Annotated in this window: 85 protein-coding genes, 5 tRNA genes and 1 riboswitch (1 of these 91 only partly in view); of the genes, 30 read left to right on the forward strand and 60 right to left on the reverse strand. The window is 39.2% G+C overall.

Annotation, left to right across the window (positions count from 1 at the left end):
- Positions 1-81: the beginning of a hypothetical protein gene (locus tag AAEU29_RS07470; protein WP_421972727.1), read on the reverse strand. The gene continues 723 nt to the left of window position 1, outside the view; only the first 81 of its 804 coding nucleotides appear in the window; it begins with the start codon at positions 79-81; its stop codon lies off the left edge, out of view.
- Positions 82-222: 141 nt separating this feature from the next.
- Here AAEU29_RS07470 and AAEU29_RS07475 point away from each other — a divergent pair, with 141 nt between their 5' ends.
- Positions 223-810, forward strand: coding sequence for a hypothetical protein (locus AAEU29_RS07475; protein WP_421972728.1), 588 nt, complete (start codon positions 223-225; stop codon positions 808-810).
- A 53-nt stretch (positions 811-863) separates the two neighbouring features.
- On the opposite strand, the gene AAEU29_RS07480 is transcribed toward AAEU29_RS07475, so the two are convergent.
- Positions 864-2,921: a winged helix-turn-helix domain-containing protein gene (locus AAEU29_RS07480; RefSeq protein WP_421972729.1), complete on the reverse strand. Its 2,058-nt coding sequence runs from the start codon at positions 2,919-2,921 to the stop codon at positions 864-866.
- Between the two features lie 413 nt (positions 2,922-3,334).
- Here AAEU29_RS07480 and AAEU29_RS07485 point away from each other — a divergent pair, with 413 nt between their 5' ends.
- From AAEU29_RS07485 to AAEU29_RS07495, 3 genes are all read left to right on the forward strand, one after another.
- The gene (locus AAEU29_RS07485; protein ID WP_421972730.1) at positions 3,335-6,340 is read left to right on the forward strand and encodes a TonB-dependent receptor domain-containing protein; all 3,006 of its coding nucleotides are present in this window, start codon (positions 3,335-3,337) and stop codon (positions 6,338-6,340) included.
- 124 nt (positions 6,341-6,464) lie between these two features.
- A complete protein-coding gene (gene rsuA / locus AAEU29_RS07490; protein ID WP_421972807.1) occupies positions 6,465-7,172 on the forward strand; it encodes a 16S rRNA pseudouridine(516) synthase RsuA in 708 nt (235 codons plus the stop codon).
- Positions 7,173-7,417: 245 nt separating this feature from the next.
- Positions 7,418-9,046, forward strand: a complete 1,629-nt coding sequence (locus tag AAEU29_RS07495; protein ID WP_421972731.1) for a methyl-accepting chemotaxis protein — start codon at positions 7,418-7,420, stop codon at positions 9,044-9,046.
- 44 nt (positions 9,047-9,090) lie between these two features.
- Here AAEU29_RS07495 and yjjG read toward each other — a convergent pair whose 3' ends face one another.
- Positions 9,091-9,783 (reverse strand): pyrimidine 5'-nucleotidase, encoded by a 693-nt coding sequence (yjjG, locus tag AAEU29_RS07500; protein WP_421972732.1) that lies wholly within the window; start codon positions 9,781-9,783, stop codon positions 9,091-9,093.
- A gap of 12 nt (positions 9,784-9,795) precedes the next feature.
- The gene (gene yjjX / locus AAEU29_RS07505) at positions 9,796-10,338 is read right to left on the reverse strand and encodes an inosine/xanthosine triphosphatase (RefSeq protein WP_421972733.1); all 543 of its coding nucleotides are present in this window, start codon (positions 10,336-10,338) and stop codon (positions 9,796-9,798) included.
- Positions 10,339-10,478: 140 nt separating this feature from the next.
- Between yjjX and gmk the strand changes: the two genes are divergently transcribed.
- From gmk to recG, 8 genes are all read left to right on the forward strand, one after another.
- Entirely contained in the window at positions 10,479-11,102 is a 624-nt protein-coding gene (gene gmk / locus AAEU29_RS07510) for a guanylate kinase (protein WP_421972734.1), read from the forward strand.
- 77 nt (positions 11,103-11,179) lie between these two features.
- Positions 11,180-11,455, forward strand: a complete 276-nt coding sequence (rpoZ, locus tag AAEU29_RS07515) for a DNA-directed RNA polymerase subunit omega (RefSeq protein WP_421972735.1) — start codon at positions 11,180-11,182, stop codon at positions 11,453-11,455.
- 153 nt (positions 11,456-11,608) lie between these two features.
- Complete coding sequence (gene spoT / locus AAEU29_RS07520) at positions 11,609-13,714, forward strand: bifunctional GTP diphosphokinase/guanosine-3',5'-bis pyrophosphate 3'-pyrophosphohydrolase (protein ID WP_421972736.1); 2,106 nt, start codon at positions 11,609-11,611, stop codon at positions 13,712-13,714.
- Between the two features lie 15 nt (positions 13,715-13,729).
- Positions 13,730-14,122: a RidA family protein gene (locus tag AAEU29_RS07525; protein WP_372768853.1), complete on the forward strand. Its 393-nt coding sequence runs from the start codon at positions 13,730-13,732 to the stop codon at positions 14,120-14,122.
- A 119-nt stretch (positions 14,123-14,241) separates the two neighbouring features.
- Positions 14,242-15,849 carry a flagellar assembly protein A gene (locus tag AAEU29_RS07530; RefSeq protein ID WP_421972737.1) on the forward strand — a complete coding sequence of 536 codons (1,608 nt, stop codon included), beginning with the start codon at positions 14,242-14,244 and terminating at the stop codon, positions 15,847-15,849.
- Positions 15,850-15,854: 5 nt separating this feature from the next.
- Positions 15,855-16,313, forward strand: a complete 459-nt coding sequence (gene asnC / locus AAEU29_RS07535) for a transcriptional regulator AsnC (protein WP_421972738.1) — start codon at positions 15,855-15,857, stop codon at positions 16,311-16,313.
- Between the two features lie 65 nt (positions 16,314-16,378).
- Complete coding sequence (trmH, locus tag AAEU29_RS07540) at positions 16,379-17,077, forward strand: tRNA (guanosine(18)-2'-O)-methyltransferase TrmH (protein WP_421972739.1); 699 nt, start codon at positions 16,379-16,381, stop codon at positions 17,075-17,077.
- A gap of 85 nt (positions 17,078-17,162) precedes the next feature.
- Positions 17,163-19,241, forward strand: a complete 2,079-nt coding sequence (gene recG, locus AAEU29_RS07545) for an ATP-dependent DNA helicase RecG (protein WP_421972740.1) — start codon at positions 17,163-17,165, stop codon at positions 19,239-19,241.
- 1 nt (position 19,242) lies between these two features.
- Here recG and AAEU29_RS07550 read toward each other — a convergent pair whose 3' ends face one another.
- The 12 genes from AAEU29_RS07550 to AAEU29_RS07605 all read right to left on the reverse strand — a co-directional run bounded on the left by AAEU29_RS07550 (position 19,243) and on the right by AAEU29_RS07605 (position 31,668).
- Positions 19,243-19,875, reverse strand: coding sequence for a tetratricopeptide repeat protein (locus tag AAEU29_RS07550; protein ID WP_421972741.1), 633 nt, complete (start codon positions 19,873-19,875; stop codon positions 19,243-19,245).
- Between the two features lie 133 nt (positions 19,876-20,008).
- A complete protein-coding gene (locus AAEU29_RS07555; protein ID WP_421972742.1) occupies positions 20,009-21,325 on the reverse strand; it encodes an adenylosuccinate synthase in 1,317 nt (438 codons plus the stop codon).
- Positions 21,326-21,525: 200 nt separating this feature from the next.
- Positions 21,526-21,717: a DUF2065 domain-containing protein gene (locus AAEU29_RS07560; protein ID WP_421972743.1), complete on the reverse strand. Its 192-nt coding sequence runs from the start codon at positions 21,715-21,717 to the stop codon at positions 21,526-21,528.
- Between the two features lie 63 nt (positions 21,718-21,780).
- Positions 21,781-22,656, reverse strand: coding sequence for a protease modulator HflC (gene hflC, locus AAEU29_RS07565; protein ID WP_421972744.1), 876 nt, complete (start codon positions 22,654-22,656; stop codon positions 21,781-21,783).
- Positions 22,653-23,822 carry an FtsH protease activity modulator HflK gene (gene hflK, locus AAEU29_RS07570; RefSeq protein WP_421972745.1) on the reverse strand — a complete coding sequence of 390 codons (1,170 nt, stop codon included), beginning with the start codon at positions 23,820-23,822 and terminating at the stop codon, positions 22,653-22,655. Before hflK ends, hflC begins: the two co-directional genes overlap by 4 nt.
- A 101-nt stretch (positions 23,823-23,923) precedes the next feature.
- On the reverse strand, positions 23,924-25,207 hold the full coding sequence (gene hflX, locus AAEU29_RS07575; RefSeq protein ID WP_421972746.1) for a ribosome rescue GTPase HflX: 1,284 nt from the start codon (positions 25,205-25,207) through the stop codon (positions 23,924-23,926).
- 18 nt (positions 25,208-25,225) lie between these two features.
- On the reverse strand, positions 25,226-25,477 hold the full coding sequence (hfq, locus tag AAEU29_RS07580; protein ID WP_038639716.1) for an RNA chaperone Hfq: 252 nt from the start codon (positions 25,475-25,477) through the stop codon (positions 25,226-25,228).
- A gap of 80 nt (positions 25,478-25,557) precedes the next feature.
- Entirely contained in the window at positions 25,558-26,475 is a 918-nt protein-coding gene (gene miaA, locus AAEU29_RS07585) for a tRNA (adenosine(37)-N6)-dimethylallyltransferase MiaA (protein WP_421972747.1), read from the reverse strand.
- Between the two features lie 43 nt (positions 26,476-26,518).
- Entirely contained in the window at positions 26,519-28,336 is a 1,818-nt protein-coding gene (mutL, locus tag AAEU29_RS07590; protein WP_421972748.1) for a DNA mismatch repair endonuclease MutL, read from the reverse strand.
- Positions 28,337-28,362: 26 nt separating this feature from the next.
- Positions 28,363-29,694 (reverse strand): N-acetylmuramoyl-L-alanine amidase, encoded by a 1,332-nt coding sequence (locus AAEU29_RS07595; RefSeq protein WP_421972808.1) that lies wholly within the window; start codon positions 29,692-29,694, stop codon positions 28,363-28,365.
- 7 nt (positions 29,695-29,701) lie between these two features.
- A complete protein-coding gene (tsaE, locus tag AAEU29_RS07600; protein ID WP_421972749.1) occupies positions 29,702-30,178 on the reverse strand; it encodes a tRNA (adenosine(37)-N6)-threonylcarbamoyltransferase complex ATPase subunit type 1 TsaE in 477 nt (158 codons plus the stop codon).
- A gap of 11 nt (positions 30,179-30,189) precedes the next feature.
- Entirely contained in the window at positions 30,190-31,668 is a 1,479-nt protein-coding gene (locus tag AAEU29_RS07605; protein WP_421972750.1) for an NAD(P)H-hydrate dehydratase, read from the reverse strand.
- A 17-nt stretch (positions 31,669-31,685) separates the two neighbouring features.
- Here AAEU29_RS07605 and queG point away from each other — a divergent pair, with 17 nt between their 5' ends.
- Positions 31,686-32,825 (forward strand): tRNA epoxyqueuosine(34) reductase QueG, encoded by a 1,140-nt coding sequence (gene queG, locus AAEU29_RS07610; protein ID WP_421972809.1) that lies wholly within the window; start codon positions 31,686-31,688, stop codon positions 32,823-32,825.
- 180 nt (positions 32,826-33,005) lie between these two features.
- On the opposite strand, the gene AAEU29_RS07615 is transcribed toward queG, so the two are convergent.
- Genes AAEU29_RS07615 through AAEU29_RS07625 form a run of 3 tightly spaced genes read right to left on the reverse strand, consistent with a single transcriptional unit; the run spans position 33,006 to position 36,305 of the window.
- Entirely contained in the window at positions 33,006-34,127 is a 1,122-nt protein-coding gene (locus AAEU29_RS07615) for a response regulator (RefSeq protein WP_274762421.1), read from the reverse strand.
- Between the two features lie 50 nt (positions 34,128-34,177).
- The gene (locus tag AAEU29_RS07620) at positions 34,178-36,130 is read right to left on the reverse strand and encodes a hybrid sensor histidine kinase/response regulator (protein WP_421972751.1); all 1,953 of its coding nucleotides are present in this window, start codon (positions 36,128-36,130) and stop codon (positions 34,178-34,180) included.
- The gene (locus AAEU29_RS07625; protein WP_421972752.1) at positions 36,102-36,305 is read right to left on the reverse strand and encodes a DUF1289 domain-containing protein; all 204 of its coding nucleotides are present in this window, start codon (positions 36,303-36,305) and stop codon (positions 36,102-36,104) included. Before AAEU29_RS07625 ends, AAEU29_RS07620 begins: the two co-directional genes overlap by 29 nt.
- Before the next feature lie 90 nt (positions 36,306-36,395).
- Here AAEU29_RS07625 and AAEU29_RS07630 point away from each other — a divergent pair, with 90 nt between their 5' ends.
- Complete coding sequence (locus tag AAEU29_RS07630) at positions 36,396-36,905, forward strand: hypothetical protein (RefSeq protein WP_421972753.1); 510 nt, start codon at positions 36,396-36,398, stop codon at positions 36,903-36,905.
- An 80-nt stretch (positions 36,906-36,985) separates the two neighbouring features.
- Here AAEU29_RS07630 and AAEU29_RS07635 read toward each other — a convergent pair whose 3' ends face one another.
- From AAEU29_RS07635 to AAEU29_RS07645, 3 genes are all read right to left on the reverse strand, one after another.
- On the reverse strand, positions 36,986-39,652 hold the full coding sequence (locus AAEU29_RS07635; RefSeq protein WP_421972754.1) for a hypothetical protein: 2,667 nt from the start codon (positions 39,650-39,652) through the stop codon (positions 36,986-36,988).
- A gap of 133 nt (positions 39,653-39,785) precedes the next feature.
- Positions 39,786-40,532, reverse strand: coding sequence for a substrate-binding periplasmic protein (locus tag AAEU29_RS07640; RefSeq protein ID WP_421972810.1), 747 nt, complete (start codon positions 40,530-40,532; stop codon positions 39,786-39,788).
- 5 nt (positions 40,533-40,537) lie between these two features.
- Complete coding sequence (locus tag AAEU29_RS07645) at positions 40,538-42,358, reverse strand: cation:proton antiporter (protein ID WP_421972755.1); 1,821 nt, start codon at positions 42,356-42,358, stop codon at positions 40,538-40,540.
- Positions 42,359-42,556: 198 nt separating this feature from the next.
- On the opposite strand from AAEU29_RS07645, the gene AAEU29_RS07650 reads away from it, so the two are divergent.
- Both AAEU29_RS07650 and AAEU29_RS07655 read left to right on the forward strand, forming a co-directional pair.
- Positions 42,557-43,063: a hypothetical protein gene (locus tag AAEU29_RS07650; RefSeq protein ID WP_421972756.1), complete on the forward strand. Its 507-nt coding sequence runs from the start codon at positions 42,557-42,559 to the stop codon at positions 43,061-43,063.
- Positions 43,064-43,130: 67 nt separating this feature from the next.
- The gene (locus AAEU29_RS07655; protein WP_421972757.1) at positions 43,131-43,982 is read left to right on the forward strand and encodes a collagenase; all 852 of its coding nucleotides are present in this window, start codon (positions 43,131-43,133) and stop codon (positions 43,980-43,982) included.
- A gap of 63 nt (positions 43,983-44,045) precedes the next feature.
- Here the strand turns inward: AAEU29_RS07655 and AAEU29_RS07660 are convergent, their stop codons facing one another.
- Complete coding sequence (locus AAEU29_RS07660; RefSeq protein WP_421972758.1) at positions 44,046-44,537, reverse strand: GNAT family N-acetyltransferase; 492 nt, start codon at positions 44,535-44,537, stop codon at positions 44,046-44,048.
- Between the two features lie 97 nt (positions 44,538-44,634).
- Between AAEU29_RS07660 and AAEU29_RS07665 the strand changes: the two genes are divergently transcribed.
- The 5 genes from AAEU29_RS07665 (at position 44,635) to AAEU29_RS07685 (ending at position 48,249) form a co-directional block, all read left to right on the forward strand.
- Positions 44,635-45,213: a glutathione S-transferase family protein gene (locus AAEU29_RS07665; protein WP_421972759.1), complete on the forward strand. Its 579-nt coding sequence runs from the start codon at positions 44,635-44,637 to the stop codon at positions 45,211-45,213.
- 5 nt (positions 45,214-45,218) lie between these two features.
- Complete coding sequence (locus AAEU29_RS07670) at positions 45,219-45,557, forward strand: DUF2750 domain-containing protein (RefSeq protein WP_421972760.1); 339 nt, start codon at positions 45,219-45,221, stop codon at positions 45,555-45,557.
- On the forward strand, positions 45,554-46,111 hold the full coding sequence (locus tag AAEU29_RS07675; protein WP_421972761.1) for a GNAT family N-acetyltransferase: 558 nt from the start codon (positions 45,554-45,556) through the stop codon (positions 46,109-46,111). The genes AAEU29_RS07670 and AAEU29_RS07675 overlap by 4 nt, the downstream gene beginning before the upstream one ends.
- Positions 46,111-47,460: an NAD(P)/FAD-dependent oxidoreductase gene (locus AAEU29_RS07680; RefSeq protein WP_421972762.1), complete on the forward strand. Its 1,350-nt coding sequence runs from the start codon at positions 46,111-46,113 to the stop codon at positions 47,458-47,460. Before AAEU29_RS07675 ends, AAEU29_RS07680 begins: the two co-directional genes overlap by 1 nt.
- 114 nt (positions 47,461-47,574) lie before the next feature.
- Positions 47,575-48,249: a site-specific integrase gene (locus AAEU29_RS07685; protein WP_421972763.1), complete on the forward strand. Its 675-nt coding sequence runs from the start codon at positions 47,575-47,577 to the stop codon at positions 48,247-48,249.
- A gap of 18 nt (positions 48,250-48,267) precedes the next feature.
- On the opposite strand, the gene AAEU29_RS07690 is transcribed toward AAEU29_RS07685, so the two are convergent.
- On the reverse strand, positions 48,268-49,149 hold the full coding sequence (locus AAEU29_RS07690) for a hypothetical protein (RefSeq protein ID WP_421972764.1): 882 nt from the start codon (positions 49,147-49,149) through the stop codon (positions 48,268-48,270).
- A gap of 123 nt (positions 49,150-49,272) precedes the next feature.
- Between AAEU29_RS07690 and AAEU29_RS07695 the strand changes: the two genes are divergently transcribed.
- On the forward strand, positions 49,273-50,172 hold the full coding sequence (locus tag AAEU29_RS07695; RefSeq protein WP_372769184.1) for a phosphoribulokinase: 900 nt from the start codon (positions 49,273-49,275) through the stop codon (positions 50,170-50,172).
- 299 nt (positions 50,173-50,471) lie between these two features.
- Here AAEU29_RS07695 and AAEU29_RS07700 read toward each other — a convergent pair.
- The 5 genes from AAEU29_RS07700 to orn form a co-directional block, all read right to left on the reverse strand.
- Positions 50,472-50,547 (reverse strand) — tRNA-Gly (locus AAEU29_RS07700).
- Positions 50,548-50,572: 25 nt separating this feature from the next.
- Positions 50,573-50,648 (reverse strand) — tRNA-Gly (locus tag AAEU29_RS07705).
- A 25-nt stretch (positions 50,649-50,673) separates the two neighbouring features.
- Positions 50,674-50,749: transfer RNA gene (locus AAEU29_RS07710), tRNA-Gly, on the reverse strand.
- Positions 50,750-50,803: 54 nt separating this feature from the next.
- Positions 50,804-50,879: transfer RNA gene (locus tag AAEU29_RS07715), tRNA-Gly, on the reverse strand.
- Between the two features lie 251 nt (positions 50,880-51,130).
- Positions 51,131-51,676, reverse strand: coding sequence for an oligoribonuclease (gene orn, locus AAEU29_RS07720; RefSeq protein WP_421972765.1), 546 nt, complete (start codon positions 51,674-51,676; stop codon positions 51,131-51,133).
- A 111-nt stretch (positions 51,677-51,787) separates the two neighbouring features.
- Here orn and rsgA point away from each other — a divergent pair, with 111 nt between their 5' ends.
- Entirely contained in the window at positions 51,788-52,843 is a 1,056-nt protein-coding gene (gene rsgA, locus AAEU29_RS07725; protein WP_421972766.1) for a small ribosomal subunit biogenesis GTPase RsgA, read from the forward strand.
- Positions 52,844-52,897: 54 nt separating this feature from the next.
- Positions 52,898-53,803, forward strand: coding sequence for an archaetidylserine decarboxylase (gene asd, locus AAEU29_RS07730; RefSeq protein ID WP_421972767.1), 906 nt, complete (start codon positions 52,898-52,900; stop codon positions 53,801-53,803).
- Positions 53,804-53,842: 39 nt separating this feature from the next.
- Here the strand turns inward: asd and AAEU29_RS07735 are convergent, their stop codons facing one another.
- The 8 genes from AAEU29_RS07735 to AAEU29_RS07770 all read right to left on the reverse strand — a co-directional run bounded on the left by AAEU29_RS07735 (position 53,843) and on the right by AAEU29_RS07770 (position 62,935).
- A complete protein-coding gene (locus tag AAEU29_RS07735; protein ID WP_421972768.1) occupies positions 53,843-56,044 on the reverse strand; it encodes a M14 family zinc carboxypeptidase in 2,202 nt (733 codons plus the stop codon).
- A gap of 131 nt (positions 56,045-56,175) precedes the next feature.
- On the reverse strand, positions 56,176-56,928 hold the full coding sequence (locus AAEU29_RS07740; protein WP_421972769.1) for a HesA/MoeB/ThiF family protein: 753 nt from the start codon (positions 56,926-56,928) through the stop codon (positions 56,176-56,178).
- Between the two features lie 2 nt (positions 56,929-56,930).
- Positions 56,931-58,445 (reverse strand): thiamine phosphate synthase, encoded by a 1,515-nt coding sequence (thiE, locus tag AAEU29_RS07745; protein ID WP_421972770.1) that lies wholly within the window; start codon positions 58,443-58,445, stop codon positions 56,931-56,933.
- A 36-nt stretch (positions 58,446-58,481) separates the two neighbouring features.
- A complete protein-coding gene (locus AAEU29_RS07750; RefSeq protein ID WP_138634693.1) occupies positions 58,482-59,267 on the reverse strand; it encodes a thiazole synthase in 786 nt (261 codons plus the stop codon).
- Positions 59,267-59,464, reverse strand: coding sequence for a sulfur carrier protein ThiS (gene thiS, locus AAEU29_RS07755; RefSeq protein ID WP_138634690.1), 198 nt, complete (start codon positions 59,462-59,464; stop codon positions 59,267-59,269). Before thiS ends, AAEU29_RS07750 begins: the two co-directional genes overlap by 1 nt.
- A 9-nt stretch (positions 59,465-59,473) precedes the next feature.
- Positions 59,474-60,475, reverse strand: a complete 1,002-nt coding sequence (locus tag AAEU29_RS07760) for an FAD-dependent oxidoreductase (RefSeq protein ID WP_421972771.1) — start codon at positions 60,473-60,475, stop codon at positions 59,474-59,476.
- 75 nt (positions 60,476-60,550) lie between these two features.
- Positions 60,551-62,509: a phosphomethylpyrimidine synthase ThiC gene (gene thiC / locus AAEU29_RS07765; protein ID WP_421972772.1), complete on the reverse strand. Its 1,959-nt coding sequence runs from the start codon at positions 62,507-62,509 to the stop codon at positions 60,551-60,553.
- Between the two features lie 143 nt (positions 62,510-62,652).
- Positions 62,653-62,769: riboswitch (TPP riboswitch) on the reverse strand.
- 91 nt (positions 62,770-62,860) lie between these two features.
- A tRNA-Arg gene (locus AAEU29_RS07770) sits at positions 62,861-62,935 on the reverse strand.
- 437 nt (positions 62,936-63,372) lie between these two features.
- Here AAEU29_RS07770 and AAEU29_RS07775 point away from each other — a divergent pair.
- The gene (locus AAEU29_RS07775; RefSeq protein WP_010561097.1) at positions 63,373-63,555 is read left to right on the forward strand and encodes a helix-turn-helix domain-containing protein; all 183 of its coding nucleotides are present in this window, start codon (positions 63,373-63,375) and stop codon (positions 63,553-63,555) included.
- Here AAEU29_RS07775 and AAEU29_RS07780 read toward each other — a convergent pair.
- The 4 genes from AAEU29_RS07780 to AAEU29_RS07795 form a co-directional block, all read right to left on the reverse strand.
- Positions 63,552-64,358 (reverse strand): phosphotransferase, encoded by an 807-nt coding sequence (locus tag AAEU29_RS07780; RefSeq protein ID WP_421972773.1) that lies wholly within the window; start codon positions 64,356-64,358, stop codon positions 63,552-63,554. The two genes, AAEU29_RS07775 and AAEU29_RS07780, sit on opposite strands and share 4 nt — an antisense overlap.
- Positions 64,327-64,941 (reverse strand): nicotinamide riboside transporter PnuC, encoded by a 615-nt coding sequence (gene pnuC / locus AAEU29_RS07785; RefSeq protein WP_421972774.1) that lies wholly within the window; start codon positions 64,939-64,941, stop codon positions 64,327-64,329. Before pnuC ends, AAEU29_RS07780 begins: the two co-directional genes overlap by 32 nt.
- Entirely contained in the window at positions 64,942-65,202 is a 261-nt protein-coding gene (locus AAEU29_RS07790) for a hypothetical protein (RefSeq protein WP_421972775.1), read from the reverse strand.
- 117 nt (positions 65,203-65,319) lie between these two features.
- The gene (locus AAEU29_RS07795) at positions 65,320-67,431 is read right to left on the reverse strand and encodes a TonB-dependent receptor (protein ID WP_421972776.1); all 2,112 of its coding nucleotides are present in this window, start codon (positions 67,429-67,431) and stop codon (positions 65,320-65,322) included.
- Positions 67,432-67,593: 162 nt separating this feature from the next.
- On the opposite strand from AAEU29_RS07795, the gene AAEU29_RS07800 reads away from it, so the two are divergent.
- Complete coding sequence (locus AAEU29_RS07800) at positions 67,594-67,989, forward strand: acyl-CoA thioesterase (protein ID WP_421972777.1); 396 nt, start codon at positions 67,594-67,596, stop codon at positions 67,987-67,989.
- 71 nt (positions 67,990-68,060) lie between these two features.
- Here AAEU29_RS07800 and galE read toward each other — a convergent pair whose 3' ends face one another.
- The 6 genes from galE to AAEU29_RS07830 all read right to left on the reverse strand — a co-directional run bounded on the left by galE (position 68,061) and on the right by AAEU29_RS07830 (position 82,059).
- Positions 68,061-69,080: a UDP-glucose 4-epimerase GalE gene (gene galE / locus AAEU29_RS07805; RefSeq protein ID WP_421972778.1), complete on the reverse strand. Its 1,020-nt coding sequence runs from the start codon at positions 69,078-69,080 to the stop codon at positions 68,061-68,063.
- Positions 69,081-69,099: 19 nt separating this feature from the next.
- Positions 69,100-70,056, reverse strand: a complete 957-nt coding sequence (locus AAEU29_RS07810; RefSeq protein WP_421972811.1) for a DHH family phosphoesterase — start codon at positions 70,054-70,056, stop codon at positions 69,100-69,102.
- A 276-nt stretch (positions 70,057-70,332) separates the two neighbouring features.
- Positions 70,333-70,683, reverse strand: a complete 351-nt coding sequence (locus AAEU29_RS07815) for a DUF2304 domain-containing protein (RefSeq protein WP_421972779.1) — start codon at positions 70,681-70,683, stop codon at positions 70,333-70,335.
- A 20-nt stretch (positions 70,684-70,703) separates the two neighbouring features.
- Positions 70,704-71,387 (reverse strand): glycosyltransferase family 2 protein, encoded by a 684-nt coding sequence (locus AAEU29_RS07820; RefSeq protein WP_421972780.1) that lies wholly within the window; start codon positions 71,385-71,387, stop codon positions 70,704-70,706.
- Between the two features lie 64 nt (positions 71,388-71,451).
- Complete coding sequence (locus AAEU29_RS07825) at positions 71,452-72,597, reverse strand: glycosyltransferase (RefSeq protein ID WP_421972781.1); 1,146 nt, start codon at positions 72,595-72,597, stop codon at positions 71,452-71,454.
- A 36-nt stretch (positions 72,598-72,633) separates the two neighbouring features.
- The gene (locus AAEU29_RS07830) at positions 72,634-82,059 is read right to left on the reverse strand and encodes an Ig-like domain-containing protein (RefSeq protein WP_421972782.1); all 9,426 of its coding nucleotides are present in this window, start codon (positions 82,057-82,059) and stop codon (positions 72,634-72,636) included.
- A gap of 116 nt (positions 82,060-82,175) precedes the next feature.
- Here AAEU29_RS07830 and AAEU29_RS07835 point away from each other — a divergent pair, with 116 nt between their 5' ends.
- The 3 genes from AAEU29_RS07835 to AAEU29_RS07845 all read left to right on the forward strand — a co-directional run bounded on the left by AAEU29_RS07835 (position 82,176) and on the right by AAEU29_RS07845 (position 85,277).
- Positions 82,176-83,135, forward strand: coding sequence for a hypothetical protein (locus AAEU29_RS07835; RefSeq protein WP_421972783.1), 960 nt, complete (start codon positions 82,176-82,178; stop codon positions 83,133-83,135).
- A gap of 290 nt (positions 83,136-83,425) precedes the next feature.
- A complete protein-coding gene (locus AAEU29_RS07840; RefSeq protein WP_421972784.1) occupies positions 83,426-83,890 on the forward strand; it encodes a hypothetical protein in 465 nt (154 codons plus the stop codon).
- Positions 83,891-83,900: 10 nt separating this feature from the next.
- Positions 83,901-85,277, forward strand: coding sequence for a tail fiber domain-containing protein (locus AAEU29_RS07845; RefSeq protein WP_421972785.1), 1,377 nt, complete (start codon positions 83,901-83,903; stop codon positions 85,275-85,277).
- A 42-nt stretch (positions 85,278-85,319) separates the two neighbouring features.
- Here the strand turns inward: AAEU29_RS07845 and AAEU29_RS07850 are convergent, their stop codons facing one another.
- Genes AAEU29_RS07850 through AAEU29_RS07910 form a run of 13 tightly spaced genes read right to left on the reverse strand, consistent with a single transcriptional unit; the run spans position 85,320 to position 99,624 of the window.
- Positions 85,320-86,177, reverse strand: coding sequence for a hypothetical protein (locus AAEU29_RS07850; protein WP_421972786.1), 858 nt, complete (start codon positions 86,175-86,177; stop codon positions 85,320-85,322).
- Positions 86,167-86,931: a sulfotransferase family 2 domain-containing protein gene (locus AAEU29_RS07855; RefSeq protein WP_421972787.1), complete on the reverse strand. Its 765-nt coding sequence runs from the start codon at positions 86,929-86,931 to the stop codon at positions 86,167-86,169. The genes AAEU29_RS07850 and AAEU29_RS07855 overlap by 11 nt, the downstream gene beginning before the upstream one ends.
- 1 nt (position 86,932) lies before the next feature.
- Positions 86,933-88,063 (reverse strand): glycosyltransferase family 4 protein, encoded by a 1,131-nt coding sequence (locus AAEU29_RS07860; protein WP_421972788.1) that lies wholly within the window; start codon positions 88,061-88,063, stop codon positions 86,933-86,935.
- Positions 88,063-88,947: a GDP-mannose 4,6-dehydratase gene (locus AAEU29_RS07865; RefSeq protein ID WP_421972789.1), complete on the reverse strand. Its 885-nt coding sequence runs from the start codon at positions 88,945-88,947 to the stop codon at positions 88,063-88,065. Before AAEU29_RS07865 ends, AAEU29_RS07860 begins: the two co-directional genes overlap by 1 nt.
- Positions 88,947-89,981, reverse strand: coding sequence for a GDP-mannose 4,6-dehydratase (gmd, locus tag AAEU29_RS07870; RefSeq protein ID WP_421972790.1), 1,035 nt, complete (start codon positions 89,979-89,981; stop codon positions 88,947-88,949). The genes AAEU29_RS07865 and gmd overlap by 1 nt, the downstream gene beginning before the upstream one ends.
- Positions 89,982-89,983: 2 nt before the next feature.
- The gene (locus AAEU29_RS07875; protein ID WP_421972791.1) at positions 89,984-90,724 is read right to left on the reverse strand and encodes an FkbM family methyltransferase; all 741 of its coding nucleotides are present in this window, start codon (positions 90,722-90,724) and stop codon (positions 89,984-89,986) included.
- A gap of 29 nt (positions 90,725-90,753) precedes the next feature.
- Positions 90,754-93,090 carry a glycosyltransferase gene (locus AAEU29_RS07880; RefSeq protein ID WP_421972792.1) on the reverse strand — a complete coding sequence of 779 codons (2,337 nt, stop codon included), beginning with the start codon at positions 93,088-93,090 and terminating at the stop codon, positions 90,754-90,756.
- A 4-nt stretch (positions 93,091-93,094) separates the two neighbouring features.
- Positions 93,095-94,120: a glycosyltransferase family 4 protein gene (locus tag AAEU29_RS07885; protein WP_421972793.1), complete on the reverse strand. Its 1,026-nt coding sequence runs from the start codon at positions 94,118-94,120 to the stop codon at positions 93,095-93,097.
- 6 nt (positions 94,121-94,126) lie between these two features.
- A complete protein-coding gene (locus AAEU29_RS07890) occupies positions 94,127-95,794 on the reverse strand; it encodes a methyltransferase domain-containing protein (RefSeq protein ID WP_421972794.1) in 1,668 nt (555 codons plus the stop codon).
- A 15-nt stretch (positions 95,795-95,809) separates the two neighbouring features.
- Entirely contained in the window at positions 95,810-96,805 is a 996-nt protein-coding gene (locus AAEU29_RS07895; protein WP_421972795.1) for a hypothetical protein, read from the reverse strand.
- Between the two features lies 1 nt (position 96,806).
- On the reverse strand, positions 96,807-97,457 hold the full coding sequence (locus tag AAEU29_RS07900) for an ABC transporter ATP-binding protein (RefSeq protein ID WP_421972796.1): 651 nt from the start codon (positions 97,455-97,457) through the stop codon (positions 96,807-96,809).
- On the reverse strand, positions 97,454-98,224 hold the full coding sequence (locus AAEU29_RS07905; RefSeq protein ID WP_421972797.1) for an ABC transporter permease: 771 nt from the start codon (positions 98,222-98,224) through the stop codon (positions 97,454-97,456). Before AAEU29_RS07905 ends, AAEU29_RS07900 begins: the two co-directional genes overlap by 4 nt.
- Complete coding sequence (locus AAEU29_RS07910) at positions 98,224-99,624, reverse strand: mannose-1-phosphate guanylyltransferase/mannose-6-phosphate isomerase (RefSeq protein WP_421972798.1); 1,401 nt, start codon at positions 99,622-99,624, stop codon at positions 98,224-98,226. Before AAEU29_RS07910 ends, AAEU29_RS07905 begins: the two co-directional genes overlap by 1 nt.
- Before the next feature lie 218 nt (positions 99,625-99,842).
- Between AAEU29_RS07910 and AAEU29_RS07915 the strand changes: the two genes are divergently transcribed.
- Positions 99,843-100,715, forward strand: coding sequence for a glycosyltransferase family A protein (locus tag AAEU29_RS07915; RefSeq protein ID WP_421972799.1), 873 nt, complete (start codon positions 99,843-99,845; stop codon positions 100,713-100,715).
- Positions 100,716-100,921 lie beyond the last annotated feature (206 nt).

Below are 100,921 nucleotides of genomic sequence, written 5' to 3' on the forward strand. Positions count from 1 at the left end.
TATCCATGCTTCCGTCCCCTCATCAATAAGAGGCTGTGTTTTTACTAAATTGAGAAGCGTGTTTTTTAATCCAGAAACCATAATGCACAAACTTATAAAACCGAATGGATCATATTAATCTAGCCCTCGGGTCAAAATAAACCTTTTCAGATAAACGGGCTGAAATTTTATTCAAAAGCGTTTATTCTCATTACGTTAAGCATATTTGAAATAGGAAATTACATGCGCGTTAAACTTACTATGGCCGCTGTTTTAACAGCATTAAGCTTTTCAAGTACAGCAGATATTGCCGTAACAGGCTATTATGGTCAGTCACTAAACCAAGAACTAGTAACAGAGAAAGGCACAAAAATAGACATCAAAGATGATTCAAATTTTGGTGTCAGCCTTGATAAGCATGATGGTATTTCTAAATACGGGCTTTATTACTCAAGTATGTCGAGTGTTCAACGTAACGCGCATGGTTATGAGCTTGATCTCGATTATTTATTATTTCAAAGCGCTGTTGTATTGCCCGTAACCGAAGGACTTTCGAGTTATTTAGGCGCACAGCTAGGTGTAAACCATATATCGTCAAATTTTTCAGATTCTGACACGTTTTTTGCAACGGGTTTATTTGGCGGCCTAGAATATGAAATCACAAAAGACTTTGTTGCATTAGGAGAAGTACGTTGGCTTGCCACGATTCTCAAAAATGATTCAACAACCGTTTGTGAAGGTGGCGCAAATGGCACCCAATGTGACTGGTACTTTGATGGCGAAGTGCTCAATCAATTCCAATTTAATGTTGGTGTGATGTATCTTTTTTAAGAGCAAAATTAAATTAAAAAAGGAGCTGCGGGCTCCTTTTTACTTTTTATCAATTAGTTAAAATCTTTACGCATCCGTTTAATATCCACTTGTGGCGATTCATAGCCAGTAAATAACAACCACTTTCGACTTGGTACAAAACTCATACCACGGGAGCGTGAAAAACTGCGTTCAGGCACTCTCAACACATCCGTATCTTGTTGGGTTTCGAAGTCATAAAAACTCAAGCGGTAATCATGGCCGCGCACTTTAAAGTAATAAATCCCCTGCTCTGTCACGTGCCAGCCAGTGCTATTTGCTAAGTCGAGATTTTTAATAAGCGGTTTTTCTTCTACTCGTTCGCCATTTAGGTTGACTTGCCAAAAACCATTATCTCTTTTAAAAACAATAAGTTTATTTTCACTAACTTCAACAGCATGCCTACCAGAAGTAATTCGAGTAGCACCACCATTTGCAATGGTAATACGATAAACATCACCTGAATAAACAGAATAAAGAGAGTTACCATCATGAGACCAGCGTGGTTTACTGTAATAGTTTAGGTCTGTTTTAATTTGTTTAAGTTCGTAGGTTGTGACGTTTAATACAAAGAGTAAGCTTTTTTCACCATTGTTTGCGGTAAACGCAACAAACTTACCATCAGGTGACCAAACAGGATTATGTGCATGATATTTTAACTGAGTTAATTGCTTGCGATCTGCCCCTTCTAAACTGGCAATCCAAATTTCATCAAAGCCTGACTCATTGGAAATAAACGCAATTTTTTCAGCCGCTTCAGAATAATCAGGGAAACGAAAATTAAACTCTGATTGTATTAACGGAAATGGCGATGCGGCGACATCAGTATCTAACTCTAAGCGCATTATAGATGTATCAATTTTCCAATCGTGATAATACAGATTGCCAGCGCGATCAAACTCAGGGTAACTAAAGCCTTCAATGTTAAGATTAGTTTGCTTTAAGGTAGTAAGATCTAATTCATAGCCATGACGATTACCGTGCTCAACCGCAGAAAAGACGATTATTTCAGAATTTGGCTGCCATGCTAAACCGCGAATATCAGGTAACCCTGTGACAACACGCTTTTCTTTTTTGTCTTCTAAGTTATAGATAAAAATATCTTCGTTGCCGTTATCTAAATTGCGTGAAATGGCGAGACGTTTACCCAGTGGCCCAAAAGCAATCGCCTCAGACTCACCTGATTCACATTGATTACAACGAATACGCTTTGCAGGTAACTCTGTATTAAGCTCTTTAATATACACACCACGTACTGGGTTTTCAGGGTCAATCCCCACATACGCTAATAGCTTTCCATCCGGCGATATAGCCACATCACTTGAAGCCGAATTAGAACACTCGCCCTGTTTTTCAATGGTAAAGTCATTCAGATTAATACTCACTACTTCACATCGTGAGTTTAAACGGCGGTAGTAATAAAGTTTAGAGTCATCGTGTGCCCAGACTGAGCGAGATTCACTACCGGGTGTGTGCGTGATCTTAGTATGTAATAAATCAGGTTGCTGTAAGTCTTTACGATATAAATCGATTTGCCTGTCCATTTGACGCCACGAATAAACAACATAACGCCCATCATTAGAAATACTTGGAAATAACTCTCGCCCTGGGTATTGCGTTATCAGTTCTGGCTCTTGATAAACCATTTGTTGTGGCTTTGGCCACCAAACCCAAGCTGCTGAAACACAAACAAGCATCGCAATGGCAAAACAAAACCACTTAATTTGCCGTGATGAAACTTGATATAAAACCTGTTCTTGCTGCTCGCTATAAACCGGCTCCAAAAGTAGTCGATAGCCCGATTTACGAACCGTTTCTATATACTCTTGTTCTGAGTCCAACTCTTTAAATGCTTTACGCAGATGCCAAATAGCATTGGTGAGCGCTTTTTCACCCACATAGCTATTACCATCCCATACATGATCAATAATTTGCTGACGCGTCAAAAGTTCTGGCTGCTGCTGAGCCAAATATCCGAGTAATTCAATAAACTTTGGCTGCAATGAAATAGAGACTTCATTACATACCAATGTATGTTCAAGTGGGTTTACCTCAACCCGACCTAAGTAATATGACGCAGCGCTGTTCATCATCAATTATGGTTTCGTTTTTATGACTATTAGCTTACCTAATTATGCTAATTAGTTGCAAAGATATTGCGTTGAAAACATCTATTTTTGTTATTTACCGAAATTAACCACACACACCAAAAACAAGCAAAACACTGATAAATATAAAAAATAATACGATAGATACTAAATAGATATTAAAAAGTGGAAGAATAGAGAGCCCGAGTGTTGAGCTATACGCAACGCTACTTTAAAACCACGATAGGCCTCCCTGGCCCGCTTTAATCATTTTGTAGCGCACATGATTAGAGCTTGCTAGTAACAGTGAATCAATAACTAAGTTAGCGCTTCCTGTTACTAGTGAATTTTTACAATAACTAAAAACGTTACTTTGGCAAATAAAGTAACAATACCTTTAAAGGGAAATCAACGTGGGAATGAATACTAAAAAATGTTCAATTGCAGCAGCAATTGCATTAGCCATCTCTGGCAATGCGTGGGCTGATGCAGAAGTAGAGCGCCAAGCGGTAGCTGAATCTAATAATATTTCACAGCAAGCAGCTAAAAAAGAAGCGCCAGAAAAAATCACAGTAACAGGTTCACGTATCAAGCGTGATAGTTTTTCAGTTGCAACACCTATTGCAACCATGGACCGCAACGCAATTGATGACACTGGTCTTGGTTCATTATCAGAAATTCTGGTTAATGAATTGCCTCAAGTATCTGAAGGCTCAAGTAATACCAATTCACAATCAAGTGTACAAAACACGGGTCTTTCAACTATCGATTTACGTGAACTTGGTACCAACCGTACACTTACGTTAATTGATGGTCGCCGTGTTGTATCAAACTCATACTCAGGTAACTATGTAAGCTTAAGCACCATTCCAACCAGCATGGTGGATAAGGTTGAAATTATTACAGGTGGTGCATCTGCCGCTTATGGTTCTGACGCTATTGCGGGTGTTGTAAACATCATCACACAACAAGACAAAGAAGGTTTTAGCATTAAAGCCCGTGGTGGTGAGAGTACTGAAGGTGGTGCAAAGGAATTCACTATCGATTCTGACTTTGGTACCACTTATGCAAATGACCGTGGTTATGCGTTTGTAAGTTTAACTTACGACGAGCAAAAAGGCTTAAGTTACTGGGATCGTGATCGCGCACAACAAATGGATGCGTGGACCTACGATGATGATGAAATGTGTAATGCCATGCTAACTGAGTCTGGCTATCAGTGTATGCGCGACATCACAAAAGCTGACTGGCGTAACCTAAGTGACTCAATCCCTGGCGGTGTATTCGATGAGAAAAGTTCGACACGTCCAAACGCTGGCTTTTGGTACGACGGTCAAACACTTCGTGATGATTGGCATGAAGAACGCTATGGTATCGATTTCAACCAATACACTATGCTTAAAGTGCCTGATAAAGCACTCGCAATTGCTGGTAAAACAGAATTCGAAGTTAACGACGATGTAGAAGTGTATTTCCAAGCACAATACAGCAAAAACACTTCTGAAAACCTAAAGTCACCAGAAAGTGAAGATGAGTGTGATGCAATCATTACACACGACCCTGCTACAGGTGCATTTGGTTCAGACTGTATTGGTCGCATTCCTCTTGATAACCCATATATACCTGAAGAAATTCGTGCACAAGCAAGCTCGCGTGGCGTGACATGGGATCGTAACTTTATTGAAGTTGGCGAAATCATGAATAAAAACACCCGTGATACCTTACGTACTTGGGCGGGTGCGCGCGGCACAATCTGGAATGATTGGGATTGGGATTTATCAGTAAGCTACGGTAAATTCAAACAAGAACAAGAGCGTTCAAACGAGTTATTCGTTGCTAATGTTCGTAATGCATTAAATGCTGAAGTACTGGCTGATGGCACTATCCAGTGTAAAGATGCTGACGCTCGCGCTGAAGGTTGTGTACCATTAAACTTATTTGGTGAAGGCTCGATTACACCTGAAGCAGCAGATTATATTCGCGCAAATACTGAAATCACATCTAACATCGAACAAACCACAGTAATGGGCTTTATTGCGGGTGACCTTTTCGATATGCCTGCAGGTGCAGTATCTTCAGCGTTTGGTTTCGAATACCGTAAAGATGAGCAAAGCGTTTCAACTAACGTTCCTGAAGGTGGCGTAACATTTAACTATGTACCTGACTTTAAAGGTGATGTAAGCGTTTATGAAGCATTTGGTGAAGCAGCATTACCACTATTACGCAATGTAACAGGTGCTCAAAGCCTAGATTTAGAAGTGTCAGCACGTTTTGCTGATTACTCTTGGTCATCTACTGGTTTAATTCAAAGTTATAAAACAGGCCTAATTTATGTACCAACAGATGGCTACATGGTTCGAGCTAACTGGGCACGCGCACAACGTGCACCAACTATCACAGACTTAATGTCACCTCCACGTGGTGATTACGATTCATTTAATGATATTTGTGATGGTGTAACGGCAACATCGACTGAACCAGGTCATGATAACTGTCGTCAAGAGCCAGGCATCGCAGCAACAATTGCTGCTGATGGTGAATTTGAAGATGATAACAACGGTTACTCTCCAAATGTTGGTAATGACAAGCTGAAAGAAGAAACGGCAGATACATTTACTGTAGGTATTTCACTTGCGCCATCATTCATTGAGGACTTCCGTTTAGCAATTGACTACTACGACATTCAAATTGATGATGCGATTACTTCGCTATCAAACGAAGATATTATTGGTTTCTGTTATAACTCAGCATTGCCTTATGGTAATGACAATGAGTTCTGTAATGACATCACTCGTAATACCGAAGGTCAAATTGAAGAAGTTCAACAGCGTTTAATCAATACAGATCAAATTCGTACCAAAGGTTATGATGTTGCAGCTGAATACCGTTACGAGCTTGGTGAGTACGGTAACTTACGCTTTAAAGCTGACTGGACGCACGTTATTGAATATTCAGTAACAAGCACAGGTCCAGACGGTCAGTTTTCAGATAACTTTGAAGGTCAATTAGGTTACGACCTATTTGAAGATAAAGCATCGGCATCATTAACTTGGTTTAAAGATGACATTCGTGTTCGTTGGAGCACACGCTATAAGAGCAGTATTCGTCGCAGCCAATCTACGCATGAAGCATGGTTAGACGATATGGCTGCAAATGATGAGCGCTGTGCAGCTGGCTCAGCTGATTGTATCGCTAACCCTGAAGCTCTGTGGGGTAACGAATTACCATCAGTAACCACGCACAATATTTCAGCTTCATACACAATGGATATTGGCAGTAACAGTGAACTGCGTTTATTCGGCGGTATTAACAACCTATTTGACGAAAAAGGTCCATTCATTCTTGGTGGTTCTGGTAACTTCGACAGCGCTTATGGCGGCGGTCGTGGTCGCTTTGCATACTTAGGTGCACAATACAGCTTCTAATTTAACATTTCCCAAATGTTTGTTGCTTTAAAGCCAGTAAAGTTAAGCTTTACTGGCTTTTTTTATATCTCTGCGTATACTCCCGCTACTGAGTTTTCACCTTCAAAAAAGCATGCATATGACCATTAAATTTCCTTACCGCCTAGACAAGTTTCTGAGCCATTTTGCCGAAGTCCCTCGTTCTAAAGCAAAAATTGGCATTAAAAAGAAACACGCTACAATAAATGGTGATGTTGTTATAAAAGCAGATACTCAAGTAAATGAAGGCGATAAAGTTACTTGGTATGGTGAAGATATTTTTGCTGTAGGCGATCGCTATTACATGCTTAACAAGCCTGAAGATTACATTTGTGCTAACAGCGATGAAATGCATCAAACTGTATTTGATTTGCTGGATGAACCTATGATGGATTCACTCCATGTTGCGGGTCGCTTAGATATCGATACAACAGGCCTTGTATTACTTACCTCTGATGGTGATTGGAGCCATAAAATCACTTCGCCACGCCATCAAAAATACAAAGTGTATTTAATTGAAACTGAACACCCTATTACAGATGAAATGTGTGAACAATTGGAGCAAGGTGTGATGCTGCATGGTGAAAAAAATGCAACCAAGCCTGCTATCGTAGAAAAGCTTGCAGACTACTCTCTCAGACTTTCAATTTATGAAGGAAAATATCATCAAGTTAAACGGATGCTTGCTGCTGTAGAGAACCGCGTTGTTGCGCTTCATCGCGAAAAAATTGGCACTGTTGCACTTGACCCAGATTTAGCGCCTGGTGAGTACCGACCATTAACACAGCAAGAGATTGAAACAATCTCCAAATAAATTCCTCTTTTCCCAACATGAAATTTAACCATCGCTTAACACTTGATTAAACACTAATGTGCAGTTAGTGTTTAATCAAACGGTATCTAAGAATTGATTAAAAAAATACTAAAATTACAACAAAATTAATCAGTTCATCTCTCACTTGAATACCACAACAGGATGGCGTTAATGGCAACGCAAAAAGCGTTGGTCAATAGCGTTTTTTATGTCGCACCTATAAAGGTAGTTGTGAGGAAAAGCCTATGCATTCACTGACCTTAAAAAGTAAAATAGTCATATTTACGGTTATTTTATTTCTTTCTTTAATTTCACTTGCCGGACTTGGCCTTAAAGCGCTAAGACAAGCAAGCGAAATGGACAATATCGCGCGTATTAATCAATTAATGAAAAGTACCGTTAATATTGTTAACCAATTTGAACTTGCCAGTAAAAATGGCACGTTAAACGAAGAGCAAGCAAAACAACTTGCCACTCAAATGCTCAGAGAAAATAAATACCACGACTCTGAATATGTTTATGTTGTAGATAACCAGCTCGATTTTGTTGCTACCCCTCACGACCCTCAATTACATGGAACCAGTTTTAACGATTTTAAAGATGCCAACGGCGGCAGCATTGGCAGAATGGTAGAAAGACTTGTAGGCAGTAAAACAGGTCAAATTATTACCTACCACTGGAATTCTGAACGAAACGGTGAAGTTGTGGACCTCACTTCTGTTGTGCAAAAAACCAAAGACTGGGGTTGGTATGTTGGCACAGGTATTAGTTATAAAGAAGTTGATGAACGCTACTGGCAAACTGCTAGTTGGCTACTCACCTTATCGATTGTCATTGCCGTTATACTTTCAGCTGCACTTGCTAAGTTTGGTTTAGATCTCAATAAATCATTAGGTGGTGAAATTACCCGCGTACAATCCGCGGTAATGAGAACATCACGCGGTAATTTAAAAACCATATCTGATTTTGAAAAAGCCGATGAAAACAGCGTTGCAGGTGCAATTAACTATATGCAATTAGGTTTGCAAGGCGTAGTAGGTGGTATTAAAAACGTGTCGGATTCATTGCAAGATGAAGTGCGCGCATCTGAAACTCGCTCGGCTGAGCTTGATCAATTAACTAATTCGCTTAGCAGGGAAACGCAAGTTGTTGCTTCAGCAATCACCCAATTAACAGCTTCAGCAGCCACCGTTGCCGATCACGCTGAACAAGCCGCATATTCGGTAAAAGAAGCTGAAGAACAAGGGCAAAGCGCCAATATCCTAACCGAAGAAGCCGCTAAAACAATTGAGCTACTTGAGCAACAAATCGAAAATGCCGGTACCAATATTCAAACACTTGATGATGAAGTAAATAACATTGAAAGTGTGCTAAGTGTTATTCAAGGCATTGCCGAGCAAACCAACCTACTTGCCCTAAATGCAGCAATTGAAGCTGCACGTGCAGGCGACCAAGGACGTGGTTTTGCGGTAGTTGCGGATGAAGTACGACAACTTGCACAGCGTACTCAAGCAAGCACCGAAGAAATTCAGCAAATGATTACCAAGCTACAATCTGCTACTAAGGATGCGAAAGCATCGGTAACACAAAGTATTTCAACCAGTGAAGAAACGGTAACTAAATCGCAAAAGGCTGCAGAAGAACTCGCGCGTATTGCCCAGTCGCTTTCAGCAATTACAGAAATGAGTCACCAGATTTCTGTGGCTGCTAAAGAGCAGTTGCAAGCAGGTGAAGATACTGCACAGCGAGTGGTGCATATATCAGATACCGCAGAAAACACCGCACGTTTATCACTGGATGCACACAATGCGACTGACCAAATTAAGTCGTTTACCGAGAATCTTGAAAAAGAAATCGCTAAGTTTGAAGTCTAGTTGAGTTAAATTTGAAACCGAAAGAATTTTTGAAACCGAAAGTACTAAACGCTTTCGGTTTCAAATGATTTAATCAGGTTATAAAGCCCTGTTAAACAACCAACTTGATATGTTGCCCCAACAGTGTCTTCCACTTTTTCCCCTTCATGGTTTATCCAGCAGGTATCTAGACCGGCATTTTTACCACCCAAAATATCAGAACTCAGTGTATCACCTACCATCAATACGTTTGATTTGTCTGGATTTCCAAACAGCTGTAAGGCATGGTCAAAAATAGCGATATTTGGTTTTGCTACGCCAACCTGCTCTGAAATAATCACATGTTCAAAAAAGTGCGTTAAATCAGTACGAGCTAGTCGCACTTGCTGCAGTGCGGTAAATCCATTGGTGATAATTGCAAGCTTTGCTTTACCATGAAGCAACTCTAGTAACTTTCGTGCCCCTGGTAAACATTGACAAATATCTGCCATTGCCTCAATAAATTGCTGATTTAATAGCGCAGGATCAACATCTAATTTATCACCCCACAGCGTAAAGCGTTTTACTTGTAACTCTTTCGCGCTAATGGTGCCATTTTGGTAATCAACCCAAAGTGGTTTATTAACCGATTGAAACTCATCAAAATCGGATTTTTCAAATACGATATTGTAGTGTGAAAAAAGCTGTTTTAAGCCTGCAAAAGCATCGAAATGAAACAAGGTTTCATCAGCATCAAAAACGATCCATTGGTACTTCATTAATTATCCAATTTACACATTAAACAGTTGTTGATTAACAAATGGCGCAAGCGCGGTAGTAATCGCCATGGTATAAACGCTCTCGCGGGTAACTAAATTATTAGTTAATAACGCCATTGCACCACCCTTTTGTTTAACATTTTCAGTATTAAACAACCTATCCATCACATGCCCTAGCTCTTCACCTTCACATAGGGCTTGGTAAACCACTTTTGGCATAGGTAAATTACTACTACGTCCAACTTGCACATGTTGTTTGTTATCAATCACAATATAAGCAAAGGTTGCTGGGCCATAGTTAAAATTATCAACGCCACCTTCAATAGCAACATACCAATCCGCCTGAAAATGAGTTTTGGCATAAGAAACTCTATTTTCTGCACCGAGCAGGGTTTCTTCTGCTGTCATCGGTTGGTCAGCGACCCCAGAGGGTGCTGAGACCCCTTCGCAACTAAATACCACATTTTGAAACATGGCTGAAAATGCATTTTTTACCGCATTGATTTTGACTGGATTTTTTGAACCGATAATAATTTTTTGGCTTTTCTTACTCATTACGTACAATTCTTATTAAATTAAAAGTCGCCTATCACTTTCTTAATGTGGTGCGAGTTTTTATAATACCGCCATTGTGCTAACTGCCCATTCAATTAGCAAGTAGGTGGTTTAGCGAAATTTTAGATTTAGGAAACATTATGAGCCAAGCTCGTGGTAATTTATTTATTTTATCAGCGCCATCTGGTGCGGGTAAATCTAGCTTAATCAATGCGCTACTTGAGCGTCATAGCGATATGAAAGTGTCGGTATCACACACTACTCGCTCTCCTCGTCCCGGTGAAGAAAATGGCGTGCACTATCATTTTGTAACTCAAGATGAATTCAAACAGGTGATTGCGGATGATGGTTTTTTAGAGTGGGCTCAAGTATTTGATAATTACTACGGTACTTCAAAGCAAAGTATCGAGGCACAGTTGGCAAATGGTATCGATGTATTTTTAGATATCGATTGGCAAGGTGCACGTCAAATTCGTGAGTTGGTTAACGATGTTCGCACTATTTTTATCGTGCCACCATCAAAGCAAGAGCTTGAGTCTCGCCTTAATAATCGCGGCCAAGACAGTGCTGAAGTAATTAAAGGTCGCATGGAAAAAGCCCAATCAGAAACGTCACATTACAACGAGTATGACTACCTGATTGTAAATGATGATTTTGATACTGCACTTTACCAGTTGGAAAGCATCGTTTTTGCTTCTCGTTTAGCACAATCTAACCAAGCACTTAAGTATCAGCATTTATTGCAGGATTTATTGGCGGATTAAATTAATCCAAGTATTGGCTATTTTCTTCGCATCAAGTAAACTACGCTTTTGCGAATGATAAATTTTTGGAGTGCCTAATGGCTCGAGTAACTGTTGAAGATGCAGTAGATAAGATTGGTAACCGTTTTGACCTTATTTTAGTTGCGGCTCGCCGTGCGCGCCAAATCGCAACTGGTGGCAAAGATCCTATGGTTGATGCTGAAAACGATAAGCCTACTGTTATCGCACTACGTGAAATTGAAAAAGGATTAGTAACTAACGATTCTTTAGATTCACTAGAGCGTGAAGACCAGCAAAATCAAGAAGCGGCTGAACTAGCTGCGGTTGCTGCTATCGTTGGTGGTCACCAATAAGCAAATAATCTTGCTTACTGCTCTCGCTATCCTTTGCAGAGTAGTCTTACCAGCGACTGTTCGACTTTTTAATAAGAAACAGTCGTTGGCAATCCCTTCCAATTCATCGTATATTGTTATCAATTCCCCTCTATAGCTAGTATTGGAGCATAAATGTATCTTTTTGAAGGTCTTAAAAAGAACATCTCAAACTATTTAACGCAAGAACAAGTTGAGCTTGTGCAAAAAGCCTACGTGGTAGCGCGTGATGCTCACGAGGGACAAACGCGTTCAAGCGGTGAGCCTTATATCACTCACCCTGTTGAAGTAACTCAAATTCTTGCCAATATGCGTTTAGATCATGAAACGTTAATGGCTGCATTAATGCATGATGTAATTGAAGATACAGACTTTAGCCAGCAAGACCTAGCTGAGATTTTTGGTGATACCGTTGCTGAATTAGTTGAGGGTGTATCTAAGCTTGATAAGCTCAGCTTTAAAGATCAAAAAGAATTCCAAGCCGAAAACTATCGCAAAATGATTATGGCAATGACGCAAGATATTCGCGTTATTCTTATAAAACTGGCAGACCGCACGCACAATATGCGTACCCTTGGCGCACTTCGCCCAGAAAAACGTCGCCGCATTGCCCGTGAAACCCTTGAGATTTTTGCACCGATTGCCAACCGCCTTGGTATTCATGATATTAAAAATGAATTAGAAGATTTAGGTTTTCAAGCGCTTTACCCTATGCGTCATCGCGCATTAAAAAACGAAGTAACGAAAGCGCGCGGTAACCGTAAAGAAATTATTCAGAACATTCAGAACGAAATTATCTCACGTATTGAAGAGTCAGGTATCGAAGTTGATGTGTCAGGTCGCGAAAAGCATCTGTACAGCATTTACCGTAAAATGCTTAACAAAGAGCTGATGTTTAACGAGGTAATGGATATTTACGCGTTCCGTATCGTCGTTGATTCAATGGATACTTGCTATCGTGTGCTCGGGGTTGTTCACAATTTATTTAAGCCCATTGAAACTCGCTTTAAAGATTATATTGCCGTACCAAAAACTAATGGTTATCAATCGTTACACACTTCATTAGTCGGTCCTCATGGTATTCCAGTGGAAATTCAAATTCGTACTCACGAAATGGATCAAATGGCAGACAAAGGGGTTGCAGCACATTGGCTTTATAAGAAAGCAGGTGATAGTGCTGGTAATACTGCACAACAGCGAGCTCGCCAGTGGATGCAAAGCTTGCTTGAATTACAACAAAGCGCAGGCTCTTCATTCGAATTTGTTGAGAACGTTAAAACTGAGCTGTTCCCTGAAGAAATTTATGTATTTACCCCAGATGGTCGTATTATCGAGCTACCAATGGGTGCAACAGCGGTAGATTTTGCCTATGCAGTTCACACCGATGTTGGTAATACATGTGTTGGTGTACGAGTAAACAGAAAGCCATACCCTTTGAGCGCTGCGCTTGATACCGGTCAAACGGTTGAAGTTATTACCAGCTCAGGGGCTCACCCCAATGCAACATGGCTTAACTTTATTGTTACTGCCAAAGCCCGTATGGGAGTTCAAAGGTACCTTAAGAAGCAAGAGCATGAGGAAGCACTGCAGCTAGGCCGTCGTCTGCTTGAATCAGCGCTTGGTGAACACCACCTGAGCGATATTAGTGAAGAAGCCCTAGCGCGCACTGTTGAAGAACACAATGTTGATTCTCTTGATAAGCTTCTTACAGAAATAGGCACCGGTAACATTCTCAGTATGCTTGTTGCAAAGCGCATGCTACAAGAAGAAGGACAGGAAGTAGGCGATATTAATCACAGCAGCAAAGCCGCCATTATTGGTACGGAAGGTATGCTTGTGAACTATTCAAAATGTTGCCGCCCAGTACCTGGGGACGAAATTGTTGCGCATATCAGCCAAGGTAAAGGCCTTGCAGTTCACCGCCAAGAATGTAAAAACATTCGCGGCTGGCAACAAGAGCGATCTAAGTACTTTATTGTTAAATGGGAAGACAACCCAGAGAAAGAATATATTGCAGCACTTCGTGTTGAAATTATAAACCACCAAGGCGCACTCGCTAAACTTACTAGTCTAGTGTCAACGACAGCGGCAAACATTGTCGAAATTAGTACCGAAGAAAAAGAGAGTAACTTATACCTAATTGATCTAGGTATCACAGTGAAAGACCGTGTTCATGTCGCTAATATAATGCGCCGTATTCGAGTAATGCCCGATGTACAAAAAGTATATCGTCGTAAGTAATTAAGAAGATAAATTATGACAAAATCTATTATTAGCACTGATAAAGCACCAGCAGCAATTGGTACTTATAGCCAAGCTGTTAAGGTAGGCACAACTGTTTACCTTTCAGGTCAAATCCCACTAGTTCCAGAAACAATGGAAATGGTGTCAGATGATTTTACTGAGCAAACGCATCAAGTATTTAAAAATCTTGTGTCGGTTTGCCAAGCTGCTGGCGGCGAAATCCAAAATATGGTTAAGGTAAATATCTTCCTTACCGATTTATCAAACTTCGCTACGGTTAATGAAGTAATGAGCCAATACTTCCACGAACCATACCCTGCACGTGCAGCAATTGGTGTTGCACAACTGCCAAAAGATTCACAAATTGAAATTGACGGTATTTTAGAGCTACCATCAACTAATTAATTATTTTTGCTAAATATGCAAAATAATGACAAAAATTAAATAGAAAGGGCTGTTAAGCCCTTTTTTTTATGCTAAAAAAACATGTATAGTTTGTTAATCATAATGGCTTAGGAGCTTAGGTGTTTACTCTCAATAACGATAATCAAGTTGTACTAACGGTTTCTGAGCAAACGCCGATGCCACCAAGTGCAGACTTTGTATTTCAAGCACTTGCTAACTCAGAGTTTGCCGATTGTTATGTCTTAAGCAAAGAGGTAAAAGAAGCCTTTCGCTCTGGTGATTTTGAAGAACTAATTGTTGCAGAAAAACATGATGCAACCTTAAACATCACGATTGCCGAAGATAAAATGTCTGCAACAGCCACCCTCACCACCGCTTACGGCGGTGAGCTAATGTCTGTTAGCACCGCGCTTGAGCTTGTTAATGACGCTAAAATTACCCGCGGCTTTAAAGATGCCTTACTCGAATCTCTTTTGGGTAAACAGTTTGAATCTCCTCCAGGTAAAGAAATTTCAGCGATTATAGCCAAAGGTCAACTGCCTGTAGCAGGTAAGAATGGCTACTTAGAAAAAAACGTTCAAACCCTTGCTGATCGTGTTCGCCAGCCTAAACGACGTGAAGATGGCTCGGTTGATATGCGTGATTTTGGTGCTCTTGCCAGCGTTAAACCGGGTGATACTTTAATGACTCATCACTTTGCCACGCTTGGTCGTGATGGTTTCAATGTTATTGGCGAAGTTCTTAAAGCAAAGCCTGGTGATGAAGTAAAACTAATTGCAGGGGAAGGTACTGAACTTAGCGGTACCGATGATAAATACCTGATAGCTTCTATCTCAGGTGTGCCGGTGGATGATAAGTATGGTATGCGCGTAGATGATGTATTTACCATTCCAAATGTCGATGTAAAGTCAGGTCATATTGATTTTGACGGCTCAGTAATTATTACTGAAAACATTGAACCAGGTATGAAAGTAACTGCAAAAGGTGATATTACCGTTTTCGGCAGTGTCGAATCAGCAGAATTAAACGCCACTGGAAGTATTGAGATTAAAGAAGGGTGTTTAGGCCACACTAAAGATAATGACGAGTTATCAAATAAAATTATCTGCGATGGAAACTTAACCATTAGCTACGCCCAATATACTTACCTTTCAGGCAATCAAGTTAAAATTAAATCACAGGCCAGCCACTGCCATATTAAAGCCAAAAATGAACTTATGATTGGCAATCCCGAAAAAGGCGATGGCAAACTTATTGGTGGTAAGGTGCTTGATGCAAAAACCATGATTTGTGGTGAAGTGGGTACTGAAAAAGGCGCCCACACTCAAATTCATTTAGGCCATGCAGCAGTGCTGTTAAAGCAACGCACTGATGAGATTTTTGAGCAAGTGCGTTTATGTAACCAACAATTAGAAGCACTTGAAAGCGAATTCGACAGAGCCCTTACCATTGAAGATGCCGACAAACAGCAGAACTTGCTGATCGAAATTTCTGACAAGCAAAACCTAAATGAGCAACTAATTGAATTATTGCCAAATAAAGCTGCCAAACTTGAGCGTGCAATTCATATGCTGCGCGATTACTGTTATCTCGAAGTACAAAAGTCGCTTCACTCAAATGTTGAGCTGCGTATTTTCAATAAAGTACTTAAAACTGCACGCAGCTACCCGCCGCTAACAGCTCGCATTGATAAGAACAAAATTGAATTAGAATTTAAAACGACCTAACCGCCATGACGCAGTACAAAATGGATAACCTCGACAAATCAATTCTTCATGCCTTGATGGACAATGCTCGAGTACCTTACTCTGAGCTTGCGAAAAAGTTTGATGTGAGTGCCGGTACAATTCATGTGCGCGTCGAAAAAATGAAACAAGCCAATATCATTGCTGGCACAAAAGTGTCAGTTAATGAAAAAAACCTTGGCTACGATGTATGCTGTTTTATTGGGATCAATCTTAAAAATGCCAAAGACTACCCAGATACAATTAAACGCTTAGATGCCCTTGATGAAGTGGTAGAAGCATATTACACAACAGGTAATTACAGCATTTTTATCAAAGTGGTTACACGTTCAATTGACCATTTGCAGGATGTGCTAATTAATAAAATTCAAGCCATTGATGCAATTCAATCAACCGAAACACTAATTTCATTACAGAACCCAATTAACCGCGATGTCACGCCATAGGCACAATCATTGCGAGACCTCTTACAGCTAGGTATAATCGCCGCGAATTTTCCGGAGAATACCCAATGGCTGATAACCGATTTAAACGCGTAAAAACTGTACTCGACAAACGTCAACTAGACTTAACCGTATGTTTAGATGAAGTACATAAACACCATAACTTATCAGCTATTGTGCGTACTGCGGATGCAGTGGGTTGTCATCATGTTCATGCTGTTTGGCCAAAAGAACAAAGACGTCTCACAAATAATACATCTGGCGGCAGCAAAAACTGGGTTGAAACCCATATGCATAACGATATTGACGATGCCGTTAAAGCAATTCGTGAACAAATTCCTGGCGTGCAAATATTAGCAACTAACCTGTCTGAAAGCGCGGTTGATTTTCGTGAAATCGATTACACCAAACCAACTGCGATTATCGTAGGCCAAGAACGCGATGGTATCTCAGACAAAGCGCTCGCACATGCCGATCAACATATCATCATTCCAATGGAAGGCATGGTGCAATCATTAAATGTATCCGTTGCCGCAGCGTTAATTCTTTATGAGGCGCAGCGTCAACGTGAAAATGCCGATATGTATCAGCCGAATGACAATCTCGATAAAGATACCAAGCACACCTTGTTATTCGAAGGCTGTCATCCAATTATCGCCCAGCAATGCCGCCAAAAAGGTCTACCTTATCCAGCATTAGATGAAGAAGGTGAAATCGTAGCCGATGAGGCTTTTTGGAATACGCTGCGCTTTACTAAACAAGCTTAAAATACTGGTTATTTTTACAGTTATCTATTGCAACTTTAAAGTTAACCTGTTAAAAACCAAGGAAGGTAAATATTAAAGGATGGTTATGGCAATTGATCTTGCCTCATACCCAGTCACAGAACTCAAAGGTGCTGGGCCAAAAATTGCAGAGCGTTTAGCAAAACTGCAGATTTTTACCGTCCAAGATTTATTATTCCATTTGCCGCTGCGTTATGAAGATCGCACTCGCATCTACCCAATTTGCGAGCTGCAAGCGCATTACCATGTCAGCATTGAAGCAACCATTGAAAACACCAACATAAGTCTTGGTAAGCGTCGTATGCTTAATTGCCAAGTTAACGACGGCACAGGTCGCTTAACATTGCGCTTTTTTACCTTTACAGCTGCGCAAAAAAACAACCTAGCTGTTGGCAGTAAAATTCGTTGCTTTGGCGAAATTCGTCGCGGCCGTAATGGCTATGAAATGGCTCATCCAGAATATAAAATCTTAAACGATAATGGCTTTAATGAAATGGAAGAGTCTTTAACCCCTGTTTATCCAACAACTGAAGGGTTAAAACAGCTATCGCTTAGAAAGTTATGTGATCAAGCTGTGACGTTATTAGAACGCTACGATATTGAAGAATTACTGCCAAGCCAATATCAGCCACAGGGGTATAGTTTAAAACAAGCACTACTCACCTTACATAAACCAAGCCCTGAAGAAAGCACCTTATTACTTGAGCAAGGACTACATCCTGCACAGCAACGTTTAGCCTTTGAAGAGATCCTCGCTCAAAATCTAAGTTTGTTAAAACTGCGTGCCAAAGGACAGGTTCATATGGCGGTAACCCTGCCACCAACCAATGCTCTTGAACCCCAACTGCTAGCGCAGCTACCGTTTACACCAACCAATGCGCAACAACGTGTTGTGGCTGAAATAAAGCAAGATCTTACTAAGCCCTACCCTATGATGCGTCTCGTCCAAGGTGATGTTGGGTCTGGAAAAACCTTAGTAGCAGCGATGTCAGCGCTTGCAGCTATTAGCCAAGGCTACCAAGTGGCTTTAATGGCTCCGACAGAGATACTCGCTGAGCAACATGCCAATGCATTCCGTAACTGGTTTGAAGCTTTAGGCATTACCACAGCTTGGCTTGCTGGCAAAACAAAAGGCAAAGAGCGCGCATTAGCGCTTGAGCAAATTGCATCGGGCGAAGCGCAGATGGTAATTGGCACCCATGCACTCTTTCAAGAGCAAGTCACTTTTAATAATTTAGCGCTTATTATTATTGATGAGCAGCACCGCTTTGGTGTTCATCAGCGCTTAGAACTTAGGGAAAAAGGCAAAAATGGCAACTGTTATCCGCATCAGTTAGTTATGACTGCTACACCAATTCCTCGTACGCTCGCAATGACTGCGTATGCAGATTTAGAAACCTCAATTATTGATGAGTTACCACCGGGAAGAACTCCCATTACAACAGTGGCGATCCCAGATACACGCCGCCAAGATATTATTAAACGCGTCCAGCAATCAGTGATTCAAGATAAACGCCAAGTGTATTGGGTATGCACACTGATTGAAGAGTCAGAAGCACTACAATGTCAAGCAGCTGAAGATACCGCTAAAGAACTAGCAAATTTTCTGCCTGATGTGTCCATAGAGCTTGTTCACGGCCGAATGAAGCCAGCTGAAAAACAATTTATTATGGCGGAGTTCAAGGCCGGTAAAATTGATGTTTTAGTTGCCACAACCGTGATTGAAGTGGGTGTTGATGTACCCAACGCCAGCTTAATCATTATTGAAAACCCTGAACGTTTGGGACTTGCTCAGTTGCACCAGCTACGAGGCCGTGTTGGTCGCGGGGCTGTGGCATCACATTGTGTACTGCTATATCACCCGCCGCTGTCAACCACCGGACAAAAACGATTAGGTGTGCTGCGCGACAGTAATGATGGTTTTGTTATTGCTGAGCGTGATTTAGAAATACGTGGCCCAGGTGAAGTGCTGGGAACAAAACAAACAGGACTCGCCGAATTTAAAATTGCCGATTTAGTAAGAGACAAAACGATCGTGGCGCAAGTTCGCCCTGTTGCCAAACGTTTTATAGAAGAACATCAAGAACTTGCGGAAAAAATCATTACCCGCTGGTTACCCAATAAAGAACAATTTGCCCAAGCTTAATTTATTTTTTTGCTCTCGCTAGTACGCTTGGGGGCATTTTAGCAGCAAGCAGCGCTAGTTTCTTTTCGACTTCTTTATGCTGCTGTTTATCATAAATCAGTGCCCCATTGAGCCAGCGATAAGCATCTTCAAAATCTCTTGGACTACCCAGGCCGGCATTGAATAAATCCACTAAGCGTATTTGCGCATTAAGATTGCCAAGTGATGCCGCTTCTCTTAAATAGACGATGGCTTTATCTAAATCGGGTTGCACCAATTGACCTACATGATAATAACGCCCTAATTGCTCAAGCGCAGCAGCTAAGCCTTGATCTGCAGCCTCACGCATGTAATACACACCTAAGTCTACATCACGCTCAACACACACAGCATAAGCAAGCATATCGCCATAGAGGAATTGATATGCAGGTACTTTCATTTTACTCGCGCGCGCTTCGATATCTTGCACTAACTGACAATCATCTAATTTCACGCGGGTTAAATGTTCATTTTTATTTATTAATTTAATTAACTCATCTTGGCTGTAGATTTGCACTGCTTGAAGCTCTGGTGTTTCAGCAAATACATCTGTAGCTCTTAGCAGTAAGCAAGATGCTATAGCAGTTAGACTTAATGTTTTAACAAATAAACTCATATATATACTCAAGCAATTTCATATGCCGCAATCGTGATAACAACTACCAAATATTGATACAAAATATATACCAACCTGTAAATTTCAGGCATAAAAAAAGCTGCCATAAGCAGCTTTTTTTTAGAAATCTAGATTATTCACCAAATGGGTTACGAACAATCATTGTTTCTACACGGTCAGGACCTGTCGAAATGATATCGATTGGCACACCTGTGATTTCTTCTAAACGCTTGATGTAGTTGCGAGCAGCTTCTGGTAAACCTTCATAAGTAGTTACACCAAAAGTATTTTCGCTCCAACCAGGCATTTCTTCGTATACTGGTGTTACTTTCTCGTAACCTTCAGCAGCTAATGGTGTTACGTTTGTAACTGTACCATCTTCTTGCTTGTAACCAGTACAGATCTTAATTGTTTCTAAGCCATCTAAAACATCAAGCTTAGTTAAACAGAAACCTGTAATTGAGTTAATTTGAATCGCGCGGCGCATTGCAACAGCATCAAACCAACCTGTACGACGTAAACGACCCGTTGTAGCACCAAACTCGTGACCTTTCTCACCAAGGTGTTTACCAACTGGATCTTGCTTGTCTTGGCCGTCATAAAGCTCTGTAGGGAATGGACCCGAACCAACACGTGTTGTGTATGCTTTAACAATACCTAGTACATAGTCTAGATTTAATGGACCAAAACCAGCACCGGTAGCAACACCGCCAGCTGTTGTATTTGAAGATGTTACGTACGGGTATGTACCATGGTCGATATCAAGTAATGTACCTTGAGCACCTTCAAATAAGATGTGCTCGCCGTTATTACGTGCTTGATCAAGTAACTCAGTTACATCAACAACCATTGACTTAAGAGTCTCAGCAACTTCCATTGCAGCATCAAATGTTTCTTGATAATCAACAGCATCAACTTTGTAGTAATTAACAAGTGCAAAGTTGTGGTACTCAAGTACTTCTTTTAGTTTCTCAGCGAATAACTCTGGGTTGAATAAATCGCCAACGCGTAAACCGCGACGAGCAACTTTATCTTCGTATGCTGGACCGATACCACGACCTGTAGTACCAATTGCTTTAGAACCACGCGCTTCTTCACGAGCCATATCTAATGCTACGTGATATGGAAGAATTAGCGGACACGCTTCAGAAATTAATAAACGCTCTTTTACTGGCACGCCACGTTCTTCTAACATGCCGATTTCGCGCATTAGTGCATCTGGTGCAAGTACAACACCATTACCAATAATACATTTTACATTGTCACGTAAAACACCTGATGGGATAAGGTGAAGAACCGTTTTCTCACCATTAATAACGAGTGTGTGACCTGCATTGTGACCACCTTGATAGCGAACAACTAAAGACGCTTTATCTGTAAGTAGGTCTACAACCTTACCTTTACCTTCGTCACCCCATTGGGTGCCTAATACAACGACGTTTTTACCCATTGTAACTTCACTTAAAGAAAATTAGGCGCAGATTCTATCAAAAAACAGGGGCAAAGATCACCCCGTTTCGCAGCTTTTTTCATCATTTTATCTAAATAACTGTAATTAAATTGGTATATACAAGCGCTTTAAGTACTGATGTTTTTAGATTATTTACCAAAAATTATAATTTTTATTTAATCGAACAGTATTTTTAATTTTTAAGGTTTTAGCCACATAAAAAGTAGCCAACCGACTAAAATTAGAGCAACACCCACAACTCGAAGCTGCCCGTCCGACAACTGACTTAACTCACGTAAATACTCACGCCATTTTGCAGGGAAAAGCGCTGGTCCTAATCCCTCAAAAATCAGTAACAATGAAAATGCTAACAGCAACACATCAAAGCTCATTATTTTCTCCCCAAAAAAAAGCCCTGCAATTGCAGGGCTTAGTTAATCAATTAGCAATTCTGATTATTTTCCAGTTTGCTTCATGTATTTAAAGAAGTCGCTATCTGGGCTTAACACCATCACATCTTCTTTATTCTTAAAGGTTGCTTTGTAAGCATCAAGGCTACGTAAGAAGCTATAAAACTCTGCATCTTTGTTATACGCATCAGCATAGATTTTTGCAGCTAACGCATCACCTTCACCGCGTACACTTCGCGCATTACGCTCTGCGTCTGCCAGCATAACAGTAACTCGACGGTCTACATCAGCTCGAATTTCTTCTGCCTTTTCCATACCTTCTGAACGGTGCTCTTTAGCCACAGCTGAACGCTCTGCACGCATACGTTGGAAAATTGAGTTACTAACTTCCGTAGGTAAGTTAATTTTCTTCACACGTACGTCAAGCACTTCAATACCTAACTCAGCAGCACTTTCAGATGCTTGCGATAACGCTTCTTGCATCAGTGCACTACGTTCACCAGAAACAATTTCACGAATCGTACGCGAACCAAAGTTAGTTCTTAAACCGTTGTTCACTTTTTGCTTAAGTAGTGTTTCTGCGTATTGCTTATCACCACGAGCACGAAGATAAAACTTACTAAAGTCTTTAACGCGCCATTTAACATATGAATCAACAATAAGGTCTTTCTTTTCACTCGTAACGAAGCGATCAGGTGCACCATCTAATGTTTGAATACGTGAGTCAAGTTTACGTACTTGTGAAATAAACGGTACTTTAAACTGCAGACCCGGTTCATAAACCACTGCATTATCAACACCGTCTTTCTTAACTTTGCTGAATTCAAGAACAATTGCTTTTTGACCTTCAGGTACAACAAATACACTAGAGAAAGCTAGCATTGTTACAATAACAGCAATAACTAATCCAAAGTTTCTCATTGGTTGTATCTCCCTGAATTATAACGGTCGTTTGAATAGCGATCGCTCGATGAATTCAATTGACTGTTCTGCGATGAGCCTAATTGCTGTCTTAAGTTATCCACGTCATTACGCTGTTTTACTGGTGTTGCATTTACTGATGACTGCTGGATAATTTTATCCAGTGGTAGATACATCATATTATTGCCACCTTTAACATCAACAAGCACTTTAGATGTGCTACCAAGCACTTCTTCCATTGCTTCAATGTATAAACGCTGACGGGTAACTTGTTTAGCAGCTTGATATTCAGGAAGTAAACGTTCGAAACGTGCAATTTCACCCTGTGCTTCAAGTGTTACACGCTCTTTATAAGCTTCAGCTTCCTGCGTCATACGAGTCACACGACCACGTGCACTCGGCTCTATTTCACGTGCATAAGCTTCAGCTTCACGAATAAAACGCTCTTCATCTTCTTGAGCAGCAATAGCATCATCAAATGCATCTTTAACTTCTGACGGTGGACGCGCATCTTTAAAGTTTACATCAGTCAGTACGATACCTAAGTTGTAAGGAGTGATGATTTTTTCAAGCTCCTGCCAAGTTTCTTGACGAACTTGCTCACGACCTTTCGTTAATACGTCATCCATTTTTGCATGACCAACAACATAGCGAAGCGCACTGTCTAACGCTTGTTGCAAACTGTGGTCTGCATCCGTCACACTAAAGCGATATAGGTATGCGTCTGTAACACGATACTGAACAACAAACTCAACACTTACCACGTTTTCATCTTCTGTCAGCATAAAGCCTGACGCTGATAATGAACGTACAGCTTCAACATCAACCGGAATTACGCGGTCAACAAATGTCATTTTCCAACGAAGACCTGGTAATGCTATTTCATGAAATTGACCAAAGCGTAGTACAACACCACGTTCAGCTTCTTTTACTGTGTAAAAACCGCTAATTGCCCAAACCGTTACAGCGATAATTAAAACAAAAACCAGTGCTGGGCCACTTAAACCGCCGTTACTTGATCCTTTTTTACCGCCAAATAAACCACCAAAACGGTCGCCATATTTGCGAAACACTTCATCTAAATCAGGTGGACCCTGATCTCGACCGCCCTTGTTATTCCATGGGTCTTTGTCGTTGCCATTGTTACCCGGCTCGTTCCAGGCCATAGCGCCACTCCAATATTAATAATTAAAATTAAACTTTGGTAAATTTACCAAAACCTTAGGGGATTTTCTAATTTTTACGGTAAACAAATATTATTGAAAAGTTAAACTACTAACTCTTCTATTTGTTCACCAAACTCTTTTTTCAATCGCTGCCAATCAGACATTGGCAATCTAACATCTAACAGCCAATTACCTAACTCATCAAAGTTTTCAGTTTGTACCGCATTCAAACGATACAAAGCGCCTTGTAAACGCCCTAACTGAGGCGGTATGCAAATATTTTCATGGAACATTTGCTCCGCTAAGCATTCACCTATTGCCTGTAACAACAACTCACAGCCAACCCCTGTTTGCGCTGAAAGCCAAACGCGAATTGGTCTACCTTCGTCATTGCGATCGATACGCGGTGACACTTCCTCAACTAAATCTATCTTGTTATAAACAAGTAATTGCGGCACTTCATCAGCATCAATTTCTTTTAAAACATGCTGAACTTGTTCGATATTCTCTTGCCTACGCGCATCTGCCACATCCACCACATGTAACTGCAAATCCGCTTCTCTTGTTTCAGCTAAAGTTGATTTAAATGCAGCAACCAAATCATGCGGTAAATGGCGAATAAAACCAACTGTGTCTGCAAGGATCGTTGAACCGAGATCGGGCACTTCTATTTTACGAAGTGTTGGGTCTAGGGTTGCAAATAATTGGTCTGCAGCATACACATCGCTATCTGTTATGCGATTGAATAAGGTCGATTTACCGGCATTGGTATAACCAACTAATGATACGGTTGGAATCTCATTTCGGTTTCGTGCACGACGCCCTTGTTCACGCTGTTTCGCTACTTTTTCTAAGCGTTTTAAAATATTTTTGATCTTGCCACGAATTAAACGTCGGTCAGTCTCAAGTTGTGTTTCACCCGGGCCACGAAGACCAATACCACCTTTTTGACGCTCAAGGTGCGTCCAACCACGGATTAATCGTGTTGAAATATGGCGTAATTGGGCTAGCTCAACTTGTAGTTTACCTTCATGCGTGCGAGCGCGTTGGGCAAAGATATCAAGAATTAAACTGGTTCTATCGAGCACACGACATTTACATATCGCCTCTAAGTTGCGTTCTTGTGAGGGGGTTAATTCGTGATTAAAGATGATTACATCTGCATCATGGATTTTGACAATCTCAGCAATCTCTTCAGCTTTACCGCTACCTACGAAAAATTTGGCATGCGGGGATTGACGACTGCCTTGCACAATCGTCAATGCATTGACACCAGCTGAAGAAACGAGCATTTCCAATTCTTGCAAATCTTCACGATCGCCTTCATTTGGAAATTCGATATGAACTAAGACTGCCTGTTCACCGGCTTCATAACGGTCAAACAAGCATTAAACTCCTATTAATTAGTAGTTACCGCTCTCGTCTTCTGAACCTTGCGTCGCTTGGAAATTAACAGCGCGCGCTGGTACAACAGTTGAAATAGCGTGTTTATAAACCATTTGGTTTACTGTGTTTTCTAATAAAATCACAAATTGGTCAAATGACTGAATTTTACCTTGTAGCTTAATACCGTTAACTAAATAGATTGCTACAGGAATACGTTCACGACGTAACGCGTTTAAAAATGGGTCTTGTAATGATTGGCCTTTTGCCATTGTTATTTTCCTTAGTTCTAGGTGTTCTTATAAAATTCGATAAATCTAACGAATTCAATTATTTTTACTGCACCACTCTACTAGCTTAGCGAACTTAACACGCGTTGCAAGTTTTCTTCATCGCCAGATTCTAGCCAAGTAATATTTTGCCAGCCACGCAACCAAGTTAACTGGCGTTTGGCAAGCTGACGCGTGGCAGCTATGCCTTTAAAAACCATTTCATCATAGTCACACTCTCCCGCCAAATAATCCCACATTTGACGATAACCTACACATCGAATAGATGGAAGATCAGGGTGTAAGTCTTTTCTCTGATATAGGGTCATAACTTCTTTTTCAAACCCCATATCGAGCATTATTTTAAATCTTTTTTCAATACGTTGGTGTAAAACCGCGCGATCGCTCGGTGCGATAGCAAACTGCAAAACGTCAAAAGGTAACGGCTCAACTTTTACTTTCTGTAGTTCGCTCATTGGTTTCCCAGTTAAGCGGTAAACTTCTAAGGCACGATTTATACGCTGCGAGTCATTTTCATTGATTTTACTTGCAGCGACCGGATCCACATCACTTAACATTTTATGCATTGCCGGCCAGCCTTTTTCTTGCGCTTCAATTTCTAATTGCGCTCGAATAGCTTGGTCAGCGTTGGGTAAAGGTGATAAACCTTCAAGCAATGCCTTAAAATACATCATGGTACCACCCACTAAGAGCGGAATTTTACCTTGGCTGTGCAACTGGGCAATATTATCTAGCGCATCACGGCGAAAGTCAGCAGCAGAATAACTATCAGCAGGATCGATTAAATCGATGAGTCGATGCGGTGCTAATGCCAGCTCATCTGTATTTGGCTTCGCAGAACCAATATCCATACCCTTGTAAACTAGGGCAGAGTCCACGCTAATTACTTCAGTATTTAAATGCTGACACAACTGTATTGCTAAATCTGTTTTACCAGATGCTGTTGGACCCATTAAGCAGATAATTGGCAATTGTTGCAAGGTTTTACCTCTGTTCGCTTAAGTACTAAATGCACTTTCAAAGTTAGTCAAAAAGACTGTTATCTAAGTCAATTTTAACAGTTTTCGATTTAAAACTGGCAATTAATTCAGGCTTTTTTACTACTAACTCGACTAATTGTTTAGTTATTGAGTAATTTAGCGCTTTCGCTTCAACAATTTGCTGTAACCAAGTAAGCCAAAATTGAAGCTCGGTTGCCGTTTGCGTCTCAGAAACATTTTCCACTAGATTATCTAAGATTAGATTAACATCCACTGAATAGAGCACTTCGGGTAACTTTTTCACTAATAAAAACTGTGAGTTAACAGCAATATCAAACCCTAAAATACCCAACCATGATAAATGCTGTTCTACCTTTTCAAGTAAATCACTAGACAAATTAATGCGCATTGGAAGCAATAAACTTTTGCTTTCTAATTGACCAAACTGCTCTACTTGCTGTTGCCAAAGCACTGGTAACGCTGGTGCTAAATCTATTAATTGTGGCTCACCAGATATTGAACGGAGTGCTTTTCCCTGACGTAAAGGCAATAATTCACTACAAACCACATTCGTATTGCTCTCATCTACATCATTAAATTCAACAGTTTTTGTTGCGTGAGGCAAACTTTGTTCTGCAACACCTTGATAAAATGCATTAACAGAATGCTGTCGGGTTGCTGTTGGTACATACGTCTGATGACTTAATGGTGATTTCGGGTAAGAAGATGACGTTTGCCCACCTGAATAAGATGGGCGTGCTTCACGTACATCAATCTCATTCGTTTGAGAGAGCGCACTTTCACCTAATGATAAGGGATATTCATTTTGCAAAGCTAAATCTTGTGCTGGAACGTCAGAGGTTATCAAAGGTTGCTCAAAGCTAATCGCTTGTCTTACAGCCTGAACAATAAAATCATGCACTAAGCGTCCTTGATGAAAACGTACTTCATGCTTTGCAGGATGCACATTTACATCGACTTGTCTTGGCTCTATGTCTAAATAAAGAACAAACCCTGGGATTTCATAACCAGGGGCATATTCCTCAAAGGTTTGACGAATTGCATGAAAAATGAGCTTGTCGCGCATCATACGCCCATTCACATAGGTGTATTGTGGCTCAGTTTTACTGCCCATAGGTAAAACCCAACCATGAAGACTAAGTCTTTCATCACCCGAATTAACGTACACAGCCTGTTGCTCAAATACCCTGCCAGCAACTTGAGCCACACGCTTTACATAGCTTTCTTGTTGCATTTGGGAGCGGTATTGCCTAACGACTTTCCCGTTGTGCTTTAGTGTAATTGCAACATCAAAACGCGATAGTGCAATTCGTTTTAATAATTCATCAATATGGTGAAATTCGGTTTTTTCCGTACGTAAAAATTTGCGCCTTGCAGGTGTATTAAAAAACAGGTCAACAACTTCTATTGTTGTGCCATTCGGATGCGATGCAGGCGTTATTTGCACCGCCATATCTCGCCCTTCTGCATACGCTTGCCAAGCCTCATCTTGGCTCTCGGTTTTAGAGGTTAGTGTAAGTCTTGATACTGAGCTAATTGAAGCAAGTGCTTCACCACGAAAGCCAAGCGAAATAATCTGCTCTAAATCATCTAACGACTTTATTTTACTGGTTGCATGCCGCGACAAGGCTAATGTTAGCTGATCTTTTTCAATACCAGCACCATTATCACGGATACGAATGAGCTTGTGACCACCGCGCTCTATATCTATTTGAATACGAGTTGCACCTGCATCAAGACTGTTTTCGACCAGCTCTTTAACAACCGATGCTGGTCTTTCAACCACTTCCCCTGCCGCAATTTGGTTAGCTAGGCGCGCAGGCAATATTTGTATAGACATAGTAATAATTCTGCTTTTGAGCGAGTTTAGCTTCTTGGAATAGCCAAATTTTGGCCTATAAAAAGCGTGTTTGAAGACAACTTATTCGCCTTTTTCAGTGAATTGACTGAAACGCCATAACGACTCGCCAGTAAACTTAGAGACTCACCAGAGCGCACTTTATGAAAACGTGGTTGGTCTTTTTTCACTTTGGCAAAATACGAATCTTCAGGTGGGTTATTTTTAAAATACCCTTTTACAGATTTGAAAATTGCGTTGGCCAGCTTTTCTTGATGCTCGCGGGTTTTAAGTAAGCGTTCTTCCGTCGGATTAGAAATAAAACCGGTTTCGACTAAAATCGATGGAATATCTGGTGATTTTAACACGGCTAAGCTCGCGGCTTGAGGCGTAGCTTTGTGCATTTTCGTCACTTTTTTCATCTCAGCAATCACATCTTCAGCAACTTCAAAGCCCGTTTTCATTGAATGATCCATCGACATATCAAGTAACGCTTGTGCTAAATACCTTTCTTGCTGCGTATCTTTTAAGACATCCGCTGCACCACCAAGTAATTCTGAGTGTTGCTCTCGATTCTCAATCCATTTACCAATTTCAGAGTTTGCACGTCTAAGTGATAATACCCAAACTGATCCGCCACGCGGTTGCGGCGAAGTAAACGCATCAGCATGAATAGAAATTAAAAAATCTGCTTTTTTGTCACGCGCGCGATCAGTACGAGTATTTAATTTTACATAGTAATCACCGGTGCGCGGCATTACCGCTTTCATGCCTTTTTCAGCGTTAATTTTGGCCGCTAAACGTTTTGCAATTTGTAACGTTATGGTTTTTTCATAGGTGCCTGAAGGTCCAATAGAACCGGGGTCTTCACCACCATGCCCAGCCACAACAGCAACAACAATATCGCGGTCACTACTGATATCACGACTTTTAACGACAGTCTCAGCTTTTGGTTTTTCTTTACTGTAAAGGTCAAATACTAAACGGTCACTGTATGGACCTGTTGGCGCCAATGAAAAAATCACTGGTTTTACAGGTGCTAATAGCTCAAATACTAAACGGGTATCTGATTTATTTTTGGGCGTGCTGTAGCGAATTTTCTTAACTAATTGATGTTTTTTTTCTATTTTTGGAAAGGTCGCATTGCGCCCAGGTGTTGATTTAATATCAACCACCAAACGTAGGGGATTTTTTAAAAAGAAATAGCTGTATTCTGGCTTTTCTTTCATATCCAGAACAACACGCGTGCTTTCTGGCGAAGGCCAAACACGCACACTATCAATTTTATTCGCAGCTTGTAAGCAAGTACTTACAAGCGACAAAAAAACAGCTATAAAACTGAAGTAAATTTGTTTACTAATCCAACTGTTAGTCATTCTTAAGCTTATTTATTATTGTAATGCCATTATCGGTATTGGCCGAAATGGTGATTTTACGCGCACTCTCTACATATTCCATTGTAATCTCTAGATCTGCTTGTGCAAGCATTCCAGCGCCTTTTTCAGGCCATTCTATAAGGCACACTGAATTATTTTCAAAATAATCTCGAATACCCATAAACTCTAATTCTTCAGGGTCTGCAAGGCGGTATAAGTCAAAATGATATATATTTTGTTCGGCTAATTCGTAAGGTTCCACAAGCGTATAAGTTGGACTTTTAACATTGCCTGTATGACCAAAACCTTGTACCACGCCACGTGTTAGCGTCGTTTTTCCTGCACCTAAATTACCATGTAAAAAGATCACTGCACCTTTATCTATTACTTGAGATAATTTAGTCCCCATGGCCACAGTGGCATTCTCATCAGCCAAAAAGCAATCAAAAACATGATCTTGTTGATTCATTTACTTCTCCACTAATCAACGTGTTTTCTTATAAAAGGAAATAAATCAGTAACTAACAAGCCCCGCTTTCCTTCTTGTTCAGCAATTTCTGCTGCTCTGCCGTGAATATTAACAGCCAATTGAACGGCTTCAAAGTCCGTCATACCCTGCGCAATTAAGGCTGCAATGATACCAGATAAACAATCTCCCATCCCAGCACTTGCCATGCTTGCTGAGCCTGAGGTATTTATCGCAATCACTTCGTGCTGACAAATCAAGCTACCAGCCCCTTTTAGTACCACTGTTGCATTGAATTTATTCGCTAATTTAGAGACTGAATCAAAGCGATTAAGTTCAATTTCAGCATTGGGTATTTGTAACAAACGCCCCGCTTCACCGGTATGAGGTGTTAAAACTGCATTTGATAATGTTTGAGCGTGCTTCGCAAGAAAGTTAAGGCCATCTGCATCAACCACGAGGCGCTTTGCATTATTAATAACCTTGTGCCAAATATTTTCAGCCCAACATGACTGGCCAAGCCCAGGACCAAGAACACAAATACCTGCTTTTTCAATTAAAGCTGTAAGTTGCTCGGGGTCAGAAATACCATGAACCATTAATTCATAACGCCCTTGCATTATGATGGCACGATTTTCAGGATGCGTGGCAACTGAAACAAGCCCTGCACCTGCGCGCAAACAAGCCTCTGCTGCAATACGAATAGCCCCAGGCATTGTTTCGTCTCCACCAATCAGCAAAACATGGCCTAATTGTTGTTTGTAGGCGTTGTTATGACGAGGCGGAAGTTGAGACTTTAATAATTCATAATCGACCAAAGTTACTGATGGTGAAACACTCTCTATAAATGATTGTGCCAGATCTAGACCTGCAAAAAACAGCTCTCCTACATATTCAGTTGCATTACCCGTTAACAAGCCCTGTTTTAACGCAATAAAACTCACCGTATAATTTGCTTTGATACAGGCTAATGCAACTTCCCCTGAAGTGGCATTTAATCCTGACGGTAGATCAACTGCAATAATAGGTTTGTTAAGTGCATTGACCTGAGTAATAACCTCTACATATTGTTCTGTTAACGCGCCATAGAACCCTATTCCCAGTAACGCATCAATATACACGTCGCAATCTGGGTCGAGTTCATTTACCACCTTACCACCGAGTTTTTCATAATCGTCATAGGCAAATTTTGCATCTCCAGTAAGTTGAGTTGGCGATTTAACACTGTAAACAGTGACATCAAAGTCATGCTGTAATGCATAATTAGCCACCCAATAACCATCGCCACCATTATTTCCGCCACCAGCAATAATTTGTATTTTTTCTGCATTTGCATATTTCAAAAGCATTAAATCGAATACCGATTGCGCAGCAGCTTGCATTAAAGAGTACATAGGGATGTTCTTTTTGGCAGCAACCAACGCCTCATGTTCTTTTACTTGTTGGGCGGTAAATGCAAACTGTGGTAAATTGGTGGTTAATTCTGACGTCATTTATTTCACCTACTGGTATGTCTACTCTTAACTATCCGAATTTGGTAGAAAAAATCAAGCTTTGGGCAAAAGAGCTTGGTTTTGATCAAGTCAATATTACGGATATTGATCTCTCACAACATGAAGCGCAATTACAACGCTGGCTAGATGCTGGCTACCATGGTGAAATGGAATATATGGCTGCACACGGTATGAAGCGAGCTCGTCCTGCTGAATTAGTACCGGGAACGCAGCGAGTTATTTCAGTAAGAATGAATTATTTGCCACCCGATGCAAGCTTTGCCAAAGATTTAAAAAATAAAGAAACGGCCTATATTAGCCGTTATGCACTTGGACGTGATTATCATAAATTGATGCGCAATCGTTTAAAGCAACTTGGTAAACTATTGGAAAAAGAGCTTGAAGCACACCAAGTATCTCTTGGATTTCGCCCTTTTGTCGACTCAGCTCCGGTTTTAGAAAGGCAACTAGCCGAAAAAGCAGGCCTAGGTTGGACTGGTAAACACACACTTATTTTAAATCAAGAAGCTGGTTCGTGGTTTTTTCTTGGCGAACTCTTTATTGACCTACCTTTACCCATCAATGAAGAAATTATTGAAGATAAATGCGGCAATTGTGTTGCGTGTATCACATCGTGTCCTACAGGTGCGATTGTCGAGCCCTATGTAGTAGATGCCAGACGCTGTATTTCATATTTAACCATTGAAAAACAAGGTGCTATTCCAGAAGAATTTCGCTCTCTTTTAGGTAACCGTATTTACGGATGCGATGATTGTCAGTTAGTTTGCCCTTGGAATCGCTATGGGCAAATAACCAAAGAAGATGATTTTCACATTCGTAAACAGCTAAAAAGCCAGGATTTACTGACATTATTTGCATGGGATGAAGCGACTTTCTTAAAAAATACCGAAGGTAGTGCGATTCGAAGAATTGGTATCGAAAGATGGCAGCGAAATATTGCAGTTGCGCTTGGCAATGCTCCTTATAGTGAAGCTGTTATCACTGCACTTGAAAATGCAAAACAAGATGCCTCCGAGCTGGTGTTAGAACATATCGAATGGGCTCTCAAAAAACAGCAACAAAAAATTTCATTAAAAGATAATAAAACCCAGCGCTTGATCCGCATTGTAGAAAAAGGATTGCCAAGAGACGCTTAATCTTTTGGCAATCTAGCTTATACCAACCCTCTTAATTAAGAAATCTCTTTTGAGGCAAGGAAAGCTAGTCGACAACAAGGCTAAAATTTTGCTATTTAGTTGTTCTAAATGAAAAATTTTTAACTCTGTTAGCGGCAGCTTTAAACCCTCAAAATGATTTTGTATTATTGAGGATTAGTATTATTTCAGCATTACACTTAAATCAGTTTCAATTTCAGTAAAGGCTCGCATTACATCTTGCAGTAAGTCTTCACGCGCAACTGATTTTTGAATGGTTTCATCTACTTTTTTGTAAATATAGAGTTCTTGATCTTCATCGAGCCCCATATGCGGTATGCGGTCCTCGAATTCTTCTTGTAACTCCCTAAAAATAGCTTCATTCATTTCATGGCTAAGATTTAATACTCCAACCAAATCTTCAAATTTATTGCGGATCATCGTAAATGCTTCACGCAATTTTAGTTTTTGGTTTGCCAATTGCTTACGCGTTAATATCGCATCCAACTGATGCTCTGTTACCCCCACCACAAAACAAATATTGTCACGGATTCGCCCAAGCCGTTCAGGATCGTCGCTCGGTAAGTTCATTATTAATAAACTTACTCGTGGATAATTAACTAAAATACGGGGCATAAATTCATATAAACGCCCTTTATTTTGCAACAGCTCAAATAACTCAACCACCATTGGTGAACAAAGTCCTTCTGAACTGTATTGCGAACGATGATTCTTAGTACGGAACTCAATACTGGTTTTCAAACCAAAGCTTCGCATACAGTTGATAAGCGCCTGAGCTAACTCTTCTTTGTCATCAATTTTACCAATCTGTTCAACATACTGAACTATGCTGCCCATTTCACTGCTATTTGCCATCGCATTAAATGCAGTGTCGGTCGCATCTTGCAGTTGCTGCTCAAGCATGCGTTTGTTTTCAACCACTTTAAAAAGTGTATCGAGTTTGCCTTGCAGTTCTTCTTGCCCAAAAGGCTTCACAATATAATCTTCAGCACCAACATTGTAGCCAGCAATACGCTCTTCTACCGAGCCGCGTGCGGAGACAAACATAACGGTGATATTAGATGTTTCAGGGTTTTCCTTTAAGCGGCGACACACTTCGTAACCGTCCATATCCGGCATGCTTACATCTAACAGAATCACACTCGGATTAATTTTAGTAACAACCTCTAAACACTCTGGGCCACTGGCAACACAATGCAAATCATAACTGTCTTCTAATATTTCTTCGATGATTTCTAAGTTAAACGGCTCGTCATCAACAGCAAGCACTGTATTTGAACTCATGGTTGACTCCTTGTAACACAATTCATTGTTTTTACTGTACCTCTTTCAGCTTAGTCAAAGGAATTGCAAACAGGCAAGCTTACAAATACAGTTGCCCCTTTGTCGATATTGTTTTGTGCCCAAATTTTTCCTTTGTGCAACTCTATAAATTCCTTACATATCGCCAATCCCAAGCCTGTTCCTCCTGCTCCACGATTGGTTTTACTGCTCTGTTCAAATTTATTAAATATTTTGTCAAGTTCGCCATCAGGAATTCCCAACCCAGCATCAATAACGGCTAACTGAACATTTTCATTTAAATGCTCTATAACGACTTCTATCTCACTTTGCTCATCGCTAAATTTAATCGCATTTCCCAATAAATTTCTGATGACTTGTGCAATTTGGTCACAATCACAAAAAACAAAAAATGGGTCGAGCTCTGGGACAAAATGTACTTTAATGGATTTAGCCAAAAGCGCCCCTGACATATCATCAATACTAGTACGTACAAGCTGATTTAGATTATGTTCGCTAGGATTGAACGGAAACTTACCAGCATCCAATTTAGATAAATCTAGCAGGTTATTTAATAGCGACAGCAATCGCTGACCAGAACTTTCAATTCGTGAGAGGTATTTTTCTAACTTATCTTTTGGAATTGGAACGCTATGAAGCTTATCCAAGCCAAACTGCGAAAAACTTAAAATGGAATGCATTGGTGTACGCAGTTCGTGCGACATATTCGCTAAAAATTCAGATTTACTTTTATTTGCAAACTCAGCTTGGTCTTTTGCCATTTCAAGCTCTTGCGTGCGGATATTTACTTTCTCTTCGAGTACTTGTTTTGCTTCTTCCAATAGCTGCTGTTTGCGCTTTAAATGAGCAATATTTTTTAGAATAACCGCTGTTGCAGATTCCCCATGTACATCAATTTCACTAAATGACCCTGAAAAAGGAATAATATCGTCTTTCATAGTATTAACGACAAACTCAAAGTTAAACTGAGGTTGAAAACTAGCGATATTATTTTTGATTTCTTTTGAAATATTACTATCGATTAGATCATAAAATGAGAGGTTCTTAAGTTCGTCTTCATTTCGTGAGAAAAGGCTTAAAAAGGCATCATTTGCTTCTAATATGGCGCCATTATTATTAAAAATGGCAATGGCATCTGGCGTATTTTTATAAATAACACGCAGTAAGCTATCTTTTTCAATTAACGCATCTACCGTATCTTGTAGGCGATCTACCAGCTCTAAATTACTGCGCTCTAATTGTTCACTATGCCAAAGCTTATAAATTGCCTGCAGCAACACGCTTTCATTCAGCGGCTTTTCAAGTACATCATCTACCCCTAGGCGAACGGCTTCTATTAACGCACTTTGGTGAGGTTTTGAAGTAATTAAAATGCATCGGCAATTTGGATTAACCGATTTGATTTGTCGGAAAATATCAATCCCTGTGATATCCCCCATATTAAAATCACTAACTAGTATGTCTATTTGATGAAGTGCAGCTCGACCAATTGCAGCATAATCAGTATCGGCAGTAATTACATCAATATGCGCACCTTTTAAACTTGACTCTAAGCCACTTAACCGCGTTTGATTATCATCGACAAGGAGGATTTTGGGCAGCTTAATATCGAGATTAGCCGCACCAATGGCAAGCCCTTCTTCGAGTAAGCCTATTACCTCTTTGTTATTGTAAAAAGGGTGAATAACCAAAGCTGATGGCATTGCATTTGCGAGTTTTGTAAAGCTGTCTCGCAATTTACTGCCTTCGGCATTAGGTGCTAATAAAAAAGTGTTTACATCGCCATAGAGCTGTTGGGTTTGTAACACCAACTTTTCAGGCACTCCGGAAGCAAAAATAACGGCCTCATAAAATGTGGGTTCTTCACTCGGTTCAAAATCAGAGTAGTGATGAAGGTCGACTTGGCACGTTAACAACTCTAGCAATACTTTTAAGCGCATTGCTAAAACGCTTGAATTATCTAGAATTAAAATCCTTTTTTGCATAAGGGGCTTGTTGTCTTCGTTGTTCACATAAACTAAGCGTAGTTTGCTTTTGCAATAAACTCATAGTCGACCAAGATAAAATCTCATCTAAAGTGCGAAAACAGCCCAAACATATATCTTTATCATTTAAACAACAGTTTTCAACACAAGGATTTTTAATCTTTGTTTCAGCCATAATGTTTAGATTATTTTCATCACAATGGGTACTTACAGTTTAGATCATTAGGATATACTCGTTTTAATTTCTGCTCATTAGGAAGAGACTATGAAAAAAAACTTATTGCTAATCGCTATTTTCGGTTCAACATTAACTGCATGCGATCTTGCAGAAGATCCGAAAAAGGCGCTTGAACGCCAATACTTTTCAGAACACCAAGAACTACAACAAGTTATTGAAGATATTCGTACTGAAGGTCTATCAGCTGTAAAACAAGGTGCTGAGGCAGGAACGGTTGCCGCTTGTGTTGCATCTAAATTAGACGCAGATCCAATGGGTGCTCTTATAGAAGTTGAAGGCGCATTACAAGATTCTATCGATTTATCTGAGTTACTTGCGACTTTATCAAACCTTTCGGAACAAGAGCTCTCGCTTGAAAGCCTACCCGATTTAATTCGACAAGGAACCGATGCTCTTACTTATGTAAAACACATGCTAGAGCAATACGATGTAAATGAAATACAGCAACAAGCAGCTGAACTAATTGCTAACGGTCAAACTAAAACAAAAGACCTTGGACAGCACTTACGCTCACTTGTTGAACAGTGTGAAAAATAAAAAATGGCCAAAGAAATTTGGCCATCGATACATGTTACTTAAACACTGCTGCAGAAATTAACTCAGCAAATTAATATTCGCTAGTTATTATCTGGGTCGTCTTCTGGTTTTACTTTGAAGACTTTTTCAGGTGGTGGTTTAGGAGCCCAGTCAGGATCAAGCTCTAAATTAGAAAACAGCGATGACTTCGTTGTTTCCTCTTTTTTATCACTCTCATCTTCTGGCAATTCTGGTTCTTCAGAAGCCACTTGCTCTTTTAATGCACGCCAACTTGATTTAGGCGCATCTTCAGTTTGTCCATTTTCAAACGTTGGGGTTTCTTCAACCTCATTCATTTGCGCTTTAATTGCACGCCAACCACCAAGATTTGAACTATCTGTGTCATTATCAACACCCTCTGATTCGCTTGGTAAAGTATCAAAACTACTGAGGTCTTCATCTTGATTAAATGATGTTAAATCTATTTCGTTTTCAGCAGGAGGCTCAAGTTCAGCGCCTATATTTATTTGTTCAATTGTGTCAGAAGGCTGTTCACTCATTTCAGGCGCATCTAACTTACCCGCATCATCTAGCCCTGATAAGAAGCCTTTACCCGCCGCTAAGCTTTGAGCTAACTCTTCCTCTAAGCTACGTTCTGAATCATCTTCGTCAACTGCTGGCGTAGCCTTACCATCATAGTGATTAAGGTAGTCAAACATTCCTTCATCAACAGCGCGTTTCGCAGCGCGGCGTTTAAATTCTGAATGAGGCACCATGTTTTCAGGTGTATCATCATCTTGAGCAAAATGAGAGAGCTCATTGTCAGAAAGAATTTCATCATCCAATTGATGATTTTCTTCTAATGAATCTCTATTTTCAAACTCTGGCGCAGATGAACCCGTAGTCTCAGGTTCATCGTTGACTTGCATAACATCAAGCGGGTCTTCTGATTTAGGCGTGTATGTATCTAATGCGTTTGCATCTTCAACATTACCTTGGTTTAGATCTGAGCTAGGTACAATGTCTGTCGTTGACTCAACATTTGCTTTTTCAAATGAAAGATCCTTCTCAATATCTGAAACTTCCAGTGTTGATTCTTGTTCCGTTGATGAAAGGTTTGTAAAAGAATCAAGCGTATTTTCAGATTCATCTTTCGAAGTTGGTTCGTCCAAAAACGAAGGGCTTAAAGACTCTTCTGGCAAGTTTGTTGTTATTTCATCAGCTTGAGGCGAAGTGCTATCCTTTGCTTCATTTAAATCGTTAAAGTCAGTTGTTCTTGTTGTAAGATCAAGAGACTCTGTTGATTCAGCAATTTCCTTCTGAGCAGTATCATTTTCAGATGCGCTAGGTGTTGAGCTAATACTATCAAGCTTCTCTGTAAATTCTTTGGCTTTATTTAAAATTGCATCAAGTTCAGCAATATGATCAACTGCAGGCTTTTCGGGCTCTTCTACACGATGAAGGTCTTGGTCATCGGCAGCTATTTCTGCAACAGAATTTTCGTAGGACCCCGGTTCAGGATACTGTGTTTCTTGCTCCTTCTCTACAATTTCTTGTTCTGCTAACTCCGCTGGCGATGGAGTATTTTGCAATGGTTCCGGAGCTAACTCACCATTATGACGATTTAAGTTTTGTTGTCTTTGCTGCTCTTCCGCTAAACGCTTTTGCTCAGCTCTTGCCGCTACATGAGCGTCTATTTTTTCAAGCCATTCATCAACTTGTTCGTCGCTATACTTTAATTCTTTGAAACCTAAAATATACGCATTCACTTTTTTCTTATGCATTACCGCTATTGGAAATTGCGATTTAAAAACAGCCATATCGTTAAATGCAACGATAGGTTCCAATTCTGTATTAAGTTCAATTATTTGTTCAACTGCATGACAGCACTGATTGACAACATTAAGCGGGCTATCAAAAGCCACTAATTCATCACCAACCTGTTCTTTCCATTCAGGCAATGTCGCGCTGCCAATAATTGCACCACGCTGTTTCTGACCAAGTACAACAAATACACCGTATTGAGAGGCAACAATACTATCAAGCAACACTTCTTGGCCACTTGGTAAAGTGACTTCAATGCGCTGTCTGCGGAAATATAAATCAGGATCAAGAGAGCCTTTTGCAGGTTTTGCCTTTTTCTTCTCAGCAGCTTTAACACCAGCAGCTACAAGCTCTTTCGACATTTCCTGCGCTTTTTCTTTAATTTCATCCATACGTGAACGAACAAATTTCACATAAATGAAAATGGCGATAAGCACACCTACCAGCATTATGATTGGCAACATCATCGCTTCAAGTAAGCTATCTTGCTCTACGGGCACTTCATTTTGCCATTGTACTGGCGCTGGTTTTGGTTGAGTTTTAGGCTTAACCGCAGGTGTTGATACTTCTTCAGTTGGTTGGTTATTGGACTCAATTGTTTGCTGAATGTTTGTCTTAGCTTCTTCAGCTAGTTGTTGCTCAGAGTTTTGCTTTTCTTCTAGCGCTTCAAATTGCTCTTGCGCTAGGCGTTTTTCTTCTTCAGTTAAGGTCGGCTCACTTTGCGATACCGTTTGTGCTGGTTTTACTTCAACAGCTTCTGGTTTGTTGCAAAGACGCTCATAATCTCTTTGCGCACGACGATAATTAGGATGTGTTTTACTGTTTTCATAGGAACTCATTTGCTGTTTAAGCAAAATACAGGCCGCAGAATTCGCATTACTCTCAGAAGAAAAAAATGCAAAAAATAACACTAAAAAAAGTAATAAAACTCTAACCTTTCCCATTGAAGATATAACCAAAGTTTAACCAAATTAACGACTTGTTATAAGCTTACGCATTTAACGCATTATTGCCAATAACTCGATGCTTAAAAATTTGCTTAATAAGCTCAAATTTTTAACGGTGTAATTGTGAGGGCTATTGCAAGCCATGTTTCTTGTTGTATTTGTCTAATGCCATTTGCACTTCAGAAACAATGCGTTTATCCGTATTTTTGCTAAATGCCATACATGCTTGGCGCTCGTTAATATTTGTCACCTCAATACTGCGAGTAACATCATCAATGCTTCGGTTACCGGCTTTTAACGATTCAAACATTTCCCACTCTGACTGCACTAAAAAATCAACTCGACCTGCTAAAAACTTTCGTAACTCTGCACTGGGATCGGATGTGACATCTAAATTAACACCTTCAACAAAGCCTTGCTCAAGTAGGAATTCATGACTTCTAGCTTTTCGACCAACCGAGGTAATGTAATTTTTAGCATCTTCTAATGAAGATAACTTGATATCTTTTCGGTTTTTCAAATGAAACAAATACACCTTTACAGGTGCCATTAAAGGACACACCCATTGGTATAATGACTCTCGCTCTGCCGTTCTAAATATTGAATAAATGAGCGTATTTTTATCCGTTTTAGCCATATCCATAGCTCTTACCCAAGGATAACTATGAATTTGATACTGATAGCCTAAACCATCTAAAATTGCTTTTACTTTTACAGTTGAGCGACCCACAAGATTGCCGTTTTCGTCAGTATAGTTAAACGGTCGCCACTCTTCAGTGACAACCGAAAGCTCTGTTTTGTTTGAAGCTGTTCCATCAACACTAAACAGAACAATAATCGCAATAACAATTACACGAAAAATAAAGCTTCTCCTTATGCTTTTTAAGAGCTAGCCTGACTCACTTGTGGCTCTTTTAACACAGACATTTTAGCTGGTTGTAATGCAATAACCGAATCACCTTCAGTAGGAATTTGCCCACCATCGATTTCAACAGGCACAATATATTCTTGCTGACGCCAAATAAATAAAGGGATCGCTTCTTTATTTACCTCTAAATAGTCTTCCCAAGTAAACGCATCAGCGATTCGAGTTGCGCTCACCTTCCCGCCTTTGGCAATCATGCCTGATAAGCGCGCAAAAGTAGCATCGTTGGCAAACAAATTCTGCCTAGATAAAAAGGTGGCACTGTCTTTATTTGCTTTTGCATGCACATCTGAAGACTTAAGTGAAAACACTTTTTCTTCACCAATTAAATGTGCAAAGTGCTGAATACCCAGCGCGTTGTAATGGCGATTTGGTGACAAGCCCAATACTTTACTAATATCCGTAAGCGGCAAATAGCGCTCTGCATGTTCTGATTGTGGGTTGCCGTAATAACAAGGCAATCCATCCATGCGTGCCATTTTACAGTTCTCCCAAGCGGGATCAGATAAGTAAACACTCACGCCAATATCATTTAAACCTTTCGCGACTTCTCGTGCCACATGGTTAGCACCAATGATAAGTACTGTAGATGGCTCAGGCTGACGAAGCTTTAATAATTTAGTTAGCGGTACAGCAGTTAAACTTTGCAATACTACAGTGACAATAATCACAGTAAAGATTAGTGGCACTAACTTCTCGGAAGTCGGCACGCCAGCTTTAACCATGCTTAGCGCAAACACTGACCCAACCGCAGCAGCCACAATACCGCGCGGTGCAATCCAACTTAAAAGTGCACGGGCTCGATAGTTTAAATCTGAGCCAAATGTAGATACTAAAATGGATAACGGGCGCGCAACAAATAAAACAAACGCCATAAAGATAAGCACACTCGGTCCCAACTGTTTAATATCTTCGATGTGCAATCGCGCTGCGAGCAAAATAAATAAGCTCGAAATTAGAATCATAGATAATTCTTCTTTGAATTCTAAAACAGCATCAATTTCTAAATCATCTTGGTTAGCTAACCAAATACCAAACACAGTAACCGCCAACAGCCCGGATTCGTGACTTAAATAGTTAGAAACGCTAAAAGTAGCTAAAACAAGAGCTAAAATACCAAACTTATGCAGCTCAAACGGTAGCCATTGGCGACGAATTAACAAGCTAGTAAACCAGCCGGCAAATAAACCAAGCGACAAACCAACCATAAGCGTCATAAATAAAGCGCCAAGGGTATGATTAAAAATACTTTCTTGCCCAGTAAGCATTACGGCTTCAAACACAAGTACTGCGAATAAAGCACCGATAGGGTCAATTACAATCCCTTCCCATCGCAACACTTTATCGACATCTTTATGAGGGCGCATCGCATTTAACAAGGGTGCAATTACAGTGGGCCCTGTAACCACCAGTACGGCACCTAATACCGCGGCAACGCGCCAATCTAAGCCAAGTACAAAATAGGCTGCGCAGCCAATCACTACAAAAGAAGCTAACATACCGATTGAGCATAAATTTCGTACCACTTTTTCAAGACCTTTAAGCTCTCGAATATGCAGAGTTAGCGCTCCTTCAAAGAGGATAACGGCAACGGCTAATGAAATGACAGGAAACAGTAAATCACCAAATATCGCATCTGGGTCAATAACATTAAAACCAGGACCAAGCAAAAGGCCTGTTAATAGAAGAAAAAGAATAGCAGGTACTTTAAAAATCCATGCTAACCACTGAGCCGCAACAGAAAACAAGGCAACCAGTGAAATATAGACCGCTGACATTAAGAATTCACAACATTAAAAGACTGAATATAACCATAGTATATCTTCGAAAATTATTTCTATAGTTTTTTAACAATAAAAATTTATTTCAAACCAACCTTTGAAACTGCTTTTTTTGCTTTAAATTTATTGCATTACAAAGCGCCATAACGCTAAAGTAACTATACATCTAGGCCACTCTTTATTTGTTTCAGCACCATGTTAAACGCCAGTGAAAAAGAGAAAGTTGAACTCGAACACCAAGCAGCCAAACTCTTTTTACGCCTTTATGAAAAGCAGTTTAATTTACCAATGCGTCATATTTGGCATAATCAGCCAAGTAAACCAGATGTAAGCTGTTATCAGGCAGAAGAAAAGCTGGATATTGAAATCGCTCACTTGTATGGCAGCGAAAAAGAAGCCATGGCAATTTTAAAGCGTGAACTCAGCACTGAAACTAAAGAACACCTTTGTGCGTTACTACTTGAACCCATCGAAACACGATTAACCAAAGCATTACAACGTATTTTAGCGAGTAAAGCTTGCAAACATTATGATTCCAAGCGTGTTTGGTTAGTGATTCGTAATGCAAACCCTTTTTGGCATTCGCAAGATATTCAGGCATTGCAGCATCATTTTGTGATGCCAAGCCCTCACCCATTTGAGCAAGTATGGATTATTGGTGATATGAAAGGCCACTCAGGTTTAATACAACTTTATCCTTAAGGGCTTGTTGACCCCCAATTCAATTTTTGCTGTAATCAAACCAATTAGAATTGAATACAATATACCAATGAAAAAATTACCCCTCTTCTCTAGTCTATTTTTTGCCGCTTTTGCAAACGCAAATACCGCTAACATTGAAAGCGTTTTAAGCAATGTTAAGCAGTGTAGCGACACCATAGTGTTACGCCATCAAGCACTAAGCAAAGAACAAGAAGATGCGGCTTGTAACATGTTATCCGCGCAAGAAGCTCGCTTTCATAACACCTTTAATACCAAAGGCAAACCAGTTGCCAATGATAACAACCACTTCCTTCGCGCAAATATCTACCAAGATAGGGACGCCTATGTGAAATACGTTACAGCGCATTTCGACGTGCCAAGTGATAATGGTGGCATGTATCTAGAAGGCTTACCGCACTTACCAAATAATTCAGCTGAATTTGTTGCCTATCAAAAGAAAGGGCAAATTTGGAACTTAAGCCATGAATATGTGCACTACTTAGATGGTCGTTTTAATATGTATGGTGACTTTTGCGCCAACTTACATGACTCTCACTCTGGCCCTGAATACTGCCCTAAGCCTGCTCCATTACTGCCACACTTAGTTTGGTGGAGTGAAGGCATCGCTGAATATATAGCTAAAGGTGAAGACAATGAACGTGCAGTTAAATCAGCTAAAAAACAAATCATTCACTTGAGCGAGCTGTTTAATACCAGTTATGAACAAAATGGTGGTTCTGAGCGCGTTTATGTATGGGGCTATTTAGCATCGCGTTACATGATGGAAAAACAACGCGATAAAGTAGAACAGATGCTTGCTCTTACCCGCAAAGGCCAATACACCCGCTATCAAGCATTGGTAAAAGAATGGGGTAAATCGATGGACAGTGATTTTAGCCAGTGGCTTAATCAACTGTAATTTATAACAAAAATTCCTAGCAAAGGCTGTTATTTCGATGATTAACAGCCTTTTTTATGTTTATTAATCACTTACTCGCTTACCTAAAATAGTTAAGCTGTATTCGTTATCATCCATCTTTGCAACATTAGGTAACTCGCCCCAAACAGCAAAACCATTTTTAGAAAACAAGCGCATGCTTGGCGTATTGTGACTAAAGATAAAAGCAAGAAGCGTTTTGATCTCAAGCTCAGGTGACAATGACAGTGCAAACGTAAGCAACTGTTGGCCAATATTTTTACCACGCTGCTCACTATCTACATAAATAGCAATTTCCACTGTGCCATCGTATGCAGGGCGGCCATAAAATGATTTAAAGCTTAGCCATGCAACCACTTGCTCGTTTTCTGTTACAACATATAACGGGCGACTCTCTGTATGGCTATCAAACCACACTTGCTTACTTTCCACCGATTGTGCCTCGGTGTCTGCGGTTACCATTCTGCTTTCAATCGTCTGATTATATATATCAACAATGGCGGCTAAATCTGATTGGGTTGCTAAACGCGTTTTCATTTTTATGTTCAAACTAAAATTGTCATTACCCAGCCATAGTATCACTTGCCAAGACCTGATATAAATAACAAAAATTCATATTAAGCGAGCGCTATTTATGCAACTTTATGGGTCGCTAACCTCACCTTACGTACGCCGATTGCGTGCTCTTGCCATTGAGCAAAACATTCAATTCGATTTTTTAAATTTAAACATTTTTGCTGAGCAAGACAGAGAAACACTGGTTAAGCTTAATCCAACACGTAAGATTCCAATGTTGGTTGATGGTGAACAAGTCATTTTTGATTCAAATGTTATTTACCGCTACCTCAGTCAAAAATTAGATTTTTCACCGCTTAGTTGGGATCAGGAAAATACCCTAACACTGATTAATTCAGCGAATGATTCACTCGTTGAACTATTAATTTGTAAGCGCTCTGATTTTGATACTAACGACGATAAATTATTTTTCAATTTACAACGTGACCGCGTACAAGGGGTATTATCAGTACTTAATGATGCAGCGGAAAAAGGCGAATTTAACGATTACAATTATCTTGCTATCTCGCTTTATTGCTTAGTTGACTGGATTATATTTAGAGACTTAACGGATATATCTTCTTTTCCAGCACTGTTAGCATTTCATGTTGCTCACCAACATCGAGCTTCAAACACTGAAACAGCCCCGAGGGATTAATCAGCATGAGCGAACACATTGAACGCATAGAAGACTTTGTAAGCCAAGTAAAACAATCTAAACAATGTTTTGTGCTTAGTAGCGAAAACGGTTTATTAATCGCCCCCTCCGAGTTTCAAGAAGAGCGTGATGTGCTCTTGCTATGGGCATCATCTGATGCTGCAAAGCAACAATGTAGTGGTGAATGGCGCGGCTTCGAGGTGATTGAACTTGAACTTGATGATTTGACTGACTTACTTCCCGATTTACACGATGACGAATTGTTAGTGGGGTTAGATTTAAGTGACGAACAAATAGCTATCGAAATCGAAGCAAACGCTTTGCTCGACGACTTAACACAATGATCAACATTACTCCGCTAACCGAAGCGTATTATCAACAAGCATTATTGCTTGCCAATAAAGTGCATGGCGATAATTACCTTGATTTACCCAGCCTTGTTGATATGCAAAAAAAGGCAACCAAAAATGGTATCAATGCCAACTTTATTGCCTTAGAAGATGATAACGTTGTGGGGCTGCGCTTAAGTTATGCAGCCAATCAATGGCCGCTTGATGAGTGGTGTAGCCCGTCTTTATGGCCTTGCTCGCAAGCAAATATGGCCTATTTTAAATGTATTGCGGTTGACCCTAATCAACAAGGTAAAGGCATTGGTCCAAAGCTATTAACAGCGTCTATTAATGCATTAAAACAACAAGGCGCTAAAGCGGGTATTGGCCATTTATGGCAGCAAAGCCCTGGCAATGGCGCCGTAAAATACTTCACCAAAGCCGGTGGAAAATTGATAAAAGAGCATAAAAACCGCTGGTATGAGTACAGTATTAAAGAAAACTATCAGTGCACAATTTGTGGCGTACCTTGCCATTGCAGTGCTGCAGAAATGGTAATTGAATTCTAATGACTCACGTTTACGATCCTTTGCATCACCCTCATTGTCAGGGGCAAGACTTTGCACCTAGCTATTGGGCCAGCACCATTGCATTACCCAAAGCGACGCCCAAAGTAAGCAAAGCACAGCAACATGATGTCGCCATTATTGGTGGTGGTTATTCTGGTTTATTAACGGCTTATTACTTAGCAACCGAGCATCAGCTCGATGTGTGCGTACTGGAAGCAAATCAAGTAGGTTTTGGCGCCAGTGCTCGTAATGCAGGCTTTGTATTAAAAGGTTCTGGCCGCTTAAGTTACCCGCAAATGACCAATAAATGGGGGCTTGATGTCAGTAAAGGGATTTATGCTGAGTTCAGTGATGCAGTAAATCGTGTAGAACAGCTTATTGCAAAACATAATATTGATTGTGATAAACAAGAAAATGGCTATTTAAAAATAGCCCACAATCAAAACGCTTTGCAAAGCCTTAATGCCCAAGCAGACTATATTCAAACTCACTTAAAGAACGCTAATACACCACCATGCCAATGGCTCAGCCAAGAAGAGCTAAGCGCTCATTATATGAAAAACCAGCAAGCATTTGGCGCGCTTCGTTATAGTGACAGCTTTGGTGTAAATCCATTAAAGCTACTACTGGGTTATCGTTCCCTTGCCCTTGAAAGTGGCGTAACACTTTACGAAAACTCACTGGTTGAACACATTATTGAAACTGCAAATGGGTTTGAATTAAGTGTAAATGGATTTAAAGTTAGCTGTAATAAACTCATTATGGCTGGTAACGCGTACAACAATAAACAAAGCCATCAAGCGATTAACAATCGCTATCTACCGATTTTAAGCAGTATTTTTGTATCGAAACCGCTTACATCACAGCAGCTTGCTGAATCTGGTTTGCAAACGAATCAAGTATGCATGGATACACGTACACTTAAATACTATTATCGCTTGCTGCCAGACAACCGGCTGTTATTTGGTGGTCGGGGCGCGGTCTATGCCAAACATCAAAATAAACCTGTTTATTTGGCAAATCTTAAAAAAGGGCTTAGTGACTGCTTTCCTTCGCTCAAAAACATCGAGCATGATTATTATTGGAATGGCTTTATCGCAGCTGCTCTTGATGATATGCCACATATTAATTTTGACGGTAAACTTGGCTTTATTTTAGGTTATTGTGGCGCTGGCGTTTCGTTTAGTGCACAAGCTGGTTTTCGCATGGCGCAAATGGTAGCAGGCAAAGAAGTACCCAAATTACCACTATACAATACACCTTTACCTTATTTGCCTTTTGCAAATTTTCGGCGATTAGGCCAATTTGCTTATTATCAATATGCGCAAGTAAAAGATCGATTCTTTTAATAAGAGCGTGTTAAACGCTCTTATTAAAAATTGATTTAACGTAACAACAGACCCTAGTTATTCCACCAATTTTTGCTAGAATAGTCGCTAACTGATTAATTTAGTGGATAATCTGTGAAGTCGCATCTTGGCCGCCGCCCATTTACTCATATGGAAATCCATACCTTATTCAAAGGGTATATTTATGGCGACCAAAAAATGCCTCGCGAGCAAGCCAAACACTGGCATTTTTGGCTACCGCTTTTAAGCTACTATACTGGCGCATATAGTGATGAAATTGGTCAGCTCACAGTCGACACGGTAATCAAACAAGATGGCCATTACTTCTTTAACTTTCGCACCAATAATAAAATCAAACCTAGGCGCGTGCCAGTTCATCCCATGCTAATTGAACATGGGTTTTTAGATTACCTAGACTATTTAAAAACCCAAAACCAACAGCGATTAATGTTCGATTTACCCGCTAAGTCAGGACGCTACAGTGAAAAAGTGCGTATTTGGTTTTCCGGCGAAGGAGAGCGAGCAGGCTATTTGCAAAAATGCCATATCCCCAATATCGACTTAGATGGCAGAAAAGCCGCGATCAGTTCTTTTCGACTCAATTTCGAAGCACAAATACGTATCTCATCGATTCAAGCTGGTAGCAAAGACGCATTTAATTATTTAATGGGTTTTAAAGACTATACCGGCAATGAGTTTTCTAATAGCAAATTATTGTGGCAGATAATTCGTGGTGTAAGAGCCTTGCCAAGTAATATTTCTTGGCAACGCTTTTGTGATAGGCATTAGATTTTTAAGAGCTGAAAATTACGTTCTGTCACATACAAAGGCAAGCAAATCTGTCGTGGTTTGGTATTTTAATCGTGTGATTTTATGTGCACAGTGCGCACTTAAATCAAGCCATTTGGAAGGCTTATCACTGCTATCTAATCGCCAACGGTATATTGCATTACCTTTGCCATAAATTAGCACATCATCACCTTGCCAAGCATAATAATCTACGCCTTGTGGCAGTTTCAGCACAGGTTTTAGTGATTCATTTTGACTATCGAATAAGGTGATCCACTGCTGATCATTTTTATATTGGCTAAAAGAGTAAACATTGCGTGTTTTATTAAACGCCAAAGTACGGCCAATATCATTTGCGACTGGCTTACCTGTTTGTTTTTGTGTGTTGCCAAAATAAAGAGCGTGCGGCTTCCCAAGTACAAAGGTAATTAAATCGTAATTTTGACCCCAAGCATGGTAGCCAATTTTTCCTACTTCTTTACGCAATAATTTTGCAGCTACTGGTTTACTAAACCCATATTGCCAAAGTTCTTGGCTACCATCATGCCCTTCCAATATAACTGAAAAGCCATCTTCATTCGGTACTTTTGTTGGCGAATATTCACTTACATCAGTATTAGTTAAGTTCGTTGTTTGCTTGGTTTTGAAATCGTATAGCATCACATCGGTTTGCCATAGCTCCCCCTGATGAAACCCAGCGGTATAGAGCAAACCACCATCGATAAAATTAGGTTGATTATCATAGCCAATTCGGTTCGATACATTTTCAGCAGAAACAATGGCATTACCATTTAACTTAACTAAAAACACATCGGTGTTTGGTAAATCTGAAGCGGTATTATTGGCAAATAAAGGAAAGCTTGCACAGGCAGTTAACGCAAAAACAGCTGCTTTTTTCATTATTATTTTCTATTTTTAATGCTTATTTTTGCCATTAATAACATAGCTATTGTCATAAAGACAGACTTGACCAACACGAGCAGCCCAGATATAAACACATAAACAACTAAAAAAGTGTGCTCTATGTCTGCCAAACATCCCATCATTGCAATTACAGGTTCGTCCGGTGCAGGAACTACCACTTCGACCAATGCAATTAAGCACATTTTCCGCAGCTTAAACATCAACGCAGCATTTGTTGAAGGGGATAGTTTCCATCGCTATACGCGCCCAGAAATGGATAAACGTATTCGTGACGCCCACCAAGAAGGTAAACACATTAGCTATTTTGGTACTGAAGCTAATGACCTTGCTTCGCTAGAGCAATTATTTACTGACTATGGCAATACCGGTACAGGTAAAAGCCGTCGCTATTTACATACCTTCGACGAAGCAGTTCCATATAACCAACTACCTGGAACCTTTACGCCATGGCAAGACCTTGAAAATGACACTGATATTTTATTTTATGAGGGCTTACATGGAGGTGCGGTCGATAAAGATGTCGATGTTGCACGTCACGTTGATCTATTAATCGGCATGGTTCCGATCATTAACCTTGAATGGATCCAAAAGCTTATTCGCGATACGCAAGACAGAGGTCACTCACATGAGGCTGTAATGGGCTCTATCGTGCGTTCAATGGATGATTATATCAATCATATTACTCCGCAGTTTTCTCGTACCCATATAAACTTTCAGCGCGTACCGACTGTAGATACATCAAACCCTTTTAGTGCAAAAGACATCCCTTCATTGGATGAAAGCTTTGTGGTTATTCGTTTTCGCGGTATTGGTGATGTAGATTTCCCATACTACTTACAGATGATTAACGGTGCTTTTATGTCTCGTATGAACACCATGGTGGTGCCTGGCGGTAAAATGGGCTTAGCGATGGAGCTTATCCTGCGACCACTCATTGAAGATATCATCAATAAAAAGCGTGCCCTTCAAGACTTAAGACAAAACTCTTTGCCTATTTAAAGCTAGATTTGAGATTTGAGATTTGAGATTTGAGATTTGAGATTTGAGATTTGAGATTTGAGATTTGAGATTTCTAAAGAAAGTTTCAGATTGTTTTTCTGAATTCTGAAATCTTTATCTCTAATTTCTAAACAAACTGAAATAAAGTTAGAACTTTTGGTGCTGAAGTTTAGCTCTTAGCAATTAACTTATCTGAATTCACTTGAAGAAGAATTGGAGCGAGTAACGTGGTTTGAACTCTTGATATTAAAAGTTCGACCTTGGCATAACCAAGTACCGATTAACACTTTTTGAAAATTTGGAGCGAGTAACGAGGTTCGAACTCGTGACCTCAACCTTGGCAAGGTTGCGCTCTACCAGCTGAGCTATACTCGCGTCACGATATGCATTTTTGAATGATTGGAGCGAGTAACGAGGTTCGAACTCGTGACCTCGACCTTGGCAAGGTCGCGCTCTACCAGCTGAGCTATACTCGCATCACATAATGCATTTTTGAATGATTGGAGCGAGTAACGAGGTTCGAACTCGTGACCTCGACCTTGGCAAGGTCGCGCTCTACCAGCTGAGCTATACTCGCATCATCATGCAGATATAAGATTAAAACGTTCTGGTTGCATTAATCTATTGTATTTGGAGCGAGTAACGAGGTTCGAACTCGTGACCTCAACCTTGGCAAGGTTGCGCTCTACCAGCTGAGCTATACTCGCATTCCAATCAACCGTTTTTTAACTTGGTATAAGCACAACCTAAGTTGCGATTATTACCTCGAGCAGCTGAGCTATACTCGCATTCCAATCAGCCGTTTTTTAACCTGGTATAAGCACAACCTAAGTTGCGGTTATTACCTCGAGCAGCTGAACTATACTCGCATACCAAATGCTTAAAGTCTTTTATCGTCTAAGCGGGGCGTGATTTTACATAAAGAATTTAGCTTTGCAAGCAGCAAAGCTAAAATTTTTTAAATTTTGAAGATATTTTGGCGATAAACACGTAATTCAGCGATTGATTCACGAATATCATCAAGCGCTAAGTGTGTGCCTTGCTTTTTAACAAGGTTAAGCATGTCTGGCGACCAACGTCTAACTAGCTCTTTAATTGAGCTAACGTCAATGTTGCGATAGTGGAAGTAATCTTCCAATTCACGCATATACACATTTAAAAAACGTCTGTCTTGGCCAATTGAGTTACCGCACATAGGTGAAACACCTTTTGGTACCCACTGCTCTAAAAAGGAAATGGTTTCACGAATTGCCATTTCTTCGGTGTGCTTACTTTTACGAACACGCTCAGTTAACCCTGAACTGCCATGTTGATTAGTACACCATTCATCCATACCGGCCAATACTTCGTCCGATTGATGGACAGCAATCACAGGACCTTCAGCTAACACATTAAGCTCAGAGTCTGTTACTACCGTAGCAATTTCTAAGATGCGATCTTGGCTTGGCTCTAATCCAGTCATTTCCAAATCAAGCCAAATTAAATTAGATTCATGAAAAGCCATAACTACCTAGCGGTGCTTTCCTTTCGATTTAATGAATTTGGATATATCATATTATGCTTCTTCAATAGATAAAACGCTTTTTTTAAGTGTTATTTAAGTTATAGGCTAAAAGTGGCAAAACGGAAAAAACTCAGTAAAGGTCAATCTCGTAGAATTAGTGCCAATCATCAAAAACGTTTGAAGCAAGCAAAAGGCAATCCGCAGGCTGATGAACAAACATGGCAATCCGATAATCTTGGCCCGCAACAAGCTGCGCGCGTTATAAGCCGTTTTGGTCAGCATGCCGATGTAGAAACCGCTGATGGCGATATTCTTCGCTGTAATATTCGTCGAACAATTAAAAGCCTTGTGTGTGGCGATAATGTTGTTTTTCGCCGCGCAAAAGTTAGCGAAGGTGATTTAGCTGGCGTAATTGAACTTGTTGAAGAGCGCACCAGCCAACTTACGCGCCCTGATTTTTACGACGGTGTAAAAGTAGTTGCCGCCAATATAGACCAAATACTTATGGTTTCAGCCGTTTTACCCGAATTTACACCCAACATTATCGACCGCTATTTAGTCGCCTGTGAAGATATGGGCATCGAACCTATTTTAGTGCTTAACAAAGTCGATTTACTTGATGATGAAGGTATTGAATACCTTGATGAAGTTCTCGATATTTATCGCGATATTGGCTACCAAGTGTATTTCATCAGTAATAAAACCGGTCAAGGCGTAGCTGAACTGAAAGCACTATTAAAAGATAAAAGTAGCATTTTTGTCGGCCAATCGGGTGTTGGTAAATCAACCCTAGTAAATAGTCTATTACCGGACGCCAATATTTTAACCCAAGAAGTTTCTGAAGTTTCTGGTTTAGGTCAGCACACCACGACCGTTTCTACACTTCACCATTTACCATCTGGCGGTGATCTTATTGACTCTCCAGGAATTCGTGAATTTGGCTTGTGGCATTTAGAAAATGACCGCGTAACTTGGTGCTTTAAAGAGTTTCGCGAGTTTATTGGTGGCTGTAAATTTAGAGATTGTAAACACCTTGACGATCCAGGCTGTATTATTCGCGATGCGGTAGATGAAGGAAAAATCAGCGAATTACGCTTTGATAGCTACCACCGCATTTTAGAATCAATGGAAGATGGCCGTGCGGGTGCGCGCAATCCAAGAGTATAGAGTCATTCAACAACTTGATGTAAAATACGAAAAATTTTTTAGGGATACATCCACGTGAGTTTAGATAAATTCAAAATTGGCGCGCAGTACGCCATGCCAAAACACCTTATATCTCGCTTAGTTGGCAAGTTAGCAGCAGCACAAGCTGGCAAGCTTACCACCAGCTTAATCAAAGGTTTTATTAAGCAATATGGCATTGATATGAGCGAAGCAAAATATGAAGATCCTGCTCACTACAAAACCTTCAACGAGTTTTTCACTCGTCCATTAAAAGAAGGTTTACGCCCAATTGCTGAAGATAAAGACATTATTGCTCACCCAGTAGATGGTAAAATTTCTCAGCTTGGCGATATTGTTGATGACCGCTTAATTCAAGCTAAAGGTCATGACTTTAGCTTACAAGAATTATTGGGTGGCGATGAAAATGTAGCTGCACCGTTTCAAGGCGGTAAATTTGCGACTATTTACCTAGCGCCAAAAGACTATCACCGTATTCATATGCCAATTGGCGGTAAGCTACGCAAAATGGTGTATGTACCGGGTGACTTATTCTCAGTTAACCCACTCACCGCTGAAAATGTACCAAACTTGTTTGCACGCAATGAGCGTGTAGTTGCAATTTTTGATACTGAAATTGGCCCACTTGCCATGGTATTAGTGGGTGCAACAATCGTTGCTAGCATCGAAACAATTTGGGCTGGCACCGTAACACCACCAGCAGGTAAAGACGTATTTACATGGGATTACCCAGATAACGGTCATAACCAGTTAATTTTAAATAAAGGTGACGAAATGGGCCGCTTTAAATTAGGTTCTACCGTTATTCTTGCATGGGGTTCAGAAGTAGCTGATTTCCTTGATAGTGAAGTTGCAGGTACAGTAACGCGCATGGGTACGCCTTTCGCTAAAATCAAAAATAAAGAACAGAGCGAACAAGCTGAAGCGCTTTCTGAAGACTAATCAGTTTTAAAATGAAAAAGGGAGCAACAGCTCCCTTTTTTAATGTTTTACTCGTGCTCTTCTTATAAATGCACCTAAAGTGAGAACAAGCAAGCCAAACAATGAGTTACTTCCAGAAGAGTCCTTTTTAACATCATCGATTACTTCCGGCAATGGAACTGGATCTGGTTCTGCTTCAACCTTTAAATCTAACTCATAACGCGCTTCTTGCTCATGTTCATCAGTGACAACTAGCTCAACTTTATAGCTGCCAGCCTGTGAAAATGTATGTGTAAATAATTCGCCATTTGCTGATGAATCTTCAACTTTCCAAGCGTATGTTAAAGTCTCACTATCAACATCTGTACTACCCGATGCATCAAACTCACACGCTAAATAGTTACACAGGTGTGAAACAACCGCTTCTGGTGCAAATAATTCTGTCACACCAAAGTCCATTGCTAAGCTATTTGAAACACCAATAGAATTAGTCACAACAAGGCTTGCAGAATAACTGCCAAGTGCAGGCAACACTTGTGTCGCGCTCTCCCCTTCAAGCACATCACCTGTGGAAAGTTGCCATTTGTAGTCAAAACCACTCTCAGCATTTTCCACATTAAATTGGCATTTAGCACCGCTACAATTAATATTGCCAGCGACGCTTGGTGGGTTAGTGTCTATGCTGTGGGCGGTGATAGTCCCCCAATAACCTTCACTGTCTTGTGCTTGTATATACACGGTCGCTTTTTTATTAATTAACTCATTATCACTGACCGTAATCTCAAACTGCTCTGTAGTGCTATTTGCATTGCCATCACTAAACGTCGCAATTTGCGCATTGTTCTCTGAGACTAAATTGTTAATTGCATATCTTACTTTAGTTATTGTATGCGTCGGCCAAGAGCTACTGTCTTTAAAACGTGTATCTGTAGCATTAGCTTTTAGCACAATTTGCCCATCGCCATTCAGCGCTAGATTGATATCTGTAACATCAGGTCCCTGAGAAAGTTGATAAGGGGCTTTTGTAACCTTAGCGGCATATAGCAATGCCTTTAAGTTACTTGGCTTAATTAACGCATTGTAGTGGCTACACGATTGGAAAAAAGCAGTGCCTAACTCAAATGTGATATGCGCAATACCAAGTTCACCATAAGCCAAATTATCTGAGGTACCATCTGTCGGATATAACCCCACCGATTGCATAGGAGTGTAGTTATTGAAATAAGCTAACTTGCGCCCTAATGATTCTAGCCCTTTGGCATTTGGCGCTGCATCGTAGCTGCCACCCCAAGGCCATAAAATCAGTTTGCTGTAGCTGTGAATATCTAAATATAGCCCTTGAGTGTTTTCTGGCGCCGCATCACTAACGTTTGGTCCGCGTTGATCTGGGAAAATACTGCGAACATAATTTTCAACCGCGGCCACTTCTGGCTCTGAACCTGGCGCATCACCACGATATGTTGCAGCACAGGCATCCCCGCTTGAGCCGCCATCGACTGTGCCCCAGCCAAAACTAAAGTTGCGGTTTAAATCAACGCCAACACTTGACTCTACGCAGTGATTTTCATTGACATTTTTACGCTGAGAAACACCTGTTTCCGCGATTTTCCGGCCATCAGGGTTTGTTTGAAAGAGAATATGAATTTGCTGTGTTTCTAAAATCCAGTTGATATCAGCATTGGTTTCACGCTCTGCTAATAACTGTTTGGCAAAATCTAATGTCAGCGCGGCTGTTGCTAATTCGCGCGCATGCATAGCGCTTTGAATAAATAAAGTTGGCGGGTTAACTAAATCTTTTTTACCGATTTTTAAAACTTTTAAATCGTAGCCTTCGCCTTTATTTTGCTTTTGCCATGAATCACCAATATCCACAAGTTCGGTATATTCAGGGTGAGCGGCAACTAAGTCGTCTACTTGCTGAAAAGTTTCTTCTACCGTTGCGTAGCAGCTAAAACCGGGTATTCCTGTGCTGTTGCTAGTCAGCTTATCAAAAATATTTTGTTGCTTAGTTAAAAATTGCTTTGCCAGATTATCAGCTGGTTGCAAGGTTGCACCAAAGCGCTTTAATAAAGATTGCTCTTCTTTGCTAAGCGTAAACAAGACGCCATTTGGACGATCGCCAATTAAGTTATGGTGCAAACTTATTTTTGCTTTATTTTCAATGTCCGTATTTGGAAAAGTGACTAAAAAATGTTGTGATTGCTGCGCATGCGCATTTGCCGCACAAAGCATTGCAGCAGAAATTAATAATGGTCTTAGCATGTTCCCTCCCATAAGTATCAAACTAAAATACCTAATTTAGGTAAAAACACAAACACCATAACGTTGGAAAATGTAAATGAAAGGTAGTTTTACGTAGAGTTGTATCGCTTTTATCTAGATACTAATTTAGCCTAACGGTTGTTGCACACTGTACAGGTTTGTGACGTTGCAAACGAAAAAGCGCTTTGCTTAAAACTTCTTGCGTCAAATTGTAAAAACTGCGGTAAGTTATCCTCACCCAACAGTAAAAGTATTGCGGCAATAGCCTGCTGTGCGCCAATTACACCTAGCAGTGGGCTGATAACCCCTAAGGTATCGCAGTTCTGTGCAATACTTACACCTTGGTTGGCAAACAAGCATTCATAGCAAGGTACAGTTTTATTTCTGTTATCGACAATACACAATTGCCCCTGCCAGCCCATTGCAGCCCCCGAAACAAGCGGTTTAGTAAACTGTTTAGCAAGGCGATTAATTAAGTAACGTGTTTTAAAGTTATCACTGCAATCAAGTACTAAATCACAATCTTCGATAAGCGCCTTGGCATTTTGCTCATCCAATTTTTCTGAGATTGTTGATAGTGATATTTGATTATTCAGCGCTTGCAGCGTTTTGCCCGCGGCTTTACTTTTACTTTGCCCTATATGGCTCACTTTATAGAGAATCTGCCGCTGCAAGTTAGACAGCTCAACCTCATCATGGTCGACCAACGTTAGCTGTCCAATACCTGATGCTGCCAGATAGAACGCTGCAGGTGAACCAAGGCCACCCAAACCAATAATTAATACGCGTGCCGCTTTTAATTTAAGTTGCGCATTCTCATCAATTTCTGGCAACAGTAACTGGCGAGAATAACGAATTAATTCTTGGTTTGATAACGATGACATGATTACTTTAATACACTCTCAAGCTCAACAATCGCCGCTTCAGGATCAGCAGCTTCTGTAATTGCACGCACAACAGCAATACTGCCAACGCCAGTTTTTGCAACCTCTTCAGCACGGGCTAAGTCTATGCCACCAATTGCCACTACAGGGTAATCATGCATTAGTGGTACAAAGTGTTTTAACTTTTCAAGCCCTTGAATTTGCCCTGTCATATCTTTGGTAGTGGTTGGATAAATTGCACCAAAGGCTAAATAGCTTGGGCGATAATTATGAGCACGCAGCATTTCATAAAAACCATGGGTAGATACGCCCAAGCGAATACCTGCTTGTTTAATTTCAGCTAAATTAGCGACCGAAATATCTTCTTGGCCAAGGTGAATACCATAAGCACCGTGCTTTATCGCTAATTGCCAGTAGTCATTGATAAATAAGCGCGCATCGTATTTTTTACCAAGGGTAATCGCGGTTGCGATTTTTTCTTCAAGATCAGCATCGCTACTATCTTTAATACGCAGCTGAATGGTTTTAATACCCGCTTTCAAGCAGCGCTCAATCCAATCAACAGAATCAACCACGGGGTAAATGCCTAAGTTACGCGTTTCTATTTTGGTAAAATCACGGGCGCTTACTTGCTCAGCGTCTAACGCCAAATCTAGTTCCTGACCAAGCCATGAATCTGCTTCAATCACTTCTGGGTAATCATTGATATCGTGGGGGAATCCACAATGCGCTACAGGGCCAATGCCTTGACCAAAACGCTCTGCATGTTTTAAGCCTTGATTAATATAAGCTTTAGCAAGGATAAAGGCATCTTTTAGCGGATAATCTTTGGCAAGGTTAGCTGCAACACTAGAAGCAAAAGAACACCCTGTACCATGACTGTGCGGTGTGTTAATGGCTTTATTGCCTAACCAATACTCTTCACCTTGATGAGCACCATAATCGATGCAATAGCCTTTAGGATAATCCCAATGGCCGCCTTTTATCAGCACACTTGGTACACCTAATTCATTAAACACTTTCGCGGCATCTTGCACTGCGCTTGGGCCAATTAAATACACACCGGTAAGGATTTGCGTTTCTTGGGTATTAGGCGTGATCACATCTACTTGTGGTAATAAATGGGTTTTAATAGCCGGCAAAATATCTTCTTCAGTTAAACTGTCGCCGCTTGAGGCTACCGCTACTGGGTCGTAAACAACAATTGGCGGCGTTTGCCATGTGGTTTTATAGCGTTTAAGCGTATTAGCAATAAACTCCACTTGCTGTTCGTTGGCAAGCATGCCAATTTTAATCACTTTAGGTTGTACATCTTGCTCAAGAGCATCGAGCTGGGATTCAATCACCTTGATTGCAACGCCATTAATCTCTTCAACGCCCATGCTATTTTGCGCTGTAAGTGCTGTAATTACACTACATGCATGCACACCAAAACTTTGTGCTGCTTTTATGTCAGCTTGAATACCCGCGCCGCCACCAGCGTCAGAGCCAGCAATAGTCCAAATTAAATTACTCATTAGATCCCAATTTTAAACTGATTTATGTTGTGCGATTTACTGCTGATGCCAAAAAGGCATGCCCATTGTCGGGGTTGACGGTTTAGCAACCTCTTTTTCAGGCATTGCTTTGGCCTCATAAGCGATTCTGCCTGCGTCTACTGCAAGTGAAAATGCCTTTGCCATTGCAATTGGGTCGCCCGCTTGTGCTACCGCACTATTTAATAGTACCGCATCATACCCCATTTCCATTGCGGTTGCTGCGTGTGAAGGCAAGCCAAGTCCTGCATCCACAAGTAATGTGGTATTGGGTAAACGCTCACGAATGGTTTTTAACGCATACGGATTTAACAACCCTTTACCAGTACCAATTGGCGCGCCCCACGGCATTAGTACTTCACAACCTAAATCGACTAGTTTTTGGCAAATAACTAAGTCGTCGGTGCAATAAGGTAATACTTCAAAACCGTCATCAATTAGTTGTTTTGTTGCTTCCAATAAACCTATCGGGTCAGGCTGTAAGTTGTACTCATCGCCAATAAGTTCAAGTTTTATCCAATTAGTTTGAAACACTTCGCGGCACATTTTGGCAAGGGTTACGGCTTCTTGCACACTATGGCACCCTGCGGTATTGGGTAATACTTTAAGGCCGGTATCTTTAATTAATTGCCAAAAGTCATTACCAGCTTCAAGAGTACCTTGCCTGCGCAACGATACCGTCACCACCTCTGCACCCGATGCCTTAATTGACTGCTGCATTACTGCAGGAGATGGGTACAAGGCTGAGCCAATAAATAAACGGCTCGACAGCGTTTGGCCATAAATAGTTAGCGGTTTATCCATTAGCCCCCCTGTATTGGCGAGAGAATTTCAATCTGATCGCCATCAGCCAATGTGATGCCTTCGCATTGTTCACGCGGCACAAAGCTTTGATTTACTGCAACCGCGTAGGGTTCACTAGCACCAAGCTGCGATAGCAAAGCAAGCAAGGTCGTATTGCTTTCAACATCGCGCTTTTCGCCATTAATTATTAAATTCATTTTGCACTCTTAGTTAATCTGCTCAAGCGCCATTTCAACCACTTTTGGCGCCAGTAAATAACCATGTCTATACAAGCCATTAATCACAATACGCTTGCCTTGCTTTTCAACCAGTGGACGGTTATCGGGCAGGCTTGGCCTTAGCCCTGCTTGCATTTCAAGTATTTCGGCTTCAGCAAAGCCACTGTGCACTGTGTATGCAGCTGACAACAACTCCATTGCCGAACGCAGCGTCATTGGCTTTGTTGATTGCGATTCAATTTCTGTCGCGCCAATTACAAATTCATGATTTGGCTTTGGCACAATATAGATTGGATAGCGCGGATGCATTAACCGCACAGGGCGATTAAGCGTCACTTCTGGCGCATATAAGCGCACCACTTCACCGCGCACACCGCGAAGGTTTTGAAGCTCAGGTTTAGCGCCTAAACCACGACAATCCAAAATCACATCAAAGTGTTTTTCGTTAATATTGCCTGAAAACGACTCAAAGAAAGTGATTTTGTCTTTTACTTGTTGGTAACTTGCCGCATAAAACGCACGATTATCAAGCTGTCCTTCACATGGTAAGTAAATACCTTGGTGAAAACGCCCTGCAAGAGCTGGCTCCAGCTCGGCAAGCTGCGTACTATTAAGCTGCTTAGCACTTTGCTCTGCCAGCGGCTTTAAGCGATTCGCAAACGACTCTAAGTCACCTTTATCTTGCTGATGTGCAACGACTAAGCTGCCGTGTTGTTGAAAAAACACTGGCTCATCTAACAATTCAAGGGTCGACTGCCACAGTGGTATCGCCTGCAAGCCTAGCTCTGCTAATTCAGCTTCACATAAAACCGATTCAGCCAACGGCGCAAGCATGGCTGCGGCAACAAAACCTGCACTTTGCTCACCGCTAACTTTACCTGACTCAAATACCGATACCTGATGCTGCTGATAAAGCTGCAATGCCGCTAAGCGCCCCGTTAAACCGTAACCTAAAATCGCTATTTTTTTTTGCTGTGAAGTTGCTGTCATAATACGCCCAAGCAGTTAAATAGTTGTCAGAGTTCAGCACGTTAAGCCACTGAATTCTGACTACTTATTGCTGATTTACACTTTCTGATAAATTTCAGAACCAGCCGATTTAAACTCTTCTGATTTCGCTTTCATTTCTGCTTCAACGTCAATCATTTTGATTTCAATTGCATTCGCATCAGAAATATCTACGCCCTGACTTTCTAAGTCTTTCGCGTAATCACGCACTTCTTGGGTGATTTTCATCGAACAGAATTTAGGACCACACATTGAACAAAAATGTGCAACTTTGCCTGACTCTTGTGGAAGGGTTTCATCGTGATACTCAAGCGCGCGCTCAGGGTCTAAACCTAGGTTAAACTGATCGTGCCAACGGAACTCAAAACGCGCTTTAGAAAGGGCGTTATCACGAATTTGCGCGCCTGGATGACCTTTTGCTAAATCCGCTGCATGCGCTGCAATCTTATAAGTAATTAGACCTTCTTTAACATCATCTTTATTCGGTAAGCCTAAATGCTCTTTTGGCGTTACATAACACAGCATTGCTGTGCCGTACCAAGCAATTTGCGCAGCACCAATACCCGATGTGAAGTGATCGTAACCCGGTGCAATATCGGTAGTTAGCGGGCCTAAGGTATAAAACGGCGCTTCATGACAATGCTTAAGCTGCTCGTCCATATTGGCTTTGATCATGTGCATTGGCACGTGACCTGGGCCTTCAATGAATACCTGCACATCGTGTTCCCAAGCAATTTTGGTCAGCTCACCTAAAGTACGTAATTCTGAGAATTGCGCCTCGTCGTTTGCATCAGCCACAGAGCCTGGACGCAGGCCATCACCGAGTGAGAAACACACATCGTATTGCTTTAAAATTTCACAAATATCTTCAAAGTGAGTGTATAAGAAGTTTTCTTTATGGTGTGCTAAACACCATTTCGCCATAATTGAACCACCACGCGATACAATGCCGGTTACACGTTTAGCCGTCATTGGTACATAGCGAAGTAGAACACCTGCGTGAATGGTAAAGTAATCCACCCCTTGCTCTGCTTGTTCAATCAACGTATCACGGAAGATTTCCCAAGTTAGGTCTTCTGCTACACCGTTTACTTTTTCAAGCGCTTGGTAAATTGGCACGGTACCAATTGGTACTGGCGAGTTACGCACAATCCATTCACGTGTTTCGTGAATATAACGGCCTGTCGATAAATCCATTACCGTATCAGCGCCCCAGCGTGTTGACCATACAAGCTTTTCAACTTCTTCTTCAATTGAGCTTGAAACTGACGAGTTACCGATATTTGAATTAACTTTAACCAAGAAATTACGGCCAATAATCATCGGCTCAGACTCTGGGTGGTTAATATTATTTGGTAATACCGCACGGCCGCGTGCAATTTCATCACGGACAAATTCTGGCGTAATAAAATCAGGTAGCTCTGCACCAAACGATTCGCCTTTGTGTTGCTGCGCTAAAATTTCTTCACGAATTTTTTCACGGCCCATATTCTCACGAATCGCAACGTATTCCATTTCTGGTGTGATAATGCCCTGACGCGCATAGTGCATTTGCGTGACGTTTTTACCCGCTTTAGCGCGACGTACTTTTGGTAGGTTTTCAAAACGTAAGTGATCTAACCCTTCATCAGCCATGCGTTGCTGAGTATAGTGTGACGTTACCGACTCAAGCTCTTCAGTATCATCACGGCCTTCAATCCAAGCTTGACGGAATTTTGGTAAACCAACTTCAACATTAAGCTCTGCATTCGGATCGGTATAAGGGCCTGATGTGTCGTAAACACGCACTGGTTCGTTCTTTTCAAAAATTGGGTTTTCTTCTGTACCACCAGCGAAAGTATCACTTAAGGTAATTTCGCGCATACCAACGCGTACGCCCGGATTATTACCTTCCACATAAATTTTCTGTGAATTAGGAAATGGCTGAGTTTTTAGGTTGTATATATAATTAGATGCTGCTTGTCGCGCTTCGCGACGGCTCATTTGATTTGCTGGCTTAGTATTACTTTGTGACATGACGCACCTTTAAATAATTAAATCGAGTGACGGTCTTGCCAAAGTTCGTGATGATTGAAGCGCACACAGCGCCTAGGAGGCAGTTCTTAAAATAATTAAGACAACAGTGAAAAGGTTTTTTGCCAAATGGCAAACAAACGCTTGCCACCAAGCTGCTTGTTTCCTACGTAGATACTAATCTATTCAGGTTCACGGATCCCGCTTATGCGATCTCAGCCTTAGTTTTACTTAAAAAGTAAAAGGCACTCCGACAAGTAACGATTGAATTCTATGCGTTTATTAAAAGCGACGCAATAAAAGATTACGCTGATAAGACCAATGGAGAATTAAGGAAATTGTTTATATAAGAAATGGCGCTCTCGCTAGGGATCGAACCTAGAACTCGGCCTCCGGAGGGCCGCGTGATATCCATTTCACCACGAGAGCTCGGCGACAATAATAATGGCTAAACCTTCGAATTACCAGCTAATGAAAACTCACTTGGCTAATATATCAACAAGATAGTTACAATTAAGTTGTAATTTACTCGCATTTTTTAATAAAAAACGCTTTAATTAAAAGATTCACTTGAAGCATGCCTAGGGTCTGTTGACCTTTGCGGTTCTATTTTTGCTCTCTTTGAGCGTGCTTTTATCGCGGCGTTCGATGTGTGGCCTAGTCATCTAAGCGAATATCGAACAACAACAAGAAAAGTGCGCTCAAAAGAGCCGAGAGGCAGCGCTTGATTGGCTTTTCTACAGCGTTATCGGCTGACTCACATGGAATAACCATGCCACGCAGCCTCTGCCTTGTATAAAAGCCAGTCAAACTGCTGCAAAAACGAACTTTAAAGATCAACAGACCCTAATTACTAGGAGAACAAAATGGCATTAATGACTACAGAACAAGTTGCAGAATTTCTTGGCGTAAAAGAAGAACGCGTCCGTCGTTTAGAGCGTGAGAGCTTGCTAATTGCTGCTGAAAAAGACGATGCAGGCAACGCAAAATTTAACGAAGATGACGTTAAACGCTATAAAGAATTAGCTGAGCGTATTGGTGGTATTTAATCGTTTATAAACGGTTTTAACGCTAAAGCATGGCTGGTAAAGCCATGCTTTAAATACCAAAAGTAACAAATTAAGTTATAAACTTTTTGGTAAAGATTTAGCTTTTCAAGTTGCTCTTCTGAAATATTAAATTGCTCAAAATACATACTGAGCAGCTGTTTTTTTTCCTGTTCACTCAATTTTAGCGAACTACTTAACGCTGCCAAATCAAAATACACATCATTTAAACCAACATATTCAAAATCGATAATCCAGCTGTCGCTTGTTGAGAATAGCAGGTTTTCTTTTACTAAGTCGTTATGGCATACACCGATTAATGGCTTAAAAGCACGCAATTTAGCATTTAGTTCAATCACATCGTTTTGATAATCAGCAAATTCTTGCAAATCAGTAAAGCCCTTGAATGTATGCTCAATATTTATGGTATCAAAATCATAATCAAGCTTTAGCTGATGAAGCTTTTTTAGTTTGGCAATTAAACTAGGAAGGTGATGATTTTTATCAAAGTCTTTATGCTCTATAAACTGATAGGCAATGAGTTTTTCTGCAGCGTTAAGAGCAACAATCTTAGGCACAACGTTAATTTTGGCTAAGCTTTTTTCCACTTCGGTTACTTTAAAGTTATCCTGCTTATCGAAATGTTTAATAACTAAGGTGTTTTCACACATTGTTTGCGCTTTAAAACAGGTGTTATTTACCCCTTGGGTTAATTGGAGTGCATTTTTTACAACAAAATCTAACCCGAGTTTAGATAAAGAACTTTGGCACTCGTTAAGCAAAAGCTTGTTCTCTTGGAGGTTCATAATGCTCACGCCACTGCAAATAACCCCAAATCACCATACCGGTATAAATAGCAAATAAAACAACGGTTGGGAAATACCCTTTTTGTAAATAAAGGTAGATTGATGCAGCGTCTATCACTAACCAATAAAGCCAGTTTTCAAGTACTTTTTTAGCAACTAAGTAAGTTGTCATTACCGCAAAGCAAGTTGTAAAAGAGTCTAAATAGGCAAATTCAGCGCGGGTATAATTGTCCATCAAAAAGCCAATTGCAGTAGCAATCACACTAGTGATAACAATAATTACGAGGTGTGTATTAAGCGTCCAGCTGGTAATTGGTAACTCTTTTTTTTCTTTGCCGTTTTTCCAACAGTAAAAACCGTAAACCGCCATTGCCAAATAATAAAAATTAAGCAAAGACTCCATTAATAGCGCGCCGTTCCAAAACAATAAAGTATAAATAAACGTACTAACAAAGGCGCACGGCCACGCCCATAAATTCTCTTTCATCACAAACACTAAATAAGCAAGCCCTAAGGCTACCGCGATATATTCCCAATAACTCATTGCAGTAAAACCGCTTAGTGCTTGTGATAAAAATTCCATTTATGCCTCTGTATTTGGTGATAAATCACCACCAATAAATTTACAAACAAAAATCGCTTTGCCAAATTCTTGATGAGAGCGTTTAATTTCGCTGGTTACTGCGCTCATCACCACATCGTAATCACCAAACACCTGTGTAGACATGGTATTAGTGATTACTTCTAAATTGGGATGCGCATTTAAACGGTCAATAAACCCTTTAATAAACGGAATGTAATCTTGATGTAGTGGATATTTGCTGATTTCTACTGATAGTTTCATAGCTTAAATTTCAGGTTTCAGGTTTCAGGTTTCAGGTTTCAGGTTTCAGGTTTCAGGTTTCAGGTTTCAGGTTTCAGAAGAGCTTAATGACTCTTCTGAACTCTAAATACACAATAATTAATACTGATAAGTGAAGCTTATACCTGCCATGCGTGGCTCAGCAAATTGCACATAAGTATGGGTTTCGTAAAAATCTCGCGGATCATTACCAAACTCAAAACCACGGGTTGCGTAATCTTGATTGAACATGTTGCGTACCCAAGCACTTACTTCCCATGCATTTCGGCTATAACCAATTTTAGCATTCACTAAGTTTACACTTTCAGCTCTTGAATCATGACTATCTGAGAAGTAGTAATCATCTTTGCCTTCAATACCTACATTTAGGTATAGGTTATCCGTTGCATCGAAACGTGCCGAGAATACATAGTTGTAGCGTGGTGCCTGCGCTTGTTCGCGTCCATCTTTGCTCTCGCCATCAGCATTAACAAAGTCATCCATTCGAGTGCGTAAATACCCTACCGCACCATTTAAGCTTATGCGGTCAGTTAATAGATAACGACCATCGATTTCTAAACCATAGTTACGGCCACTTGCTGCGTTATCAAGGTAACCAACGAATACAGGCTCTGATGTTTCATCGGCTTTGTATTCTTTATAAGCCTTAACTTGCATATTATCGCGATACATATAAAACGCCGCTAAACGAAGTACCAGTCGCTTGTCTTTTGACACGCCTTTAACACCAAACTCACCGCTCCATAAATACTCTGGATCAAAATATTTAATGGCTTCAAAGAAGTTTTGATCTACGCCTTCATCTCGTGCTTTAGCCAATGCTTCGCCATTAACGCCACCCGCTTTGTACCCGCGAGATAAGCTTGTGTAGATCATCGCTTGCTGATTTACCTGATGCTCAAGAGCAAGTTTTCCACCCACCATTGAATCATCGACTGATTCAATAAATCCATTGTTATCACTGTAATCAGCTTGGTAATTTTCTGCACGCAAGCCCGTAATTAATACCGTACGTTCATCAATGCGCGTTTCTAATTGGCCAAATAGGGCGATATTATCTACTTGATAATTTGAGCTAAAGTCTTGTGCTTGCCACGTGTAAGCACGGGTTAACTCTTCATCTTTTGTTTGATAGTAAACACCCGCAGTCCAATCGCCTTCTTTACCTTGCGCATTTAGCTCAAGTGAGCGGTCTTGACGATCGCGAGAGTATTCATCTGTAGAACTATAACCCCAAGGGTGAAGGCCTGCTTCACATAATTCAGCTTCATTTGCATCATTACATACCCAATCTTCATCATAACTGTAAAGTAAATCTGCATTAAGCGCAGTTACATTAAAGTTGATGTCAAACGCATCTAATCCTGAAAAATTATTGCGCCAACTAAATCCAATACTTTCTTGATTATCTTGGCCAGGCTCATCAGCAACTGAGTTGCGTGAATTATCTAACGTAAAGGCATCGTAACCATTTTCAATGTCGATATAATGCAGATTGATTTCACTAACAAACTCATTGCTAAAGTCTGTTTTAGCTTTAAAGCGAGCAACAAATTCGTCTTGATCTTGTGTTGCTTCGTTTAGGTAAATGTTATCAACATAACCATCAGATACATTTTGATAAACACTGGCACGAAATCCAACAACATCATCAATACCGCCACCAGCAGCAACACCTAAGTTATACGAATTATAATTACCAACACCCAGTTGTAACTTGCCTTGCGCATTTGTTGAAGCTGATGCTGTATTAATATGGATCATCCCCGCCATTGCATCAGCACCAAAACGCGTGCCTTGCGGACCGCGATAAATTTCAGCTTGCTCAGTATCAAACAACAATGCCGAGCCACCTAAACCTGAATAATTAATACCATCAATAAGTAAACCTACCGACGGATTTACTGGGTCAACAAATTGGGAGCGTAAACCGATACCACGGATTTGAATAAAACGACCACGTGAAGCACCAGAGGTATAATTAACGTTAGCGGCGGTGTTTAAAAGCTCATCTAAATGAACTGCATTTCTTAACGCAATGTCTTCCTCACCAAGCACGTGAACACTCGCGCTTAAGGTTTGCACACTTTCTTGCTTGAAGTCGCCAGTTACAGTAATAACTTCAAGTTTATCTGAACCTTGATCCGCAATACTGGTTGCTGATATTGATGAAAGAATAGCTGCAGAGACAAGTTTTAGGCTGGTTTTCACTTTGGTATCCAGTTTTTAAAGTTGTTGAACATAAAATTACCGCATAGTTTATAAGAAGTTAAAAGGGTAAGCGAGAGAAGTTCGCATTTGAAGGCATAAGTCGTACCTCTTTTTTGCAAAGATTCGGTAAACTGCATAAAAAATTTTATTGAGAAAACAAAAATGACATTTCGTATAGAACTAAAAGTAAGAGATTACGAATGCGACTTACAAGGCATAGTTAATAACGGCGTATATTTTAACTACCTCGAGCATGCTCGCCATGAGTTTTTACATGCTAATAATATTGATTTCGCAAAGCTGGCAGCTGAGAAGATTAACTTAGTGGTTGTGCGTAGCGAACTTGATTTTAAAACATCATTAAAACCGGGCGATGAATTTTATGTTGAAGTAATACCAACAAGGCTATCAAAACTAAAATTTGGATTTCGCCAACGTGTTATTCGTAAGCAAGATGAAAAAGTTGCGGTTGATGCGCTTGTCATCGGTACATCAGTAAATGAAAAAGGCAGACCTTTTTTACCAACGGAAATAGATGCGCTGTTTCCAATTGAATAATTCAGTTAAAAATCAGTAATAAAAAAAGGATGCTAAAAAGCATCCTTTTTAAAGTGATTGCTGAATCAATTTTAGCTGTTAGCGTAGCCATTCGGATTTTGACTTTGCCAACGCCATGCATCAACCATCATGTCGTTTAACCCGCGCTCAGCTACCCAGCCTAAATCGTTTTTCGCTTTTTCTGGGTTTGCAAAGCACATAGCGATATCACCAGGGCGGCGCGGTTTTATTTCAAACTTTACGGCTCTTTCGGATGCTTGTTCAAACGCTTTTATCATCTCAAGTACAGAAAAACCATTTCCTGTACCGAGGTTATACACTAACGCCCCATTGGTTGATGCTAATTTGTTAAGCGCTTTCAAATGCCCAAGAGCAAGATCAACCACATGAATGTAATCGCGGACACCTGTGCCATCAGGAGTGTCATAGTCATCACCAAACACGCCTAAACATGCTAATTTACCAATCGCAACTTGTGAAATATAAGGAAGTAAGTTGTTTGGAATATCGTTAGGGTCTTCACCAATCAGACCTGATTTATGTGCACCAACTGGATTAAAGTAACGTAAAATCGCAAATCGCCATTTCTCATCTGAAACAGCTAAATCTTGTAAAATACGTTCAACCATATATTTAGAGGTACCATATGGGTTAGTTGTTTCACCTGAAGGTGACTTTTCAGTCAAAGGTAGCTCTTTAGGATCCCCATAAACTGTAGCTGAAGAGCTAAAAACTAATCGATAAACTTGAGCGTCTTCCATAGCCTTTAAAAGATTTAAAGTACCAACCACATTATTCTGATAATACTTTATAGGATTAGATACTGATTCACCGACAGCTTTAACTCCTGCAAAATGAATTACACTATCTATGTTGTGCTTGGTAAAAATAGAATCTAAAAGCGTACTATCTAAAATATCACCTTGATAAAAAGTCACTGATTTATTGGTGATCTGCTCTACACGCTTTAATGCCTCTTCTGATGAATTTGATAAGTTATCAATGACAACTACATCAACTCCAGTTTGCAAGAGCTCCACTACAGTGTGAGAGCCAATATAACCAGCCCCACCAGTAACTAATACCGTCATTCGTTAAATCCTTAAAACTTTATGAGTAGTAATCGCCAAATACTTGATAAAAGCGAGTTAGTTCGTTTTCAGCCAATTGATTTATGCCAGCTGCTGCTGCTCGCCCACCACCCGTTGCAAATTGGGTTACTACATGATCTGCACCTTGTTTATTGTTTAATGGTGCCCTAATACTCACAGTATAGCCTGAGTCTTTATGATAAGTGAGTACAGCATGGGCTTTATCAGGTGATTGATTAGCAAGCTCATTGCCTAAAACACCGCTAACACGCCTTGCCCAAGCTGCATCTTCAAGCAAAATAACTTTTACAGCATTGTTCTCAAACAATACTTCAGCCGCTTGTGCTTTTGCCATATCTGCTTTGTATAACGCTTCAAGCTGATAAAAAATGGAATCTTTTTGTTCAATTAACGCTAATGGTGATGCATAAGCCAGCAACATTTCAAAAAGCGCAGCTGGGTGGAAATGTAAATCCTCAACAGCACTACCATAGCCGTTGTAATTGATGTAAATACCTAACGCTTTTAAGTTATCTTTTTGCTTTTGAGATAAGCCTAGTTTATCAGCCTCTGCATCTGCGGTGGCAATCATATTATCACCGTACGCCGCAGTAATAGCCCAAAGATGAAATTGCTTATCGAGTAAATTACTAACAATTAAACTCGTACAAGTATTAGCATCCAAATCAATATGGGCTTTTAGTTTATCATTTTGCGGAATATCACCTGCGCGATGATGGTCGACATAAAAGACATTTGCACCAACATCTAAACACTTATTAAGCGATTCAATGTTTTTTTCCATTGAGATATCAAGCACGCGAATATTATCACCTGCTTTTGCATCTGCCTGCTTGAGCAATTGAATATCGCGTTTTACACCGGTAATTTTTTTACTTTCAGTAGGGTTTGCAAGCTGCAATTGAAGAAGAGCGATAATGCCATCGGCATCACCGTTAAAAACGTCGTAGTTCATTGTTCCAGTTCCAATTGGAATTATAAATTTCACAATTTTCCCAAAAGATAAGTTGCTTGCCAAATAACTTTTGGGAATTTTTTAAACTCTTACACCAATTAGAGTTTTAAAGCTTGTAAATACTAAAATCACTTCAATTTATATGTAAAAACATTAATGGATGGTAAGCATGAATTACAAAAATGACAATGGAGTATCTCATGCAATGAATACTTTCGAATAAACCATGTATATCTGTGCAGATTAAGAATCTAATAGATTATTGCTCTAGAAGTATTATTTTTTATTTTTCATCTGTTTAAGATCCATTTCGACAGCAGCTAATTTCTGTGCAATCCTATCAAGTTTCACTTGTGTTTTAGCCCTTTCAATATCTGCTATTAGAGCTTTAAGCATTAAAATCAAACACGCTAAAATAACAGGTAATATAGGCGAGTAAGCTATACCAAACCAATGAGCAATTACATCTGCTAACTTGGGATAAATACCTAAAGATAAAATGGCTAATGCTAGAATCAACCATCTAAATGCAGCCCCCATTAAAATAGAATCTCTGCGAATTAAAACAATTACAAATGCAAAGAAAACTGTTGCCGACACAGCTGTAAAATATTGATAAATTTCCATTTAATAATTTTTTAAGTACTTTAATTTGATAATAAATGCGCTTTTTTTGCTATTTTGCTTAAACACAACATCGTTGTGTAACCCATATAGTAAATAACAGCCCACCATGAATAGAAAATACGTGAAATTCCTGATTCTCGTTTTTTCATCTCTACGTATATTTCAGATTTAGATATATTAAATGTTTTAAGCATCAACAACACACCCACATCTTGATATTCCAAGAGAGAAGCTTCTTGCCTACTAAGCACCTGTATGGCATTACGATCATACAAGCGAAGCCCTGAAGTCAAATCCGTAACTTTAACGCCAGATAAAAAACGAAACATTGACCAAGCTACTCGCCTTGAAAAAGAGCCTCTTGATGGGCATGAACCTATTACTAAATTTGCTGCACTCGCTTCTTGATGCTTTAATAAAAGAGCTAATTGACTAGCTTGATGTTGTTTGTCTGCATCGAAAGTAATAAGACCATTATAACCTTGCTCATTTGCATATCTAACACCCGCCTGCGTTGCCTTCCAAGCACCTAGATTATAAGGTAATGACATAACCTTCACTCCCTTAGCTTTGGCTAACTTAGCTGTATCATCAGTACTTGCATCATCAACAACTAAGATATCGTAAAAACCATATTCATTTAAATCACAAATTACATCTTGAATTGTATCTTGTTCGTTGTGCGCAGGAATAACTATTAACATGATTAACTTAAGTTAGAGGTCTAGCATGTGAGTTTAAATGATAACTACTTATAAAGGTAGTGCTTCATTCAAGACAACTCTCATATAAGGTCACAAAATTTTCAGCAACTTTATTAATGGAAAAAACTTGTTCAAATCGACATCTTGCATTTTTCCCGAATGAATTTAGCTCCTCTTTATTTGAATATATATAAGATATCTGTTTTGCTAGTGCTTCAACATTATTATTTGGGACTACATACCCAGTATTATTGTCCTGAACTACCCAAGACATTCCGCTTCCTAAAACATCTGTGACTAAAGATGGTTTACTATTCATTGCGGCTTCAAGAAGAACCACGCCGAAAGCTTCGGTTTTTTCAATCGATGGTAAACATAACAAATCAGTATTAATTAAATAGTGATTTAACACATTATCATCAACGCTCCCCAAGAATCGAATCCTGTCATTTATTGATAATTCATCAACTAATGTTTGAAGTGGCACCTGTAATTCACCTTTCCCTATTATACTCAATGTGACATTAAAATAAGGAGGCAACAAAGCTAAAGCTCTAATTAATAACTCGTGGCCTTTATAATAAGTTAAGCGACCTATCATTAATAAATCTAAGTGTGATTTGTTTAGAGAAATATTAACGCTATATGTACCCACTTTATCTTTAAGACCAATGGGAATTATTACGCATTTATTTTCGTAGGACTTTAAACTTTCACTATGAGCAAGGTATGGTGGTGATGTTACTACAACTTTTTTAGCTCGAGATAATAACTGCCTCTCAAAAAGTCTATAAATTGGGTAAAATAATTTCACTTTTTTATCAGGAACATTACCCAAAACATCAGCATGCCAGTGTATTATCCAAGGAATCCTTTTAGCCTTAGAAGAAAACAGACAAGCAAACGCCGATAAATTTGGTAAATGAATATGAATAATATCTGGTGAAAAGTCATTTATCGCTTTATTTAATTCATGTAAAAAAAACGGTGCTATTGGGGCATATATCATGCGACCTATGCATTTTACCTTTCTAATTTCAACGTTATTAAACTCTTCATATCTGGTTGGAACAAATGCATCTTCCTGATGTGCAAGAACCATTGTTGAAACTTTCGTTTGATATTCTTTTGATTCAACCAAATCTTGTGTGACTTTTTCTATACCGCCAAAAAAAGGGAAGTAAAACTTCCCTATGTGTAAAACTTTCAATCACTATCCTCCCAATTACTGAGGATAGTGTATGATTTAATAATGATATTTTCTATATTTACGAGTTATAACTAACAATAAAGAAAATAGTAAAATCCATCCAAACGCACCAGAAGATTTCTTTTTCTCAGGTTTTGTAACAACTGGTTTGGCAACAACAGTAACTTCAGTTGTTACGAAATCATTCGAATTATTATCATCAACCCTATCATTAATTACTAATGCATCTATTTTTGCAGTACCAATAGAATTAAAATTAACAGTCAATATAACACTGGCTAACCCTTCTGGTTCTAAGACATCTGAAAGTTTACAAGTGATACTACTTTCTATTTGTCCACATGTAAGAGAATCAGAGTTGATCATTGAAACTGTGACATTAGATAATTGAACAATAATTTGAACATTTTTACCTTCAGCCAAACCTACATTGGATACCATAAGTTCCCACTCAGCTGAGTCACCTAATTCTAGGGAATTACTTGCAAATACTTGTTCTAACATAAGGTCAGTAGTTTGCTCACCAAAAAGACCATTCCCTTGATTAAAACGGATCTCATTGTTACCACTTGAAGATGTAATTATTAGATCTAAATCACCATCTAAATCGACATCCTTCACAGCAATACTTTGACCACTTTCAGTTTCAAATACGATCGGCAATGCTTTATATCCATTAGATGTCAGTTCGAAAATAGACACCATACCGTCATTTGAGATCAATACAAATTCAGGCGCCTCATTACCTAGTAAGTGTGCAATATCAAATGCTAGGTAATTTACAGATGAAACTAGCTGTAAGTTCTGAGTTGCTAAATCCAATATTTCCAGCCCTTGCTGAGTAATTGCTACGATCTCCAATAAACCATCAGCATTCAAGTCAAACAATTTCACCTTAGATGCATTGAAAAGCTCTAATTGCTGAGTTTCAAACTTGCCAGTAGCTGTTTGATACCATATTTCGACAGGACAATTATCTTTCGCAAGAATTAAATCCACCAACCCATCATTATTTAAATCACCAAATGCAAGGTCATTAAACGAGACTTGTTTTTCAAAAGCTAGTTCTCTTTCAGAAATCGAAAACAAAGAATTAGCTTCAAAGGGCTGCTTAATAATACTGATACCAGTTTCCGAATCATCTAGAAGGATAATATCTTGAAGAGAATCGGCATTAATATCAAATGCAAAAACCCACTGGCTTGGAATTAATGAAATAACTTCAGACTCAACAAATGATAAGTTGCCATCATTAAATACGACACCTGAGCCTTTAGCGTCTTCTGTCGCAAATGCAATATCAAGGAAGTTATCATTATTAAAGTCAGCAACTGCAATATGTTTAACATTTATATTGGTTAAGAAAGATGCAGCCAACTCATATTTACCTGCACCTTGGTTTACAAATACAGCACTGTTTTTGTCAGCTGCAAAGGCGATATCAATTAAACCATCGCTGTTGAAATCCGCAAGAGCAAAACTATTAACATCAGAAAGTGGAATAGTGTTACCTTTCTCATCAGAGACATCTTCAACGATTGCTTGAACAAAGGTATCTTGCTTAGAAAGCTGTTCATTATAAAATAATTCAACTGAACTATTTAATTCACCAGATGATTCACTGTTCAATTTAAAGATAATCTCGAAAGACTTTTCAGCGCCTAAATTAGAGCCCACCTTACACAAATACCCATCAGCATTTTCTGAACATTCATTTGGTAAAGATAAAACTTCTGCTCCAGATATTTTAACTAACATTTGGTCAACTAAAACATTCTGTTTTGATGAGTTACTAACTAAGACTTTAAGTTCAAATATTTCCTTTATCAATATCGGAGATACATTAACACCTTGAGTAATCGAAATAGACGATTCATCGAAGTCAACAACTGATAATGTGAATTCTTGCTGTTTAATTAAATCGCCATCAGATACTTCAAGTAGGATATCAAAAGATTGATCAAGAGCACTCAATGGGACATTCCCCTCTAGCACTTGCTCATTCAATACTAACCAATCAGGTGATTTAATTAAAGAAACGGATAATTCTTCTGAATCTATATCCGAAACTTCTACTTCGTATTTGTACGTACTAAAAACACTAGCATTTAGTTGCGGTGTTGAAGTAAATACTGGAGCATCATTAACGCTTGTTATTTCAATTGAAACAACAGCTTGATTTGATCTAGCTCCTGAAGCATCTGCAATTGTATAAGTAAAACTATCAGAGCCATAGTAATCAGAGTTTGGTAAGTACTCGACCACACCATTATCTTTAATCGTCACAACCCCATTAACTGCACTTGATATTTCAATTGAAGAAAGATCTAATTCACTATCTACATCCTTATCATTGGCCACTATATCAATCAATAAAGCCGTATCCTCTTTAGTTAATCCACTATCATTAACTGCAATTGGCGCACTATTTCCAACGGTGAAAAACCAGTCAAAAACTTGCCCTGAATTATTGCCAAATAAATCAACAACCACCCCTTCTTCTACAATCAATTGATATTTTGTATTTACCTTTAGGAAATCAGTAAATTCAAAAATCAGCTTGTTATTTAAAACCTCGTAACGAGTAGCCATAACCAACGAGTTATCATTGGTATTTTTAAGAGAAATTGTACCGCTACCTAATTCTATAGATTCATCGAAAGTTATAGAAAAATCAGTTTCGACAGAAACATCTTCTCTTAACTTTTGTGGTTCTAATGAGGTAACTTGAGGTTTAATATTATCAAATTCAACTTCAACTAATTGCGATGCATTATTGCCATTACCGTAGTCATCAAGTACAACATTTTCAGGGATCGAAAGCTGAATTTTCCCTAAAGAATTACCGGCAACATCCACAGTATAGTTAGTTGAAGAAATCTTTAAAAAATTACTTAATGTTGCATTTTCCGCTTGAATATCAGAAATATCAAAACCTGAAACATTGTCATTAAAGCTAATACTCACTTCAAATTTATTATTCGCTTTTGAAGGAGCATCTATTGTTACAGACACAGTATCGCTATTATATTCAACGGTAACTTTGTTAGATGCTAGGTTTGTATTTCCAGCGCCATCCCGAACCGAGCCAGCTTTCAGAACAACTGATACCTCACCTTTAACTAAAGGATGTACTAATACTTTATAAGAGCTAGCAGTTAATACTTGAAGAGATTTGATATTACCATTGGTTACATCAAACTCACTTGTAGTTAAGCCTGTTACGTCTTCATTAAATGTAATTACCACTTCAAAATCAGAATTAACTATTGTGCTTGGGGTAGTTAATTCAACAGTGGGTAAAGTGCCATCAAATTCCACACTAGCAGCTTGAGCTGCTGTATTAGAATTACCAGAACTATCTTGGGCTACTCCAGCCCCAACATTTAGTGTAACTAATCCATCTATTGTAGGCATTACTGTAACTGTATAGGTGTTACCTGAACCAGCAAAATTAGAAAGAGTAGCATTCGATGCTATAATGTCTGATTGAATAAAGCCTGTAACTGACTCTCCAAAAGTAATTGTTGCTGTGAAAGATGAGTTCTGTGGTGCGCTAGGAACAACAATTGTTGTTGTTGGTGATGTACCATCAAACTCTACACTCACTTCTGACGCAGCAGTATTATTATTACCTGCAGAATCTTGTGCTATACCACCAGCTACATTCATAGTGACAGAGCCATTACTTGTTGGTGTAACCGTTACTGAGTATGAACCACCAGTCCCAGCAAAGCCGGATAAAGTAGCATTAACAACACTGATATCCGATTGCGTAAAGCCTGTAACAGCTTCACTAAACTCTATCGTGGCAGTAAATGCAGCAATTTGAGTTACACTAGGGAATGTAATTGTTGTGGTTGGGGCTGTAGCGTCATACTTAACACTAACTTGTGAAGCTGCTGAATTATCATTGCCATTTACATCTTGTGCACTTGCAGCTGCTACATCTAAAGTAACCACCCCATCACTATCAGGCGTTACAGTTACGATATAACTTGCTCCTGAGCCTGAAAAACCTGACAATGTTGCATTTGCAACTGTGATATCGCTTTCGACAAAACCTGTTACTGACTCGCTAAATGTAATTGTGGCTAAGAACGCTGAGTTTTGATCTACTGTTGGTATTGAAATATCAACAGTCGGAGCAGAAGTATCTTTTATGATCGTGTTAGTTACAGGCGTTGCAATATTACCAGCACTATCCGTAATAATAGCACTAGCAGTTAAGGTACCATCATCAACATTACTTAAATCAATGCCACTAACTTGTTGACTGGATGAAGAAACTGAACCTGTAACAACTTCCGTTGTTGCTCCACCAGAAGAACTTACAGTTATACTATAACTTGTACCCACTTCCACATTAGCAAAGCTGAGAGCTGCACTATTTTGGTTAGTTAGATTAACAGTAGAGTCAAAAATGATTGAATGACCGGTTGGTGTATTCGCATCTATATTGTCGGCATTTTGCGAGATTGCAGTAGTATAAGTTGCGCTTGCATTACCGGCATTATCTGTTACTGAGAAAAATACAGGCACATCGTTCAATGCGATAACATCATTATCGCCTTCTTGAACCAAATAATCTGCAGAATAAGAACCCGCACCTAGACTCATAAAGTTTGTTACTGAAACTGAGTTCACTAAACCACTTATTAAATTAGCACTTAAATCTGTGATGCTAATTGAAACTGGGATCGAATCACCCACTTTAAAGGTTTGGTTTGGAATGCTCACACCCGAGATAACTGGCGAATTATTATCAATACTTAAATTAACTACGCTGCTCAATTGATTTGAATCACCAGTGTTCAGGGTAACTAAAGCCGAGAAGTTTAGCCCTCCTTGCTCAATCACACCGCCACCATCTTCAACAATAGTCATGCTCGCCTGCCACTTATCACCACTATTAATTGCAGGAACGACATTGCTACCACCAAAAGCAGAAAAGTCAAATACAACTGACTGAACAGTTAATGCATTATTGTCACCTGACGCCGTATTATCCCAAGTTGCAATAAGCGTATCGCCAACAATGTAAATGCCTGAGTTACCTGTAGCACCCAGTGCTGATAAGTTTGTACTAGTGATCAATGGAACACCAAAAGTGGTTGGGTCATTATTACCTGCTTCATCTGCTATTTTATTGCCATCTGAATCAGGGTCAGTGCCCATGTCTGACGTATCACTGATTGGTGCATCTAATGGATCTCTGCCATTAACAGTGACCGATGTGGTGTAAGTCCCATTATTGATTACATTGTTAATGCTAGCTACCACTTGTATTTGATGCGTTTCGCCTGCTGCGATAGAGCTAGCAGTATCTAATAGTTCTGTATTACCTGACCCATCATAAGCTTCATTTACAACAACATTTCTCTGCTCACCTACAATTACAGGGCCAGAAATAATTGAATAATTACCACTCCCAAATAGTGCATCTAAAGAATGCACAAGAGATAGTTCATCGATAGAAACACCATTACCAAGGTTTTCTAGGTAATATTCTAAAGTAGCAATACCTGCTTCCACTTTGATATCAAGTGCACTACCTATAACAGCATTGGAAATTACAAAGCTGGTAACGTCAGATTCATTAGTACCTCTCGGGTTGCCATCGCCGTCAGGGTCAGGATCTACACCATCATCAGATACATCTTCTGTTGGGCTGCCTAGTGGTGCTTGCGCTGAAATTGATACCTGATTTGAATAACTACCAAAGCCATTACCCACATCACTGAGTGTATCAACCGATACAACTAAACGAATTTGAGCAGTATCGGTGGTTAATAGATTTCCAGTTGTAATTATTGACTTGTCGCCGCTGCCATCAAATCCGCCATTTAAAGTCAATGTTCCTGGATCATCAACAAAAGCTAACGCTGTATCGATAGAGTAATTGCCAGCACCAAATACTGAATCTAAATCTTGCTCAAAGGCAAAGCTATCAAGTGTACTGCCACCGAAGTTTTCGATGTAGTAGTCAAATGTAACTAAATTTCCAACAGCGCTGGCAGTTGTACTTATACCAATATTCGCTTCGTCACCAATAATTGCAATTGTTTGATCATCCTCACCTGTATCACCAGGAGAGTTATTACCATTAGGGTCTGGATCAAAGCCATCATCAGACGCGTCTGAAATTGCAGTTCCATTTATATCACTTGCATTAACTGTAACTTGAGAATGATATACACCAAAACCATTACCTTGATCTGTAACCGTATTAACTGAAACTGAAAACTTAAATTCAGAATAAGAGTTCGGTGCTAAACTTCCTCCGAGTACTAATGAATCAAAAACATTAAATCCAAAGAATTGTGGGCTTAGTGATAATGTTTGCTCACCGCTAATGTATGAAGGCTGTGTTAAAACTGAGTAATTTCCTGAACCAAAAACGCCATTCAAAGGTTTTTTGATTGAGATATTATTGATAGTAGTGTCACTAAAGTTTTCGACTTTTAACGTATAGGTAACAGTAGTTCCTGATACTTCAGCTCTCATAGCAACACCTACCACGCCAGTATCACCTACTGTGAATGACGTTAAATCATCTTCACCAACATCACTAGGGTCACCATTCGCGTTGTCATCAGGATCAGTTGATGAATCCGTTAAATCAGAAGTAGTGATATTGCTAGCGCTGGTTGTCGAAATTTCAAACTGTGCTTGATATGCGCCTACGCCAAGGTCAAAGTTGTCAGCTTTATTTGTAATATCGACAACTAGTCGTATTTGCGCTGTTGCATTGCCTGCTAATGATGAGTTTGCAGATATTAGCGCAGTATCATTTGTTCCATCAAAAGAGCCATTATTTAAGGTGATTGTGCCAGGGTCACTAATAAAAACGAGTTGGTTGATATTGTAGTTACCGCTGCCAAATATTGCATCTAAGTCAACCGGCAACGCTAAATTCAGCGCACTATCAGCAGTGAAGTTTTCAAGATAAATATCAAAAGTAGCCTGATTTGCTGTTGTAGTCACATCAAGTGCTGCACCAACTAAACCTAACCCTCCAAGAGTAAAAGTCGTTGCATCATTTTCTCCGGCTTCTGTTGGGTCTGAATTTCCATTTGGGTCTGCATCAGTACCAAAATCAGATAAATCAGATACAGGGCTATTTACATTCAGAGCATTTAAAGTAAGTTGTGTAGAGTAATTGCCAAGTCCAAGACCTACATTAACCACTTTATTTATGGTTACAACAACTTGTAATTGCGCGGTATCACCTGCCGCTAAACTTCCTGATGTATCTAGCATTTCATGATCAAATGAGCCATCAAATGCAGCGTTCAGGTCAAGCGTTGTTGGATCATCAATTAAGTTAAACGAGTTGAACGTGTAATTACCCGCGCCAAAAATTGTGTCTAAAGAATTTGTTAATGAAAATCCACTCGCATCTGCATTACCAAAATTCTCAATGTAGTAATCTAAAGTAACTTGGTTGCCTACTACAGCGACATCAATGGCTAAACCAACTTGTCTACTTATATTTGTATCAATCGTTGTTACAGACGCATCATCAGTTGGATCACCATTACCATTTTCATCTGGAGTATCGCCACTTACCGATACATCTGATACTGGATTAACATCTGGGCCTGTAGCGTTTAACGTTACTTGATGTTGGTAAACACCTAAACCATTTCCTTGATCGCTCAAAGTAACAATTCTTGACTGTGTTTTAAATATTACCTTTTCAGAAGGGGCTAATGTGCTGCCAGCGTTAAGCAAGGCCGTATTAGTATTACCGTTATATGCTGCATTAAAGTTAAATGTCCCCGCCCCTGAGACTTCAGATGGGTCTAACACATGAGAATAATTACCTGCACCAAATACATTATTTAAATTAGATTGTATAGTGATGTTTGAAACGGTTGTATTGCCATGGTTTTCAACCGTATAAATTAAATCAATATAATTAAGCCCACCAACAACTGAAATACCGTAATCAAGTGAAATACCAATTAACGTTTCTTCAGTAATAATTGACTGGGTTACATCATTTTCACCTGATTCGGTAGGGTCGCCATTACCATTCGGGTCGGGATCAGTGCCTGAATCGGACAAATCATTTGTTAGTGCGCCACCTGATGACTGAGCTGAAATACTGGCTTGATTTTGATAAATGCCTTCGCCCGAACCTTGATCTGATATAGCTAGCAATTCAACATCTATTCTTATTTGTGCAGTATCTGCTGTCGCTAATGTGCCAACAGAAATGAGGTTTGTATTAAAATTACCGTCAAAATTTTCGTTTAAGGTAATACTACCAGGGTTATCAATAAAGCTAGGCGTTTGTGATATATAGTAATTACCAGCACCGAACACAGTATTTAGATTATTCACTAAGTCGAGGTCTTGTAGGTCAACATTGCCCAAATTCTCTAAATAATAATCATAGGTTACGGTATTTCCCGTAACACTTGAGGTAAGCGCAACACCAATTACCGCTGATTCCCCAATAGTGAAAACTGTATTTTCATTAATAGATTGAGAGGGTTCATTACTATTGCTCGAAAGGTCTGTACTCACTTTACCATAATATGATTGACCTTGAGCTTGCGCTTGAATTGCGTAAACACCATCACCCATACCCTTATCTATTGTTGTGGTTACATCAACCACCAAACGTATTTGAGATAACGCACCAATATTTAGTGATGATGAAGTGTTAATGATGTTTTGATTTGCACTACCATCGAACACGGAGTTAAGTGTTATTGCACCTGAGTTTTGAATAAAACTTGGGGCAGAAATAACAGTATAATTTCCAGCTCCAAATACATTATCTAAATCATTTGTTAAAGTTAACTCAGAAAGTGTTGCATTACCTAAGTTCTCAATGAAGTAGTCAAATGTTACTTGCGTCCCCGAAACAGCTGCGGTTAAGGAAACACCTACAATCGGGTTATCAAAAATGCTTACTTCAGTAGGATCATTTTCCCCAGACTCTGTTGCATCACCATTGCCATTTGGATCTGGGTCATCTCCCCAATCTGAAACATCAGTTACAGATCCAGAATTTGCAGTTACAGACGCTTGGTTGCTATAAATACCTAATCCACTGCCTAAATCAACTGGTGTATCAATTGATACACCAAAGCCAATTTTTACTAATTCACCAACCGCTAAAGAGCCAGAGTCAATTACTTGAACATCCCCTGAACCATCATAGGCTGCATTAAATGTAATACCAGAACCAGAAACTAAGTTTGGCATGCTCGTAATAGAATAATTACCAGCACCAAATGCAGCATCTAAATCATCCGTTAAAGTTAAGTCTGATAATACTTCATCACCTAAGTTTTCAATTGTAATAACAAATGAAATGTCTCTTCCGGTTGCATCTGCTTTTTTAGCAACACCTAAACTGGCAGCAGCTTTAGCACTTAATGGCATTACCATTAATAGTAGTAACAAAAAGCTTGTAACAAACTGTGTTTTAAGTAATTTCATAATACTTTGCTCAGGGGGGAGGTTATTATTGTTGGATTTGTAACAATTTTAGTCTATCGACAGTTTCATAACAATCTATTCACTTAGATTAAATTTTGTTACTCTTGAATAAATTTTTGTATATTCAAGTAACAACAATGAGAAAGCCTTTATCTACGCTAGCTCTAGCGACATTCCTTTCGTTTTTAGCCGCCTGTTCGAGCACATCTGACCAGAAAAATATCGAAACAATCACTCAAGGTTTTAGATTAAGCCAAGGTATTGAAGCTAATTTAACGGTACCAACGGGGTTTAAACTGGCAAAAGAGCATTATGGTTTTGTACAACCAGAAACCTTCTCAAGAATAAAGTTATCTGAAATAGAAACACCCTATCAAATTTACTTAAATCAGTTATCTAAAGAAAATTTACTCAAAAACCAACTTCAACTTGTAAAAACTGAACAAGTAACTATTTCTGGTGCAAGTTGTACTTTATTGACAATGCGTACATTAATTAATGGCAACTACTTTGAAAAGTTATGGTTATTATCAGGCGATAAACTTTCAAGCATATTAGTTGAAGCAAGTTACCCTGAAGGTAGTTCTAAATCTCATAAGCAACTCATGAAAGAATCGCTTTTCAGTTTAGGTGTAAGCACTAACAACCAGTATCGTATATTTACAGGCCTTCCCTTTTATATTAGTAATCCAGAAGGATTTAAGGTTGTTAAAAGAACGAGCAACTCGGTTATTTTTGAATCTTTAAATTTACCAAATACATCAGTTGTATTTAGTCATGGCATACAAAAAAACGCTATCCAATCTACGGAAGATTTTGGTTTAAAACTATTAACTAACAGTAAAACACTAACTGAATTCAACGAACTAAAAACAGCCTCTATTAAACTAGATAAAATTCCAGCAATAGAAACGAGAGCTATTGCGTTAAAAAATAATGAGCAGCACTTTGTTTATCAAATTATATCTGCGCAACAAACAAAGTTTTTATTAATACAGGCTGCTACACCATTAGCCAACAAAGAAAAGCTATTTACAGAGATAGAGCCTCTCATTAGCAGCTTTCATTTTAAATAATAAATTTATCCCTAAACAAGGGAGGCTAATTTTTTGAAGGCTCCCTTAATGCAAAATTTATGGGCTGAAATGCTCCCCAATAACAGTACCTAAATCGACACCCATTGAGCTAAGTTTATTTTAAAAAAACACATAACAACCTACATTCAAAAAAGAAATAGAACTGTTCAGACCAATAAAAGTACAATTCATTATTTAACATTTAGCAATATTTGTTAAACTAATACCTAACTATTAAATAAATTTGTAAATAATTTTACATAAAGGCCACTATTAAAGAGGAGTGAGCCATGAAAAAAGTACTGCTTATAAGTGCTGTTTGCGCTTTAGCTAACACGACTGTGTTAGCACAGCCTGATGTTTTCGAACTAAAAAAAGCTAAATCGAATAAAATCTTAGTCACTAAATCAGCAAGTCACATAGATTTCACTCCGCAAAAGGCTTACGACAAATACATTATCTCAGTTTCAGGTGAGAATGGTTTTTCAAAGACCTTTGAAAGTGAGATTCCTTCATTAGATATTGCAAGTTTAAATCTGCCTGCAGATGGCACTTACAACTACCAAATAAAAGCTGTGCAATATCTCCAAGAAAAATCAAGCACCTTAGATAATGGTAGAGATGAAGATAAAGTTGGGTTTATTAGTAAAGTAGATGTAACAAATGGAAAATTTACTTCTCGTAATTTTTCTCTTGAAACACATGAACAAACAGCAGAAAAAAAACCTAGTATTCAACTTGGCTTAAATAAGTAAGGGCTAAAAAATGAAAACTCAAAAACTACTTAAAATCAGTGCTCTTACTTCTGCAATGCTTTCAAGTTCAATGGCTTTTGCCGATCAAGTAATTGTTGATGACCTCATTATACAAGGCAGTGCTTGCATGGGGGTCGATTGTGTTAATGGCGAAAGCTTTGGCTTTGACACTATTCGTTTAAAAGAAAATAACCTACGTATTAAAGCACAAGACACCAGTGCTTCAGCATCATTTCCTTCAAGAGACTGGCAAATAACGTTTAATGATTCTACTAATGGTGGTATGAACAAGTTTTCAATTGATGATATTGATGGCGGACGTACACCATTTACCATTGAAGCATCTGCACCTTCACACTCGCTGTATGTTGATGATGCTGGTCGCATTGGTTTTGGTACTGCAGCACCAGCTGTAAATCTTCATCTTGTTGAAGGAAATACTCCAACTCTTCGTTTAGAGCAAGATGGCTCTTCAGGTTTTACAGCTCAAACTTGGGATGTTGCAGGAAACGAAACCAACTTCTTTATTCGTGATGTAACGAATGGTAGTAAGCTGCCCTTTAGAATAAAACCTTCAGCACCTAAAAACAGTCTTTTTATCGCTGCAGATGGCGATGTAGGTTTTGAAACTGAAACTCCTGACGGTCTAATTGACGTTGCCCACCCATCAAATGCAAATGACCATGCTTTTTTAATTGATCCAAGTGCCAATGTTGGTGTGAACATCCCTAATGGCGGAACAGTAAATGGACTTCTTGATGTGCAAACCACAGGTGGGGTTTCACAATTTACAGTAACTACTGGTGGAAAGGTAGGTATTGGCAATTCAACTCCGGATGCCGATTTAGATGTTGTAGGTACTGACAGGCTTGTTCTTTCAGCAAAAAATCCAACTGGCGCAGCTTGGATTGCAATAGAAAATGGAAGTTTAAACGTCCGCCAACTTATACAGTCTAACGGCGCAGGTGGTTTTAGCATAACCAGAGAAGATTTATCTAATGGTGGTGGTAATTACACTGCATTACTTCAATCTGATGCTTCTGGCAACTTGACAATACCAGGTACTCTTTCTCAAGGTTCAAACTTCCATAGCAAAGAAAATATTAAGTCTGTAAATGTAGATGTACTTCTTGAAAAACTATTAAAACTACCTATTTCAAGTTGGAACTATAAAACGGATGATGACTCAGTAGTACACATTGGACCGATGGCACAAGAGTTCTTTGCTCAGTTTGGCCTTGGCCAAGATGATAAGACCATTTCTTCACTGGATACTGCGGGGGTGGCAATTGCATCCATTCAGGCGTTAAACAAAAAGCTTGAGCAAAAAGGAAAAGAGATCAGTGAGTTGAAGGAGTTAATTGACACTTTACAACGAAATAAGTAATCAACATCATCTATAAAAAAGCCTGTCTCATGACAGGCTTTTTTATAACAGTCTTATTTCTAGGATTTGACCAAACCCTTCAACTGGAATACTTCTTATATAATCTAAGTTAGGTGTTAGAACATGAATTTGACTATCAACATCTTTTCTATCACTTCGCTCAGCGAGTCCTGAACTACCTATATAAAAACCTTTACTGAATTCTGCGACACCTCTTGTAAAACCTTGTAATGATACGACCCTTCCATTGCAACTTCTTAGCGCTTGATTTGCAGAATCACATACCCATAAGGCATTATCTACATACCACACATTATGAGCGCAATTCCCCAATGAAATCTTTTTGTTAAGCTTTCTTGAATCTATGTCAAAAACTAATATCTCACTTTTACCAAAGTTATGTGCAACTATATGAACTTGATTATTAATAACGGAAATTGAATTAAAATGATTAATATCACTCCCCTTTTTACATTCGTTTTCAAGCGGATACCAAATTTCCCATGAGCTAAAATCATAGATATATATCGCATTTAAAATCGTACAGGTTATCCAAAGCTTCCCTTTATGAAAAGTTGCTTGGTGAAAATCAGTCACTGCATGAGGCGGCAATATTTCATCAATTACTTGCAGGGAACGATTCATCACAAGCACTTTACTTTGTTCTTTTGAGCGTTCTTCTTTCGACAGGTAATTGAAAGGGTCTGCATTGTTTCGAGCCATTACATAAATATTCTCACCATTATCACTAGTAGCTATACCATAATAAAGTCCGGCACCTGTATGTACCTCTTTTAACTCGCCTGTTTTAGGAGTAACATGTAACACACTTTTGCTTGTAGCCACCAAAAGCTCATCATTACCACTTGAGAATAGCTTTTTCAAAACTCTATTCAGCATAACTTTGCTCCCACCTCTTCTCAAACAAGCTAGCAGCGCTTTGATAAAGTTGTATATCGAGATAGTTTATTTCTTTCAAGATTTCGATATCTTCATTTGAAAGCTGGTTAAAAGTCACCCCTCCATGAGTCACATTTTCTTGCGCATATGCACTTTTTAACTCTAAATTAGGGTAGGCTTGTTTGAATAATGCTATGCTATCTTCAAATCGTTCACACAGACCGAAAAAAGCCATTTTAGATAAACGCTGGAAGGCCGTTTTCATTACCTGATCTTGGTCTGACAGAGCCAACATTTTGCTATGCAACTCCTGAGGCGCTAATGCAATCAGCGATGCTACAGTATGATGTTTCACTAACTGTTCAAAATTAATATCTAACCCTAAGTATTTTGTCTGTATGTTTGCAATACAATCTTGACAATGCTTATCACGAATAAACGCATCAAAAGTTCCTAGCTCCTTTACTAAGGCATGTAAATAATGCTCAGAACTACGCAGTACTTGATGGTAGTTTGATATAGCTCTATGAATAGGGCAACGAAGAAACGTAACGACATTGAAGCTTTTAGTTAATGCACTAATATCAAAGCCTAAATGCCCCAAAAGTAGACGATGCTGTGATGGCTTGAATTCCAAAAGTTTATTTCGTTGATAAAATTCTAATACTTCTTCTTGTGAATACGCTGAAGCAAGCATTTTTTTAAAACTACTTCCAGCCGTTTTAGGAATATGTAAAAAGTAAATAGATTCCATATTAGCATCCGTAAACATCAATTGTTGCTTCTACCGTATCGCTCCAATCGAAAGTAATACTTTTCGATTCATGGTCATTCTGAGCAAGATTGCAAATAGCCATTTTTATACTGTCCACATCATACGGGTTAACTTGATATACCCCCTCAGCTGAGAACTCTGACATTGCACTATTTTCCGAAGTAATAACAGGCACTCCTGACTGCAATGCTTCCGCGACAGGCAAACCAAACCCTTCATACAATGACGGAAAAACAATTCCCTTAGAAGCTGCATATAGCACAGGAATCTCGCTCTGCTTGACGTAACCAAGGTATTTTATCCAACCTTTAGCCTCTAGTTTCTTGATGATACGATGCTCTTCATCACTGTTCCAGCCCGCTCCCCCAACTAAAATTAAAGGCAGTCCGCTACTATCTTGTTCCCGATAAAGCTGATATGCCTGTAATAAACGTAAGACATTTTTACGAGGTTCGATGGTTGAAACAAATAACAAGAACTGTTTAAACCCCAATCCATATGAACTAAGCACATGATTACATTGCACTTCATTTCTAGGAAAGTAGTGTTCACTCACACCTAAATGAATTGCTGTGACCTTATTGACAGGTAAAGCAAAACCGTCACACAACTGGTCTTTGATAAACACACTATCTGTAATGATATGGTCAGCAAATTTTACTGACTGCTCGATTGCTTGATTAACTAACTTGACTCTCGAAGAAGGGTGAAATTCTGGATGAACAAGCGTTGATAAATCATGAATAGTTACAATTCGTTTACCACCATGATTTGGTAACAAAAAATTAGGAGAGTGATAAATATAGTCCCGTTTCCCTGACAGAGCTCGTTTTTCAATTAGGGGAATAAGTTTGCTATATAAGGACACAGCTAAATTAGAACTAGCTAAATTGCTTCGTAAAGCGGCCCAAAGGGTACCATTTACTATTTCAGATTTTTCTGAATTATCAGACTCTAATAAAAGTTCATGCCCATAATATTTACCGTGAGCAAACAACTTTAATTTTTCGATGCGACTACTATTTAGTAACCCTGTACCTAACTGCTGAGTGTAGTGACCTATTCCGGTTAACGGTGCTAAAAGCGGGTCGCACCCCAAAACAACTTTCATTAATTTTTAATCATCCACTCTAGTGTTTGCTCTAAGTTATTTTGCCTATATTCACCAATAGCCTTACGAAGCTTAGAATCGTCACCAAAAAGGGTTTTCACTTCATTACTACGAACGAAATCAGGGTTCACAACCACTTTCATGTTACGCCCAGATAACTGCTCGCAGAGATTAAGTATTTCAGAAAGTGCCACAGCACGCCCGCTACAAACATTAAATGTACCTTGATGACCCTGCTCAAGTAGCAACAGATACGCTGAAACAACATCCCGAACATCAGAGAAGTCTCTAGCAATATCTAAATTACCTAACTCTATCGTATCCTGATTTGTCTTAAAGGCTTTTACAATTTTAGGAATCAAAAAGTGTTCTGCTTGTCCCACACCTGTGTAATTGAAAGGGCGAACAATAGTTATTTTTGTATTTTGAGAGCGAACCTTCAAGGCCATTTCCATTGCACATTTAGACGCTGCATAATCATTCGCCGGTTTAAACTCATTTTCTTCTGTGATAGGAAGCTTTTGAGTATTACCGTAAATATTTCCTGAGCTTGCTATTAAGAAATGAATAGAATTGTCTGAAATGCTGTTAACAACATCTATTAGGTTTGTTGTACCTAACAGATTTGTTGTATATATTTCATCGATATCACCATGAGCGACAAAAGAAATAGCCGCTAAATGAACAACAGCGTCAAACCTTTGCCCATCTAGTGCTCGTTGCAAAGAAGTTTTATCGTTTAAGTTAGCATGAAGCGTATGTTCTACATCATTATCATAACTTCGACTGTAACTAAGACCTACACATTCATGCCCTTTTGATTTGGCAAAAGTAATAAAATGACGCCCGGTAAACCCGGACGCCCCTGTTACTAAAATTCGCATTAGAAAGAAAAACCAACTTCGTTGCGGCGCAGATCAGCTTCCACCATCATAGCGCATAGCTCTTCTAGTGTTGTTTTAGGTTCCCATCCTAAATCTTGCTTAGCTTTTTCTGGGTTACCAATTAGCAAATCAACTTCTGCTGGTCGATAAAACTTAGGGTTAACCTTAACAACAACATTACCTGAAACCACATCACGGGCAACTTCTTGCTCTTCTGAACCACTCCACTCTAACTGGATATCTGCAGCTTTAAAGGCCATAGTTACAAAGTCACGAACTGTTTCTGTACGGTTTGTCGCAAGTACATAAGTATCTGGCTTATCTGCCTGAAGCATTCGCCACATACCTTCAACATAATCTTTTGCAAAACCCCAATCGCGTTTGGCATCCATATTACCGAGCTCTAACACATCTTGCTTACCAAGCTTTATTTTAGCCACTGAGTCCGTAATTTTTCTTGTTACAAACTCTTGCCCACGTAATGGTGATTCATGATTAAATAAAATACCGCTGGTAGCGAAAATATCATAAGATTCACGATAATTAACAACCATCCAATGCGCATAAAGCTTAGCAACACCATAAGGACTACGCGGGTAAAAAGGCGTTGATTCACGCTGCGGAATCTCTTGAACTTTACCAAACATTTCTGAAGTAGAAGCCTGATAAAATTTAATCTTAGGATTTACGATGCGAATAGCTTCCAACAAATTAACAGGACCGACACCTGTGATTTCTGCTGTCGTTAATGGTTGATCAAATGAAACACCAACAAAACTTTGTGCAGCTAAGTTATATACCTCATCAGCATTGGTCATTTGTAATAAACGAATGCTTGAAGACAAATCAGTCAAATCATATTCGACTAACTCTAAGTTAGCATGACTTTCAATACCTAACTCTTCGATGCGCCAAAAATTTACTGAACTAGTACGACGATATGTACCGTAAACTTTGTAACCTTTATCTAAAAGTAGTTCTGCTAAATAAGCCGCATCTTGGCCTGTAATTCCTGTAATAATTGCTGTTTTCATTTTTATCCAAACGCTCGATTTTTTTCAAATTTTTCTGTTTTCGCTGTAGGGACGGCAAAATAGTCCCAAAAGTTTTGTGCGACAGATGCATCAACAAACTCTTGTTGTGTTAACTTTTTACCATGAATGGAATACAGCACATAATTCAACTCATCAAAAAAGTCATAAACCTGAGCTGGGTCAACATCAAATGATTCATATGACGATTGTCCAAACTCAAATGCCACGATAGGGGTCGACGACTCCAATAGCTTTCTCGTTCCTTGTAATACTAACCACTCAGCCCCTTCAACATCTATTTTAATAAAGGTCACAGGAGTTTCTGAAAATAGCTCATCAAGAGTAGCCGTTTTGACCGATATTTTCTCTAACTCTGTTTCGCCATTATACATTTTCCTTGGCTGCAATCCTGACTCTTCCGGTCTGTCTACCGCTACAAAAAAGTCAGCCTTATCACCTACCACATTTGAAAGCGCAAGATTTTTAGTCGTAACATTATTGCAAGCAAACGTTCTAATTTGACTTAATAGCCATTCTAAAGCAACGGGATTGGCTTCAATAGACTGAACTCGCCCTTCTGCTCCTACATATAATGAAAGGGGTAATGAGTGCCTACCTGAGTGTGCACCAACATCAATCACAGTATCTCCAGAGCTGACAATCTCCGAGTAAACCCGCTGTAATTGTCCTTCGAAACTTTCTTCACACCGCAAACTTTCTACATGAGCTTCTAGATTATTCATTCCTAATAGCCTTTTCAGATTATTTATTGTTATATATTTACTAAACACTTGGAGTAATTACTCCCTATTACCCGCCAATCGAAGGTTTCCTCCACATAACGTGATGCTTTTTCTATATCAATAAGTTCACACTGTTCAATACATTGCGCAAAGTTATCAAAATCAAATTCCACATACATTTCCGGTGACAACCCTAATCCCCTTGCTCCAACTGCAGTAGATATCACAGGAATGCCACTGAGCATGTAATCTAACATTTTTAGATTCGTCCCAGAACCTGTAAACATAGGATTCAATGCGTAATCAGCTACAGTCAAGAACGCTTGTTTCTCTTCATCAGATACAACACCCGCAAACACCAAGTTTTCAGGTAATTTATAATCAGAAAAATAACCAGCCACGCTGCCTATAATGATAAAGTGTATACTCGGATATAGCGGTGCTAATTTAATAATCTCTTCAACTGCATCAATATTTGGTTGATGCCAACTACCCATAAATAAAATGGTTTTTTCACTAGCGATATCCAATTTAGTCTTATGGTTTAATCGTTCCTCTTTACTACTAAATTTCACTGTGTTTGTGTCAACACCATTAGCTATCACTTGATATTTTTCGCCTGACATACCGTAAAGCTCTTTATAAGCCAAACCATCTTCTTCCGAACATACTGCAGTAAAAATACTCTCTTGGCATGCTTGCTTTTCAGAATCAAATACAGTTTGAATCAGTTTTGAATTATACTCTGACGATTCCAGCATTTGCTCTTTTAGTTTGCTTTCCAAGTTCTGAGAGTCGTGACATATTGCTTTATCAGTAAGCCTAGAAACGAACGGATAAGTGTAGCATTGATTACAAATAACTAAGTCAGCCAAAAGCTCTAGTCTTTTAAATTCTTTCTCTAAATCTGGTGTAAAACCATATAAGTCAATAAATGCAATATCTGTCACAGGAATACCAGCCTGCTCCGAAATTTTCCATTCTTCGATAGCGTGCTCTTGCGTTTTTGGTACTTTTATCTGAAACAAGTTTGGGGCAACTTCTTCAACTCTATACTGTTCAGATTCATGCACAAGACAAATAACATTGACTGTCATTTGTTTCGCTAATTCTTTGTATAAATAAAACGTACGATTTTGCCCTCCACCCTGTGGTGGGTAGAAGGGATATGTTGATACAACAAGCGCATTATCCAGTTTTTTTGTTTGTGACGCAGTTTCTAACTTTTCCTGCAAAAGGTCACCAACTGTATTTAACCAATTAACATTTGTGACTTTTTTCTTTGCGTTTAGTCCCATTGAATAGGCTAGTTGAGGCTCACTGTCGAGAGTTTTAATATTTTCAGCTAGCAATTCAATCTGAGGTTCAGATGTTAAACCTGTTATACCGTGCTCAACAAACTCAGTTACGCCGCCGCTGTCATTCACTGTTATAACTGGTTTACCACTTTTCATTGCTTCTATAGTTATAAGCCCATAATCTTCATCATATGGAACAAAAATAATAGCAAGCGCATTCGCATAGTAATCTACGAGCTCTGTATCACTTACATAACCTAAAAACTCGATATTCGAGTTACACGAAGCTTTTTCTTTCAGTCGCTCTAAAAGTGGGCCAGAACCAGCTATTTTCAACGGTTTTTCAGCTCCACTCTGTAAGTAAGCATCCAAAATAAGCTCAACCCGCTTAGGTCCGTCAATTCTGCTCGCGGTAAAAAAGTAGTCACTCCCTGAAGAATAAAAGCCACTCATCATAGGAGGTGGGTAATTTACATAAACCGCCTGTTCTACTGGATAATACTCTTTTCTATCTGCAACCGTATGTGATATCGCTGATGTTCTTCTGATGGTGCTTAGCGCAGCATTATCTAGGTAATGAATTATTTTCCGGATAAATGGCCCCGGAAATGCAGAAAGCTCTTCGGTAATTAGGTTATTGCTCTTTAAATTTTTAAGCTTTTGAAAAACCTCTTCAACAGACATATTTTGATTTTCTAGGTCCTGAAGAAACGCTAATACTTCCTTGCTTTGGTTTTTACTCACCTTGTCAGGTAGGTTCATAAAATGATAGGTATCATATAACCCTCTAAGACAATGTAACATATAAATATGATGATTCGGATGTTGTACCATCCATGCAGGATACTTTCCTGTAATCACCATATCAAAATGCGATAAATCGTAATTATAAAAAAACTCATACCCTTCAATAAGGTTCCAAAAATCATTTTCTTTTGTTGGAACCTTGATTAGCTCACATTGGTGTGCTGTTAATTTATTAATATTATCAGCTAGACCCCACCATAATTTTTCAGCACCGCCTGCACCGAAAGGTATGGGGCTAGAAGCCAGTATTGCTATTTTCACTTTTTTATCCCAGTAATTTTTCTACAACATTTTGCCAGGTGATGCTTTTTTCGCGATAGCTAACAAGGCCTTCTTGGCCCATAACCTCTGCATGCTGTTTATTAGCGACCAAATAATCGATTTTTTCCGCTATCTGTTCCGGCTTTGGCTCTACGATATAACCATTCCGCTGGTCTATAACAAATTCAGTCGGGCCACCAGAATCATGACATGTGATAACAGGCTTAGATGACAAAAAAGCCTCTAAGGTTATATAACCATAATCTTCATCTTGTGGGCCAAAAAAAACAGCTAAACAGTGTGCATAGTAAGCTCTTTTTTCTTGTTCTGAAATGTAACCAACAAAACGAATACGCTCTGCAACACCAAGGCTTTCTGCTAGTTCTTTAAATTGGGCTTCTTGTCCGCCAGTGCCTGCGATAATCACTCCAACATTCGATTTCGAATGTACCAGCGCTTGAATCAGTAAGTCTTGCCTTTTCAAGCACTCTAATCGACTGGGGCAAAAAATAAAGTTTTCAATACCGGCATTGTAAAACAGCGTGTGATTATTAGGTGGATGATAAACAGGCGTTGAGTCAATGTTATTATAATGACGCAGTCGATCAGTAATATTCTGGCACATGCTGAACCTTTTAGGGTAACTAGCAAGCTCATTAGAGTCTAAATTATGCACCTTTTTACGAAATAAGCGCAACTCAGTCGAACTTTCTTGTTCAGAATATAAATCATACACAGAGCGATGTTGGTGCATCAACCAAAGCACTCTATTAGGATGCTGTATATAAAAAGCTGGAAACTGCAGTGCTATAACAAGATCAACGTTGTACCCATTAAAATTATCAAACAAACTGCTTTTACAATAATCCATTAACAACTCTAGTTCTGTTAATGGTGAAAATTTGAATGGAAACGTTACAACCTCAACTTCATGCCCATTTTCAATCAAAGCATTCTTAAGCCCATAAGTCATAAGTTCAGCCCCTCCAGAGATGAAAGGAACCTGAATTGACGGTATCAAAATCTTCATTGTTGTTTACTTCCTTGCCACAATCGAATAATCCATATTTGCATTATGTAGGTTGCCGAAATCAACATCAGTTCCCAAAACTTCAAAGGCATTAAGCCTTAACACATTGACAGAAGAACAACCAAAGTACTCAACAATAAATGAAAGTAATTCTGGCACCACAGGGTTTTTATGTGTTGGGTCCATATAAAATAAGCGCGAAGATACCATTAAGTTTTCAGGATTAGGCGTTTCAAAGATTAGTGCTCCACCAGGTTTGAGTACACGAATACATTCTTGAACAAAAATCATGAGATCTTCAAAAGGCAAATGTTCAACCAAATGAAATGCCGAAACAATTGAGAAGGACGAATCTTGCTGTTGTTTTAAATATTCTATTGCGTCTTGTTTGATAGCATTTCTGCCTTTGGCAAGACAAGAGTTAATCATAAGTTCATTAAGGTCAACACCGACAGCAGTAAACCCTTTACGCTCTAATACACCCAGCCACTCACCCCTACCGCAACCTAAGTCTAATGCATTTGGCTCTTTAAATCCGAGTGATGCAATCGTATTTAAAATATCATCATACGCCCCTAAGCGGTTAACTACATCTTCCTCAGTGCCTCGAAACTTACTTTCAAATTTATAATAAAAATTATCAAGATCTATAGCGTTAGTATCTATTGCTAAACTATTCTCTTTCTGAGACAAGCCTTTTAAATTAGAGGTAACTTTACTTAATTCATCTTTTGTATTTAGTAAAGTACGCGCAATTTCTTTGGTGAAACTGTCTAAATTTTGACAACTTTTCTCTAGCTCATCAAGTTTAGGCGACCCCTGTTCGAGTTTTGTAAGGATAAGATTAAGGTTACTCTCTAGCTCTTGAAGTCGAGTTATCTTGTGCTCAAATTCCGATTTATAGTCTGAAAACTCACGTACTAATTTTTGATTTTCAGCCGCAAGTAAATTACATGATGCTGCACAGTGTTGAGCAATCTTGTTATCGAGTTGAGTTTGGCTATTCAAAACTTCATTTTTAAATTTTTGACTTTCAATAGTAAATAAATTATTTAACGTCACCCCATTTTCAGCCAATTTGTTAATTTTGTTTTGGCTTAATACATTCATCGTTTGTAGATCATAAATACTACGGTTGGATTCTTGTATTCCCTTATACAAACTACTTAAGTTAACAATATTCGAAACTAGGTTAATCACAGGCTTAACAAATGGCACTTTCTTGCAGCAGTAAATAAAAACTTCACGATTTAAACCATGGATTTTACGACCAACCGCCTTACCTTCTTTTGAAAGGCGCAGTTTAAACAGTACTGCCCCTCGGCTCTCACCTTTAGATAGCTTATCTAGGTAATGCTGAAACCCTACGATATCAGCCTCTCTTCTTAAAATTGCTCTGTATGCAACCCTAATAAACTCATCATCATTTAGCAGGCCAAAATCATTTAAATTAAGTACTTCTTTTTCATAATTAAATCCGACTTCTAGATTTGGAGCCGGGTTATCAAAATCAATACTTTCAAATACTGGCAGAGCTTTGTTTTCACTAGCTAACAACTTAACTTTATTTACAACTTCATCCAAATCGAGAAAATTTGAAGTTGTATATTTGTCATTATTGTTATCACCTAAGCGTGACTCTTTGATTCTCATCATTAACTCTTTAGTATTCATAAATGATTCTTTCTCTTAACCTATAAACTCAAAAGGTATGCTTACTTTATGTTTAATTCCTGAACTAATTTTCTTTTCTATAGTTTCAGCAAACTCTCTAGAGAAAAAGCGATGCTCGCTTGCTTTACGAGTTTCCTTAGGTGAATTAAGAGTATTCACTTTAACCTTTTTATTTTCAGCAGCAATTTCTAACTTCTCTGGTACTGCAGCCTCACCTGTAATGAACATAATGATCTTGTTCAACGCATCTTCAGTGTTAAATACTAACTCTTCATACTGAATAAATATTTTTTGTAAGCCATCATTTGGATCAAACCATTTATTATAAAAATCTATAGAGTACTCAGCATCATTAATAGCAAATTTTTCAAATGATTCTTTTGTATCTGTATATAACCCCTTTGACGACTTTAGAGCTAGCTCAAAGTTTGATTGTATTCGACCTATTGGTGAACGATGTTGTATCAGATAGATAAACTCATTATTTTTTTCATCCTTTAAACCAAAGTCATGGCTTTTCTGAATCATGAGCTTGTTACTCATATCTTTATTAAACGGCTTTAAACATGGATTAGACTTACAGCAACCTTTCGGGCTGTGTCCCTCGCAGTAATACAAGTCACTATCAAAGTACTTTGTTAGAAGTGAAATCAGAAAGTGATGTCCACTCCTTGGTAAAGATTTTGATTGAATAAACTCTATTGTCGCTCCAGACAATACTTTTTGATAATAGGGCAAGAAGCATTCATTAAAGAATAAGTCGATGGTTATATCTTTTTTTGCCCCATCAATTGGCACGCCAATTTTTTCATTTAAAAATTGGAGTTCACTATTAATTAAAACATTTTCTCGACGATTAAGGCCAGTATCTTCATGCTTAAACTCCTTTGAATTTAATAGTAAATTAACTAGCATAGGCCAAGAGTAAGTTTCATAATGCTCTATCGCGGCCATTGATGGAGTACGCCCAATTATTGTTTTAAATATAATTCTTGTTAATTCTTTCTTCATTTTAAATACTAATATCGCCATTTTGAACTTTAACTATTCTGTCGCAAAGTCGATTCAGTTGATGTGAAACATGCGACACCACTATAACTGTCATTTCTGATGAAGTTTTTTCTTTTATTATCTTTTCCGCTTTTTCTCGGAAAAGTGCATCACCTACACCTAAAACCTCATCGATCAATAAAACATCGGTTTTCATTGTGATTGCAGTCGCAAATCCTAACCTTGCACGCATACCTGCACTATAGGTTTTGACAGGCTCATAAAATTTTTCGCCCAACTCGGAAAGCGCCATTATTTCTTCCTGTTTTGATATTGCACTTTGTTTAGGGTGCCCTAATAGCATTGCGCCAATCAACGCGTTATCAGCACCACTTAATTCAACATCAAAGCCCGCAGATAATGTTTGCAGTGATACATGGTTACCAAAACAATTAATACTTCCCGACGTTGGTTTATAGATTCCTGCTAAAAGCTTTAGAAGTGTTGATTTACCACTTCCATTTCGTCCTTCAATCCCGAGTGTCTCTCCCTTGTATACAGAAAGGTTTATATTATTTAAAGCTTGGTACTTAACATTTTTAAACCACTTTCTTTGAGTATACTCATACGAAACACCAGAGACTTGAATTGCAATTTCCCTTTCCTTACTCATTGCGCCAATATCCTTGGGTAATCGGAATCAAATCTCTTTAAAAATAATGCACAGAGTATGAAAACCAAACTAAAGACCACTGAAATCCACATTAATGACACAAAACTTGGCCATTGCCCATATAGTAAAATATTTCTGTATTGCTCAATTAGATTTGCAATAGGGTTTAACATATACAAAACATGGTGCTTTTCTAAAAGCACCTGCTTGTAACTATAAAATATGCCTGAAGCAAACATAGTTAACTGAATAGCCGTATTTACAAAAAATTTTAGGTCGGGAATAAATGGCACGATCATAGAGACAAATAGTGACAAACTGCTTATCACAATCAGCTGTGTAAGAATTACTAATGGCAAAGCTACCCATTTTTCACTGGGAGGAAAGCCATAAAAATATAAAAAGATAAAAAACAAAACAAAAACACAAACTGATTTGAATAGATCTTGAAATATAGTAACCAATGGAAAAAATATTTTGGGTATTTTAATCTGCTGCATCAACCCCCTTCCCTGCTCTATTGACGCAGATGAATTAAGCAATGTTCTAGCAAACCACAGGAAGGGAACTTGACCACACAACAAAAAAACCAAAAAATCTGAGGTTCCTTTGGCTAAGAAAACGCCAAAAACTAAATAGAATACACCAACAAATAATGCAGGTTCCAATATCCACCACAAATAGCTTAGGTAGCTCTTTTTAGCTTCAGACTTTAAGTTGAGTTGAACTTTTGTAAATATGAGCTGGATAAAATGCTTAAGTTTCACTAACTACGTCCATACACATCATTAAAACGCACGATATCATCTTCACCCAAATAACTACCACTTTGTACCTCTATTAACTCAAGGCTTACTTTTCCAGGGTTAGTTAACCGATGTGTTGCCCCTAATGGAATATAAATAGATTGGTTTTCACTTAACAATGTCTCTTTTTCATCTACCTCTACAATAGCTGTCCCAGATACTACAATCCAATGTTCTGCACGATGGTGATGCATTTGCTTACTTAGTGAGGCACCAGGCTTTACTGTAATTCGTTTAACTTGATATCTCGAACCGTTATCAATAGAGTCATACTTACCCCAAGGGCGATGAACCTCACGATGAAGCAAGTGCTCACTTCTACCCGTCCCCCCCAGATATTGAACAATTTTTTTCACATCTTGTACTCGCTCCTTGTGAGCAACAAGTACAGAGTCTTTTGTGCCAATAATTACAAGGTCTTTAACCCCGATTGTCGCTACAAACTGATTTTCTGACTGAACTAGACAGTTTTGCGAGTCAATATTTTTTATATCACCTAAGCTCGCATTACCTTGCTCATCTTTATCTAATACTTCCCATAATGCAGAGAATGAGCCAACATCATTCCAACCTACACTGATAGGTAAAACCATACCCTTTTGGGTTTTTTCCATTACAGCATAGTCAATCGAGTTATCAGGACATAAAGCAAACGCATCTTTAGGGATCCGAGTAAAATCTAAGTCGCTTGATGCTTGTTTATAGGCCGTTTGTACTAATTGGAACATTTTAGGCTGATGAACATTTAATTCTTCTAGGAAGTTTTTTGCCTTAAAAACAAACATGCCACTATTCCAATAGTAGTCGCCACTCGTTACATATTGCTCTGCTGTTTCTAAATCTGGTTTTTCGACAAAGCGTTTAATCGCACTCAATTGCCCTTCAACTTCGGCTTGAATATAGCCAAATCCTGTTTCAGGCTTTTCAGGTACAACACCAAAAGTCACAAGAGAGCCATTTTCGGCCTCTTTTACTGCTGCTTCAACAGCTATTTGAAATGCATCTGTATCTTCTATTACATGATCTGCTGCAAGCACAACAAGTACTGCATTTTCATCAAGTTCAAGAGACTTCAAAGCGGCGAGAGCTATTGCTGGTGCAGTATTACGAGCTACAGGCTCCAAAATAACAGCGGAAGGTGTTTGACCAATTTCAGTAAGTTGTTCTGCAATTGTAAATCTATGAGCTTCATTACACACAGCAATCGGTTTGTTAAATCCCGTTAAACGAAGAGCCGTTTCCTGAACCATTGTGTATGAGCTGGTAAGCTTTAAAAATTGTTTAGGGTAATGTTTTCGTGATAATGGCCAAAGGCGTGTGCCTGAACCACCCGAAAGAATGACTGGGTAAACGTTATTCATAATTCTTTTATTATATTTCCGTATAGATGCGGGGTTAATTTTACAGACTAGCTAGTTAATTGCAACGATGTGAGCGTGTCATCATTCTTCATTCAAAAAGTATAACTTTAATTTTTGCAGAATTTTTAGATGGACAAGTAAAATTATATTATTAAAAAGAACTTTTAATAATATATTATTTCGCTTCAACTAACTGTTCTACAATATCAGTCATAATAATGAAGATATCGATTTTAATTCCTACAATCGCTCAAGAGCATCAAATAGCCGATTGTCTTAACTCTGTTGTAGCACAACTCAAGAATAGGACAGATGTAGAATTAATAATTCTTAGCGGAAAATACGAGTTCTGTATTTCAAAGTTAAATAATGAGCAAATAAGAATCTTTAATCACCCTAATAAATCTGTTCTTGATTTAAGAGCAATTGGTTTACATTTAGCTTATGGTAAATACGTTGCTATCACCGAAGATCATTGCATGGTTAACAATAATTGGATTAGCAATATTGAGTCTTTCTTAGATCAAAATATTAAAAGTAATATCATTGGGGGTAATATTTATAACGGCAGCCAAGAAAGCACTTGGGATCGAGCCAATTTTTGGATGACTTTTAATAACTTTTTAGCTACATCCAAAACCAAAAGTTTTTCTCCTTGTATTGCAAACTTAGCAATTAGAAAAAATCCTATTGTTTCCCAACATTTTGATGCAGGTGAATTTGAAGAATATCTTGCGCAAAAAAGTAAAATTAAAAAAGGGGACAATATTGACAACCCAGTATTTCATATACAAAGTCATGGAACATATAAAACCGTAGTAAAGCACTTCCATAATGGGAAGGCATGCGTTGGGCTAATTCGAAATAAGTTCAAAGGTATAAAATTTTTATTTAAAATAGTAAAAATATTTATCTTGCCTTTCTGGTTAGTTTTTCAAATTACCGGCAACATTTTACTAGCAAGAAAAGATAATAGACTCAAACTACTACCTGACACTCTAGTCATTTTAATTTTAATAATAAGCCATACTATTGGTGAACTTGCAGGGCTATTGTTTGGCGCAGGCGAAAGCCCCTATCAGTTAGATTAAAAGTTTAGAATTTTTGAAAAACCACATAAAAAAGCCGGTTGATTTGCTTTAATCAACCGGCGTTTCTTTCTACTACTTGCTATTAAAAGCGGTTACTAAAATCCACCGAGTTCAAAAGCGTATTCAATAATGTCGCCTCATCATTACTGTCTAATAACGCTGCGCCATCACTTAACTCCTGCGAGCTTATGCTTCGTTCCAGTAAA

Source organism: Pseudoalteromonas aquimarina, assembly GCF_049257255.1.
Lineage (GTDB): Bacteria > Pseudomonadota > Gammaproteobacteria > Enterobacterales > Alteromonadaceae > Pseudoalteromonas.

What these genes read in the sequence shown, in the direction of transcription:
- AAEU29_RS07475 (WP_421972728.1), top strand. Translation starts at nt 223, where the DNA reads ATGCGCGTTAAACTTACTATGGCCGCTGTTTTAACAGCATTAAGCTTT.
- AAEU29_RS07480 (WP_421972729.1), bottom strand. Translation starts at nt 2,921, where the DNA reads ATGATGAACAGCGCTGCGTCATATTACTTAGGTCGGGTTGAGGTAAAC.
- AAEU29_RS07485 (WP_421972730.1), top strand. Translation starts at nt 3,335, where the DNA reads ATGAATACTAAAAAATGTTCAATTGCAGCAGCAATTGCATTAGCCATC.
- AAEU29_RS07495 (WP_421972731.1), top strand. Translation starts at nt 7,418, where the DNA reads ATGCATTCACTGACCTTAAAAAGTAAAATAGTCATATTTACGGTTATT.
- yjjG (WP_421972732.1), bottom strand. Translation starts at nt 9,783, where the DNA reads ATGAAGTACCAATGGATCGTTTTTGATGCTGATGAAACCTTGTTTCAT.
- yjjX (WP_421972733.1), bottom strand. Translation starts at nt 10,338, where the DNA reads ATGAGTAAGAAAAGCCAAAAAATTATTATCGGTTCAAAAAATCCAGTC.
- gmk (WP_421972734.1), top strand. Translation starts at nt 10,479, where the DNA reads ATGAGCCAAGCTCGTGGTAATTTATTTATTTTATCAGCGCCATCTGGT.
- rpoZ (WP_421972735.1), top strand. Translation starts at nt 11,180, where the DNA reads ATGGCTCGAGTAACTGTTGAAGATGCAGTAGATAAGATTGGTAACCGT.
- spoT (WP_421972736.1), top strand. Translation starts at nt 11,609, where the DNA reads ATGTATCTTTTTGAAGGTCTTAAAAAGAACATCTCAAACTATTTAACG.
- AAEU29_RS07525 (WP_372768853.1), top strand. Translation starts at nt 13,730, where the DNA reads ATGACAAAATCTATTATTAGCACTGATAAAGCACCAGCAGCAATTGGT.
- asnC (WP_421972738.1), top strand. Translation starts at nt 15,855, where the DNA reads ATGACGCAGTACAAAATGGATAACCTCGACAAATCAATTCTTCATGCC.
- trmH (WP_421972739.1), top strand. Translation starts at nt 16,379, where the DNA reads ATGGCTGATAACCGATTTAAACGCGTAAAAACTGTACTCGACAAACGT.
- recG (WP_421972740.1), top strand. Translation starts at nt 17,163, where the DNA reads ATGGCAATTGATCTTGCCTCATACCCAGTCACAGAACTCAAAGGTGCT.
- AAEU29_RS07550 (WP_421972741.1), bottom strand. Translation starts at nt 19,875, where the DNA reads ATGAGTTTATTTGTTAAAACATTAAGTCTAACTGCTATAGCATCTTGC.
- AAEU29_RS07555 (WP_421972742.1), bottom strand. Translation starts at nt 21,325, where the DNA reads ATGGGTAAAAACGTCGTTGTATTAGGCACCCAATGGGGTGACGAAGGT.
- AAEU29_RS07560 (WP_421972743.1), bottom strand. Translation starts at nt 21,717, where the DNA reads ATGAGCTTTGATGTGTTGCTGTTAGCATTTTCATTGTTACTGATTTTT.
- hflC (WP_421972744.1), bottom strand. Translation starts at nt 22,656, where the DNA reads ATGAGAAACTTTGGATTAGTTATTGCTGTTATTGTAACAATGCTAGCT.
- hflK (WP_421972745.1), bottom strand. Translation starts at nt 23,822, where the DNA reads ATGGCCTGGAACGAGCCGGGTAACAATGGCAACGACAAAGACCCATGG.
- hfq (WP_038639716.1), bottom strand. Translation starts at nt 25,477, where the DNA reads ATGGCAAAAGGCCAATCATTACAAGACCCATTTTTAAACGCGTTACGT.
- mutL (WP_421972748.1), bottom strand. Translation starts at nt 28,336, where the DNA reads ATGTCTATACAAATATTGCCTGCGCGCCTAGCTAACCAAATTGCGGCA.
- tsaE (WP_421972749.1), bottom strand. Translation starts at nt 30,178, where the DNA reads ATGAATCAACAAGATCATGTTTTTGATTGCTTTTTGGCTGATGAGAAT.
- AAEU29_RS07605 (WP_421972750.1), bottom strand. Translation starts at nt 31,668, where the DNA reads ATGACGTCAGAATTAACCACCAATTTACCACAGTTTGCATTTACCGCC.
- queG (WP_421972809.1), top strand. Translation starts at nt 31,686, where the DNA reads ATGTCTACTCTTAACTATCCGAATTTGGTAGAAAAAATCAAGCTTTGG.
- AAEU29_RS07615 (WP_274762421.1), bottom strand. Translation starts at nt 34,127, where the DNA reads ATGAGTTCAAATACAGTGCTTGCTGTTGATGACGAGCCGTTTAACTTA.
- AAEU29_RS07620 (WP_421972751.1), bottom strand. Translation starts at nt 36,130, where the DNA reads ATGCAAAAAAGGATTTTAATTCTAGATAATTCAAGCGTTTTAGCAATG.
- AAEU29_RS07625 (WP_421972752.1), bottom strand. Translation starts at nt 36,305, where the DNA reads ATGGCTGAAACAAAGATTAAAAATCCTTGTGTTGAAAACTGTTGTTTA.
- AAEU29_RS07630 (WP_421972753.1), top strand. Translation starts at nt 36,396, where the DNA reads ATGAAAAAAAACTTATTGCTAATCGCTATTTTCGGTTCAACATTAACT.
- AAEU29_RS07635 (WP_421972754.1), bottom strand. Translation starts at nt 39,652, where the DNA reads ATGGGAAAGGTTAGAGTTTTATTACTTTTTTTAGTGTTATTTTTTGCA.
- AAEU29_RS07645 (WP_421972755.1), bottom strand. Translation starts at nt 42,358, where the DNA reads ATGTCAGCGGTCTATATTTCACTGGTTGCCTTGTTTTCTGTTGCGGCT.
- AAEU29_RS07650 (WP_421972756.1), top strand. Translation starts at nt 42,557, where the DNA reads ATGTTAAACGCCAGTGAAAAAGAGAAAGTTGAACTCGAACACCAAGCA.
- AAEU29_RS07655 (WP_421972757.1), top strand. Translation starts at nt 43,131, where the DNA reads ATGAAAAAATTACCCCTCTTCTCTAGTCTATTTTTTGCCGCTTTTGCA.
- AAEU29_RS07660 (WP_421972758.1), bottom strand. Translation starts at nt 44,537, where the DNA reads ATGAAAACGCGTTTAGCAACCCAATCAGATTTAGCCGCCATTGTTGAT.
- AAEU29_RS07665 (WP_421972759.1), top strand. Translation starts at nt 44,635, where the DNA reads ATGCAACTTTATGGGTCGCTAACCTCACCTTACGTACGCCGATTGCGT.
- AAEU29_RS07670 (WP_421972760.1), top strand. Translation starts at nt 45,219, where the DNA reads ATGAGCGAACACATTGAACGCATAGAAGACTTTGTAAGCCAAGTAAAA.
- AAEU29_RS07675 (WP_421972761.1), top strand. Translation starts at nt 45,554, where the DNA reads ATGATCAACATTACTCCGCTAACCGAAGCGTATTATCAACAAGCATTA.
- AAEU29_RS07680 (WP_421972762.1), top strand. Translation starts at nt 46,111, where the DNA reads ATGACTCACGTTTACGATCCTTTGCATCACCCTCATTGTCAGGGGCAA.
- AAEU29_RS07690 (WP_421972764.1), bottom strand. Translation starts at nt 49,149, where the DNA reads ATGAAAAAAGCAGCTGTTTTTGCGTTAACTGCCTGTGCAAGCTTTCCT.
- AAEU29_RS07695 (WP_372769184.1), top strand. Translation starts at nt 49,273, where the DNA reads ATGTCTGCCAAACATCCCATCATTGCAATTACAGGTTCGTCCGGTGCA.
- orn (WP_421972765.1), bottom strand. Translation starts at nt 51,676, where the DNA reads ATGGCTTTTCATGAATCTAATTTAATTTGGCTTGATTTGGAAATGACT.
- AAEU29_RS07735 (WP_421972768.1), bottom strand. Translation starts at nt 56,044, where the DNA reads ATGCTAAGACCATTATTAATTTCTGCTGCAATGCTTTGTGCGGCAAAT.
- AAEU29_RS07740 (WP_421972769.1), bottom strand. Translation starts at nt 56,928, where the DNA reads ATGTCATCGTTATCAAACCAAGAATTAATTCGTTATTCTCGCCAGTTA.
- thiE (WP_421972770.1), bottom strand. Translation starts at nt 58,445, where the DNA reads ATGAGTAATTTAATTTGGACTATTGCTGGCTCTGACGCTGGTGGCGGC.
- AAEU29_RS07750 (WP_138634693.1), bottom strand. Translation starts at nt 59,267, where the DNA reads ATGGATAAACCGCTAACTATTTATGGCCAAACGCTGTCGAGCCGTTTA.
- thiS (WP_138634690.1), bottom strand. Translation starts at nt 59,464, where the DNA reads ATGAATTTAATAATTAATGGCGAAAAGCGCGATGTTGAAAGCAATACG.
- AAEU29_RS07760 (WP_421972771.1), bottom strand. Translation starts at nt 60,475, where the DNA reads ATGACAGCAACTTCACAGCAAAAAAAAATAGCGATTTTAGGTTACGGT.
- thiC (WP_421972772.1), bottom strand. Translation starts at nt 62,509, where the DNA reads ATGTCACAAAGTAATACTAAGCCAGCAAATCAAATGAGCCGTCGCGAA.
- AAEU29_RS07775 (WP_010561097.1), top strand. Translation starts at nt 63,373, where the DNA reads ATGGCATTAATGACTACAGAACAAGTTGCAGAATTTCTTGGCGTAAAA.
- AAEU29_RS07780 (WP_421972773.1), bottom strand. Translation starts at nt 64,358, where the DNA reads ATGAACCTCCAAGAGAACAAGCTTTTGCTTAACGAGTGCCAAAGTTCT.
- pnuC (WP_421972774.1), bottom strand. Translation starts at nt 64,941, where the DNA reads ATGGAATTTTTATCACAAGCACTAAGCGGTTTTACTGCAATGAGTTAT.
- AAEU29_RS07790 (WP_421972775.1), bottom strand. Translation starts at nt 65,202, where the DNA reads ATGAAACTATCAGTAGAAATCAGCAAATATCCACTACATCAAGATTAC.
- AAEU29_RS07800 (WP_421972777.1), top strand. Translation starts at nt 67,594, where the DNA reads ATGACATTTCGTATAGAACTAAAAGTAAGAGATTACGAATGCGACTTA.
- galE (WP_421972778.1), bottom strand. Translation starts at nt 69,080, where the DNA reads ATGACGGTATTAGTTACTGGTGGGGCTGGTTATATTGGCTCTCACACT.
- AAEU29_RS07810 (WP_421972811.1), bottom strand. Translation starts at nt 70,056, where the DNA reads ATGAACTACGACGTTTTTAACGGTGATGCCGATGGCATTATCGCTCTT.
- AAEU29_RS07815 (WP_421972779.1), bottom strand. Translation starts at nt 70,683, where the DNA reads ATGGAAATTTATCAATATTTTACAGCTGTGTCGGCAACAGTTTTCTTT.
- AAEU29_RS07820 (WP_421972780.1), bottom strand. Translation starts at nt 71,387, where the DNA reads ATGTTAATAGTTATTCCTGCGCACAACGAACAAGATACAATTCAAGAT.
- AAEU29_RS07830 (WP_421972782.1), bottom strand. Translation starts at nt 82,059, where the DNA reads ATGAAATTACTTAAAACACAGTTTGTTACAAGCTTTTTGTTACTACTA.
- AAEU29_RS07840 (WP_421972784.1), top strand. Translation starts at nt 83,426, where the DNA reads ATGAAAAAAGTACTGCTTATAAGTGCTGTTTGCGCTTTAGCTAACACG.
- AAEU29_RS07845 (WP_421972785.1), top strand. Translation starts at nt 83,901, where the DNA reads ATGAAAACTCAAAAACTACTTAAAATCAGTGCTCTTACTTCTGCAATG.
- AAEU29_RS07850 (WP_421972786.1), bottom strand. Translation starts at nt 86,177, where the DNA reads ATGCTGAATAGAGTTTTGAAAAAGCTATTCTCAAGTGGTAATGATGAG.
- AAEU29_RS07855 (WP_421972787.1), bottom strand. Translation starts at nt 86,931, where the DNA reads ATGGAATCTATTTACTTTTTACATATTCCTAAAACGGCTGGAAGTAGT.
- AAEU29_RS07860 (WP_421972788.1), bottom strand. Translation starts at nt 88,063, where the DNA reads ATGAAAGTTGTTTTGGGGTGCGACCCGCTTTTAGCACCGTTAACCGGA.
- AAEU29_RS07865 (WP_421972789.1), bottom strand. Translation starts at nt 88,947, where the DNA reads ATGCGAATTTTAGTAACAGGGGCGTCCGGGTTTACCGGGCGTCATTTT.
- gmd (WP_421972790.1), bottom strand. Translation starts at nt 89,981, where the DNA reads ATGAAAACAGCAATTATTACAGGAATTACAGGCCAAGATGCGGCTTAT.
- AAEU29_RS07875 (WP_421972791.1), bottom strand. Translation starts at nt 90,724, where the DNA reads ATGAATAATCTAGAAGCTCATGTAGAAAGTTTGCGGTGTGAAGAAAGT.
- AAEU29_RS07885 (WP_421972793.1), bottom strand. Translation starts at nt 94,120, where the DNA reads ATGAAGATTTTGATACCGTCAATTCAGGTTCCTTTCATCTCTGGAGGG.
- AAEU29_RS07890 (WP_421972794.1), bottom strand. Translation starts at nt 95,794, where the DNA reads ATGAATACTAAAGAGTTAATGATGAGAATCAAAGAGTCACGCTTAGGT.
- AAEU29_RS07895 (WP_421972795.1), bottom strand. Translation starts at nt 96,805, where the DNA reads ATGAAGAAAGAATTAACAAGAATTATATTTAAAACAATAATTGGGCGT.
- AAEU29_RS07900 (WP_421972796.1), bottom strand. Translation starts at nt 97,457, where the DNA reads ATGAGTAAGGAAAGGGAAATTGCAATTCAAGTCTCTGGTGTTTCGTAT.
- AAEU29_RS07910 (WP_421972798.1), bottom strand. Translation starts at nt 99,624, where the DNA reads ATGAATAACGTTTACCCAGTCATTCTTTCGGGTGGTTCAGGCACACGC.
- AAEU29_RS07915 (WP_421972799.1), top strand. Translation starts at nt 99,843, where the DNA reads ATGAAGATATCGATTTTAATTCCTACAATCGCTCAAGAGCATCAAATA.